Raw genomic sequence first — 111,036 nt, 5'->3', positions numbered from 1 at the left:
AGCCTGGCGAGCAAGTACCGCGTGCAGCAGTGGCGTTACGCGCCCACGGCCGACTACGGCGGCCCGAAGCTGGACGAGGAGACGCTGTCCGTCTCGTCCGCCCGGCTGTCGGCGGACCGCACACAGGTCACGCTGACCATCCCCGGCCTGAAGACCGACCGCGTCGTGCACGTCCAGTCGCCGCGGCCGTTCAGCTCCCAGTCGGGCGAGACGCTGTGGAGCACCGAGGCGTGGTACACGCTGAACGCCAGGCCAGGCGAGCGCACGGGCCAGATCACCGGCCTCGGCGGCCTGTGCCTGGACAACAGCCAGAGCAACACCGCGGACGGCAACCCCGTCCAGACATGGGCGTGCAACAACACCGGCGCCCAGCGCTGGAGCGTCGGCGAGGTGGACGACACGCTGCGCGTCCAGGGCAAGTGCCTCGACGTCAGCAACGGCGGCACGGCGGACGGCACGGTCGTGCAGCTGTGGACGTGCAACGGCACCGCCGCGCAGACGTGGCAGCACCAGGCCAACGGCAGCCTGCGCAACCCGCGTTCGGGCAAGTGCCTCGACATCCCCGGATCGAGTACCGCCGGGGGGACACGGGTCACGATCTGGACGTGCAACGGCAACGCGAACCAACGGTGGGTCCTGCCCGCTTAGCGGCGGCACCCTGTGAGACACGGAGGGGCCCTGACCTGCCGGGAAGGCGGGTCAGGGCCCCTCTGTCATGCGGTGCGCGGGTCCGGGTCAGCTGAGCTGCGCGGCGTTGAGCAGGTCGAGCGCGCTGTGCTGGCAGCCGTGGCCGACGGTGGTGCGCGGGCCGGCCCAGTGCGAGCTGTAGAGGTTCAGCTCGTTGCGGGCGTTGGCGTACGCGGCGTCGGCCTGCCGGTCGAGGTAGGCGTTCCACGGGTGGTCGGACAGGTACGCGTTCAGGGCGCCGAGGCCGCGGGCGTACGCGCCCTTGAACGAGGGGCCGTCACCGTTGCAGCCGTCCGACTCGTTCGGCTCCCGCAGGATGCCGCCCGGGTTGAGGTAGGACGAGCCGGTGGAGGCGTCGGCCAGGTTGCGGGCGGCGGTCAGCAGGCTGTTGTCGCCGGTGGCGCGGTGGAGTTCGGCCAGGCCGCCGAGGATGACGCCCTGGTTGTACGTCCAGGTGGGCTGGCCGTTGTTGGCGCAGTTGTCGTTCAGCCCGTCGTTGATCAGGTGGGACGAGTTGATCATCCCGCTGCTGCGGAACCAGTTCCACTCCTGCTGCGCCCGCTGGAGGTACACGGTGTCGCCCGGGATGCGGTTGTGCAGGGCGGCGTTGAGGTGGAGGTACAGCTCGTTGGTGATGGCGTTCTTGTAGTCGTCCGACTGCCGCCACTGGACACCGCCGCCGCACTTGCCCGTCCAGTACCGCGCCATGTGCTCGGCGTCGGTCCTGGCCGTGTCGAGGTAGCGGGTGTCGCCGGTCAGGTCGTACGCCTTGATCCAGGCGAGGCCCCACCAGCCCGTGTCGTCCAGGTAGTCGTTGCGGAAGTCGCCGCCCTGGTTGTCGCGGGCGCGCTCCCAGGTGCGGGCGATGGCGTAGGTGTAGCTGCCCATGCCGCTGATGCGGATGTTGTCGATGACGGCGGTGAGCGCGTTGGCCGACGTCCACCAGCCGTTGCCCTCGAACAGCCCGGTGTCGCGGTCGTACATGGCCATCAGGCCGGTGGCGGCGGCCGTGCTCCTGCTGCCCGCGTTGCGGGTGTCGCGCGCCCAGGGCGTGCAGGTGATCTCCGGGGCGCCGGACGCCTTGCCGCAGGCGCGCAGGGCGCCGACGCCCTGGTTGGCCCAGTCGTCCACGTTGTACATCTGGGTGCGCCAGCCGCCCCAGCCCGCCGGGGTGGTCGTGGCGCCCAGCCTGCTGTTGTCTCCCCAGGTCCTGCCCGCGTCGAACGAGCGGTCGAGCCAGACCTCGTCGCCCGCCCCGCCGTTGTCGATCGACGCCCAGCCCATCGAGGAGGCGTCGTCGATGTGCAGGCGCACGGTGCGGCCGTGCACGGTGGAGCTGACGGGCACGCGGTCCTGCGCCGCGTTCGAGGGGTCGCGGGCGTCGCAGTACGTGTTGCAGACGACCGCGAGCGGGACGACGGCGCTGTCCGCCGCCTCCCGTCCGCCGGCCTGTGCCAGGGGGGTTGTGCCGAGCAGCAGCGTGGACAGCACGACTGCGGCTCCCGATGACGTGCGGAACAAGGGCATGGTCACACTCCAACCGCGTTACCTGTGGGGGATCGCCCCCTCGGTGGGGGCCGGGCGGCCGAGGGCCCGGCGCAGGAACGCCAGACCCTCGACCGCGATGGCGTCCTGGTGGGGTGCCAGGGGACGCCAGACCGAGGCGGCCACCGCGATGCTGTCGTTGTGCGCGGTGAACGACTCGATGCACAGCGGGCCGGTGTGGCCCGCCGCGCGCAGGGCGCCGAGGAACGCCGGCCAGTCAAGGTGGTCCCGGCCCGGCGTTCCCCGGTCGTTGGCGCAGACCTGTACGTGGGCGATGCGCCCGGCGGCCTGTGCCACGGCGGTGTCGAGGCCCGTCTCCTCGATGTTCTGGTGGTACGTGTCCAGGCACAGCCCGACCGCGTCGGCGGGGAGCCCTTCCAGGGCCTCCAGGGTCTGCGCGACGGTGTTGAGGAGGCTGGTCTCGTACCGGTTCAGCGGCTCGACGCCGAGGGTGATCCCGGCGGCGCGCGCGTGGTTCACGACCGGGGACAGGTGGTCGCGCCACTCGGCGAGCGCGGCGGCCCGTTCGCCCGGTCTCATGCGCCAGGTCCGGCCGACGGCGGCGTACATCGGACCGGCGACCACCGGGGCGCCGACCCGCGCCGCGGAGTCCACGCAGCGCAGCAGGTACTCCTGGGTGCGCTTGACGGTGACCGTGTCGGTGGCGACGAGGTCGCGGCCCGGCGGCATCACGGCCATCACGGCGGCCGCGGTGAGGCCGTGGCGGGCGAGCAGCGGGGCGACGGCGGCGGGGTCCCAGTCGTCGGCCTGCTCCAGGGGCAGTTCGACGGCGTCGAAGCCCCAGGCGGCGAGCCGGGGCACGGTCTCCGCCAGGGCGGCGCCGTCCACCGGGGAGTGCCAGATCCAGGGGTTGGCGCCGATGGGGAAGCCGGGGGTGTGGGGGGCGTCGGGCGTGTCGGGGGTCGTCATCACCGGCCTCCCCAGTCCTGCGGGTAGCCCGGCAGGTCCTCGCAGCCGCACAGACCGTAGTGCAGGGGCGGCATGTCGCCGGTGAGGTAGTCGTCGCGGTTCTCCTCGGTGATGACCGGCTGCGGCAGCACCCACTCGGACGGGACCTCCTCGCCCGCCAGGACGCGCAGCGCGGCGATGACCGGGGTCCGCCACTGGAACGTCGGGTAGCCGGGGGCGATCGCGGTCAGGCCGCCGTCCCGCCAGGCCTCCAGGAAGTCACGCTGGTCCTCGCCGGTGATCGGCGGGACGTCCTCGCCCGCGTCCTCGAACGCCTCGATGGCCGCGACGGCGGTGGCGCCGGAGTCCATCCACACGCCGTCGATGCCGCCGCTGCGTTGGATCGCGTCGGTCACGATGGACTTGGTGGTGGCCGGGTCGCCCTCGGTGAACTCGACGCCCACGACGTCGAGTCCGCCCTCCTCCAGGGCGCGTTCCGCGGCGGCCCAGCGGTGTTCGAGCACGTCCACGCCGGGCGAGATGCGCAGGGCCAGCACGCTGCCGCCCGGCTCGACCTCGTCCACGAGGAAGTCGGCGGCGGCCGCACCGTACGCGTACCCGCCGACCGGGTGGATGAAGGTGACGGGGCAGTCGGTGGTGACGCCGCGGTCGAAGACGACGACCGGCAGGCGCGTGCAGGCGTCCTCGATGGCCGGGGTGAGGGTGGCCGTCGTGTTGGGCGAGACGATCAGCAGGTCGCAGTCGCGGTTGCTGAGGTCCTGGATGTCGGAGATCTGCTTGTCGTCCTGGCCCTCGGCGTCCAGCACGGTGAAGTCGGTGATCTCCTCGTGCTGCGCGACCTCGGCCTCCATGGTCGTCAGGCCGACCTGGCGCCACGGGTTGAACACGCCCGCGTTGGAGAAGCAGAGGTGGACGCCGTCGGCGGTGTCCGCCGCGTACTCCTCGGTGCTGACCAGCTCCGGGCCGAGCATCTGCTCCCAGGGGCGGTCGGCCGGGCCCTCGGGCGTCTCCTGGGCGAGGGCGAGCTGCCGCTGGTACTCGTCCTCCTCGAAGAACCCGCTCTCCGCCGCGTCGGTCTCCCGCGCGTCGCCGGAGCCGGGTGAGCCGGAGGGTGCGCCGGGGGTGTCCTGCGGGACGTCGCTGCTGCACGCGGCGAGCAGGAAGGCCGCCAGGAGCGCCGTCGCCGCGAGCGCGGGGCGGCGGGCGGTTCTGGAGCGGGCGGTGCGGAGCGTGCTGCGTGCGGTCATGCGGCGGGACCTCCGGTTGTGGTGGAACGGCGGCGCAGGCGGGACCAGTCGGCGGCCCCGATCGCCACGGCGGCGATGACGATGACGCCCTGGACCGTGGGTTCCAGGGCGCCGGACACTCCTCGCAGGTTGAGCAGGGTGAACAGCGCGGTGAGGGCGAACGCCCCGGCCATGGCGCCGACGACCGACCCCCGGCCGCCGCCGAGCAGCACGCCGCCGAGCACGACGGCGGTGATCGCCTCGAACTCCATGCCGCTGCCCGCCTGGGCGGAGACGCCGGAGAAGCCGCCGACGAGCACGGCCGCCAGCGCGGCGACGGCGCCGGAGAGGACGAAGACGGCGACGCGGACGCGGTGCGTGCGCACGCCGGACAGCTCGGCGGCGCGTTCGCTGTCGCCGGTGGCCATCAGGGTGCGGCCGAAGCGGGCGCGCATCAGCAGGGCGACGGCGACGCCCGCCGCGAGGCAGACGACGACCGCCCAGGGCAGGCCGAGGACGTCGTCGCGGCCGATGGCGCGGAAGTCGTCGGGCAGGCTGCCCCGGGGCGAGCCGCCGGTCCAGTAGAAGACGCCGCCTTCGAGGATCAGCATCATGCCGAGCGTGGTGATGAACGACGGCACGCCGAGGGCCGTCGTCACCAGCCCGTTCACCGCGCCGACGGCGGCCCCGGCGAGCAGCAGGGCGCCGGTGACGACGAGCCAGTGGGCGCCGGGGAACGCGTCGTAGATCTCGGCGGCGACCACGACCCCGGTCGTGACGACCGCGCCGACCGACAGGTCGAAGTGGCCGCTGACGATGACGAGGTACTGCCCGGCGGCCAGCAGCACCAGGGGCGCGGCGCGGCGGACGAACGCGAGGAGCCGGTCCGGTTCGTAGAACGACGGGTCGGTGACGGCGAGGGCGGCGAGCAGGACGAGGAGCAGGGCGTAGACGGGCAGGGCCGTGCCGAGCAGCTGCGTGAGGCGGGCGCGGCCTGGCGCGGCGGCGGGGATGGGGCGCGCGATGGTCATGCGTTCCTCCTCGCGGAGCGGCGGCGGCGCGTGTAGACGGCCACGGCCGCGATGATGATGACGCCGCGCAGGACGTTCTTGAAGAAGGGGTCGACGGCCAGCTGGTTGAAGACGCTGTCGAGGACGGCGAGGACCATGACGCCGCCGAGCGTGCCGACGACGCTGCCGCGGCCCCCGGCGAGGATCGTGCCGCCGAGGACGACCGCCGCGATGGACTCCAGGTCGTAGCTCGCCTCGGTGCCCGCCCAGGGCGAGCCCGCGCCGAAGCGCGCGGCGAGGAACAGGGCGGCGACGCCCACGCACAGGGAGCACAGGACGTGGGCGGCGACGACGGTGCGGCGGGTGCGGACGCCGGAGAGGCGTGCGGCGTGCTCGTCGCCGCCGGTGGCGTACATGTGGTGCCCGAGGCGGGTGCGGCGGCAGACGAACCACAGGGCGAACGCGACGGCGGCAAGGAGGAGTACGGCGAGCGGTACGGGCCCGACGCGGTCGTAGCCGAGGCGGCGGAACGTCGCGGGCACGGCTCCGGCGGGTCCCGTGTAGTTGTCCTCGATCCAGCCGCGCAGGATGAGGGCGACGCCGAGGGTGGCGATGAACGCGTTGACCTTCAGGCCGGTGACGATCAGCCCGTTGGCCAGGCCGACGGCCGTGCACAGCGCGAGGACGGCGAGGACGGCGAGGACGACGTTGCCGTCCTGGCCCGCCATCGTCTCGGCGGCGACCAGGGTGCCGAGGCTGGCGAGGAACGCGACGGACAGGTCGAGCGAGCCGGTGAGGATGACCAGCGTCTGGCCGAGGGCGATCAGGCCGAGGGCGACGCAGTTCTGGAGGATGCCGGTGATGTTGGGCTGGGTGAGGAACTCGCCGCCGCGTGCGGTGACGACGATCCAGCCGAGCAGGGTGACGCCGAGCGCGGCGAGCCAGATGCCCACGGCGGGGTCGGCGAGACGGCGGCGCCAGGCGCCGGCGCCCGTGCCGGGGCGGCGGGCGAGCGCCGGGAGGGGCGCCTCGGAGGGCGAGGTGGCGGTCATCGGTGGGCACCGTCCCCGGGGGCGGAGCCGGTGGGGGGCGGGGCGGTACGGGCCGGCGCGGCCGAGGTGGCGAGCCGCATGATGTCCTCCTCGGTGGGTCCCGCGGGGAGTTCGCCCGCGGGGCGTCCGTCGGCCATGACGAGGACGCGGTCGCTCATGCCGATGAGTTCCGGCAGGTCGGAGGAGATGAGGACGACCGCCATGCCCTCGGCGGCCAGTTCGCGCACCAGGGTGTGGATGGCGGCCTTGGCGCCGACGTCCACGCCGCGCGTCGGCTCGTCGAACAGCAGGACGCGGGGGCGGACGGCGAGCCACTTGGCGATGACGACCTTCTGCTGGTTGCCGCCGGAGAGGAAGCGGACCTCCTGGCGGGTGCCGCGCGAGGTGAGGCGTACGCGGTCGAGGAGGCGGGTGACGCCCTCGTCGCCGCGCGGGCGGCCGGCGCCGGACGGCGGCACGGCCCGCGTGACGAGCAGCGCGTTGTCCTGGACGGACTGGCGCAGGGCGAGCCCCTCGGCCTTGCGGTCCTCGGTCACCAGGGCGATGCCGGAGCGGATGGCCTCCCGGGGGCGGCGCGGGCGCAGCGGCCGCCCGCCGAGCGTCATCGTGCCCCGGGTGAACGGCGCGGCGCCGAAGACGGCGCGGGCGAGCGCGCTGCGGCCCGAGCCCTGGAGGCCGCCGACGCCGAGGATCTCCCCGGCGCGGACGGCGAACGAGACGCCGGACAGCCGGTCGTTGCCCGCGTCGTCGAGGGCGAGGACCGTCCCGCCCAGGGCGGCGGTGTCGGCGCGCGGCGGGTAGTAGGCGCTCAGCTCGCGGCCGACCATGGACCGGACGATCTCGTCCACGGTGGTGCCGGCCGTGTCGACGGTGGTGACGTGGCGGCCGTCCTTGAGGACGGTGATGCGCTGCGACAGGGTGAAGATCTCGCGCATGCGGTGCGACACGTAGAGGATGCCGAGGCCGCGGGCGGTCAGCCGTCTGACCAGGGCGAAGAGGGTCGCCACCTCGTGCTCGGCGAGCGCGGCGGTGGGCTCGTCCATGATGAGGATGCGGACGTCCGCGGCGAGCGCCTTGGCGACCTCGACGGTCTGCTGCCTGGCCACGGACAGGTCGCGGACGGGGGTGTGCGGGCCGATGTCGGCCGCGTCGAGGCCGGCCAGCAGCTGCGCGGTGCGCCGCGCCATGGCGGCGCGGTCCACGAGTCCCCTGCGGGTGGGTTCGCGGCCGAGGAAGACGTTCTCGGCGACCGTGCGGTCGGGGAGGAGCGCCAGCTCCTGGTGGATGACGCCGACCCCGGCGGCCTGTGCCTGGGCGGGGTGGGTGAACGAGCGGGGCTGCCCGTCGATCTCGATCCGTCCCCCGTCCGGGACGTGCTCGCCGCTCAGCAGCTTCATGAGGGTGGACTTGCCCGCGCCGTTCTCGCCGACCACGGCGTGCACCTCGCCCGCGCGCAGGTCGAGGGAGACGCCGTGGAGTACGTGGATGCCGAGGAACTTTTTTGTCATGCCCTGCATCGACAGCATGCAGGCAATGTCGGGGCGTCAGAAAGGTCTGTCAATACTCAAAGCGTGGGTAAGACCGAACGGAATCAAGGAAGTTGGTCCGACAACCCCGGCCACTTCGTCCCGCTGGAAGCAAAAGTCCGTCCGCTGGAGGCATCATGCTCACACCGTCCGCACCGGATACGGGACAGGTGCTGCCCGCGCTCGCCTCGCCGGGCCGGGTCCTCGCGCTCGTGGCCCGCGGGGCCGCCGAGACGCGCGCCGACCTCGCCCGGCTGACCGGCCTCGCGCGTTCGACCGTCTCGCAGCGGGTGGACCTGCTGATCGAGCACGGCTTCCTCGACGAGGCGCCGGACGTGGGGGCGTCCGGGCGGCGGCTGCCGCGCCGGCTGCGGCTGCGGACGCGCGACCAGCTGGTGGTGGGGATCGGCCTGGGCGCGACGCACTGCCGTGTGGCGCTGCTCGACGTGGGCGGGCAGGAGGTGGTCAGCCGCGAGGAGCCGCTGCTGATCTCGGACGGGCCCGAGGCCGTCCTGGACGCGACGGTGCGGACGGCGCGCGCGCTGCTCGCGGAGTCGGGACGGTCCGCGGCGTCGGTGCGGGCCGTGGGGGCGGGGGTGCCTGGTCCTGTGGAGTTCGCGACCGGGCGTCCGGTCGATCCGCCGATCATGCCGGGCTGGCATCTGTTCCCGATACCCCAGTACCTGGCGGAGCGGCTCGGCGCGAGCGCGCTCGTGGACAACGATGTGAACGTCATGGCGCTCGCCGAACGGCACTGGGTGCTGCCCGACGTGCAGCACCTGCTGTTCGTGAAGGTCGGCACGGGCATCGGCAGCGGCGTCCTGGCGGGCGGGCGGCTGCACCGGGGGGCGCAGGGGTCGGCCGGGGACATCGGTCACATCCGGGTGGGCGCGGCCGACGCGCCGTGCCGTTGCGGCAACACGGGCTGCCTGGAGGCGTTCGCGGGCGGCGCGGCGCTCGCGCGGCGGCTGACGGCGTCGGGTGTGCCGGCCGCGACGGCGGCGGACGTGGCGCGGCTCGTGGCGGCCGGGGACCGTACGGCGGTGCCGATGGTGCGGGAGGCGGGGCGGCGGATCGGGGACGTGCTGTCGAGCCTGATCACGTTCTTCAACCCGGAGGCCATCGTGTTCGGCGGGGCGCTGTCGTCGGCGCACGAGCTGCTGGCGGGGGTACGGGAGGCGGTGTACGAGCGGTCGCATCCGCTGGCGACGCAGTATCTGCGCATCGCGGCGAGCGGGACCCGGGAGAACGCGGTGGCGCGGGGCGCGGGCCTGCTGGCGATCGACCACGCGCTGTCCCCGTGCCAGGTGGACGGGCTGCTGGACGGCACGGCGCAACGCACCGGCGCCGCACCGTAGTCACAGGGGGGCGGGGCCGGACGGGCACGGACGGCGGGAACGCGCGGCACCGTTCACGGCACCGCCCGGGACTCCCCCGGCGCCGCCGCGCGGCAAGGGCGACGGCCCACCGGGCCCTCAGCGCACACGGCCGGCCCGGCGACTCCGGCCGCACCACCATGCGAGCCGCGGCCCCGGCGAACCCCGCGTACAGGCTGCACATGCGCCAAGACCGACCGCCACGCCGCAAACCCCGGTACACGCAGCGGACAAGCCGTCCCCGGACGGGACGCCGCTCCCGGGAACACGCGGCGCGCCCAGCGCACATGCCCGAGCGTCGCCGGAACCCCCCGCCCCCGCGCCGCTCAGCCTGCACGGGGACGCGAACCGCCGCCCCGCAGGCTCGCGTTCGCCCACGGCCCCGCCCGAACCCATCGGGTGAGACGGCACGCGGGCCACCCCGACGAACCGCCAGGCCACGAGTCCGCGTCGCGGCGGGCGAACAGGGCCGATCGTCAGCGGGACCCCGCAGCGTCCGTGGGCGGGAGCCGTCCGGTCGATGGCGGGCGCGCACGATGTGCGTCCCCGGCGGGGCTGCCGTACCCGTGTGGCCGGTCACCCTGCCCACCGGCCGGCGGCGGCGCGGCGTTCGCGGTGGTCGCACACGTGAACGATGCCCGGGACACTGGACGTCCGGTCGGCGGTGGGCGATCATCCGCACGGTGACGGAGACCACAGGCCCCGCGGGCGAGCGGGTGCATTTCACGGCGCTGACGGCGGACGCGCTGACGGCGCTGCTCGACGGCGACATCCCGCGCGCGAGCGAGGAGGCGGGCGTCCCGCTGACCGACTGGTTCACGACCCGCGAGGCACAGTGGGTGTGGCGGTTCAGGCTCGGCCAGCTCGCCGCCGACCCGGCCGCCGTCCGGTGGGCCCTGCCGCAGGCGGTGACCGTGGCCGGCGGCCAGGCTGTCGGGTACTGCGGGTTCCACGGGCCGCCGGGCGAGGCGCGAACGGTCGAGATCGGCTACTCGGTCGCCCCCGCGTTCCGCCGCCGGGGCTACGCCACGGCGATGGTCGCCAGGCTGCTGCGGCGGGCCGCGGCCGAGCCGTCGGTCACGACCGTGCGGGCGTCCGTCCGCCCCGACAACACCGGGTCCCTCGCCACCCTCGAACGCTTCGGCTTCCTGCCGGTCGGCGAACAGTGGGACGAGGAGGACGGCCTGGAACTGGTCTTCGAGGTGCCCGCCGCCGGGGGCGGGCACCTCTGACGGCGGCGGGCGTCACTCCCCCGCGAGCACCGCGTCGAGCGCGTCCTGCAACCGGTCCACCCGGTCCCGGCGCGCCCGGGGCAGCACGACCTCGGCCGGTCGTCGCCGCGTCCTGGCGTACGGAATCCGCGCGGCCGGTGCCCACCGTCGTGGTCGCGCGGCACGACACGGCCGTGGCGTACGACAGCGCCGTGGACGACGACCGGACGGGCGCCGCGCTGCTGGTCGGGCACCTCGCCGGTCTCGGGCAGAGCCCGCACAGCGTGCGCGAGGACGGGTACCGGGAGGCGATGCGGCGGCTCGGCCTGGCCGAGCACATCCACGTGGTCCACACCCGTGGCAGCGAGCAGGGCACCCGCGACGCGACGGCCCGGCTGCTCGACGAGGGGCACACGCCGACCGCGCTGTTCGCCGGCCCAGTGCGGGCCCCGGCGGAGCGCGGTCCGCGCGTCCCGGCGGACGTGTCGGTGGCCGGATACGACGACACCCGGTTCGCCTCGCACCCCCCGTTTCTCCCTCACCACCATCGCGCAGCACGGCGCCGGGATGGGCCGCAACGCGGCGCTGCTCGCGCTGGAGCGCGTCGAGGGCCGCGACGCGGCACGCCGCTGGGTGTCGCACCCGCGCCTGGTCGTCCGCACCTCCACCGGCACACCGCCCGCCGGGAGTTGACGCGCGCCGCCGGGGGGCCGCGTCCCCGCTCCGTCCGGAACGCACGCGTCCCGGACGGAGCCGGACGGAAGGCCGGGAAAAGCACTTTTCCCAGCCGCCGTCTCCCGCTTCTGCTTCGGACGGCCGACAGCCGGTGTCCGAACGGCTCTTCGGCCAGATGCCAGGACGGCATGGGTCAGGGGCGAGCCGCCGCTTCCATGAGGGCAGTGGCGTTCTCGGCCGCAACGGCGAGTGCCTGGTCGAGGTATTCGGGATGGCGGCCTCCCGCGCCGGCGACCGGGCCGTGGCCGCCCGTTCCGCCGCCGACGAGGCGGGCGGCGTCGGTCAGCAACTGGCTGGCCCGCACACCTTCGCGATGCAGGCCGGGGGTGACGGCGGCGGCGAGGAGTGCCTTGCCGTCCCGCTCGGTGCTGAGGACGACGGCGGCGGGCTCGTCGAGACGGGCGGCCGTCTCCTGGGCGAGCGTGCGCAGTTCGTCCGGCGTGGTGCCGGTGACCGTCCGGGCGACGACTCGTCCGGCCCCGGACGGCCGGGCGGTGGCCGCGAGGCGTGTGGCCTGCTCGCGCAGTTCGGCGGCCCTCGCCCGGGTGAGTGCGTCCTGGGCGGTGGCGAGGGCCTCCAGGCGTTCGCGCAGGGCGGTGGGGGCGTCGGCGGGCCGGGTGCCGAGCAGGGCGGCGAGTTCGGCGATCAGGCGCCGTTCGGTGTCCATGTGGGTCAGGGCGCCGTGGCCGCTGAGGGCTTCGACGCGACGCAGGCCTGCCCCGATGGAGGATTCGCCGAGCAGGCGGAAGGTGCCGATCTGGGAGCCGTGGGCGACGTGGGTGCCGCCGCAGAGTTCCCGCGAGAAGTCGCCGATGTCGACGATGCGGACGGTGTCGCCGTACTTCTCGCCGAACAGGGCGACGGCTCCGGCGGCCTCGGCTTCGGCGCGGTCGGCGTGCCAGGCCCGCACGTCCGGGTCGTCGAGCACATGGCCGGTGACGGCGTTCTCGATCCGGTCGAGCTGGTCGGGGGTGAGCGCCGCGAAGTGCGCGAAGTCGAAACGCAGCCGGTCGGGCTCGACGAGGGAGCCCCGCTGGCGGGCGTGGTCGCCGAGGGTCGCCATGACGACGGCGTGCAGGATGTGGGTGGCCGAGTGCGCACGCATCAGGCCCGCCCGCCGGCCGGCGTCCACGACCGCCTCGCCGACCGAGCCGGTGCGGAGTCCGCCTTCGACGACGCGGGCTGTGTGGACGCGGAAGCCGTCCAGACCGTAGCGGGTGTCGGTGATGTGCAGGCGGGAGCCGTCGCGCAGGGTCAGCGTGCCGGTGTCGCCGATCTGACCACCGGCTTCGGCGTAGAACGGTGAACGGTCCAGCACCACTTCGGCGTCGCCGCCCTCGCCGACGCTGTCGGTGACCGCACCGCCGGAGACGATGCCGGTGACGGTGGCCTCGGCGCTCAGCGTCCGGTAGCCGACGAACTCGGTGCGCGGCAGGCGTGCGGCGAGTTCGCGGTAGGTGTCCATCGCCCGAAGCGCCTCGGCGGTCCTGGCCTTGCCGCCTGTCCTCGCGCGCCTCTTCTGCTCGTCCAGCAGCGCGGCGAAGCGGTCCTCGTCGACGGTCAGTCCGGCGTCGCGGGCCGCCTCGACGGTCAGTTCGAGGGGGAAGCCGTAGGTGTCGGCGAGTTCGAAGGCGGTCTCGCCCGGGAGGATGGCCGAGCGTGTCGTCCGGGTGTGGTGGATCGCCGAGTCCAGCAGTCGCGTGCCCTGGGTGAGAGTGCGGGTGAAGGCCTCCTCCTCCGCGGTGACGACCTGCTCGATCAGAGTTGCCTGGCCGACGAGTTCGGGCCAGACGTCACCGAGGTTGCCGACGATGCTGGCGGTCGTGTCCCGCAGGACGGGCCCGTCGATGCCGAGCAGGCGGGCGTGGCGGATCGCCCGGCGCATCAGGCGTCGCAGGACGTATCCCCGGCCGTCCTTCGCGGGCAGCACCCCGTCGGCGATCAGGAAGGCGATGGACCGGGCGTGTTCGGTGACGACCTGGAACGACACCTTCTCCTCGCCCTCGGGCGGGCACGCCCGTCCGGCGAGGTGCTGGACCGTGTCGAAGGTGGGGGCGAGCAGGTCGGTGGTGCAGACGTTGGGGACGTCCTGGAGGATCGCGGCGAGCCTGTCGAGACCGAGGCCGGTGTCGACGCCTCTCCGGGCGAGTTCACCGAGGATGGGGAAGTCGCCCTTCCTGTCGCCCTCGCCCCGCTGGAACTGCATGAAGACCAAGTTCCAGATTTCGACGTACCGTTCGCCGTCGACGGCCGGGCCGCCCTCCTCGCCGAAGGCGGGGCCGCGGTCGTAGTTGACCTCGGAGCAGGGCCCGCACGGGCCGGGGACGCCCATGGACCAGTAGTTGTCCTCCATCCCGAGCCGCTGGATACGGGCGGCGGGGACACCGACGCGGCGCCAGATGCGCTCCGCTTCGTCGTCGTCCTCGAAGACGGTGATCCAGAGCCTGTCCTTCTCCAGCCCGTAGCCGGAGGTCAGGAGTTCCCAGGCGTAGGCGATGGCGTCTTCCTTGAAGTAGTCGCCGAAGGAGAAGTTGCCCATCATCTCGAAGAACGTCGCGTGCCGGTTGGTGCGGCCGACGTTCTCGATGTCGGAGGTGCGGGCGCACTTCTGGACGGAGGTGGCCCTGGGGTACGGGGGCGTGGTCTCGCCCAGGAACCAGGGCTTGAACTGGTTCATCCCGGCGTTCGCCAGCAGCAGCGTCGGGTCGTCCGGGACCAATGGGCTGGAGGGCACCAGGCGGTGGCCGCGGGAGGTGAAGAAATCGGTGAACGTCTGACGGATCTGCGTCGAGCGCATGACGGCATGGCCTCACGGAGGAGTCGTGACAGGTGATGGGGGAAAATCGCACGCCGAGCCGGGCCGAGGACCAGGACTGAGAGGCTTCTCAGTTCTCCGGCTCGACGCAGATAGCTCGCGCCCCCATGGGCCGCACCGTGACTCCAGATCCGTCGATCACATCGGTGACGCGGCGGATCACCCACACCCGGGGACCTGCCGCACCACCGACTGTAGCGCGTGACAACCCATGATCGCTCGGCGCGACGGAACCGTGACCCGGTATCCCGAGCGGTGTCCGAGCAGTCCCGGTCCGGGCCGGCGCCACCGCGTGAGCCGTTCGTTCGGGGAGAGGGATCACGTGGACGTCATCCGTCTCCAAGCGACATGGGTTCCGGCGATCCGCCGTGGAGGTTTCCGACCAGCAGTGCGTTGTGTGATTGGGCTTACAGCGCTGTGAGTGCTTTGAGGATGAGGGCTCGTGCATCGGCCCCGTAGACAGCCAGTGATGTGAGGTCCTGGAATGCCTTGAGGTAGAGGGCGACGTCGGACGGCTCGGTGACGGTGACCCTGGCGCTGAGCAGTTCCACCGCGACGAGGATGTCGTCGTAGACGTGGAACGCTTCGAGTGGGCGGATCGGTCGCTCTCGCAGGCCGACGGGGATGATGCCGAGCGATACGGCGGGCAGTGCTCCGGCGGTCAGGAGGTGGCCGAACTGCGCCGCCATCGTCGTTGCGTCCCCCAGCTGGTACTGGAGCACGCTTTCCTCGATCAGTAGCACCGCGCGGCGCCCCGGACGGTGGAGGACCCGGGAGCGTTCCATGCGCGCCGCCGCCGCTGCCGCTGAGTCGTCGGGGACGTTGTGCAGGCGTGCGACGCCTCTGAGCAGGGCGGTTGCATATCCTTCCGTCTGGAGCAGGCCGGGCACGATGCGGGAGGAGTAGGCCCTGAACAGGGTCGTCTGCTCGAAGAGGCTGGTGTAGCTCTCCTGGAGGTGGCGGAGCCCGGTCCGCATGGTGCGCCGCCACTCGGTGTACATGCTTTCAGCGGTGCGGTTGGCGGCGACGAGGTCGGCGGCCGCGTGCTGGAAGCCGCACGCGGCGCACCAGGCACGGATGTCGGCGACGGACGGGCTGGTGCGGGCGTTCTCGATGCGGGATGTCTTGGCGTGGTGCCAGCCGCAGCGTCGCGCCAGTTCCGTCACGGTGAGCCCCGCGTCGAGCCGCATCTCTTTCAATCGGCGGCCTACGGCCAGCCGTGCAGACTGAGCGGCGGAGGACGGGGACTCGGGCACGGTCGGGCGGGTTCAGTGGATGTCGAAGTCGGTGTGGGGTGTGGCGCGTTCCCATACTGCGTGGAAGGCGTTCGCGCACAGCTGGGTCACGGTGGGGGTCTGCACGAGTTCGTGTCCGGTGATGTGGCCGTCGCCGTCGAAGTGGCCGAAGCGGACGAGGTGTCCGTCGAAGAGCCAGAAGTCGTTGCCTGGCAGGGCCAGGTCGGATGCCGCGTGGCGGGGGAGCCAGCGGACGTCTTCGCCGGCGGCGAGGTTGACGGGGGTTCCGGCGTGTTCGAAGCGGATGTACTCGGACGCCGGTAGGGAGACGACGCGCGCCCGGCGGACGGTCACGCCCCGCGCGGCGGCCCGGCGGACGATTCCGGTCCAGCCGCGCCAGTACGGGGAGTCCGGATCGGTGTCCCGCAGCCCGGTCGCCCGCCACCGCGCGAGCTGTTCGTTCTCCGGGGCCACCGCGTAGACATCGCGCATCTCCAGATGAACGGCCGTCTCCCGGGCGGAATCCATGAGGTCAGCGATGGGCGGGACTTTCGAGGGCATCAAGTGCCTTCCTGACGATGGACGCCATGCGGGCCGGGATACGGACGATCGTTTCATGGTCGGGAACGCCCGACGTGTGACCGGACGCCGTCCCGCCTTCTGCGTAGCAGCGCGTTTCCTCCTCCGAGGTGGCGGTCCATCCTTGGATGAGGAGTTCCTGCCTGTCGGTGTCGGCCCAGACGGTCGGGCTTTCGCCCTGCTCGGACCCTGGGTCGATCCCGATGAAGATTACCGACATGCCAGCCTCCCTGATCTCCTGTGTGCAGCTCTGTGCGGCACTTTCCTGCGGCTGGGCTCTGCGGTCAAGAGGGCCTTCGCCGGGTTGCACAGACGGAGTGAGCTGATGCACAACTGTGCACATTGATGGCGGTGGTCAGGCCCCGGTCCCTACGGTCTCGGCACGACCTCAGTCCGCAAGGAGCCCACCATGTCGATGTTCGCTCCCCTCTCCCTTCCCTCCTGGCTGCCGATTGATGGGCGGGTGTGGATAAGGCCGTTGGGGGAGGAGTTCGATGCTGTGCGGGTGCCGTTGTTGCAGGGGTTGTATGTGGTGCCGCGTCTGGCGTTGACGGGGTTGTCGGGGCCCGTGGTGGAGGATCCGGTGCAGGGGGTGTTGCACTGGCTGATCCCGGCGGGGGATGCGACGGCGCGGTGGTGGCCGGTCGGTGTGACGCCGTTGGGGCGTGGGGCGCTGCTGGCGATTCCGTCGGCCGGCAGTGTGCGCGGGCCGTGGGACGGTGATGGTGGCAGTGAGGTGCGGTGGCTGGGCATCCGGCCGTACGGGGATTGCCTGACTGATCCGGACGTCCTGTACGGCGCGTTGTGCCGGGTGTTCGGGGAGGCGCCGTGACGGACGACCGCTTCTGGCCGCCGGAACCCGCACCGGTGCGTGACCCCGACCCCGAGATCACCGTCATCACCGGCCTGGAGGGCCCGGTCTGGCTGCCGGTGCACCGGGCGCCCGAACCCCCGGCCGAACCTCAGAACGAGGACGGGCCGAGGAGTTGAGCGCACGGCCCGCACGCGGGCTGCCGCGTGAACTGGTGGTCAGGCTCGCAGGCCCCTGCCGTCGGAGAGGTGCCGTGACGCGTCTCCTGTGCACATGGGCCGCCATCACCTCGGCCTCCGGGGAGTGTCAGTCGGCCGGGTGGATGTCGCCTGTTGTCGTGGAGAGGATGGGGCGGCCCGTTGCCGGGCCCGCGGGGGGCATGCCGGGGTGGTGGCCGCCTTGCGGGGCGGTGGCGGGCGCCGCGGTGCCCAGGGTGAGGCGGGACATGATGCGGTACCGGTCGCCCCGGTAGAGGGAGTGGCAGTACTCGACGACGCGCTGCTCGTCGTCCGTCGTGATCCGTTCGAAGAGCAGCGCGGGCGAGAACGGCGGGACGTCGAGCAGGTCCGCCTCCTCCTCGCTGACGACGGTGGGCTCGATCGACTGGACGGCCTCGCGGACCCGGATGCCGTGCCGTTCGCGCAAGTGGTCGTAGAGGTCACCGGTGGTCAGCTCGTCCTCGCCGAGTCCCGGCACCAGGTCGGCGGGCAGGTGAAGGTACTCGACGGCCATCGGGACCGACTCGACCAGGCGCAGCCTCGCGCAGTGGACGATCCGCCCGGCCGGGGACATCCGCAGCTTGCGGCCGACGCGGGCGCCCGCCGCCTGGACGCCGTGCGCGAGGACCCGGCTGCTCCAGGCGCCGGAGGCGGGCGGGACGGCGAACGCGTCGGCGCGGGAGACGAGTTCCTGTGTGATCTTGCCGGGGGCGATGAACATGCCGCGGCCGTGCTCCCGTACGAGCTGGCCGGTAGCGACCAGTTCGTCCACGGCGGCGCGCAGGGTGGGGCGTGACACGTCGAGCCGCGCGCACAGGGAGCGTTCGGAGGGGATGGCGTCGCCCGGCCGCCGCTCCTCGATGAGTTCGAGCAGATGGTCGCGTACACGGTCCCGTTTGAGCGCTGCGCCCTGCGGCCCCCTGGGCATCCCGGCCTCCCCGCGTCCCCGTGTCGGCGATGGTCGTTGACCAGCATATGACCAGTTGAGCCCGGCCGGTGCGCGCCGGACGCGCGCACCGGCCGGGCGGCGGGGGGTCAGGAGGCGGGGACGGTGTCCTGGAAGGCGACGCCGTCGGCGCGGTAGCCGGCGACGAGGGCGTTGACCTGCTGCGGTGTCAGCACGGTGTCGGCCGCGTGGAAGACGTAGTCCACCTGCTGGTCGTACGCGCGGGGGGTGGTGCTGGTCTGGCCCGCGAGGTCGATGAACCACTGGTTGAAGTTGATCGACATGGCGCGTTCCGGCAGGTACGGCTCGCCGTGGACGCCGAAGAGGCGGCCGTCGACGTAGTAGCGGATGCTCTGGCCGTCGATGGTGAGGACGAGGTCGTGCCAGCCGGCGAAGCTGGTGCGCTCCTCGCTGTGGGCGTTGACCGCCTCCCAGGGGTCGGGCCGGTAGGTCTCCCAGGAGGTGGCGTACAGGATGTTCGACGGCTCGCCCCAGCCGCCGTTGGGGAGGTACTCGAAGTCGTACTCGGCGTAGTCCGGATGCATCGGCGCCTGGAGGTCGTTGATGGTGAAGAACGTCTGCACCAGGCGGTCGCCGTCAGGGCCCGAGCGCGGGGCGTCGGAGAAGCGGACGCGGGCTGCGTAGGTGCCGTTGCGGAACTTGACCGACGAGGTGTACAGCTCGGACTGCTCGGTGCCGGCGGCGGTGCCGTTGGTGCCGGACTCCAGGTTGAGCACGGTGGAGCCGCCCGAGGTCGGGAACGTGATGTTGTCCGCCGCCCAGGTGGCGCCGGGCACGCCGGGGCCGCCGGAGTTGGAGCGGACGACCCAGCCGCGCTGCGCGAGGCGGGGGTCGGTGTGGCCGGTGTAGCTGAAGTCGTCGAACAGCGCGCGGGACGGGGGTTCGCCCGGCTCACCCGGCTCGCCCGGCTCGCCCGGCTCCTCGGGCTCGCCCGGGTCGTTGCCCTCGGGCGCGGTGCCCCACACGAGGCCGCCGTCGGACTGCACGGTGACGCGCTGCCAGGGGGCGTACGAGGTCTGCGCGCCGTTGAACGAGTAGTCGTCGGACTGGGTGAGGCGCTGCCAGTCGGTGCGGTGGTAGCGCAGTTGGAGGTCGCCGGTGTCGGCGCCGGGGGCGAGGGTGCCCGCGCCGCCGGTGAAGCCGACCTCCAGGTAGCGGTCGGCGGTGGCGGTCGGCGCGTTGAGCAGGCCGAACGTGCCGGTGACGTTGGCGCAGCCGCGTACGGCCCAGGAGCAGCTGAACCGGTAGCCGGTGCCCGCCGATTCGGCCGTGAAGTAGTAGCGGATGGTGAGCCTGCTGAGCTGCACGGGCGTGGTGCCGGTGTTGACCAGTCGGAACCAGGGTTCGGCCTGGTCGGCGGTGCCCGCCGAGCTGCTGGTGCGGTACTGGGCGACCACCTGGGGGCCGTCCGCCGCGGCCGTGGCCGGGGCGGCGGTGGCGGTGACGCCCGCGCCGGCGGCCAGGCCGAGGACGGCGGCGAGGACGGCCAGGCGGCGTAAGGGGCGTGCCGTACGTCTGCGACGCATCGTTTCTCCTTCTCCGGTGGGGTGGTGCGACAGGGGGTGCGGGTCAGAGGCGGGCGGCGGCGTTCTCCAGGCCCGTCGGGCTCGGCGGCGTGCGGTGGTGCACGCCGAGGGCGTCGAGCCGGTCGCCGTGCCGGACGAGCCGGGCGGCGAACGACCTGGGGCCCTCGCCGCCCGCGTCGCCGGGGGCGCGCCAGGCGACGTCGGCGAGGGCGGCGAGGCGGGGGAACGCCTGGTACTCGACGTGGGCGGGCGTGGGCATCAGCTCGCTCCACAGCTGCGCCTGCGTGCCGAGGACGGACGCCGCGTCCGCGCCGTACTCGGCGGCGGGCGCGGGGTCCCAGCCGGTGATGTCGTCGAGCGTCACGGGCCCCGGCTGGCCGAGGAGTTCGGCGGGATCGTCCGACCTGGCGTAGTCCAGGTACGTGTGGCGGAACGGCGTCGTCACGACGCGGTGGCCGCGTGCGACGGCGGCACGCGCGTGCGCCGTGGTGCGCCACGGCATGGTGAGCACGTCCGGCGGGAGCGCGCCGGCCTCGCCCTCGTCCCAGGTGACGGGGGTGCGGCCGTGCTCCTGGAGGAAGGACGCGATGCGCCGCAGGAACCAGCCGCGCAGCGCGGGCGTGCCGGACAGCCCTTCGTCGTGGGCACGCTGCCGCGCTCTGGGGTCGCTCTGCCATTCCCCGGCGGGGCACTCGTCGCCGCCGATGTGCACGTAGGGGGACGGGAAGACGTCCATCACCTCGGTCAGGACGGCGCGGCAGAAGTCGAGGACCTCGTCGTGGACGCCGAGCACCGTGTCGCACACGCCCCAGTCGGTCCAGACGGGGAGTTCGCGTCCTGGGACGGTGCCGAGGTGGGGATAGGCGGCGATGGCGGCGCGGGCGTGGCCCGGCATCTCGACCTCGGGGACGACGGTGATGCCGCGGGAGGCTGCGTGGGCGACGAGGCCGGTCAGTTCGGCGCGGGTGTAGGCCCCGCCGTGGGGGGTTTCGTCCCACTGGCCGCTGGTGCGCCGGCCCAGGCGGGAGCGGGTGCGCCAGGCGCCGGTGGCGGTCAGGGCGGGGTAGGCGGGGACGGGCATGCGCCAGCCCTGGTCGTCGGTCAGGTGCAGGTGGAGGACGTTGAGCTTGTGGAGCGCGAGCAGGTCCACGAAGCGGTGGACGAAGTCGATGGGCATGAAGTGGCGTGCGACGTCGAGCATGGCGCCGCGCCATGCGAAGCGGGGCCGGTCGGTGATTTCGACGCAGGGCAGTTCCCAGGGGATGCCGCGTACGGGGGTGGCGGACAGGGCGGGCGGCGGCAGGAGTTGGGCCAGGGTGTGGACGCCGTGGCGCAGGCCGGCGGGGGTGGCGGCCCGGAGGATGACGGCCTGCGGGCTGACGGTCAGGCCGTAGCCCTCTGGGCCGAGGCCGCCGAGTGCGTGGTCGAGGGTGAGCGTGACGCGTCCGTCGGCGCGGGCGGGCAGGGGCAGTCCCGTGCCGGGGGTGAGGGTGGCGCGCAGCAGGTCGGCGGCGTCCTCGGTGCCGGGGGTGACGCGCAGGGCGGTGTCCTGGTCGAGGACGAAGTGGCCGGATCGCTCCAGGAGATGGCTGGGCAGCGGGACGAGCACAGGGGCCTCCGGTCCTGGGGGTGCCCGGACCGGCGGCCGGGCATGCGGGGGATCGCTGTCCGCGACAACCGATCCAATTGGTAAGACGAGGGCCGGTATTGGTAAGAAAGTGGCAGCAGTCGGAGGGCGCCGTCAAGAGGTCTGTTCGGGCCAGCCATGACGATCAACGGCATGGGCGCGCGGCCGTCAGTTGGCCCGGCCATCCGGACGCGGCACCGGAAACGCGGGGGCCGTCGATTCGTTACCTGCGGGCGGTGGTCGGCCCCTTGACGGGTTCAAAAGGTCTATGCCACCTTCAACTCTCATCACCGCGCAGCAGGCCAATTGGTCACGTCAGCCGTCTCCCGCCCCGTACGTCACACCAGGCTCCCGCGCACCGTCCCAGGCGGCTCCGGCCGCTCCCCTGCCCCGTCCGCCACAGCCCGCCGCGCTCCACCGCGGCCCGCCCCGCGGCGCCGTGGCCCCCCGCACCACCCGGCCCGTCCCGTTCCAGACCCCGAGGTGAACCGTGAAGATCCGCACCCTCGCCTGCGTGACCACCCTCGTCACCGGCATCGCCCTGAGCGGCTGTTCCAGCGGCTCGGACGACTCCGGCGGGTCGGACGGGCCACGCACCCTCGACGTGTGGCTGATGCGCGACAGCGTCAGCCAGGAGTTCCAGGAGGAGTTCACCACCGCGTTCGAGGACGCGCACCCGGACATCCGGCTGAACATCCAGATCCAGCAGTGGAACGGCATCGGCGAACGCGTCACCGCCGCCCTCGCCAGCGGCGACGCCCCCGACGTCATCGAGGTCGGCAACACCCAGGTCGCCCAGTACGCGTCCAGCGGCGGCCTCACCGACCTGAGCGACCGGGTGGACGACCTCGGCGGCGAGGACTGGCTGCCGGGCCTCGCCGAACCCGGCGCGTACGAGGGCGCCCAGTACGGCATCCCCTACTACGCGGCCAACCGCGTCGTGATCTACCGCACCGACCTGTTCGAGGCCGCCGGGATCGACGCCGCCACGCTGACCACCCGCGACGCCTGGCTGGAGGCCACCGAGGCCCTGAACGAGCCCGAGGGCCAGCAGGGCATCTACCTCCCCGGCCAGAACTGGTACGTGCTGTCCGGCTTCATCTGGGACGAGGGCGGCGACCTCGCCGTGGAGAGCGACGGCCGCTGGGAGGGCGCGCTCGACACCCCCGAGGCGCTCGCCGGGATGGACTTCTACCGGCAGGTGCAGGCGCTCGGCCAGGGCCCGCGCGACTCGGACGAGGCGGAGCCGCCGCAGGTCGAGGTGTTCGCCTCGCAGGAGGTCGCGCAGATCGTGGCCGTCCCCGGCGGCGCCCGGCTGATCACCGAGCAGAACCCGGAACTGGAGGGCCGCATCGGCTTCTTCCCGATCCCCGGCATCACCGCCGACGCGCCCGGCGCCGTCTTCACCGGCGGCTCCGACCTCGTCATCCCGGCGGCGGCCGGCAACCAGGACGACGCGTACACGTTCATCGAGGAACTGACCGGCGACGACTGGCAGTCCCGGCTCGCCGCCGCGATGAGCTACGTGCCGAACAAGACGAGCCTGTCCGGTGTCGTGGCCGACGACCCCGGCACCGCCGCCATGGCCGCGGGCGCCGCCAACGGCCGCGCCACGCCCAACACGCCGACCTGGGCCGCCGTCGAGGCCGAGAACCCGATCAAGGACTACATGACGGCCGTCCTCACCGGCCAGGACCCGGAGGACGCCGCGGCCGAGGCGTCCGAGGTCATCACCCGGGCGATGAACCCCTGACCGGGCGCCCGGCGGAAGCGAAGGGACATCCGATGCCGGTCACCGGCCCCCGCAGCACCGCGTCCGCGCCCCCGCCCGCCTCCCCGGGGACCCCCGCGGACGCCCCCGCGCCCGGCGGACGCGCCGGGCGCGGGGCCGCCCGTACGCGCCGCCGCGCACGCGCCGCCGGCTGGTGGCCGTACCTGCTGATCGCCCCCACGGTGGCGGGCGCCGCGTTCCTGCTGGTCTACCCGCTGCTGCGCGCCCTCGTCATCTCGACGCAGCGCTACGGGCTGCGCGAACTGATCAGCGGCGACGCCGAGTTCGTCGGCCTGGAGAACTACCGCACGCTGCTCACCGACCCCCGATTCTGGGAGGTCGTCCGCAGGACCTTCCTCTTCATGGCCGTCAACGTCGTGCTGATCGTCGTGCTCGCGACGCTCGTCGCGCTGCTGATCGCGCGGCTCGGGCGCTTCGGCAGGACCGCCGTCCTCAGCGGCCTCGTCCTCGCCTGGGGCATGCCGGTGATCGCGGCGACGACCGTGTTCCAGTGGCTGTTCCACTCCGAGTACGGCATCGTCAACTGGGCGCTGACGAGCCTGGGCCTCGACTCGTTCGACCGCTACGCGTGGCTCGCGAACGGGCCCGCCGCGTTCGCCATCCTCGTGCTGCTGGTGGTGTGGCAGTCGGTGCCGTTCGCCGCGGTCACGCTCTACGCGGCGCTGACGACCGTGCCGCGCGAGCTGAACGAGGCGGCGCGCCTGGACGGGGCGAGCGCGGCCCAGACGTTCCGCTCCATCACCTTCCCGATGCTGCGGCCCGTCTTCATGCTGGTCGTCTGCCTCGAAGTGATCTGGACGTTCCGCGCGTTCGTCCAGATCTGGGTCATGACGCAGGGCGGCCCCGGGGACGCCACGACGCTGCTGCCGGTCTACGCCGTGCAGACCGCCCTCGCCGCGCAGCGGTACGACCTGGGGACCGCCGCGTCCGTCGTGACCGTCGCGTTCATGTCGGGCGTGCTCGTCGTCTACTTCCGCCAGCTCTACAAGCAGGAGGCCGAGCAGTGACCACCACCGCTCCCCCGCGCCTGGCCCGCCGCAGGCGCCACCCGCTGCGCAGCGGTGCGGCCGTCGTGGTGTTCGTCTTCTGCGTGTTCCCCGTGTACTGGATGATCTCCACGGCGTTCAAGCCCACCGGGGACATCCAGACGGACAGCCCGCGCCTCGTGCCGTTCAGCTGGACGTTCGACCACTTCAGGACGGCGGTGGAGGCGGACGGCTTCTGGCTGTACTGGCGCAACAGCCTGCTGGTCACCGTCAGCGCGGTGCTGCTGGCGCTGCTGGTGGCGCTGGCCGCCTCGTTCGCCGTCGCGCGGATGCGGTGGCGGGGGCGGCGCGGCTTCCTGCTGATGGTCTTCGCGGCGCAGATGGCACCGTGGGAGTCACTGATCATCCCGATCTACCTGATGTCGCGCGACGCGGGGATGCTGGACCGGCTGCCGACGCTGACGCTGGTCTACTTCATGATCACGCTGCCGTTCACCATCGTCGTGCTGCGCAGCTTCCTCGCGACGGTCCCCGCGGAGCTGGAGGAGGCGGCGCAGGTGGACGGCTGTACGCGGCCGGCGGCGTTCCGGCGCGTGGTGTTCCCGCTGCTGGCGCCGGGGCTGATGGCGACGTCGCTGTTCGGGTTCATCACGGCGTGGAACGAGTTCGCGTACGCCAACTTCCTGATCATCAACGACCAGAACAGCCGGACGCTGCCGGTGTGGCTCACGTCGTTCCAGAACACCTTCGGCACCGACTGGGGCGCCACGATGGCGGCCTCCACGCTGTTCGCGCTGCCCGCGCTGCTGATCTTCCTGCTCATGCAGCGGCAGGTGACGTCCGGGTTCGCCGCCGGTTCCGTGAAGGGCTGAGGGGCACGGGCCGGGCCCGCCCGCCGTTCACTTGACGCTTCAAGTTACGGTGGGGGCATGGACGACGCGGACACCGCGAGGTGGCTGGACGAGGACGAGCAGCGGGCATGGCTCGCGCTCGTCAGCACGGTCGTACGGCTCCCCGCCGCGCTGGACGCCCAGCTGCGGCGGGACGCCGGGATCAGCCACTTCGAGTACCAGGTCATGGCCGGGCTCTCGACCGCCCCGGGGCGCACCCAGCGCATGGGCGAGCTGGCGCGCTGCTCGGACGGCTCGCTCTCCCGGCTGTCGCACACCGTGCGGCGCCTGGAGGAACGCGGCTGGGTCCGCCGCACGGCCGACCCGGCCGACGGGCGCCGCACGCTGGCCACCCTCACCGACGACGGGTGGGCCAAGGTCGTGGCGATCGCGCCGGGGCACGTCGCCGAGGTCCGCCGCCTGGTGGTGGACCCGCTCACGGCCGCGCAGCTGGCGCAGCTGCGGGAGATCGGCTGCCGCATCAACGACGCGATCGGCCCCGACCCGTCCCTGCCGTCCGTCCCCTGACACCCCCGCCCCCACACCTCATCGCACGAGAACGAGGTACCACCATGATCGTCGTCACCGCCGCCACCGGCCCGTTCGGCCGTCTCGCCGTCGAGGCGCTGCTGCGCCGCGGCGTGCCCGCCGGGGAGATCGTCGCCGCCGTGCGCTCCCCCGAGCGGGCCGCCGGTCTCGCCGCGCTCGGCGTCGTGGTCCGCGAGGCGGACTACGACCGGCCCGGCACGCTCGCCGCCGCCTTCGAGGGCGCCGAACGCGTCCTGCTGGTGTCGGGCAGCGACGTCGGCCGCCGCGTACCCCAGCACCGGGCCGTGATCGACGCGGCCCGCGCCGCCGGAGCGCGGCTGCTGGCGTACACGAGCGTGCTGCACGCCGACGACACCACGCTGTCCATCGCACCCGAGCACCGCGCCACCGAGGAGTACCTCGCCGCCTCCGGCCTGCCCCACGTCCTGCTGCGCAACGGCTGGTACACCGAGAACTACGCCCCCACCGCCCGCCAGGGCGTCGCGACCGGCACGGTCATCGGCGCCACCGGCGAGGGCCGCATCGCCTCCGCCTCCCGCGCCGACTACGCCGACGCCGCCGCCGCGGTCCTGACCGGCGGGGACGCCCACGCGGGCGCGGTGTACGAGCTGTCGGGCGACACCGCCTGGACGATGGCCGAGTTCGCCGCGACCCTCGCCGACGTCGCCGGGACCCCCGTCGTCCACCGCGACCTCACGCCCGCCGCGTACGCGGCGGCGCTCGCCGGGAACGGCGTGCCCGAGGAGGTGGCGCGGATGCTCGCCGGGATGGAGACCGACATCGCCGCGGGCGCGCTCGCCGACACTCCGGGCGACCTGGCGCGGCTCACGGGCCGCCCCACCACCCCGCTGCGCGACACGCTCGCCGAGCTGCTGAAGGGCTGACGAGCCGCATGCCCGGTCCCCTCGACCCCGCCGTTCCCGCCGGGGCCTACGACGCCTTCCTGCCCGGCGCGCTCCCCCGCGCCCGCGCCCATCGGGCGTGGGCCCCGGCGGACGGGCCGCTGCCCGCGCTGTACCTGAGCCACGGCGCTCCCCCGCTGTTCGACGACGGGCCGTGGATCGACGCGCTGTTCGCCTGGGCGCAGTCACTGCCGAAGCCACGCGCGGTCCTCATCGTCTCCGCCCACTGGGAGACCGCGCCGCCGACACTGTCCGCGCCCGCCGCTCACACCCCGCTGGTGTACGACTTCGGCGGCTTCCACCCGCGCTACCACCGCATGCGGTACGACACGCCGGACGCCTCCGCGCTCGCCCGCCGCGTCGCCGCGACGATGCCGGACGCCGAGCCCGTGCACCAGCACCCGGCCCGCGGCCTCGACCACGGCGCGTGGGTGCCGCTGATGGCGATGTATCCCCTTGCCGACGTCCCCGTCCTCCAGCTGTCCCTGCCCACGCACGACCCGGCGCGGCTGCTCGGCCTGGGCCGCCGCCTCGGGCCGCTGCGGGAGGAGGGCGTGCTCGTCGTCGGCTCGGGCTTCATGGTGCACGGACTGCCGTTCCTGACCCGGGAGATGCTGGCGGGCCGCACGGTGCCCGGCTGGGGCACGGACTTCGACGCCTGGGCCGCCGACGCGGTGACGCGCGGGGACCTGGACGAGCTGTCCGCCTGGACCGACCGCGCGCCCGGCATGCCGTACGCGCACCCCACGCCGGACCACTTCCTGCCGCTGTTCGTCACGCTGGGCGCGGCCGGCGACGCGCCGCGGCCCGCCCGTTCGGTGATCGACGGCCACATGATGGGCCTGTCGCGCCGCTCCTTCGAGATCGGCTGAGCCCGCGCGGCGGACGGGGTGCCGCCGCGCCCGGTGGCCAGGTGTCCCGGCAGGTGGCCGGGCTCCCGACCGGCCGACCGGCCGCCGGGCGCGTATTCTCGCGAGGAAGGGGCCTCCGGGGCGGAGGTCCCGGGCCATGGGCGGCAGGAGGTTACGGGATGGCTGGGACGACCGAACGCGCGGTGCTCGCCGGGGGCTGTTTCTGGGGTGTGCAGGACCTGGTCCGGCGCTTCCCGGGCGTGGTCTCGACCCGGGTCGGCTACTCGGGCGGCGACGTGCCGAACGCGACCTACCGCAACCACGGCACGCACGCCGAGGCCGTCGAGATCGTCTTCGACCCGGAGCAGACCTCGTTCCGCGAGCTGCTGGAGTTCTTCTTCCAGATCCACGACCCGTCCACCCTGAACCAGCAGGGCAACGACATCGGCACCAGCTACCGGTCGGCGATCTTCTACGCGAGCGACGAGCAGAAGCGTGTCGCCGAGGACACCATCGCGGACGTGAACGCCTCGGGCCTGTGGCCGGGCCCCGTCGTCACCGAGGTGACGCCGGTCGGGGATTTCTGGGAGGCGGAGCCGGAGCACCAGGACTACCTGGAGCGTTACCCGGACGGCTACACCTGCCATTACGTGCGCCCCGGCTGGAAGCTGCCCCGCCGCGACAGCTGACGCACCGCACGGGGGCTGGGCCGTTCGCTGCCGAAAACACCTCAGACATTGGACAGTTGATATGACATCAACCTAACCTTTCCGGGTCGGCGAACGGAAGGTCACAGGCAGATGGTGTCGTACTGGTGGGATCTGGCGCTGGGCGAGGTGCAACCGCTGCTCATGGCGGTGAAGAAGGTGGAATTGTTCGTCATGGAGATCGACCCCGAGGACATGGCCGACACCGCCGCCATCTACCAGCAGGCGGTCGGGGAGGCCAGGACGGCGGGGGACCTGGCCGAAGCCGCCTCGAACCTCTCCGGCGAGTCCGGCTCCCTCGACCACACGGCGATCGCCGACGCCGACCAGCGCACGACCGACACCGACGGCGCCCTCGCGGGTCGGGGCACGGGCATGGAGCAGGTCGCACAACTCCTGAAGCTCGCCATGGAGACCGCCCTCCACCACGTGTCCCAGGTCACTTGGATCCTGGACGGCCAACTCTGGCCCCAGTGGGAAGCGGCGAAGGCGTCATACGCGCGGGCCAGGGAGGAGAACCCCGAGCCGCTGCTGCCCATGATCAGAGCCAGGCACCTCGCGGATTTCACGCCGGCGGCGCAGGAGGCCGAGGAGAAGATCGACGACGAGATCGCGACGTACCGCCGGACCCTCATGCGTCTGGGCCTGGAGTTGTACGAGCAGGGGTACGACCTGGCCGGCGGTCCGCTCGACCTGTGGTCCTCCGTATACATGGCGAGAGAAGCCGCCGCCAAGGTCAAAGAACTCCTCGCGGACGGGAAGCGGCCCGACCCCGACGAGCTCCGCCTGTGGACCAGCGTCCTCAACGCCCTGTCCCGGGACCTGCGCGACGGCGGTGGAACGCCACGCGAACTGACCGACCTCGAAGCCGAGTTCGTCCTGTGTTTCTTCGAAAAGCTGGACTCCGACACCCTCACGGCGCTGGGCAGCCTGGGCACCGACCACCTGGAACCCGCCCAGGCCGACACCCAGCGCGAGGCACTCCAGGGCATCGCCGACGGCCTGATCATGGTCCGCAAGATCGTCGATCAAAACGACTACAGGGGTATCTACCTGAGCGCCGAGATGCAGGATAAGACGGATCAGCTGCTCCGCGCGTTCACGGAACCGAGGGAAGGTCCGCTGTTCGACCACGAGCCGGGCACCGACGAGTTCAAGGCTGCCCTGGAGAAATGGAACAGCTACGGGGCCCTCATGAACGAGGCGGAGCTGCCGCCGAGTGCCGCGTTGAGCGACCAGTTGGCCAAGGCCGCCGTGGACGTCCAGGAACGCTCGACCGGGCAGTACGCGCCCCGTGACTACTTCCTGTTCGAACTGTCCCCCGACACCTGGGTGGAGAACACCGGCGGCTCGGGACTGCTGCACGCGGCAGCGCTCAACGAGGACGCGGCGGCGAAGCACCTGAGGGACCCCGACAACGCCGGACGGCTGCTGCGCCAGCAGTGGGAGGACAGCAGCGGCGCGGCCGCGTACATCTCCCAGGGCACCCGGGACCTCAGCGCGAACCCGGAGCCGGACAGCCCGCAGGACCAGGCACGCCGCAACGTCCTGGACGCCGCCGACCGCCACCGGGAGGAACTCGCGGGCAAGGGCGACCAGGACAAGTACGGCCACACCGACCACGGGCAGCTCCGGGAAACTCTCGACATGCTGCGCGAGGACCACGCGACGGCACGCTGACGGGCGGGCAACCCCCGTCCCGGAGGCGGGGGTTGCTCGCGCGGCGGGGTCAGCTGCGGAGGAAGGAGAGGAGGTCCTTGTTGAAGCAGTCCTTCGTGCCGGGGACGTTGGCCAGGCCGTGGGCGGCGCCCTCGTAGATCTTGAGGGTCGCGTCCGGGATGATCTCGACGGCCTTCTTCGACGCCGCGTCGATCGGGACGATCTGGTCGTCGTCGCCGTGGATCAGCAGTGTCGGGATGTCGAACTTCCGCAGGTCCTCGGTGAAGTCGGTGGCGGAGAAGGCGTCCACGCAGGCGACGGCCGCCTCGATGCTCTCCTGCATCGCCATCAGCCAGAACGACTGCTTGAGGCCGTCGGTCACCTTGTTGCCCGGCCGGTTGGCGCCGTAGAACATCTCGGCCGTGTCCATCCAGAACTGGGCACGCTCGTTCAGGATGCCGTCCTTGAGGGTGTCGAAGACCTTCTGCGGCGTGCCCTCCGGGTTGCTGTCCGACTTCAGCATGACCGGCGGGACGGCGCCGACCATGACGGCCTTGGCGACGCGGGCCGTGCCGTGGCGGCCGATGTAGCGGGCCAGTTCGCCGCCGCCCATGGAGTGCGCGACCAGGGTGATGTCCCGCAGGTCGAGCGACTCGATGAGGTCGTGCAGGTCGTCCGCGAACGTGTCGAAGTCGTATCCCGTCCACGGCTGGTCGGAGCGGCCGTGGCCGCGGCGGTCGTGCGCGATGCCCCGGAACCCGTTGTCGGCGACCAGCTTCATCTGGTCCTCCCACGCGTCCGCGTTGAGCGGCCAGCCGTGGATGAACACGACAGGCGGACCGCTGCCCCAGTCCTTGTAGAAGATGTCCGTACCGTCACGCGTGGTCACGAAGGTCATGCGACTCGTCCTCTCAGGTGCGGCTGCGGGGGTGTCCGGGGCCCGGCACCGCGCGGGGCGGTTGTGTCGGCGCGGGACACGTTCTCCTTCGACGCTACGACCGGCACCCGAACGGCGCAAAAGGAGAGAAGCGGGGCAAAAAGCAAAAAAAGTGCGCCGAGTGACGTTTGGGGCGGGCATGGATGAGCCCCCGGTCCTGGCGGGCCGGGGGCTCGTGGGGTGGGGCGTGTCAGGCGGTGGGTCGCCAGCTGTGCGTGGTGCGGAAGCCGAGGAGGCTCTCCGCCCGCGCGGTGTCGTAGAGCCCGGCGTGGTCCGGCAGGTCCCGCCGCAGCGGGACGTCCGGGAAGTGGGCGGCCAGCAGGTCCTTCGTGGGGACCTCGGCCACCGTGTCGGGTGCCGAGACGTTGACGACGTGGTGCCCGGCCGCAGCGGTCCGCAGGGCGGCCTCGACCGCCCCGGCGGCGTCGCGGGTGTCGAGCCAGCCCCACAGCTCGCGGCGGTTCGACGCCGGATCGGCCGCCACCTCGTCCAGCCGCGCCCGGAGGCGGTCGCCGTCGCCGACGAAGGGGAAACGCAGGCTGATCACCGGCGTGCCCCAGCGGCGGGTGGTGAAGGCGGCGACCTCCTCGGCCAGGACCTTGGAGAGCCCGTACGCGTCCACGGCGAGGGTGGGGTGCTCCTCGTCGATCGGCAGGTGGTGGGGCGTGAGGTCGCGGCCGGCCCAGGCGAGACCGAGGGCGGAGAGGCTGGAGGCGGTGACGATCCGCCGGACGCCCGCGCGGCCCGCCTGGTCGAGGACGGTGTAGCAGCCGGTGACGTTGATGTCGAGCAGGTCGGCCTCCGGGACGCCGCCGGGCGACGGGATCGCCGCCAGGTGGACGAGGCCGGCGACCGGCCCGGACGGGCCGGTCAGGCACGAGGCGACGAACTCCGGGTCGCGGACGTCCCCCACCACGTACCGCCCGGCGGGCGGCGCGTCCTGCGGGACCGGTACGCGGTCGGTGCCGGTCACGTCGAAGCCGGCAGCCGCCAGATGCGCGGCCACGACCCGGCCGATGACCCCGGCGGCGCCCGTGACCAGCACGGGGTCGCCGGGGCTGAGCGGGGCGGTCATCCCTTGACCGCCCCCATGAGGCCGTTCACGAAGTAGCGCTGGGCGCTGAGGAAGAGGAGCACGATCGGTACCACCAGGATCAGAGCAGCTGCCATGAGAGTGTTGTACTGCACGACGCTCTCGGACTGCATCGCCTGGAGGGCGATCGGCAGGGTGTACGAATCCGGGTCGTTCAGCGAGACGCGGGTGAGCTGGTACTCGTTCCACGTCGGGATCGCCGTCAGCAGGGCGATCGTGATCAGCGCCGGGCGTCCCAGCGGCAGGTAGATCGAGGCGAAGATCCGCAGTTCGCTCGCGCCGTCCATCCGCGCCGACTCGCGCAGCTCGGCGGGGACGGTGGAGAACGCGTTGGTCAGCAGCAGGACGGCGAGCGGCGCCGTGCCGTTCACGAACGGCAGGACGAGGCCCCAGTGCGAGCCCAGGATGTTCAGCTCGTGCTCCAGCAGCACGATGGGCAGCAGCGTCACAACGCCCGGCACGAACAGCAGCACCAGGAAGAGCCGGTACAGGGCGGTACGGCCGGGGAAGCGCAGCACGGCGAACGCGTACGACGCGGCGGCGTAGACGACGACCACCAGGACGGTGGTCAGCAGCGTGACCCGGAGGCTGTTGAGGAAGTAGTCGAAGAAGTGCAGCTGGTTCCAGGTGTCGGCGAACGTCTGGAGGGTCGGGTTGTGCGGGATCAGGTGCCCGCCCTCCAGCACCTCCTCGCTGTCCTTGAACGCCGCCGAGACCATCCACGCGAACGGGTAGAGGCTGATGGCGGCGTACAGCGCGAGGAGCAGGCCGACGACGCCGCGGGAGACGACCGTGCGCGGGTTGCGCGGGGCCCGCCCGGCGCGGGGGGTGCCGGGTGTACGGCGCGGGGTGGTGACGACGCCGGCGCTCATCCCAGCCTCCTCATGGCTCGCTGGTTGACGAAGGCGACGATCAGCGCCACCACGAAGAGGATCCAGCCGAGTGCGCTGGCGAGACCCAGGGTGGGGGCGAGCTCGTTCAGGAAGGCGAGGCGGTAGGTCTCCAGGCCGAGGACGTTGGTGGCGTCGCCCGGACCGCCGTTGGTCATGATCAGGAAGATCTGGAAGCCCTGGAGGGAGTCCCGCACGCCCAGCAGCACGATGACCGCGGTGATCGGGCGCAGCAGGGGCCACACGACGCCGAACTGCGTGCGCCACCAGCCCGCGCCGTCCAGCTGGGCGGCTTCCAGGAGGGAGCCGTCCATGGACTGGAGGCCGGTGAGGAACAGCAGCATCGCGACCGGGACCGCCGACCAGACCATGACGACGATCAGCGTCGGCAGGGCGGTGTCCGGGTTGCCGAGGAAGCCCTGCGGCTGGGACAGCGAGCCGAGGCCGAGGCTCTTCAGCAGCAGGTTCAGCGCGCCGTTGGGCTCCAGGATGTACTGCCACGCGAAGTAGACCGCGATGCCGGTCGTGACGTAGGGCAGGAAGTAGACGGAGCGCAGGACGCCGCGCAGCCGCTTGACCGAGTTGAGGACGACGGCGAGCGGGAACGCGATGGCGACGGTGAGCACCGGCACGGCGATCATGACCCACAGCGTGTTCCACGCGGCGTCGTGCACGATCGGCGAGTAGACGGGGCTGCGCCACAGGAGGTCGGCGTAGTTGTCGAAGCCGACCCAGTTCCAGTCGGGCCAGAAGCCGTTCCACTGGGCGAAGCTCAGCAGGAAGCCGTAGCCGACGGTGTACAGGCCCATCACCGCGAAGAGGATCAGGGCGGGGGCGACGAAGGCGAATCCCCAGAGGGCTTCCTTGCGCCGCGCGCTCCGGGCGGCCGGGGTGGACGGGGGCTTGACCTTCCGGCCCTTCCCGCCGGGCCGGCCGGTGAGCCGGGGGGTGGGTGTGACGTCGACGCTCACCTTTGCTGCTCCGACCAGTAGGATTCGATCAGGTGTGCGAGGTTGCGACCGGCGTCGGCCGGATCGCCCTCGTCGAGTGGCGTGAAGTCGGCGAGCACCTCGCCGACGCGGCCGGAGTCGTACGCGTTGGGCCGGTAGCTCGTGTCGGCCGCGTGGTAGGCGTCCTCGTCCGAGCTGAGCGAGGCGGCCATGGCGCCGAGGACGGGGCCGACGGCCTCCTCCGGGTCCGGGCCGAGGTCGTTCGGCGGCAGGTCGAGGGCGTCGCGGGCGAAGTCCTGGGCCACGTCGGTGCCGGACAGGTAGCGCACGAAGTCGATGGCGCCGTCCTTGTTGTGGCTGTCCTTGGTGACGGACAGGCCGGTCAGGGCGAACGGCGCGAGGCCCATGTCGGGGATCTCGGCGCCCTCGGGCGGCGGCACGGCGAACGTCATCGCGTTGTCCGGGTCGAAGCCGTTCGCCTCCAGGAAGGCGAGGGTGAAGGTGCCGCCGATGTCGAACGTGGACTGCCCGTGGGCGAACGAGAGGTCGGCCTCGTCGATGGTGAGGGACTGCGTGCCCGGGGTCCAGTAGGGCTGGATGCGCCCGTACTCGGTCAGCGCGGCGACGCCGTTCTCCGAGCCCCAGTTGACGGCGGGGTCGTCGGAGAAGAGGTCGCGGTAGGGCTGGTCGCCGAGCATGCCGTAGGCCATCGGCTGGAGCAGCCACTCCAGGCCGGTGGACGGGGAGCGGAAGCCGTTGGCGACGCCGCCGTCGTCGGGGCGGTCCTGGCCGACCGTGTCGAGCATCTCCATGAACTCGTCCCAGGTGGCCGGGGGTTCGGTGTAGCCCGACTCGGCGAGGCGCTCCTTGTTGGCGTAGACGATGCCGAAGGTGCCGATGGTGAGCGGGACGCTGAACCGCTGCCCCTCCGCCACGCCGAGCCACTTGGAGCCGGGGGTGAGGGAGTTCTCGTAGTACTGCTGCGTGACGATCCCCTCGTTCGCCACCGCGGGCAGGTACCGGCCGGTCCACTCGTCGTCCACGACGCCCGACAGGTCTTCGAGCAGCCCTGCGCCGCCGAAGGTGAGGTCGTCGCCGTTGGAGTGGACTTCGAGGATGTCGGGGAGGTCGTTGGTCCGCGCGGCGGCGGCGACCTTCGTCAGGAACGCGTCGTCGGGCGTGATCGCCTGAATCCTGACGGTGATCCCGGTCTCCTGGCGGAACTGCTCGGCCGCCGCTTCGAGCGCCGGGACGTGGGACTGCTTGAACGTCCACATCTCCAGCTCGTCGGGCGACCCGCCGCCCGTGCCGCCACACGCGGCGAGCACCGCGGTCATGGTGACGGCGGAGGCCAGGGCCACACATCGCCGCGCCAGGCGGCGGGGGTGTCCAGTCACGTCGTTGGGCCTTTCATCCTGGCGCCGTGCACGGGGCTCCGGCGTGCCCCGGAACCTAAATCGACTTGATGTACGGTGTCAATGCTCGTCACACGCCGAAATCTCGCCGAAACCCGATGTGGAGACGTCCCCATGGCACCTGAAACGCCCGAAACCCCCGTGCCGCTCGCCCTCGCGCCCTGGTCGGGAACCGACACGTCACCCCGGGTCACCGGCGTGCGCACCTTCGTCTGCGCCCCGCAGGGCTGCCCGTACGTGATCGTCCGCGTCGAGACGGACCAGCCGGGGCTCTACGGCCTCGGCTGCGCCAGCGACCCGCAGCGCACGGTGGCGATCCGCGCCGTGCTCGACTCCTACCTCGGCCCGATGCTCACCGGGCGCGGGACGGACGACATCGAGGACATCCACCGGCTGCTGCTCAACAGCGGCTACTGGCGCGGCGGTTCGATGGCCTCCAACGCGCTGGCCGCCATCGACGTGGCGCTGTGGGACATCAAGGGCAAGGTCGCCGGGCTGCCCCTGTACTCCCTGCTCGGCGGCCGTGCCCGCGAGGCCGCCGACGCGTACACGCACGTGGACGGCGACGACGCCCGGGAGATCGCCGACAAGGTGCTCGCCGCCGTGGAACGCGGCTACCGGCACGTCCGGGTGCAGGTGTCGGTGCCGGGCTCCGACACGTACGGCGCGGCCCCGGCCGACGAGGCCGAGGCGCGGCGGCGCCGGCTGCGCGCGGGGACGTGGGACTCGACGGCGTACCTGCGGCACGTCCCGCCGGTGCTGCGGAAGGTGCGCGAGCTGGTGGGCGGCGGGGTGGAGCTGCTGCACGACGTGCACGAGCGGATGACGCCCGCGCAGGCCAGGAGCCTGGTGCACGCGGTGCAGGACGCGGAGCTGTTCTTCCTGGAGGACGCGCTGGCGCCCGAGGACATCGCGTACTTCCCGCAGTTGCGGACGGCGGGCACGACACCGCTGGCCGTGGGCGAACTGTACGCCGACCCGCACCAGTACCTGCCGCTGCTGGAGCGGCGGGCGATCGACTTCGCGCGGATCAGGATTCCCACCCTCGGCGGGCTGACGCCGGCACGGAAGCTGGTCGCGGCGTGCGAGATGTTCGGCGTGCGGACGGCGCCGCACGGCCCCGGCGACGTGAGCCCGGTGGGGATGGCGGCGAACGTGGCGCTCGACGTCAGCTCGCCCGCGTTCGGCGTGCAGGAGGCGGCGCGGTTCACGGACGCGACGCTGGAGGTCTTCCCGGGGGCGCACGTGCCGGAGGGCGGCGCGCTGCGGCCGACGTCCGCGCCCGGCCTCGGCGTGGACTTCGACGAGGCGGCCGCCGGGCGGTACCCGGTGACGGCGCCGCTCGAACACGACCGGTGGGCGCTGCTGCGGAACGCGGACGGCAGCGTCCAGCGTCCCTGACGGCGGTCCCCCGTTCCCCCCTCCTTCGATCCATCATCTTGATTTATCCTGTTCCCCGCGCCGGGCTTCCCGGCCGGGAGGACCAGCGAAAGGAACACCGTGTCCGCACCGATCACACTCGCCGTGGACGCCGCCGCCGACGGCACGCCCCTGGACCGCTTCTGGAGCCGGGTGGTCGGCGCGGGACGCGCCAACGAGGGCCTGCGCGCCGACTGGCAGCGGCAGTTGCGCACGGCCAGGCAGGAGTGCGGCTTCGACTACGTGCGCTTCCACGGCCTGTTCCACGACGACATGTTCGTCTACACGGAACGCGAGAACGGCACGCCCGTCTACAACTTCCAGTACGTGGACGCCCTGTTCGACGCCCTGCTGGACGCGGGCGTGCGGCCCTTCGTGGAGTTCGGCTTCAGCCCGCGCGCGATGGCCCGGGAGACGGAGACCGTCTTCTGGTGGGGCGCGCACGGCGCCCCGCCCACCGACCTGGCCCGCTGGGGCGCGCTGATCGACCGGACCGTGCGCCACTGGGTGGCCCGCTACGGCATCGACGAGGTCAGCCGCTGGTACTTCGAGGTGTGGAACGAGGCCAACCTCTGGGGCTTCTTCCACGGCACCCGCAGCGAGTACTTCGAGATCTACCGCGTGACGGCGACCGCCGTGAAGGCCGTCGACCCCCGGCTGCGCGTGGGCGGCCCCGCGACGTCCAACTTCGTGCCCGACGAGCGGTTCGGCGGCGAGAACGAGGACGTGGACAAGCGGATCGTCGCCGGACGGGACGACATCGACACGCTGGACTGGCGGCCGGTGTGGGTGGAGGCGTTCCTCGACTTCTGCCGCCGCGAGAACCTGCCCGTGGACTTCGTCTCCACCCACCCCTACCCCACGGACTGGGCGCTGGACGAGCACGGGCAGGGCGAGAAGCTGACGCGCGGCAAGGACGCGACGCCCAAGGACCTGGCGCTGCTGCGCGAGATCGTCGCGGCGGGCCCGTACCCGGACGCGGAGATCCACCTCACCGAGTGGAACTCCTCCTCGTCGCCCCGTGACTTCACGCACGACACGCTGCCCGCCGCCGCGTACGTGGTGCGGTCGGTGCTGCACTCGATCGGCACCGTGGACTCGCTCGCCTACTGGACGTTCACCGACGTCTTCGAGGAGGGCGGCGCGGGCGACGGGATGTTCCACGGCGGCTTCGGGATGATCACGCTCCAGGGCGTGCCGAAGCCGGCGTTCCACGCGTACCGCATGCTGGCCGCGCTCGGCGACACGCTGCTGGAGCGCACCGAGGACGCCGTGGCGACGCGCGAGGCGGCCACCGGCAGGATCACCGCGCTGGTGCACCACTACCCGGCGGAGGAGCCGCTGTCGGTCCCCGCGTCGTTCGACGACCGCTCGGTGGCGGACGCGACGCAGGCCAAGGGCGAGCCCCGCGACCTGACGCTGACGGTGCGCGGCCTGGCCTCGGGGGCGCGTTTCTCCGTGGAGGTGCTGGACGGCGCGCACGGCGACGCGCTGAGCGCCTGGCGCGCGATGGGCGCCCCGGCGGAGCCGACGCGCGCGGAGACCGAGGAGCTGGCGCGGCTGGCGCGGGCCACCGACCGGTGGAGCGTGGTGGCCGACCGTGACGGCGTGCTGCGCCTCGAACGGACGCTCGCGCCCTGGTCGCTCCTGCTGCTGCGGCAGCTCTGACCATGCCGTCGCGCGGCGCCCCCGGGACGCGTACCGGCACCGGACCCGGCGGGGACGGCGGTAGATTGGCGCCGTCCCTCCCGGGCGGCGGGCCGGTCCGCGCGCCGGCGGGCGCCGTGCCGCCCGGCCGGGGCGCGCACCCCCGGTCCGGGCCGGGCGCGGCCCGCGGCTCGGCGGGAGGCCGCCGCGCCACCGACCCGCACCACCCGGCAGGCCCTCGGGCCGACGGGCGCACCGACCTTTCCGCGGCCTGGAGGACAGCGTGATGGGCACTCGACAGACAGCGATCCGGCGCGGCACCAACCTGCCGCGCATGGGGGACTTCAACGAGTCCGTGATCCTCGACGCGATCCGGCGCGTGCCGGACGGGCTGAGCCGCGTCGAACTCGCCGAGTCCACCGGCCTGTCGGCGCAGACGGTGTCCAACATCTGCCGCCGCCTGCTGGACCACGGGCTGGCGCTGGAGACCGGCAAGAAGAGCTTCGGCAGCGGCAAGCCGCGCACGCTGCTGCGGGTGAACGCGCGGGCGCGGTTCGCCGTCGGCGTGCACCTCGACCCGGCGGTGATCACGTATGTCGTCCTCGACCTGCTGGGGAACGTGGTGGCGCACCTGCGGGTGCCCACGCCCCGGGTGGCCGACCCCGAGCAGACGCTCGCGGGGCTCAGCGCGTCGATAAGGACACTCATCGACGAGTCGGGCGTGCCCGCCGACCGGCTGCTCGGCCTGGGCATCGCCGCGCCGGGACCGGTGGACGTGGCGGCCGGGCTGGTCGTGGACCCGCCGGAGCTGGAGGGCTGGGGGCGTGTCCCGCTGCGGGACTACCTCGCCGAGGAGACCGGCCTCCCGGTGGTGATGGACAAGGACGTCATCGCGGCGGCCATCGCCGAACGGTGGGCGGGCGCCGCCGCGCACAGCGGGAACTTCCTGTTCTTCTACCTGGGCACCGGCTCCGGCATGGGCCTGGTCGTCGAGGACACGGTGCTGCGCGGCGTGTCGGGCAACGCGGGCGAGGTCGGCGGCCTCGGCGCGGCCCTCACCACGCGCGGCATGGTGGACGAGGCGATCCATCTGGGCGTGCTCAGCCACGACTTCACGCCGATCGGGCCACGCGACGCGGAGCGCAGCCTCGCCGAGCTGTGCCGCCTCGCGGCCGAGGGGAACGGGACGGCGGGCGACATCATCGACCGGCAGGCCGTCCGTGTCGGCCGGGGCGTGTGCGCGGCGGCGACGCTGGTGGACGCCGAACTGATCGTCTTCGGCGGCCCGATCTGGCCGCACGTGGCGGACCGGTTCCTGCGGATCGTGCCCGCGCTGGTGGAGAAGTCGCCGTTCGTGAAGAGCCTGCACCCGACGCGGGTGACGAGCACCGAGGTGGGTGACGACGTGGGTGCGGTCGGCGCGGCGTGCCTGGTGCTCGACCGGACGCTGTCGGCGCAGCCGCAGTCGCTGCTGCTGGCCTGAGGGCCGTGCCGCGCACGCTCAGAACGACGGCGGCGGCTCCTGCGGCGTGCGCACGGACAGCGGCATCCCGTCGGGCCCGCGCAGCGGCACGCCGCAGGCGAGCGCGAAGGTCGTGAACTCGGCCGGCTGGTCGAGCCCGAGCAGGTCGTCCGCCTCGCTGTCGCGGATCGCGCCGGTGAGGGCGGCGCCGAGGCCGAGCGCGGTCGCGGTCATGGAGAAGACCTGCGCGACGTGCCCGACGTTCTGGAGCAGCAGCTTGTACGCGCGCGGGTGCCGGTACTTCCACGACATCCGGTGCGCGACGGCGGCCGTCAGCACGCCGAAGGCGGCGTGCTCGAAGAACCCCTGGCGGTACGTGAGGTGTTCGAGGTCGGCGCGGCCCGCGTCGGGGGCGACGGGTTCGAGGCCGTGCCGCACCGGGTCGTAGTGGTAGAGCCCGGGGCGCACGCCCGTGACGTTCAGGGCGAAGACGAACGCCTCCGTCTCGTGCCGCGCCCCGCCGGACGCGGCGGCGCGCAGCTGGAGCACGCCCATGGGCCCCGCGTCGGCGAAGCGCAGCGGCGCGAAGCAGTAGTGCAGCATGTCGGAGAACGCGTCGAGGGCGATCGGCTCGTCCGCGAAGTCGCGGTGGGTGCGCCGCAGTTCGAGAACGTCGCGGTAGGGCGCGGCCATGCGCGTGCGCACGCGGGGCAGCAGCAGGACGCGGTCCGAGCGTGGCGCGCGGACGGCGGAAGGGCGGGGGCGTGACTCGATCTCCGCGAGCACCTCGGCGAGGTGCTCGCGGTCGTCGGAGCGCGAGCCGACGAACGGGGTGTCGCGCGTCTGGCGGTGCAGGCTCCACGCGGTCACGCCCCAGGCGTCCCAGGGGATGCCGGGGGCGTCGGCGGTGTCCTCCTTGGGCACGAGGAAGCCGTCGCGCGCCAGCCGGGCGACGGCGCCGGCCGCCGCTCCCCCGGCGTCGGCGCGGACGCCGTCGCGGGCGGCGAGGAGCAGTTCCGCGACGCGCGGCTCGACGTGCAGCCGGGTGCGCAGGCGCGGGCTGGAGACGACCAGGCCGTCCGCCGTCGCCTCGATCACCAACGGGTCGATGGCGAACAGCAGTTCGCCACCAGGCGTGTCGGTCATGCTCGGGGGTCCTCCAGGTCGCGTCACGGTCGTGTCATGCGGCGGCGCGCAGGCCGTCGGCGAGCCGCTCGCGTACGGTGGCGGCCAACTCCGCCGGTACGGGGGCGCGTTCGTCGGGCGGCACGGGCCGCGGCGGGCGGCCGAGCCGGTCGCGCACCACACCGTCGAGAACCGGGTCGGCCGGGGTCTCCGCGTGCCGGGCCAGCTCGCCGAAGAGCGCGGCGGCGATGCCGGGGAGCGCCGCGCGCCCGGCGGTGAGCGCCAGCTGGGCGAGCCAGCGCAGCGGCGTCGCGGGCGAGGCGAACGGGCCGCCGAGTGCGTCCCGCCGCTCCGCCAGTGCCGTGACGAGCCCGCGCGCGCGGTCCCGTCCGGCCGCGTCGGGCGAGGCGGCCGAGGCGGCGGCGGCGTGCAGCAGCCGGACGTACGTCAGGCGCGCCGCGGTGGGCGAGGACGCGTGGTCGAGCGCGGCGGGGGTGAGGACGGGCTGCGCGGCCGCGTCCACGAGCCAGGGCGCCTCCTGGGCGTGCTGGAGGGTCCGCTCCGCCGGGATGTCGGTCCACAGGTCGCAAAAGCGCGCGGCGGCGGCGAGGAGTTGGGCGTCCCGCCGGTGGCGTCTGAGGATCTGGAGGGTGTCCTGCACGACGATGTTGCGCACCACGGCCCGGTCCAGGAGACCGTCTCCGGTCAGGCGGCGGACGGTGGCGGTGTCGTAGGCGAGGTCGGGCAGTTCGGTGCCGTGCCCGGAGACGAGGGGTTCGAGGGCGGCCAGGTCGCGCAGCGCCTCGTCGGCGGTGGCGGGCGCGTAGCCCTTGAGGCGGATGAGGTTGACCTGCGGCTGGAGCGCCAGGACGGTGAAGCGCGGGCCGAGGGCGGTGCCGCGGCGGGCGCGCGCGTACGCGATCTGGTCGCGGCACAGCGCACGGGCCTCCTCCGGGGCGCCGGTGCGGAAATGCAGAAGCGCCAGGAGATTGCACGCGCGATACAGCTCTCCGGGTTCACGGCTGCCGAGAAGTTCCCGCACGGTGCGCAGCGCGGCGGCCCGTCCTGACGGTGGACGTCGTGTGTCGGAGAGGAACCCGAACGGTTTTTCGCCGTGGTTCGTCGTGCCACCCAAGGGAATTCCTCCGCAAACGGTCGCGCCACATGGGGAAAAGCACGGTGCACCGGCCGTACGGCGGACGGCGATCCGTCGTACGGCCGGCCCGTAAGGGTGCTTCAGCGGTCCCTGTCAGCAGCCGAAGTTGACGTCGAGGAACGGCGCCTCGACGGGCTGCGCCTCACGGATGCCGTGTCCCTCGACGTCGTCCTCGGCCTGCTCGACCTCGGCCTGACCGGCCTCGATCTCTTCCTTGCTGGGCTCGTTCTGTTCGGTCATGACGTCCTCCGTCGACTCGCATCTGGTGGAGACTGACATGGTGCGGGGCGGCGCCGATTGCGCTGTTGCGTGCGTGTCGCGGGGATTCCGATATCCGGACATGATTTCTTCCGGCTCGCCATGTCCCCCTGCACGACCGATCGCCGCCGGATACGGCGCAGTTCACATTCCTCCCCGGAGGAAACACTGTCAAGCGGTTCGGTGGAAAGTGTGAAGACGACATCGGAGCCGGGTTTTCCCCGAAAGAGCGCGCGCGGCGCCGAGTTGCACAGGGCAGCGTTCCTGTCAATGTGCCCGTCACCGCTTGTCGGCCCGCTTCCATGGGCGTACTCTCCGAGCGAGATCCCGGGCCGGCTCCGTCGAGGAGGACCATGGACTGCCTGCTCCGCCTGGTCGAAGACACCGCCATTCTCGAATCGGCCTGGGAACGCGAGCCCGTACTCAGCACCGGGCTCGGCGACTTCGGCGATCTGCTGTCCCTGGCGGACGTGGACGAGATGGTGTCGCGTGGTTTTCCGGTGGATTCCGTGCGGTTGATCGCGGAAGGACGGCCTGTTCCGTCGCTTTCCGTCGCGGCGGACGGGCGCTATGGCCGTTCGGCGGCCGACCGCGTGACGGACGGGGCGAAAGTGGCGGCCCGCTTACGGGCGGGCGCGACGCTCATTCTGGAAAACCTCAAGGCGCACTGCCCAGCCGTGGCCGAATTCGCCGCGGCGGTGTCCGAGGCGACCGGGTACGACACGTACTGCACCGCCTTCCTCACCCCGGCCGGGCACCCCGGCGTCGCCCCGCACCACGACACGGCGAGCGTCTTCGTGCGCCAGCTGTCCGGCACGAAGCACTGGCGCGTGAGCCGCCCCGTCGAGCCGTGGCCGCTGCGCGAGCACCGGGGGCGGCGGATGCCGGACGGCGAGGCGGTCGTCGAGACGACGCTGCGGGTCGGCGACTGCCTGTACGTGCCGCGCGGTTTCGTGCACGCGGCGGCGGCCGGGGCCGAGCCGTCCCTCCACCTGTCGGTGGCGCTGCGCCCGGTGACCTGGGGTTTCCTGCTGCGGCAGGCGGTCGAACGGGCCGCCGAGGAGCGCCCGGAGCTGCGCGAGGCGCTGCCGCCCGCGTTCTCCGCCGCCGACCGCGAGGCGCTGCTGCGCGAGCGCGCCGGGGTCCTGGGCGCCTACCTGGACGGACTGGCCGGCTCGGACGGCGCGCGGGAGCTGATGCGGCGCGCGGTGCCCGGCGCGCCGGTGCCGGGCGCGCTGCTGTCCGCGCTGCGCGCCGGCGGGGGCGACGGGTGAGCGCGACGGCCGAGGCCGCGCCTGGTCCGGGCACGGGGACGGCAACGGGGACGCTGTGGGGCAACCGGGGCTGGCAGCGGCTGTGGTTCAGCCAGGCCGTGTCGGTGCTCGGCGACCATGTCTTCAACACGACGGTCCTGCTGTGGATCGGCACCACGGTGGCGGCCGGCGAACCGTGGGCCCCGGCCGCCGTCAGCGGGGTGCTGATCGCGGCGGCGGTGCCGGTGCTGGTGGTCGGGCCGCTGGCGGGCGTGTACGTGGACCGCTTGGACAGGCGGCGCGTCATGATGGCGGCCGACCTGCTGCGGGCGGTGTTCGTCGGCGTCCTGCTGGTCATCCCCCTCGCGGGCGACGGCTGGCCCGCCTGGGCGCAGCTGACGCTGATCTACGGCATGGTCGCGCTGAGCTCCTCGGCCGCGCAGTTCTTCAACCCGTCGCGCTTCTCGCTGATCGCGTCGCTCGTGGACGAGGAGCACAGGACGCGCGCGTTCGGCCTGCTCACCGCGACGACGGGGACGGCCGCGATCGTCGGGCCGCCGCTCGCCGCGCCGCTGCTGTTCACGGCGGGCGTGGAGTGGGCGCTCGTGGTGAACGTCTGCTCGTTCCTGGTGTCGTACGCCGCCATCCGCCTGCTGCGGGTCCCGGCGGGGGCGCGGGACGCGCGGTCGGGCGGCGGCGCGTTCCGCAGCGAACTGGCCGAGGGCCTGCGCTTCTTCGTGCGCAACCGGGTGCTGCTCCTGCTGGTCGGGACCGTCTTCGTCTACATGCTCGGCGTCGGCGCGCTCAACGTGCTGAACGTCTTCTTCGTCACCGAGAACCTCCACACGGACGCGAGCTGGCTCGGCACGCTGAACGCCGCGTTCGGCGTCGGGAGCATCGCCGGATCGCTGCTCGCCGCGAAGTACGCGCACCGCCTCGGGGAGACGCGGGTGTTCGCGTTCGGCATCGCGCTGACGGGCGTCGTGATCCTGGTGTATTCGCGGCAGTCGCACCTGGGGATCGCGCTGGCCGTTCTCGCGCTCGCCAGCATTTCCATCGCGGCCGTGAACGTGGTGGTGGGGCCGCTGGTGCTGCGGGTGACTCCGCAGCATCTCCTCGGGCGCGTCAACGCCGTGCTGAATCCGGCGGTCTATCTCGCGTCCATTCTCTCCATGGCACTGACCGGATTCCTCGCGAGCACCGCGCTGCGGGATCTGGACGGCGAATTCCTCGGTGTGCACATCGGCCGGATCGACACGATCTACGGATGCGGAGCGCTGATGATGACGACCGCCGGACTCCTGGCCATCAGGCCCCTGCTGCGGCACGCGGCGGGGCCAGGACCGGAGAAGGCACCGCGCGGCGGGGACACGGGCGGTGCGGCGTGAGCGCGGCCACGGGCACGCCGCCGCGGCTCCCGCTGACCGACCGGCGCCGCGCCGCGCTGCGCGGGCTGCTCGACGGCCTGCTGCGTGACCGGGGCGCCGGGCGCGTCGTGCTGTTCCTGGCCGCGCCGCGCTCCGCCGAGGCGGGCTGGCTGGCGGCGTACGCGCGGGCCGCGGGCGCCCGCGCCGAGGTGCGGGCGGCCGGGCGCTGGCCCGCCGAGCTGCTGGAGCGGCGCGCCGCCGCCGAGGCCGGTGAACGGGCCACGGCCGTCGTCGTCCTGGCGGACGGCGCGCTGCGGCTGCCGCCCGGCGTGCTTCAGCTCGCGGGCACGGAGGACCTGTCCCCGCTCGACCTGTGGCGGCCGGACGAGGAGGTCGAGGCCGCCGTGGCGGCGCTGCTCGGCGGCCTCGGGACGGCGCCCCGGGTGCGCACCGCCGGTGGCGGCGAGCTGGTCTGCGCGACCGGCGGCGCGGTGCGCGGCGCGCGGCCGGGCACGGTGGAGGCGCCGCTGACGGCGGCGGACGGCACGTTCACCGCCGACGGCGCGCTCTCCGTCAACCGGCGGACCGCCTGGGACGCGCGGCTCGCCGGCCGCCCCGTGACGCTCACGGTGGCGGGCGGCCTGGTGACGGCGCTCGACTGCGCGGACGAGACGCTGCTGCGTTTCCTCACGCGCGCGGTCCACGTGCACCGGGCGAGGACGGCGGTCGCGCTGCTCTTCGGTACAGGGCACAGCGGTACAGGGCACGACGGCGACGGGCACAGCGGCTTCTCGGCGGCCGACGGGCCGGTGAACGCGACCCGGCGCGGCGTCGGCCTGCGGCTCGCGGTCGGCACGCGCGACGCGTACAACCCCGCCTCGGCGGACCTGCGGATCGACCTCACTGCGGCGTCAGGGGACTGGTCATGACATGGACGCGCAGCCGGTACCTGCTGCTCGGCGAGCGGCGGTACCGCGACAGGGCGGGACGTACGGTCCGGATGGCGTACTCGGCGCGCTCCGCCGCGCTGTTCGCGCTCGACGACGCGACGGCCGGGCGTCTCGCCGGCGGCGACAGCGGCGCGATCGCGGCGATCGGCCCCGAGCTGCTCGCCGAACTCGCCGCCAGGCACGCGGTGGTGGACGCCGCCGAGGACGAACTGGCGGCCGTGCTGGGCGCGTACCGCGAGGGCTCGGACGCGCCGGGCTCCCGCAAGATCACCATCATGCCGACGAGCTACTGCAACATGGCCTGCGACTACTGCGGCCAGGAGCACTTCAAGGCCCCGGTCGACAACGCCAGGGTGGAACGCGTCATCCGCCGCGTGGAGGGCGTGCTCGCCGACCCGGCCACCGACGAGGTCGTCGTCACCTGGTTCGGCGGCGAACCGCTGCTGGCGCTGCGCGTCGTCCGCGAGATGACCGCGCGCTTCACGGCGGCGGCCGGGCGGCACGGCAAGCGCTACCACGCCCGGCTGGTCACCAACGGCAGCCTCCTGACCCGCCGTACGCTGCGCGAACTGCACGACGAGCTGTGCGTACGCACCCTGGAGGTCACCATCGACGGCCCCGAGGCCGTCCACGACCGGCGGCGCCTCAAGCGCAACGGCAGGGGCGCGTTCCACCGCACCGTCGCCTCGCTGGCGGAGGCGGTGCGCGAGGGGACCGTGCCGCAGCTGCGCATCGGCATCCGCGTGAACGTGGACGAGGAGAACGAGGACACCGTCCCCGACCTCCTCGTGGACCTCGCCTGCCTCGGCCTCGCGTCGCCGCAGGTGGAGATCCACCCGATGCCCGTCCACTCGTGGGGCAACGACGTGTCGGCCGTCGAGCTGGGCGCGCGGCGGTACGCGGCGCGCGAGGCCGAGTGGCTGCGCCTGGCCCGCTCGCTCGGGCTCGGCTTCCCGACGATGCCGGGCGCCGTCAAGCCCACGACCTGCGCCGCCACGTCGCGCCACCGCGAGATCCTCGACCCGTCGGGGCGCGTCTTCGCCTGCTCGGAGCACCCCCTGGTGCCCGGCGCCGAGGCGGGCGGCGTCGTCGCGACCGTGGACGAGCTGACCGGCGCGGCGCCGCGCCCGGCCGGGGCGTTCGACGACTGGTACGAGCAGGTGGGCGACGGACGGCAGCAGTGCGGCCGGTGCCCGCTGCTGCCGGTGTGCGGCGGGAGCTGCCCGAAGCTGTGGCGCGAGGGCCATGTGCCGTGTCCGAGCGTCAAGTTCAACTGGGCGGAACGGCTGGACGCGGCGGCGCTCGACCTCGGCTACCGGCCCGTCGGCGCGGTGTGAGGTGCGCACCGTGCGGTTCGCGCACACGTCGGCGGGGGCGACCGTCCCGCCGGACACCCTCCCGCTGCCCGCCGCGGTGGACCGCGCGTGGGCGTGGGGCGCGGCGACGGGCCGCGGCGTGCGGGTGTGCGTGATCGACAGCGGTGTGGACCCGGCGCACCCGGCGGTCGGCGGGGACGTGCCGCTGTACGCGGCGGAGGAGGCCGGGGACGGCACGTGGCGCGTGGTGGAGGACGACGCGGGCGACGTCGCCGGGCACGGCACGGCGTGCGCGGGCATCATCCGCGGCCTCGCGCCCGACGCGGAGACGACGAGCGTGCGCGTCCTCACCAAGAACCTGCGGGGCAACGGCGAGGCGATGCTCGCGGCGCTCTCCTGGGCGGTGGACCAGGGCTTCGACCTGGTCAACATGAGCCTGTCCACGCGCAAGGAGGCGCTGAAGGAGCGGCTGCACGACCTGGCGGACCGCGCGTGGTTCAAGGGCGTGACGCTGGTGTCCGCCGCGCACAACAGCCCGGTGATCAGCTACCCGTGGCGCTTCCCCTCGGTGATCTCGGTCGGCTCGCACGCCGTGGACGACCCGGAGTACCTGGAGGTGAACCCCGACCCGCCGGTGGACGTCTTCGCGGCCGGGGTGAACGTACGGGTCCCCTGGCCCGGCGGCGGCACGAAGGTCGTCTCCGGCAACAGCTTCGCGACCCCGCATGTGGTGGGCCTGAGCGCCCGCGTCCTCCAGGAGCACCCGCGCTTCAGGACGGCCCAGCTGCGACAGGTGCTCGCCGCCGTCGCGGACAACGTCGACGGCAGACCGGCGAGGAGCAGACCATGAGCACGGAGCCCGGCACGAGCACCCACGACGAGATCCTCCGCTCGACGGTGCGGCTGGCGCGGCTGTCGTTCGCCGCCGCCGCGGCGTCGGTGTGCCTGTACGACCAGGAGTCGCAGTCCCTCGTCTTCGAGGCGTCGTCCGGGCAGGGCGAGGACCGGCTGATCGGCGTGGCGATCCCGGCGGACGTCGGGATCGCGGGCTGGGTGGCCAACACGGGCGAGCCCATCGTCGTGCGCGGCGTCGCGGACGACGAGCGGTTCAACGCGGACTTCGCGCAGGGCACGGGCCTGGTGCCGGACACGATCCTCGCCGCGCCGATCGAGCACGAGGGCGAGGTGCTGGGCGTGCTCGAAGTGCTGGACCCGCGGCTCGACGGGGTCGGGGAGCTGTCGGCGATCGACCTGCTGACGGAGCTGGCCAACCAGAGCTGCGCGGCGCTGGCGCTGATGCTCCAGGACCGCAGGGCGCGGGCGCGGCGTACCGACCCGTCCGGCGCGGTGACGCAGTTCGCGGCGCTGCTCGACCGGGTCGGCCCGGAGAGGGAGGACGCGCTCCAGGACCTCGTGACCGCGCTGACCAAGCTGCTGAGCTGACGGGAAGGAGGGCGGGACGCCGTGCATCTGGCCGAGATCGTGCGCCTGCGGGCGCGGCCCGGGGCGGGGGCGCTGCTGGCGCTGACCGAGCGGTGCCCGCTGTCGTGCGCGCACTGCTCGACCCGCTCGGGCCCGGACGGGCCGCAGCACGGCGCGGAACCCTTTCTGCGCTTCGTCTCCACGTTCACCCCGGACGACCGCCCCGAGCTGCTGTTCCTGTCGGGTGGCGAGCCGCTGCTGCGCCCGGCGCTGGTCGCGGAACTGGCCGCGCGTGGCAGGGCGGCGGGCGTGCGGAGCGCGGCGCTCACCGGCATGTTCTTCGCGCGCGGCGGCCGGGTCCCGGCGCGGCTGCGGCGTGCGGTCGGCGGGCTCGACCACCTGTCGGCCAGCCTGGACGTCTTCCACGAGCGCGAGGTGCCGCGCGCGGACGTGCTGGCGGCGCTCGGCGTGCTGCTCGACCTGGTGCCGTCGGTGAGCGTGCACGTGACGTCGGACGACGACGCGTATGTGGGCACGGTGCTCGGCGAGCTGCGGCGGGCGTTCGGGGAACGGGTGCCCGCCCTCGTCGCGCGGCTGCGGGCGACCGGGCGGGCGCGGGCGTTCGTACGGGAGCGCGCCGGGCCGCCGGAACGGGCCGTGGAGCCGTGCGGCTTCGCGCTGTGGCCGCTGGTGGACGTGGACGGGACGGTGCTCGCCTGTTCGCGGCAGAGCCTGGTGCGGCGCCACCGGCCGCCGCACCTGGTCCTCGGGCACGCGTCGCGCGACGGGTGGCCCGAGGTGCGGCGCCGCTCCATGGAGGACGGGGTATTGCGCGCCGTACGGGCGTTCGGCCCGCAGGAGACGGCGCGCAGAACCGGCGCCCCCGTGTGCGGCGGTTACTGCGAGACGTGTGTGACGCTGCGGCGCGGCCCGGAGGTGGCGCCAGGGATGGCGCTGGCCGTGGAGCGGATGGTGGCGGCGCAGCGTCCGGCGGACCTGGCGCGCCGGTGGGGCGCGGGGCGGTGGGCGGAAGCCGTCGAGGCGGGCTGGGGCGGCGGATGAGAAGGCTGACGCACGCGGAGGCGACGCGCCTGCGGGAGGTGCCGGGAGCGACGGCGGTGCTGTTCCTCACCGACCGCTGCCCGGTGGGCTGCGCACACTGCTCGGTCGGGTCGCTGCCGCGCAGTCCGACGATCGGGGACTGGCCGCTGTTCGGGCGGCTGGTGGCGGGTCTGGCGGCGCTGCCGTCGCTGCGGGCGGTGGCGGTCACGGGCGGCGAGCCGTTCGCCGAACGCCGGGGCCTGCGGCGGGCGGTCGGGGAACTGGAGGACGCGGGCAAGGCCGTGGTGGTCTTCACCAGCGGCTCGTGGGCGCGGCAGGTGGTGCCCGCGTGGGTGCGCGAGGTCCTGGCGGGGGTCGGCACGGTCTACCTGAGCACCGACACGTTCCACGCCGCGCGCCCGGGGATGGGCGGCGCGGCGTTCGGGCGGGCGGCGGACGCGGTGCTCGCGGCAGGGTGCCGCCTGGTGGTGCAGGTGCTGGCGGAGCCGGGCGCGGGTGCGGGTGTGGGTGCGGACGTGCGGGAGCGGTGGCCGGACGCGGAGGTGAGCGTGGTCCGTCCGGTACGGGCGGGCAGGGGCGCCGGGGCGTTCCCCGCCGCAGGGGCGTACCGGCCGCTGGACGCGTACGGGCCCTGCGGGCTGCTGACAGCGCCCACCGTCCGGTACGACGGCGTGGTCACGGCCTGCTGCGACGAGGCGGTGATCATGGGCGCGGGCCCCGCGCCCCTGCGGGCGCGGGTGCGGGACGGTGCGGGACTCGCCGCCGCCCTGGACGGCTTCCGCGCCGATCCGGTGCTGCGGCTGATGGGCGGGGTGGGCCCTGTGGGGCTGGCCGGGGTGGTGCGGGAGGAGCAGCGCTCGGTGTGCGGCGCGTGCTGGTCGGGGGCGCGGCGCGCGGCGGCCGACCCGGCGGCACGGGCCGCGCTGGAGCGGCGCGCGGCGTTCACCGAGGCGGTGAGCGGGCCGTGACCCCGGCGGAGACGGCACAGGGAGAGGCGACGCTGCGCGGGCTGCTGGACCTGGTGCGCCCCGACCTGGCGCGGGCGGCCACCGCGATGTGGCGTTCGGTGCGGACGGCCGACGCGTACCGGCGCTGGCTGCTCACCTCGTACGACCTCGTCGTGGCCACCGCCCCCCTGCTGGCGGACGCCCTCGCCGAGTCGGTGCGCCGGGGCGAGACAGAGCTGGCGCGCTACTTCGCCGGGCAGGTCACCGAGGAGACGGGCCACGACGTGTGGCTGGCCGAGGACTACGCCGCCGCCGGCGGCGACCCGCGCGACCTGGCGGGGCGGGTGCCGGGCGCGGCCGTGGCACGGCTGGCGGGCGCGCAGTACTACTACGTGCGGCACGCGCACCCCGTCGCGCTGCTCGGGCACATCGCCGTCCTGGAGTGGAACCCGCCGCTGAAGGGGGCGGCCGCGCGGCTGGCGGAGCGCGTCGGCCTGCCGCGGGAGGCGTTCCGCACGCTGGCGGCGCACGCCGAGCTGGACCTCGGCCACGGGGCGGCGCTCGAACGGCTGCTGGCCGGGCTGCCCCTGGACGCCGGGCGGCGGCGGCTCGTCACCACGAGCGCGCTGGCCAGCGTGCGCGGCCTCGTCGAACTGCTCGCGGAACTGACGGCACCCCCGGTCTCCCCGGCCGCCACAGCGGCCGGGGAGACCGGACCCGACCGGACACGGCCCGACCGGGCCGCGCCGGACCCGACCCTGGGAGCGGCCCCATGACCGACCGATCGCGCCTGTCCCTGCTCGGCCTCGACCCGGACGGGCTGAGCCCCGACCAGGTGGCGGCGTTCGACGCGCTCACCGACGAGGAGGTCGAGGTGCTCGCCAGGATCAAGCGGAAGATCGACGACGTGGCCGGTGACGTGGAGGGCCACGGCATGGAGGGCGGGGGCGTCGTGTGGTGACCGCCGACCTCGCGTGCCCGTCGTGCCATGCGGTGAACCCGTCCATGGCGATGTTCTGCATGTACTGCGGCGGCGGCCTCGCCCAGGCGCGGGAGCCGTCACGGCTGCGGCTGGTGACGGTCGTCTTCTGCGACATCTCGGGCTCGACGCAGCTGGCCGAGCGCTTCGACCCGCAGGTGTGGCACGGCATCCTGGAGGCCTACTTCGCCGAGGTCGGCGGGGCGCTGACGGCCGCGGGCGGCCGTCTGGAGAAGTTCATCGGCGACGCCGTGGTGGGCGTCTTCGGCGCCGACCTGGCGGGCGAGGACGACGCGGTGCGGGCGGCCGAGGGCGCGTTCGCGGCCCTGGAACGGATGGCCGGGCGGAACGCGGACCTGGCCGGGCGGCACGGCGTGCGGCTCTCGGTGCGCTTCGGGATCGCGTCGGGCCGCGCCGTCACGACGGACCGCGAGTCGTCGTTCGCGGTCGGCTCGGTGATGAACCGGGCCGCGCGCCTCCAGGGCGCCGCGCCCGCGGACGGCGTGGTCGTGGACGTGCGCACCTGGCTGCTGGTGCGCGACCGGGTGCGGTGCGAGGCGGTGCCGCCGGTGGCGGCCAAGGGCTTCGACCGGCCGCTGCGCGCCTGGGTGACGACGCGGCGCAGCGCGGCGGACGGGGCGCAGGGCGTTTTCGTCAACCAGACGGCGCTGATGACGCGGCTGCGCAGCGACGTCCTGGCGGCGGGCACGGCGGAAGGGGTGACGGTGCTCGCGCTGCTCGGCGAGATGGGCAGCGGCAAGAGCCGGGTCCTGGACCGCCTCGCGGACGAGCTGGCGCGGCGCCCCGGCGGGCGGACCGTGCGTGTCACGTGCCGTCCCGACGACCGCGACCACGAGCCGGCGCGTCTTGAGCAGCTGCGCCGCGAGCTGGCCGGTCCCGGGGCGGCGCGCCGGGGCGGCGCGGTGCCCTCGGTGCGGGAGCTGGTGTGGCAGGTCGGCAGGAGCCTGGCGGCGGTGAGCGCGGGCGAGGGGCCGGTCGTCGTGCTCGTGGACGACTTCCAGCACGCCTCGCCCGCGTTCCGCGAGCTGCTGCGGCCGGTACCCGGCGGCGGGCCGCGCGTCTTCGTCCTCGCGGGCCGCGACGCCGGGGACGGCGGGGGCGCCGGGGACGCGTCCGGCTGGGGCGCGGACCGCACGTACCGCGTGCCGCCGCTGACGGACGCGGACGCGCAGACGCTGCTGGAGGTGATCGGCGGCGACATCGCGCTGCACTCGGCGACGGGGGCCGCGCCGCTGGTGCGGCGCGGCGGGGGCAACCCGCTGTTCCTCGAACAGCTCGCGGCCCTCGCGGGCGACGGGATCACGGACGAGATCGCCCCCTCTGCCGAGGCCGTGCTCGGGGCGCGCATCGAGCCGCTGTCCGCGTCCGCCCGGCACGTCCTCGCCTGCCTGGGCGCGGGCGGGCAGGGGGTCGCGCCGGGCGACCTGGACGCGGTGTGCGACCTGCGGGAGGCGGAGCTGCACGCGGCGCTTGAGGAGCTGGACTCGGCCGGCCTCCTCGGGAACCGCATCGCGGCCGAGGTGGCGTACGCGCAGATGGTCCTCGGCGACCGGGCGAAGGTGCATGTCGCGCTGGCGGAGGGGCTGCTGCGGGCGGTGCAGGACGATCCGACCGTGCTGGACCTCGCCGTGCTGCACGCGGTGCGCGGCCTGGGGTTCTGGCGGGAGTTCGACCCGGGGTCGGCGGGGACGCGGGCGGCCGGGGAGCTGACGGCGCGCTCGCTCGTGGCCGCCGCGCGGCAGGCCATCGCCAGGTCGGAGGTCGCGCGCGCCGTGGAGCTGTGCGGGCGCGCGCTGGCGCTGGCGGGCGGGGACGCGGCGCTGACGCTGGAGATCGCGGCGCTGGACACGTACGCGCTGGTGGCGACCGGCAGGCCGGACGAGGCGCTGGCGCGGATCGCGGAGGCGTCGGCCGGTGGGCCGGCCGGTGTGTCCGCCAACGTGTCCGCGACGTTCCACCTGCTCGTCACCGAGGCGGTGCTGCGCGACCGGGAGAGCCCCCGGCTGCGGGCGCTCGCGGCGTCGGTGGACGACCCCACGGCGCTGGCCAGGCTGGAGACGTGGGACGGGCTGCGGGCGGCACGCGCGGGCGACTACCGGCGGGCCGAGGAGCTGCTGGAGTCGGCCCACGGGCGGATGCGGCGCTTCGGCATGGGCCTGGGGACGGCGGAGGTGTACGGGAACCTGTCGCTGTTCCTCGTGTACGGGGACACGCCCGTCGCCGTCGCGCTCGAACGGTGCCTGGCGCTGCGTGACGAGGTGGCGGACGCGCCGCTGCTGCACGCGGTGGTGAGCTGTTCGGCGGCGATGCTCGTGCAGTTGTCGGGCGACGCGGAGGGCGCGCGGGCGATGGCCGCCGAGGCGTACGGCGTGTTCGACGGGATGGGGCACGAGGCGGGCAGGGCGGGCGCGCTGGAGTTCCGGGGGCATGTGGCGGAGCTGGCGGGCGACCTGCCGGGGGCGGCCGGGCACGCGCGGGCGGCGGCGCGCGCGTACGAGGCGCTGGGCGCGGACCGGACGGCGGCGCACTGCGCGATGCGGGCGTACGTGCTGGACGGCGGCGAGCCGCCGCGGCGGCGCCCGGACGGGCGGGACAGCTGGGAGACGCGGGTGCTCCAGGAGCAGGTCGCGGCGCTGCACGCGCACGCGGCCGGCGAGGCGGAGACCGCCGGGGCGTGTCTGGACCGGGCGTTCGAGGAGATCGGCCGGATACGGGGCGACGGGGTGCGGCTGCTGCCGCTGCTCGGCTGCCTGCGGGTCGCCGGGCGGATCGGGGACGAGGTGCGGTACCGGCGGATGCGCAGGGCGGTGGACGAGGCGTGGCGGCGCCGTGACGCCGGGAGTGGCGGCAGTTTCCCCGGCGGCCTGTGGGGAACCCGGGGGGCGTGACACAGCCCACGTCGCGGCCCGCGTCCCGGTCCGGGCCAGGGCCCTCCGCCGGGGCCGTGGCCCGCACACGCCTGCGCCACACGCGGCCGACCGACCCCGGCTACCTGCGCAAGCGCCATGGGCGCGGCTTCCGCTACCTGGACGTGGACGGCCGCCCGCTGCGTGACGAGGCGGCGCTGGAGCGGATCGGCGGCCTGGTGATCCCGCCCGCGTGGCGTGACGTGTGGATCTGCGCGCATCCGGAGGGGCATCTCCAGGCGGTGGGGACCGACGCGGCGGGCAGGCGGCAGTACCGATACCACGAGGAGTTCAGGGCGCAGCGGGAGGCGGCCAAGCACGCGAACGTGCTGGAGGTCGCGGAGGCACTGCCCCGCATACGGTCGGGCGCGTCGGAGCATCTCGGCCAGCGCGGGCTGACGCAGGAACGGGTGCTGGGCATGGCGGCCCGCCTGCTCGACATGGGGTTCTTCCGGGTGGGAAGCGAGCGGTACACGGACCAGCACAACACGTACGGCCTGACGACGCTGCTGCGCGAGCACGTGCGGTGCGGCGACGGGCGGGCGACGTTCGTCTACCCGGGCAAGCACGGGAAGCAGCAGGTGCAGGCCGTGGTGGCGCCGGAGGTGTGCCGGGTGGTGACGGCGCTGCGCCGCAGGCGCGGTGACGGGGACCGGCTGCTGGCGTACTGGGCGGACGGCGCGTGGCACGACGTGACGGGCGAGGACCTCAACGCCTATCTGAAGGACCTCGGCGGTGTGGGCGTCACGGCCAAGGACTTCCGGACCTGGCACGGCACGGTGCTCGCGTCCGTCGGCCTGGCCGTGTCGCGCAACGCCGCCCGTACCGAGGCGGCGCGTAAGCGCGCCGTCGCGCGGACGGTGCGCGAGGTGGCGGACTACCTGGGCAACACCCCGGCGGTCTGCCGCGCCTCGTACATCAACCCCCGGGTGATCGAGCTGTACGAGCGCGGGGTGACCGTGGAGTCGGCGCTCCAGCGTCTCGGCGCGGGCGCGGGCGACGGGAGCCCGGCGACACAGGGAGCCGTGGAGGACGCGGTGCTGCGGATGCTGCGCACGGGGCGCTCCCCGCGCGCCTGAGGGTGCGGCGGCGACGGGGCGGCGGACGGGCGACCTGACGGCGAGTCACACCCCCCTGTTCTTCCTGATGCGCGCGGGTATCGACACAATGACCCCGTTTGCTGGCGCGGATGCGGGGAAACCAAGCGTGGGTCATGCCCGCGGGCGGGGGCCTGTCGATCACACGAGGGAGCAACTGCATGCTGGTGCTGGTGGCCGCCCATCTGGTGTGCGCCGCCGTCCTCCCGCTGCTCCCGGTCCGCACCGGCCGCGCCGTGTGGGTGATCGCCGCCGTACCGCCGCTCGCGACGTTCTGGTGGGCGCTGCTGTGGGCGCGCCGGGTCCTGGACGGGGAGGTCCTGCGCCAGGAGCTGTCGTGGGCGCCGTCGCTGGGGCTCGGCCTGGACTTCAGGCTCGACCCGCTGGCGCTGCTGCTCGTCCTGGTGGTGAGCGGCATCGGCGTGCTCGTCATCGCGTACGCGTCCCGCTACGACTCCGAGGACTCGGGCAGGCAGGCCGGGCTGCTGACCGGCTTCGCGGGGCTGATGCTCGGGCTGGTCACGGCGGACAACCTCTTCGTGCTCTACGTCTTCTGGGAGCTGACGACGATCGCGTCGTTCCTGCTCATCGCGGGGCGGCGGCCGTCCACCGAGCGCCGCAGGGCGGCCGAGCAGTCGCTGCTGACGACCGTGGCGGGCGGCCTGGCCATGCTGCTCGGCCTGGTGATGCTCGGTCAGGCGGGCGGCACCTACCGCATCTCGGCGCTGATCGCCGATCCGCCGGGCGGCGGGGTCGTCCCGGCCGCGCTGGTGCTGCTGCTGATGGGCGCCTTCACGAAGTCGGCGCAGTACCCGTTCCACTCCTGGCTGCCCGCCGCGATGGTCGCGCCGACGCCGGTGAGCGCCTACCTGCACGCCGCCGCGATGGTGAAGGCGGGCGTGTACCTGGTCGCGCGCTTCGCGCCCGGCTTCGCCGACGAGCCGCTGTGGCGGCCCCTGGTGCTGGGCGTGGGGCTCGGCAGCATGGTGTTCGGGGCGTGGCACGCGCTGCGGGAGAACGACCTCAAGCGCATCCTGGCGTTCGCCACGGTCAGCGAACTGGGCATGCTGATCGCGCTGTTCGGGGCGGGCACGCGGACGGCCGTCCTGGGCGGCGCGGTGATGCTGCTGGCACACGCGCTGTTCAAGTCGTCCCTGTTCATGGTGACGGGCCTGATCGACCACGAGACGGGGACGCGCGACCTGCGGCGGCTGTCGGGCCTGGGGCGGCGGATGCCCGTCGTCCTGGTGGTGGCGGTGCTGGCCGCCGCGTCGATGGCGGGCCTGCCGCCGTTCATCGGCTACGTGGGCGAGGACGCCGCGTTCGACGGCTACCTGAACGACCATCTGCCGGGCGGCGCGTGGGCACTGCTGTGGTTCTTCGTCGCCTCGACCCTGACGGTGACGCTGGCCGCGCGGTTCGTGTGGGGCGCCTTCGCGCGCAAGCCGGGCGTGCCGGACCGCGCGCCGGGGCCGACGCCGTGGGGGCTGCTGTGGCCGGCCGCGGTACCCGCCGTGCTGGGGCTGCTGCTCGGTGTGTGGCCTTCCCTGACGGGGCATCTGACCGAACCGTGGGCCGATGTGTTCCACGGGACGGCCCACGAGTCGTACCACGTGACGCTGTGGCACGGCCTGTCGTTCACGCTGTGGCTGGCGCTGGCCACGTTCGCCCTGGGCGGCGCGCTGCACACGGTGCGCGGCAGGGTGATCGCCCTGCAACGGCGACTGCCCCGCCCGCCTGACGGCCAGTTCGTGTACCGCCAGACCGTGCGCGGTACGGTCGCGCTCGCCGTGCGGGTGACGCGTTTCCTCCAGGTCGGCTCGCTGCCCGCGTACCTCACCTTCGTGCTCGTCACCGTCGTGGTGCTCACGACGGGGGCGCTGCTCGTGGGCGCGACACCCATCGCCGGTGTTCCCCTGTGGCAGTCGGTGTCCGAGGTGCCGCCCGCGCTGATCGTGCTGGCGTGCGCGGTCGCCGTGGCGGTGACGCGCCAGCGGCTGGCGGCCGTGTTGCTCACCGGCGCGGTGGGCTACGGCGTCGCGGTGCTGTTCGTCGTGCGGGGCGCGCCGGACCTGGCGCTCACGCAGTTCCTCGTCGAGACGCTGACGCTGGTCGTGACGGTGCTGGTGCTGCGGCAGCTGCCCCCGCGCTTCACGCCGGAACCACAGCGCCTCGAATCCCGGTGGAGGCGCGGCGTCGTCGCGGTGGCGACCGGGGCGGTGGTCACGGTGATGGCGCTGGTGGCGACGCACGCGCGGGCGCCGTCGTCCCGGCGCCCCGACTACACGGGCCACGTGCACGAGACCGGCGCGGAGAACACGGTGAACGCGATCATCGTCGAGTTCAGGGCGCTGGACACCCTCGGGGAGATCTCCGTGCTGATGATCACCACGGTGGGCGTGCTCAGCCTGGTCCGCGTGTGGGGCGGCGCCGCCGCCGAGCCGGGCGGCTCCCGAGCGACGGCCGGCCCCGGGAACCCGCCGCCGCCCGCCCGCGAGCTGCCCGGCGTCAGCTCCCCCGCCGCGCGCTGGGACGCGCCGCGCGAGCGGTGGCTGCCGGGCGCGGGGGAACGGCCGGGCATGGAACGGTCGGTGCTGCTCGAAGTGGTGACCCGGGCCCTGTTCTCGTCGATCCTCGTGCTGTCGCTCTTCCTGCTGTTCTCGGGGCACTACGGTCCCGGCGGCGGATTCGCGGGCGGGCTGGTGGCGGGCCAGGCGTTCGTGCTGCGGTACCTCGTCGGCGGGCAGGCGGACCTGGGGCTCGCGACGCCGACCGACCCGAACCGCGTGCTGGGCGGCGGCCTGGTGATCGCGGCCGTCGTCGCGCTGGTGCCCGTCGCGTTCGGGCACGCGCCGCTGACGGCGGCGGTGTGGCACCTGACCGCGCCGGTGCTCGGCGAGGTCCACATGAGCACCAGCGTGTTCTTCGACATCGGCGTGTACCTGCTGGTCGTCGGCGTCATCCTCAAGCTGCTCGGCGCGGCGAGCGCGGTGGCGGGCGCCCCGGAGCGCGCCCCGGACGGGGAGGGCGCCGCCCTGTGAGGACGCTCGACGTGACGATGGCGCTGGTGGTCGGCGGACTGTTCGCCACCGGCGTGTACCTGATGCTCCAGCGGTCCCTGATGCGGACGCTGCTCGGCTTCATCCTGCTGGGGCACGGCACGAACCTGCTGCTGCTCGTCTCGGGCGGCACACCGGGCGACCCGCCGGTGGTGCCCGAGGGCGAGTCGGGCGACAGCGGGCGGTTCGCCGACCCGCTGCCGCAGGCGATGGCCCTGACGGCGATCGTCATCACCTTCGGCGTCACGACGTTCCTGCTGGCGCTCGCGTACCGCTCCTGGCGGCTCGCCGGGCACGACGAGGTGCGCGACGACATCGAGGACCGGCGGATCGGCACGGTGGGCGAGCGCGCCGACGCCGAGCCGGCCGCCCTGCCGTCCGGCGAGGCGGACTGGCCCGACTCGGACTGGCCGGAGACGGGCGGGCGTGACTCGGGCGGGCGCGAGCCGGGCGGGGACGGGGGCCGGCGATGACGACATGGCTGGTCGTCCTGCCCGTGCTCCTGCCGCTGCTCGCGGCCGGCGTCTCCCTCACCCTGGCCCGCCGCGCGGCCGCGCAGCGCGTGGTGACGGCCGCCGTGCTGACCGTGGTGCTGGCGGACGCCGTGGTGCTGCTGCTGCGCGTGGACCGCGACGGCACGGCGGTGGTGGCGGCGGGCGGGTGGGCGCCGCCGCTCGGCATCGCGCTGGTCGCCGACCTGCTGGCCGCGCTGCTGCTGACGGTGGCGGTGCTGGTGGCGCTGGCCGTCCTGGTGTTCGCGGTGGGGCAGGGCACGGCGGGCGACTCGTCGGAGACGGCGGTGCCGTTCCACCCCGCCTACCTGCTGCTGGTCGGCGGGATCGGGCTCGCGTTCCTGTCGGGCGACCTGTTCAACCTGTTCGTGGCCTTCGAGGTGATGCTGGCCTCCTCCTACGTGCTGATCACCCTGAACGCGGGCGAGGCCAGGGTCCAGGCGGGGATGACGTACACGATGACGAGCCTCACGTCGTCGCTGCTCTTCCTCACCGCCATCGCGCTGGTGTACGCGGCGACGGGGACCGTCAGCTTCGCCGAGCTGTCCGACCGCACGGCCGGGCTGCCCGGCGGTGTACGGACGGCGCTGGCATCGTTCCTGCTGGTGGTCTTCGGCATCAAGGCGGCCGTGGTGCCGCTGCACTTCTGGCTGCCGGACTCGTACCCGACCGCGCCCGCGCCGATCACCGCCGTGTTCGCGGCGCTGCTGACGAAGGTCGGCGTGTACGCGATGGTGCGCACGCAGACGCTGCTGTTCCCGCGCGACGACGTGTGGTGGCTGCTGGTGGGCGCGTCGGTCGCCACGATGCTGGTCGGCATCCTCGGCGCCATCGCCCAGGACAACATCAACCGCCTGCTGTCCTTCACGCTGGTCAGCCACATCGGCTTCATGCTGTTCGGCCTCGCCCTGTCGGACGCGGCCGGGTTCAACGGGACGATCCTGTACGTCGTCCACCACATCATCGTGCAGGCGTCGCTGTTCCTGGTGACCGGTCTCGTGGTGGCCCGCACGGGGACGTCCGCGCTGCACCGCATGGAGAGCGGCGAGGAGGAGGGCGGCGCGTCGCCGCTGGTGACGGTGCTGTTCATACTGCCCGCGCTGTCGCTGGCCGGGCTGCCGCCGTTCTCCGGGTTCATCGCGAAGTTCGCGCTGCTGCGCGCCGCGGCGGCCGACGGGGGCTCCGCGGCGTGGCTGCTCTCCGGCGCGGCGCTGGTGACGAGCCTGCTGACGCTGTACGCGATGATCCGCGTCTGGCGCGCGGTGTCGGCCCCGGCGGCGCACAGGACCGCGGCGGTGGGCGCGGGCCCCAGGACACTGACGGTCGGGGCGGCCTCGGGCATGGTGCTGGCCGGTCTGGCCGTCGCCGTGTTCGCGGGCCCCCTGTCGCGCATCACCGAACGGGCGGCGGACGACCTGAACCGGCCCGGGACGTACCGCCACGCCGTGACGGCCGAGGAGCACGGATGACGGAACGCCCCGGGGTCCGCTCCCCCGCCCGCCGGCTGCTGCGGCGGCTGCCCATTCTCGTGTGGCTGCTCGCGCTGTGGGTCGTCCTGTGGGCGTCGCTCAGTGCGGTCGTGGTACTGGGCGGCCTGCTGGTGGGCGTGGCGGTGCTGGCGGCGTTCCCCATGCCGGAGGTCGCCTCACGGGTACGGGCGCGCCCGGCACGGATGCTGGAACTGTTCGTGCGCATGCCGCGGGACCTGGTGGTGTCCGCCGTACGCGTCGGGTGGGCGGCGGTGCGGCAGGGGCCGCGCGTGCCCGCGGCGGTGGTCGAGGTGCGGCTGGCGGCGGACAGCGATCTCCTGATCACCGCGACGGCCGTGCTGACCACCATCTCGCCGGGGAATCTGGTGCTGGAGATCGACCGTGAACGGCGGCAGCTGTATGTGCATGTCCTGCCGATGGAGGGGGCGCGCGCGGTCGTGGAGGAGCGGCGGACGGTGCATCAGCACGAGCGGGCCGTCGTGCGCGCGCTCGGCCCCGCGTCGGAGGTACGCGCGGTCGTCCGGGCCGAACGGGAACTGGCGCGGCGGGAGCGACGGGAGGAGACCGGATGAACGTGCTGTACGCCGTGGCGCTCACCCTCGTGTCGGTGGCGGCGGGCCTGACGACCGTGCGGCTGCTGCGGGGGCCGAGCACGCTGGACCGCATCGTGGCGCTCGACGTGCTGGTGACGCTGATCGTGACGGGCGTCGCCATCGACGTGGCGGCGCGGGACGACCTGGCGGCCATCCCGCTGCTGCTGGTGCTGGCCCTGCTGGGCTTCATCGGGTCGATCACCGCGGCGCACCTCGTCGAGCAGCGGGAGGACCTGCGGTGAGCCTCGTCCTGAACCTGCTGACGGGCGTGTTTGTGATCACCGGGGCGAGCTTCAGCCTGCTGGCGGCGATCGGGGTACTGCGGTTCCCCGATCCGATCAGCAGACTGCACGCGGCGGCCAAGGCGCAGACGCTCGGGGTGCTGCTGGTGATGGTGGGCGTGGCCTGCCAGACACCGGCGAAGGAGGCGGTGGTGCTGGTGCTCGTCGTGGTGTTCCAGCTGATCACCGTGCCGGTGCTCGGGCAGGTGCTGGGGCGCACGGCGTACCGGACGAACGTCGTGCACCGCGAGTCGCTGTCGCCCGACGAGCTGGCGGAGCGGCTCGCGGCCGACGAGGAGGCGGAGGCCGGGGCGGAACGGGACGGCGGGCGCCCGGCGTCCTGACGCCCGTCAGGGCCGCGCGAGGTCGGCGAGCAGCGCCAGCGCGGCGGCCGAGGGGGAGCCGGGCTCGGCCGTGAACACGGCGATCCGCTGCCCCTCGTCCCGCGGCAGGGCCATGAACTCGGCGGCGAGGTCCAGCGTCCCGACCAGCGGATGGCGGTACGTCCGGACGTCCGTGCCGCAGTCCCCCACCGTGTGCGCCGCCCACATGCGCGCGAAGTCCTGGCTGCCGACCGTCAGTTCGCCGATGAGCCGGTTCAGCTCCGGGTCGCCGGGGTGGCGGCCCGCGATGATGCGCAGGTCGGCGACCGTCGCCCGTGCCTTGCGCGTCCAGTCCGCGTACAGCTCCCGCGTGTGCGGGTCGAGGAACAGGAGCCGGGCGATGTTGGGCCGGTCGCGGGGCCGCTCCGGGGCGGCCGGGTCGGCGTGCCCGGCGAGCAGGGCGTGGCCCAGGGGGTTCCAGGCGAGGACGTCGAGGAAGCGGCTCATCAGCACCACGGGCACGTCGCCGAGCGCGCCGATCATGGTGCGGACGCCCGGTCTGACGCGTTCGGGGCGCGCCGGGCGGCGCTGCTCGGGCGGCTTGGGGCGGGCGAGCGCGAAGAGGTGCCCGCGCTCCACGTCGTCCAGGCGCAGCACGCGGGCCACGGCGTCGAGCACGGCGTCGGACGCGTTGGGGCTCTGGCCCTGTTCGAGCCGCGTGTAGTACCCGACACTCACCCCGGCGAGCTGGGCCAGCTCCTCACGGCGCAGGCCGGGGACGCGGCGGCGCCCGCCGTACAGCGTCAGCCCGGTGTCCTCGGGCCGCAGGCGCGCGCGGCGCGACCGCAGGAATTCGCCCAGCTCGGCCTGTGTGCTCATGCGGGCCAGTCTTCCCCATGCGCGGCGCGCCAGCCTGCCCCTGCCAGAGGTACCCCTGGCGGAGGGCTGGGTACGGCGGGCGGGCCGTACGAGGGTGGCCGGGCAAGCACAGCAGGCATGACAGGAGTACGGCATGAGGATCGTCGTCATAGGGGCGAGCGGCACCATCGGCGGCGCAGTGGCGGACGCGCTGGCGCAGCGGCACGAGGTGGTACGGGCGTCGCGCGGCGGCGACGTACGGGTGGACGTGGCGGACGTGGCGTCGGTGGAGGCGTTGTTCGAGGGGATCGGCCCGGTGGACGCGGTGGTGTGCGCGGCGGCGAACGGGGCGATGGCGCCGCTGGAGGGGAGCGCGGACGAGGAGTACTGGCGAGGGCTCGACGCGAAGCTCGTCGGGCAGGTGAACCTGGTGCGGCGCGCCCTGCCGTGGGTGCGCGACGGCGGGTCGGTGACGCTGACGGCGGGCCGTATACCGGAGGGGATGCGGGACATGACGCTCGCGCACCTGGTGAACGGGGGCCTTGCGGCGTTCGTCCACGGCGCGGCGGCGGAGATGCCGCGCGGCGTCAGGCTGAACGTGGTCAGCCCCGGCTGGGTGAGCGAGACACTGGCCGCGCTGGGCATGGACCCGGCCGGGGGCACCCCTGCGGCAGAGGTGGCCCGCGCGTACGCCGAGGCGGTCGAGGGGACGGCGCACGGCCGGACGCTGGAGCCCTGACCTAGACGGCGGCCGTCTCCACGGTGCACAGCGGGTCGTCGTGGAACGGGCGCAGCTGTGCGGCGGTCGCGCCCGCGTCGGTGATCAGGGTCCACGGGCGGTCCAGGGTGGCCCACCAGTGCGAGTCGGCGCGGCCGAGCTTGCCCGCGTCGGCCAGGACGTAGAGGTCGCGCGAGCGGTCGATCATCAGCTGCTTGAGCGCCGTCTGCTCCGGCCGCGCCTCGCAGATGCCCCGGCCCGCGACCACGCCGTCCGCGCCGAGGAACACGGCGTCGGCCGTCAGCCGGGCGACGGCGGCCTCGGCCAGCGGGCCGACCATGCCGAGGCTGAGCGGGCGTACCGTGCCGCCGAGCACGACCAGCTCGACGCCGGGCACGCCGGCCAGCACGTTGATCGAGGTCAGCCCCGGTGTGGCGACCGTGAGGCCGCCCCGCGCGGCGAGCCGGACGGCGAGGGCGCCGGCCGTCGTCCCCGCGTCGAGGAGGACGAGGCGGCAGCCCGCCGCGTGCCGGTCGGCGTGCCGGGCGATGGCGGCCTTCTGCGGCCCGGCGAGCCGCTCGCGCTCCTGGAGCGACTGCTCGTCCTCGCCGCCGGGCGACAGGGCCCCGCCGTACGTCCTGACGATCCCGCCCGTCTCGGAGAGGCGGGCCAGGTCGCGGCGGATGGTGGACTCGGAGACGGCGTACCGCTCCGCCAGTTCGGCGACCGCGATGGGCCGCGCCTGGAGGAGGCCGCGGATCTCCTCGCGCCTCGCCGCCCCGTTGAGCATGGTCCGCCGTTCCCTTCCGCGCGCCGCCGTCCCGGCACTGCGAGAACCCTACGCAGCGCCGTCCTTCGGGGCCAGTTCGACGGCCTGGCGCAGCGCCTCGACCATGCTGGCCTCGTCGGCCCTGCCGGTGCCCGCGATGTCGAACGCGGTGCCGTGGTCCACGCTGGTGCGGATCACGGGCAGGCCGACGGTGATGTTGACGCCCGCGTCGAGGCCGAGGACCTTGACCGGCCCGTGGCCCTGGTCGTGGTACATGGCGACGACGAGGTCGAAGTCGCCGCGCACCGCGCGGAAGAACACGGTGTCGGCGGGCAGCGGGCCCTGCGCGTCGATGCCGTCGGCGCGGACCGCCTCGACGCCGGGCACGACCTTGGCCTCCTCCTCGCCGTGGCCGAACAGCCCGTTCTCGCCCGCGTGGGGGTTGATGCCGCACACGGCGATCCGCGGGTGCGCGACACCGGCGGCGGTGAGGGTGGCGTGGCCGCGCCTGATGGTGCGTTCGACGAGGCCGGGCTCGATGCGGGCGACGGCGTCCACCAGGCCGATGTGCGTCGTCACGTGGATGACGCGCAGGCTGGGCGCCGAGAGGAGCATGGACACCTCGTCGGTGCCGGTGAGTTCGGCGAGCAGTTCGGTGTGGCCCGGGTACTTGTGCCCGGCGGCGTGCAGCGCCTCCTTGTTGAGCGGCGCGGTGCAGATCGCGGCGACGCGGCGCTCGGACGCGAGCCGCGTGGCGGCGGCGACGTACTGGTACGCGCCCTCGCCCGCGACCGGGGAGAGGCGGCCGAACGGCAGGTCGGCCGGGATGTTGCGCAGATCGACGCAGTCCACGGTGCCGGGCTCCCAGGCGGCCTCCTCGGGGCTGTCCACAGCCCGGACGCCGAGCCGTACGCCGGTCAGCTCGACGGCACGGCGCAGCCGGGCGGCGTCGCCGACCACCAGCGGCCGGAACGGCAGCGCGGCGGCGTCACCGGCAAGGGCCTTCACGACGACCTCGGGGCCGACGCCCGCGGCGTCTCCCATGGTGATGGCGACTACGGGGTGGGACATGGGGTCAGCTCTCCTGGGTTGCGATGGGACGGACGACGGGGCGGGGTGCGTCGGGCAGGGCGCGGACGACGCGGAGCAGTGTGCCCGCGTCGCCGAACGCGCCCGCCTTCGTGACGACGGGGAGGCCGTCGGGGGTGCGCAGCAGCACCACGCCCGGTTCTGCCTCGCCGTGGACGGTGAGGGCGCGTACGCCCGCGGCCAGCAGGACGGCGCGCGCCGTCTCGCCGCCCGTGACGACGAGGGTGCCCGCGGCGGGCAGCGCGGGGCGTACGGCTGCCGCGAGGCCCGCGGCGATGTCGGCGGCGCGCTCGGGGCGCAGGGGCTCGCCGGGGTCGGGGAAGACGACGGCGGGCCGTCCGGCGCGCAGGGCCTCGGTGATGCGGGCGGTGGTCGCGGCGGCCGGCGCGTCGAGCCCTACGGGGACGGGCGTGGCGGGCAGGCCGGTGACGAGCGCGTCGCGCTGGGCGTGGGCGAGGTCGCTGCGGCTGCCGACGCAGACGAGGGCCGGGCGGTGCGCGCCGGCCGCCGTGCCGTCGGTGGCGGTGCCGGTGTCGCGGGGCGCGGCGGCGGTGAGGTGCTGGGCGAGGCCGCCGGAGCCGACGAGCAGCACGGGCAGTCCGGCGCAGGCGCGTACGAGGCGGGCGAGGTCGTCGTCGGTCTCGGCGTCCACGACGAGGGCGTCGGCGGCGGTCGCGAGCGTACGGGCCGGGTCGCCGGTGCGCAGTTCGCGCAGGCCGAGGGCGGCGACGGTCAGGCCCGCCGCGGTGAGCTGGGCGGTGAGCGGCGTGCGGCCCGGGTGCCGGGCCTCGACGGGCTCGCCGTCCACGAGGACGCGTCCGTCGCGGACGGTGCGCCCGGTGGCGGGGAACGCGGGGGTGACGACCGCGATGTGCCGTTGCCCGGTGCGGCGGGTCAGCGCGGCGAGGCAGGCGGCCGTCTCGGGGCCGATGTTGCCGCGCAGGGTGGAGTCGATCTTCTTGTAGACGAGGGTGCCGGGGGCGGCGCGGTCCAGGACGGCCGCGGCGCGGCGTGCGGCGGCCTCGCCCGGCAGGTAGCGGCTGTCGGTGTCCACGGCGACGGCGGTGGCGTCCGGCCAGGGGGCCCCGGGGTCCAGGACGACGCCGGTGCGGGCGCGGGCGGCGAAGGCGACGGCGCTGTCCGCGGCGCCGGAGAGGTCGTCCGCGACGATCAGGACGGCCGGGGCGGTCATGGCCGCCGTCCCCGGGCGGCGTGGCGCACGTCGGTCTCGGCGTCGGTCTCGGCGTCGGTCTCGGCGTCGGCTTGCGCGTTTCGCGCAACGGGCGGCTGCTCCCCTGCCTCGACGGCCGCGGGGTCGGGGGCGGTGGCGTCCGGGTCGCGGCGCTGGAGGCGCTTGTAGTAGGCGAGGGTGATCACCGGGACGAGCAGCGACGTCACGACGACCGAGGCGGCGACCAGGACGGTGGCCTCGGCGGCGGCCTCCTCGTACGCCGGGTTGGCGGCGGCGACGAGGGCGGGGACGGCCGCCGCGTTGCCCGCCGTGCTGGCCGCGGCGAGACCGGCGAGCCCGTTGCCGCCCACCAGCCGGTCGGCGGCGAAGAGCGTGCTGCCGCTGACGACCAGGACGAACAGGCCGAGCCCGATGCCCAGCAGCCCGGCGGTCCACACCGTGCCCAGGTCGATGCCGGTGCCGAGCGCGAAGCCGAAGAAGGGGATGCACACCGGCACGGCGGGGGCGAGGAACTTCCGCATCTGCGGGTCGAGGTTGCCGAGGATCATGCCGACGAGCAGCGGCATGATCGCGCCGAGCATCGTCTGCCAGGGGAACGCCGACAGACCGGCCACGCCCAGCGTCACCATGGTCAGGAACGGGCCGGACTCCAGGCTCATCAGGGAGTACGCGGCGGCGTCCTTCGAGCGGCCGAACTGCCCCATCAGCGCCATGTACAGGCCGCCGTTGGTGTCGTTGAGCGCGGCGACCACGGCCAGCGTGGAGATGCCGGCGAAGGCGCCGCCGTCCACCGGCGTCTCGCCGATGAAGTGCCCGAGGACCACGCCGACGATGATCGCGACGGCGGCCTTGGTCGCGAGCAGCGCGCCGCCCTTGCGCAGGATGTAGGGCGTCGTGCGCACGTCGATCGTGGCGCCCATGCACACGTAGAAGACGGCGAGGATCGTCAGCGACCCGGAGAAGAGCGCTCCGGTGAACGAGCCGAAGTACTCCCCCGTGCCGGAGTGCGCGGTGTTGATCACGGCGCCGAGCAGCAGCGGGACGAGCATCATCCCGCCGGGGACGCGCTCGATTCCTGCCTTGATCGGTAGGGACATGTGCGGGCCTGCCTTCCATCCACCTCTTCGTGGGCCGGCCGTCCTCCGGGCGGTCGGCACGTCGGCGACCCTACGACCGCTTGCGCGTTTCGCGCAACCTGCTCACTTCGCGCATCCGGAAAAGCGCGGGGGCGCCCCCACCATGGACCCGAGGGCGAAAGCAGGGCAAATATCTCGTACACGATCATGCCGACCACACCGGACAGCCGCGGGGCGGAACGCGCCGCCCCACGCCCCTGCGCTGCCGACGCTCCGGGGCCGTGATCGGCCCGGCAGCCCCGTACCGGGCGCCTTGCCGCACGGCTCCGGCCAGTCGGGAAGGAGCCGAGGCCGGGACCCACCGCCTGCCCCATCCCCCGGCCGCCGACGCCCTGGGCCGTCATCGGGCGCGGCAGCCCGTAAGCAGTCAACTGACCTGTAAATGCGCGCGCTTGAGAGGAGCCGCGCGCCGGAAGGCCGGTTGGCGGGAGGAGCCCCGCCCGCTCCGAAGCGCGTCGGGCGGGCCGGTGGCCGTCAGGCTCCCGGCAGGGGGAGGCCGAGGGCTTCTCGGATGGCTGCGGCCAGCGCGTATGTCGTGGAGGCCGGGGTCCAGTCGTCCGTCAGGCGGTTCTTCGCGACGGCGAGGGAGAAGCGGTGCGCCGGGTCGGCGAAGCCGATGCTCTCGCCCACCCCGTCGTGCCCGAAGACCCGCGCGTGTCCCATCGGCGTGCCGGGCCTGCCGAGGAGGTAGCCGAGGCCGCGCCGCATCGGGTTGCCGAGAGTGGCGTCGATGCCGTGCACGGCGGTGGCCGTCGCGGTGGCGATCCGGTCCGGCGACAGCAGGCGTACGCCGTCGAGTTCGCCGCCGCGCGCGAGCGCCGCGTACAGCCTGGCGAGACCGCGCGCCGTGCCCACGGCGGACGACGGGACGCAGGCGCCGAGCCGCAGCGGATGGTTGGCCTGCGCGGCGGACGACAGCGTACGCAGCGGGGTGTCCGCCGGGGCGTGCCGCGCGGAAACGGCGTGGGTGTCGGCGTCGGCGGCCTCCGCGTGGTGCGCCACGCGCGGCAGCGCCGCACCGGGTATGCCGAAGTCGAGGGAGCCGTCGATGCCGAGGGGCCCGGTGATCTCCTCGCGGACGAAGCGGTCCGGCCGTCTGCCGTCGGCGCGGCGTACCGTCTCCCCGAGCAGCCAGCCGAACACCACCGGGTGGTACCCCGAGCGCGTGCCCGGCTCCCACACGGGCGTCATGTCGGCCACCACGGCGCAGGCGCGGTCCCAGTCCGCCAGGTCGCCCAGCGTGAAGTCGTCGGGCAGGCGCGGTATCCCGGCGCGGTGGGTCAGGGCGTGCCGGACGGTGATCCGGTCCTTGCCGTGGACGCCGAACTCCGGCCAGTACGCGGCGACGGGCGCGTCGTAGTCCAGCACGCCCCGGTCGGCCAGGAGGTGGACCGCCGTGGCGGTCAGCCCCTTGCCGCAGGAGTACAGCTGGAACAGCGTGTCGCCGTCCACCGCGCGGCCCGTCGCCGGGTCGGCGGTCCCGGCCCAGGCGTCCACGACGAGCGCGCCGTCCAGCCAGGCCGCGACCTGGAGGCCGGTCTCCCGGCCCGACGCGACGTACGCGTGCAGCAGTTCCTCGGTCCTCGCCTGCGCGTCCACGCTGCGCCTCCCGCTTCCGTTCCCGCGCGATCGTCCGCCCCGCGCGGACCGCCTGTCAACGGCCGTCCGGCGCCTGACACCCCCGCGGTTCCGGCCAGTTGTGGCGTCGTTGTGTACCGATCGCGTTTGCTTCGCCCGGTTTCGCTCACCCGGTTCAGCGGGGCCGGCAGGGCGCCGGCCGCGCGGTGGACGGAGGACACCATGGCGATCCGCTGGGACAAGGAACGGGTCAGGGCGCAGGCGGCGGAGGAGATCGCGCGCAGCGATCCGGGCGAACGGGCGCTCGTGACGTTCCACGCGTTCGGTGCCTGGCGCCCCTGGAAGGTGCTCGACGCGGTCAACCACCTGCTGTCCAGGGACTGCTTCGTGACGCTGACGGAGCGGACGGTCGTCGTGCACGACACCGGCGGCTTCCGGCGTCCCGGGCCGCGCAAGCGGCGGTGGACGCTGCCGAGGGACGGCGGTTTCCTGGTCGAGGACTCGGGCCGGGGGTCGCTCGCCAGCCATGTGCGGCTGCGGCTGCCCGACGGCGCCGGGCCGCTGCACTGCGACGTCGCGCACTTCTGGCAGCCCGAACTGGACCGTTTCGTGAACGAGTTGACCGGCGTGCCCGTGGGCTGACGCCGCTCCGGGCCGGGTGGCCGAAAGGCCCCTTGGCAGCGCGCACCGCGATGGGACAATCCGAACGCGCCACGTAGCGACGCGTACCGCCCCGCACCGCCTGTCAGGAGCACGCCCCACAGCCGGCCGCCCGGGAGGACCGGATGAGCATCAAGCGCACGCCCTTCGTCAGACGCATCGCCGCCACGGTGGCGACCCTCGTCGCCGCGGCCCTCTTCGCACCGGCCCCCGCCGGAGCGACGGCCGCGCCCCGCACGTACGGCGCCGCCGAGCTGGCGGACGCCCGCGCCGCCGTCGAGGCGGCCGACATCACCGGCACCGCCTGGTACACCGACACCGCGTCGGGGACCGTCCGCGTGCTCGCCGACACGACCGTCTCCGACCGCGACCTCGCCCGCCTGCGCCACCGCGCGGGCGACCTGGCGGGCGCGCTGGCGGTCGAACGGACCGGCGGCGTCTTCCGGCCGCACCTGCGCGGCGGCGAGCAGATCTTCAGCGGCGGCGGGAGCTGCGTCGCCGGGTTCAACCTGCGGGGCGGCGGCGTGGACTACGTCGCGACGGCCGGGCACTGCACCAACGCCGGCGGCACCTGGTACACCGACCCGGCGCTGAGCGTCCCCATCGGCCCCGTCGCCGGGTCGAGCTTCCCCGGCAACGACTACGGGATCATCCGGTACGCGAACCCCGCCGTCCCCCGGCCGGGCAGCGTGGTCTGCAACGGCCAGGAGATCGACATCACCAGCCCCGTCTCACCGATCATGGGCCAGCGCGTGTGGCACTCGGGCCCGTCCGGCTGCCGCCCGGGGAACGTCACCGCTGTCAACGTGACCGTCAACTACGGGAACGCCCTCGTGTACGGCGTCACCGCCACCAACATCTGCTCGCTGCCGGGCGACAGCGGCAGCCCGCTGTTCACGATCGACCCGTCCGGCACGACCGGCCGCGCGGTCGGCATCCTCTCCGGCGGCCAGGGCAACTGCACGAGCGGCGGCGTCTCGCTCTACCAGCCGATCACCGAGGTCCTCGCCGTCTACGGCCTCACCCTCCTCTGACCCCAGCTGACGCCGGGCCCCGCCGACAGGCGCCCACGCGGGCGCCGACCTAGGCTGGCGCCATGCCGGAACTGCCGGACGTCGAGGGTTTCCGCCGGGTCCTCGACGCGTGCGGCACGGGCCACCGTGTCGTACGCGTCGAGGTCGCCGACGCGGGCGTCCTGCGGGACGTGACCACCGCCCGGCTGCGGCGCGGCCTTGAGGGCCGCCGCTTCCGGGCCGCCGAGCGGCGCGGCAAGTGGCTGCTCGGCCGCACCGACGGCCCGACCGTCCTGTTCCACTTCGGCATGACGGGCCGCCTGGTGCCCGCCGACGCGGGCGCGCCGCGCGAGCGCTGGGACCGGGTGGCGTTCCGCCTGGACGACGGGCGCGAACTGCGCTTCCGCGACCAGCGCAAGCTGCGCGGCATCTGGCTCGCACCCACCGACGAGGACGCCGAACGGGTCATCGGCGGCCAGGGTCCGGACGCGCTGGCGGTCGGCGACGGCGACTTCGCCCGGCGCCTCGCCGGACGGCGCGGCGGCCTGAAGGGCGCCCTGCTCGACCAGTCCGTGGTGGCCGGGCTCGGCAACCTGCTGTCCGACGAGATCCTGTGGCAGGCCCGGCTGCACCCGGCCGCCCGCGCCGACCGCCTCACGGCCGCGGAGCGCCGCCGCCTCGCCGCGGCGGCCCACCGCGTGCTCGCCGACGCGGTGCCCGCCGGCCACGTCCCGGCGGACACCGACGGGCTGACGGGCCACCGCCGCGACCGCGACGGCACCTGCCCGCGCTGCGGCGGCCCGCTCGCCCACGGCCGGATCGCCGGCCGCTCCACCGCCTGGTGCCCGCACTGCCAGCCCGACCCCCGGGCGTGAGGAACGTGCGGGATACGGTCGGGACCGGACAGGCCAGGACAGGCAGGACACAGCGGCGCGGAAGGCTCCCCGACGACCCATGACGACCCGGATTCTCGTGACCGGCGGCGCCGGTTTCATCGGCTCCGCCTACGTCCGCGCGCTCCTCGGCCCCGGCGGCCCCGGCGGCGTGGCCGTCACCGTGCTCGACGCCCTCACCTACGCCGGGCACCGCGCGAACCTCGCCCCGGTGCGCGACCACCCCGCGTTCCGCTTCGTGCACGGCGACATCAGGGACGCCGCGCTGGCGGCGCGCCTGATGACGGAGCACGACGAGGTGGTCCACTTCGCGGCCGAGTCGCACGTGGACCGGTCGATCCGGGACGGCGGCCTGTTCGCGTCCACCAACGTGCTGGGCACGCAGGTGCTGCTCGACGCGGCGCGCCTCGGCGGCGTGCGCGTCTTCGTGCACATCTCGACGGACGAGGTGTACGGGTCCCTGCCCGACGGCTCGTGGCCGGAGACGCATCCGGTGGACCCGTCGTCGCCGTACGCCGCGTCCAAGGCCGCCGCCGACCTGCTGGCCCTGGCGCAGCACCGCACACACGGCCTGGACGTGCGGATCACGCGCTGCTCGAACAACTTCGGGCCGTACCAGTTCCCCGAGAAGCTCATCCCGTCGTTCGTCATCCGGCTGCTGGAGGGCGGCACGGTCCCGCTGTACGGCGACGGGCTGCACGTGCGGGACTGGCTGCACGTGGACGACCACGTGCGCGCCGTCGAACTGGTCCGCACCCGGGGCGCGGCGGGCGAGGTCTACAACGTCGGCGGCGGCACCGAGCTGACCAACCTCGCCCTCACCCGCCTGATCCTGGAGGCCTGCGGCGCCGGCCCCGACCGGATCAGGCACGTCGCCGACCGCAAGGGCCACGACCGCCGCTACTCGGTCGACTGGACCAAGATCCGCACCCGCCTCGGCTACGCGCCCCGCGCCGACTTCCCCGCCGCGCTCGCCGCGACCGTCGCCTGGTACCGGGACCACCCGGACTGGTGGCGGCCCCTGCGCGACCGCGCCGCGCGCTGAGCCGGGCCGTTCAGGCGCCCGCCAGTTCGCGCAGGGCCGCGACGAGCCGCGTGACGTGCTCGTCCGGTGTGCCCGCGCCGAAGCTGGCACGCACGGCCTGCACGGGCCCGTCGCAGTCGCCGTCCGTCGCCGACGCGCCGAGCAGCGCGCGCACCAGCGGCTGCGCGCAGAACAGCCCGGAGCGCACGCCGATGCCGTACCGGTCGGACAGCGTGCGCGCGAGGTCGGCGCTGTCCCATCCGGCGACGGTGAACGAGACGACGGGCACGCGGTCGGCCTCCGCGCCGAACAGCGACAGCTCCCGGACGGCGGGGATCGTGGCGAGCCCTTCGCGCAGGACGGCGAGCAGCCGCCGTTCGTGGGCGAGGAGCGTGTCGTGGCCCGCCTCGGTGAGGGCGCGGCAGGCGGCGGCGACGGCGAGCGCGCCGACGACGTTGGGCGACCCGGCCTCGTGGCGCGCCTCGTCGGTGTTCCACTCGACCGTGACCCCGCCGTCCGCGCTGCGGCTGACGACGCGGGTGGCGCCGCCGCCCGCGAGGTAGGGCGGGGCGGCGTCGAGCCAGTCGGAGCGGCCCGCGAGGACACCTGAGCCGAACGGCGCGTACAGCTTGTGCCCGGAGAACGCGACCCAGTCCACGTCCAGCGCGGTGATGTCGATCCGCCGGTGCGGGGCGAGTTGCGCCGCGTCCAGGACGATGCGGGCGCCGTGGCGGTGGGCGGCGGCGGCCAGTTCGCGTACGGGCCACAGCTCGCCGGTGACGTTGGACGCGCCCGTGACGCACAGCAGCGCCTCGCCCTCCGGCAGCGCCGCCAGGGCGGCCTCGGCGGTGGCGACGGCATCGGCCGGGCCGGCGGGCGCGTCGAGGTACGCGACGTCGTGGCCGTGGTGGGCCCAGGGCAGCAGGGCGGCGTGGTGCTCGGTCTCGAAGACGAGGACGTGCGTCCCGGCGGGGAGCGCGGCGGCCAGCAGGCCCAGCGAGTCGGTCGTGGAGCGGGTGAAGAGGACCTGGTCGCCGGGGCGCGCGCCGAGGAACGCGGCGACCGTCTCGCGGCTCGCCTCGAACAACTCGGTGGACAGCCGGGAGAGGTGGCCCGTGCCGCGGTGGACGCTGCCGTACAGCGGCGCGTAGGCGGCGACCTCGTTCCAGACGCGGCGCAGGACGGGGGCGCTGGCGGCATAGTCGAGGGCGGCGTACGTGACCTCGCCGCCGGTGGCGAGGGGAACGGTGACGTCCGAGCTGAGGACGGCGAGCGCGTCGTCCTGCCGCGGCGGGGTGACGTCGGTGGCGGGGATACCGGAAACGGTCATGGCGTGGCCTCCCGAAGGCATGGCGCGGCGACGGCGCCGGGACACGGGAAAAAGGGGGAACGGCCGGGGTGCGGCCGGTGGGACGGGGAAGGGGAGCGCCCGGCGCTCTACCGCATTCGCATGCGCATGGAGTACTCCTCGAAGCCGCACTTGCCGCGGGACGTCTGTCCCACCGCCCGGTCATCACCCGGGGCACCCCGCCACGACGGAGGGTTGCCGGACAGCGGGCCGGGGCCCATGGCGCTGTCACTCGTGACCTCGCCGAGGATTCTGGCACAGCGCCCGAACGGCCCGTAAGCCCGTCTCAGCCAGCGGACGCGCGGCCGGCCGCCCCCCGTCAACTTCCCGTTGACCGACCGACCTTGGGCGGCTCCCCGCCGGGTATCCGGACAGCGAGGACACGCGGAGGCGACCGGCGGAAGGGACGGCGAGGACGGTGGACGCGGCGGGTGACAGCGCGGGTGGCGACATCGACTGGGAGGCGGAACGGCGCCCCCTCGACCAGCCCTGGGTGTTCCTCGGGGCCCTCGCCGCCGCCGGGGCGGTGGCCGCTGTGCTGATCGCGTGGCTGGCGGACGCGCCGCGCGCGCTGGGCCTGGGCGCCGCCTGGGTGCTGTGGACGGGGCTGACGGCCGCGATGAGCCGGTTCGCGCGGCGGACGTACGCCTCGCAGGTCGGCGTGCCGCCCGCACGCCTGCCCGTCCTACTCCGGCGCATCAGGCAGGAACGCATCCCGCGCGACCCGGCGGCGCGCCGCGAGATGGCGCTCCTCGTCCGGCAGCAGCGCAGGCAGCTCGCCCGCCGCTGGTGGTTCTGGCCGCTGCTGACCGGCATGTTCCTGGTGACGAGCGCGGCGCAGTGGCTGGCCGGGCGCGACGCCGCCGCGCTGATGTGGGTGGTACTGGCGGCGCTGCTGATCCCCGGCTATCTCATGAGCCGCCGCATGCTCCTCCACGTGCGGCGCGTCGGCGTGCGCCTCGGCCAGGAGCGGGACGCCTGGTCCTGACGCTCACCCCGCGACGACCAGCGCGGTCCCCCCGGTGAGAGCCAGCAACTCGGCGTACGTGGTGGGAAAGACCGTGTGCGGCGTCCCGCCCGCCGCCCAGACCTTCGGGTGGTCGGCGAGCGCGGCGTCCACCACGGTGCGCAGCGGCGCGGGGTGCCCGACCGGCGCGACACCACCGATGGCCTGCCCGGTCGCCTCCCGCACCTGGGCGGCGGTGGCGCGTTCAAGGCCGTCGAGCCCCATCCGCGCGGCGAGGGCGGCGGTGTCGACACGGTGGCTGCCACTGGTGAGCACGAGCACGGGCTCGGCATCCGCGCCACTGACGAAGACGAGGCTGTTGGCGATGGCCCCCACCTCACACCCGAGCGCGGCAGCGGCCTCGGCAGCCGTACGCGCGGGCACCTCCAACCCCCGCACAGCCCCGGCGACACCGGCCGCCGCAAGCACCTGTGCGACAACCCGGCTCCGCACGGGCAGATGATCGAACGCGGCAGTGGCAGTCATGAACAACTCCTCGCTCACACGACAACAGACAGCGCGCCGGAGCGTATCCCCACCCCACCCCGCACGTCGCCCCGTTTCGCCACTCGCACCCGGGCGTGTACGGAACCCATGGCACACAAGCCACAGGCGATGGCGCCGCTGCCAGGCGTGTCTCCAACGCGCCTGGCACGCAGACGAGTTCGTCCGGATGTCGGCCGGAGCTGGATCATCACGTCGTGCAGGGCGGCGCCGTGGTGAGGCGGCACGACGGCGCTCACCACTGTGAAACTCCCGGTGCCCGGCCGGCGAAGGCAGAATGGACAGCCATGGACCACACCGACCCCGCGCGCATCCTGGCGGAAGCCGAGGAAGACCACGACAGCGTCCTGGAGCTCACCCAGGCCCTCGTCCGCATCCCCAGCCGCGCGGGCATCGACCCTTATGAACCCGTCATCCAGAGCCTCACCGACTGGATGACCGCCCACGGCCTGACGCCCGGCGTGCTGCACGACACCACAGGCGCGCCGGTAGCCGTCACCGCCGACATCCCCGGCACACGCCCCGGACCGCGCTTCGTCCTCGACGCCTGCCTGGACACCGCGCCCTTCGGCGACGAAGGTGCCTGGACCCACCCGCCCACCTCCGGCCTCATCGAAGACGGCTGGCTGTGGGGCCGAGGAAGCTCGGATTCCAAGGCCGCCGTGGCCGTCTTCTGCCACCTCGCCGCCCGTCTCGCCGACCGTGCCGACCGCCTGCGAGGCACTCTCACCCTGCTGTTCGACCTAGACGAGCACACCGGCGGCTTCGGCGGCGCCAAGCGCTATTTCGAAGGCCCCGACGCTCCCGACGACGTGACCGGCGTCATGATCGGCTACCCCGGCACCGACAAGCTCGTCATCGGCGGCCGAGGCGTCCACCGCGCCCAACTCCACGTCCACGGCGTCTCGTCCCACTCCGGCGGCAGCAAGACCACACCCGGGGCCATCGACAAGGCCGCCCACCTCATCCGCGAACTCCGCGCCGCAGAACTCCCCCCACCCGCCGACGACTTTCCACTACCGGGCAAACTGACTGTCACCGCAATCACCGCAGGGCAGGGCTACTCCGTCACCCCCGACCTGTGCACCCTCAACATCGACATCCGCACCACCCCGGCCTTCGACGACACCGCCGCGGCCGAGCTGCTCGCCGCCACCACCGCGCACGTCGACCGTTCCTGGCCGGGCACCCCGCCCACCCGCATCCACACGCACACCCGCTGGCCCGCCTACGCCCTCCCACCGGACTCGCCCCTGCGCTCCGCCCTGCTCAGCGCCGCCCGCATCCACCATCGGCACCCAGAGCCGAAGATCGCCGGACCGTCCAACATCGGCAACTACCTCGCCGGCCTCGGCATCCCCGCCACCGCTGGCTTCGGCGTGGAATACACGGGCCTCCACGCCACCGACGAACGCTTCCGCACCGACACCGTCCCCACCGTCCAAGCCATCTACCACACCGCCCTGGCCACGCTCCTCAGCTGAACTGTGCACCGTGCAACCGTCCGCACCACAGCCAGCGTGAACACGATCACCGGAGATAGCTCGGGCAGGTCAGGGGTTGGCGAGGCGGCTGGTGAAGCCGTCGCGGACAAGGGACTCGTACGCTGCGTGCACCTCCTCGGGGACTTCCTGCTCCATGGCGAATCCGAGTTCTGGATACTCGATGACCCGCTGGAGGTCGCCGACGGGCATGTCCAGGACGAGTTTTGCGTCGCCGATCGACTTCAGGTAGTCGTCGAACTCCAGCGGCTCCGAGGCGCAGAAGATCTCGACATCGGGCCACAGCTTGCGGGCGGTCGCGAACGACCGCCTTTCCATGTAGGGCTTGGAGATCAGCAGCACCGACGCCGGGATGATGCCTGCCGCGGCGAGGATTTCACCCGAGAGGGTGATGTTCTGCCCGGTGTCGCCCGCGTTCGGTTCCAGCAGGATCGCCTCGGCAGGGACGCCGAGGCCGATGGCGTACTCGCGGTAGTGGACGGCCTCCCCGCGTGGGAAGACGTTTGCGGTGGTGGGACTGTTGCCGCCGGTGAACACCAGGGTCGGGAAGAGGCCGGAGCGGTACAGCTCGGCGGAGCGGGTCGCGACGCCGAGGTCGTGGCTGCCCAGCCCGATCGCCACATCGACGGGCCGCAGCTCGTGCCACATCAGGTGGTGGTTCCAGATCCGCACGGCTTGGCGCCACCGGTCTTCGGTGATGCCCTGCTGGTCGTTCCTCACGCGTTCTCCCTGGTCGAGGACGAGGAGTCCGTCATCCCGGGTCGCCGCGCGTCAGAGCCGGGCAGACGGTGGTGGCTACTTCACTCGATCGCTTCGAAGATGTCGCTGTCGGTCTCACGCTGCCAGTCCGGGAGTGCGTCCCAGTCGGCGACATAGCTCGGCTTGGGGTTCTCGAAGTGCTTGTGGATCTGCGCAATCCAGCAGATCGCCACGAACCTGCCCTTCTGCTCCCGGGTCAGCTTCGACGTGTTCCCGGCGCTGATCTCCGCGAAGTTCCGGATCTGCTGGTACACGGCGGCAGCGGCCTCCCTCTCCCATTCCGCCGTCTCCTCCCACGGCGTGACATAGCCGGGCTTCGGCTCGCCGGGGTAGTGCTTCCTGACTCCGGCGATCCACGCCTCCCGAAAGACACGGCCTGCTTCTTCGGTCATATGAGTTCCCTTTCGAGTACGGCGATCTCTTCGCCTGGCTGAGAGTCACGCGGGCCGCGGTGGTCTGTCACCGGGGCGGTCTGTGGCGGGTCAGGCGGGCTCGGCTCCGTGGGTGTGGGCCAAGGCGTCGATCTGGCCGGCGAGGGCGGTGTCCCGCTCGGTGATCGCACCACCCGCGTCATGCGTGTTCAGGGCGAATGTCACCGAGGAGTACAACACCGTGATCCGCGCATGATGATGCGCCGCGTCCTCCGCGGCCGCCACCGCCGCGTAGAAGGCAGGCAGCCGATCACGGGCAACGCGGAACTCGGCAGTGAGATCCCCCTCCTCAACGCGCCAGCCGGGAAGACCCGTCAAGGCAGCGCTGAGCTGGTCACCGGTCAGAGCAGTAGTCATCTCGTCCTTCAGATCGTGTCGTGGTCAGGCGGAGTGCAGTTCTCGGAGCATCACGTCATGCAGGGCGGCGCCGTCCCAGGGGTGGGCCTGACCGACGACGCGGTAACCCCAGGAACGGTAGGCGGCCTGCGCGGGCAGGGCGTCAGGTCTCGCGTTGAGCAGGACGCGTTCCTCAGGGCCGTCGAGAAGGGTGTCGTGCAGGCAGCGGGCGATGCCCTGTCGCCGCCATGGCGCCCGCACGGCCAACTCGATCAACCCGAACGTGCGGCTCCCCGTCTCGCGGGACAGCTCTTCGGGAACGGGGATGGTCAGCCGCGCCCACCAGCCGGTGGTGGAGCTGAGTGGGAAGCCGTACGCGATACCGATCGGCTCGCCTTCGGCGGTCGTCGCCAAGGCGGCCCGGAACGCGGACTTGCGCGTCTGGGAACGGAACCGCCGCCGGTTCGCCGCCACATCGGCCGCCGTCTTGAGATAGGGCGGCTCGGCGAACGCCTCGGCGTAGACGGCCATCAAGGCGTCCTCGGCTGCGGCCGCGCTCGGCCCATCGAGCAGCACGATCCAGACGAGTCCCCATTCCCCGTGCCGGTGCGGCCTTAGCTTCGACATACGTCGGTGATGAATGCACGGAATGCAGAAGAATCCAACAGCAGCGCTGGACCGTCAGGGTTCTTGGAATCGCGGATGGCAATCCCAGCGTGTGGGGAGATCATGTCGGAAACCTCCACACACTGCGACTCGCTTCCGCTGCGCTTCGACTTCTTCCAGGTCGCGCCGAGAAAATCCGGTGCGTTCCCACCGCGCCTGTTCTCGGTGGTCATTGATGGCTCCCTTCCTCCCGCACGTCGCCGTCAGACGGGGATGTCGAACTCGCCCTCCTTGGCACCGGTGAGGAAGCAGTGCCAGACGTGGGCGGAGACGACGAACGGAGGATTGTCCAGCTCCTCGTTGTCCCGCAGCGCCACCCGGCCATCGGGCAGAAACGCGGCCTCAAGGCAGCCGCCGTTGCCGCTGCTGGCCGAGGACTTGAACCAGTGCAGGTTGGTCAGATCGGTCATTGCGTCTCCTCTTCCGGCGGTGGTCACCCCTGCCGGATATGGGTGATGAGCCGGGTGAACGCGGTGGCGGGGACGAGTACGACGGGGCGGTCGGGGGTGGCGGCCTGCTTTGTGTCCCGGATGCCCGTCCAGTCGGGGAAGTGGGCGACCTCGACACACTCATTGTTCGCGTTCGTGGCGCTGCTCTTGTACCAGGCGGCGACGGCGAGTTCGGCGGCGGAGGGAGCGGGGTGCATCATCAGAGGTACTCCTGTCGGACCGTCATCAGCAGGTCCGCCGTCTCTGCGGTTCCGGCGGCCTGCGCACGAAGTCTGTCGAACATGATCTTGTAGGCGGCAACGTCATCCGCATCATCCAGATAGACACCCCTCCGGGGCAACTCCAGGTAGACGACCGCCATCGAGCTCTTGGGGTCGCGTGCGTCGTCCCGTCCCAGGATGACGAACTGCCCTGGCGCACAGGGCGGCCCGGAGGCGAACCGGAGAACCTGGACGTCCACGGTGGGGCGCTTGGCGATTTCATGGAGGTGACCGAGTTGCTCGGCCATGATGCGCTTATCCCCGACCTCACGCCGCAGTACCGTCTCGTCCAGGACGGCCCACAAGCGCAAGCCATGATCGAGAACCTCCTGGCGCTTCATGCGGGCCTCAGTCTCCTGGTCGAGCTGGTCCTCGGGAATTCCCTGCGAGCGGAGCAGAGCCCCTGCGTACGCGCGGGTCTGGAGCAGGCCCGGGACCGATGTGGGCGCGGTGACACACTCGTACCCCGCCATCTGCTCGAACGCGATGAGCGGGCTGAGCCACTCGGGTACGACCGGGTTGCCCACCCACCAGCCTGCCGCCTGGGACTTCGCCATCTCGATCAGCGCAGCGACCTCGACTTCCGTCGCACGGCACGCCTCGGCCAGGTCCTTTACCGTCGCCCACTTCACCCGGCGGCGGTCCGTCCAGTCCTCGTAACGGGAGACCGTGGCCTTGCTGCATCCGGCCTCGTCCGCGACCTGAACCTGTGTGAGCCCTGCCCGGTCGCGTAGCGCGATCAGCGCGCGGGCGATCTGCATGCGGCCCGCAGGCCCCACCGGTGACGTCATCGCCCCATACCCTCCGTCATTCTGTGCACCTTCCGAACACGCTGAGCGTACGTGCCAGTTGGCGTGAAGTGGATCGCGTTACCCGAACGAGGGAAAACGCAGAATGCGACTTCTACTGAGTGGCTGCAACTGTCATGCTGTCTCCTGGGGACAGCGTGGAGTGACCACCTGATCGCAGGGAGGCGCGATGTCGCCGGGAATGCAGAGAGACGGCATGGCCAGGCAGGAAGGGTGTCTGCTCTGGCAGGGCTCGGTGCCGTATGCCGTGGAGAGTGTGCCTGTGTTGCGGCGGCAGGTGCGAGGTGTGCTCGGTGGGTGGGAGATGGCCGAGGTGACCGTCGCCGATGCCGCCGTTGTCGTCTCCGAGTTGGCAGCCAATGCCGTGCGGCACGGGCGGCCGGTGCATGGCGGGTTGATCGTCGCGCAGGTGTCCTGTGGGCGAGGGGACGCGGTGCTGCGGGTGCTGGTCGTGGATGGGGCGCCCGCTGTGCTGCCGCCGTCTTGTCCTGCGCGTTCCGTATCGGCTGTCGCGGAGTGTGGGCGTGGGCTGGCGCTGGTCACCGGGTTGAGTCTCGCGTGGGGTGTGGATGTCGGGGAGACGACCAAGAGTGTGTGGGCGCTCCTTCCCGTCGTGACGCGGGCGGAGGCGGGGTGAGCGGGTCGTGGGTGACGGGGCCGGAGGTGGTCCGGGAGGTGGCGAGGGCGCTTGCCGCCGCGCGGCGGTGCTGGCGTTGCGGTGCCGTGGACGGTGGCCTCGCGGTGCACGGCGAACTCGTCGGCGATGCGGGGCCGGTGCCGTTGTGGCTGTGCCGGGCGCGGTGCGCGGGAGAGCTGGAGGCGCTGTACCGGGATGCGGCGCGGTGAGGCAGCGGTGGTGGGCCGTGGCCTGGTGGACGGTGGGCGCGCTCGCCGGAGTGGGGCTGGTGGCGATGGCGGCCGGGCTGGTGCTGGTAGCCGTGCTTGTGCGGGCCATCGCCCGTGCGGAGGAGGAACAGTGACCGACGACCTTGACGCGCTGCTCGGCGGCGCCGCCGTGCGGCACGGCCACCGCGAGGTGACGGCGGCGGGCCGTGCCCGGCTGGATGCCGCGCTCGCCGCCCTTCCGGCACCAGGGCCGTACGAAGGTCCTGGCGCGCGGCTTCCGTCCCGTGCCGGGGTCCGCGACCTGTTGCTCGGCGGCAGGGACCACTACGCCGTGGACCGTCTCGCCGCCGCCGAACTGGGCGTTGTCTGGCCGGACATCGCCCGCGCCGCCGCCGCCCTGCGTGCCGCCGTCCACGCCACCGCCCGGCATGCCGTGGGCGGGCTAGGCATCCGGCAGGTCCTCGTCGCCGACTACGGCTACCCGACCGTCGGCACGTCGGGCCCGGACCTGCACACCACCGTCCTCCGCGCCTCCCCGGACGCGAACGTGGTGTACCTGGAGCCCGATCCCGTCGCCGCTGCCGTGCTGCGCGCGGAGGCCGAGCGGCGCGGCTCCGTCACCGTCCTGCGCGCCGACCTCGCCGCTGATCCGGCCGGGGTGCTCAGGCGCGCGGTCGGCGACCTCGGCCGGCCGGTGTGCGTGCTGCTGCCCGAGGCCCTGTCCCGCGCGGGTGCGCCCGAACGGATCGCCCGCGTCCTCGCGCGCGCCCTCGTTCCCGGCTCTGTGGTGATGGCCGCCGGTCCTGATGACATTCCGGCCGTCCGGCGCGCCGCCGAGGTCGCCGCCCGTCACCTTCTGCCCTTCCATCCCCGGACCACCGCCGACCTGCGGGCCCTTCTCGGCGCCGCCGGGCTCACCTGGCTGGAGCAGGGGCCGCTCTGCGTGGTGGGCGTGCGCCGCGTCTGAGACCCGCGTGTACTGGGGGCATGGCACACATGCCGCAGGTGGTGCCGCCCATGCTGGCGGTGGAGGGTGAGCCGCCCACCGGGGCGTGGGGTTACGAGTACAAGTGGGACGGTTACCGCTGCTGCCTGCGTGTGGCCGACACCGGTGAGGTGCGGCTGACCAGCCGGAACGGGAACGACTTCACCGGCGCGTACCCGGAGATCACGGACGCCGCCGGGGGCGCCCTGGGCGGGCGGGCCGCCGTGCTCGACGGTGAGCTGGTCGCGCTCGGGGAGGGCGGCCGTCCCGACTTCGGGCGGTTGCAGCGGCGGCACCGCGACCGGCCGGGGCCCCGGCTCCTGGCGGAGGTGCCGGTGGTGTTCTTCGCCTTCGACCTGCTGCGCCTGGGCCGGGATTCCCTGACGGAGGCCCCGTACACCGAGCGGCGCGCCGCGCTCGAACGGCTCGGGCTCGGCGGGCTGGACGCGTTCGCCGTGCCGCCCTCCTACAGCGGCGGCGACGCCGACCCGGCCGCGCTGCTTGAGGTGGCGCGCGGCAACGGGCTCGAAGGCATCGTCGCCAAGCGCCTCGACTCCCCCTACCTGCCGGGGAAGCGCTCGCGGCTGTGGGTGAAGCGGCCGCTGTTCACGACACGTGAGGTGGTCGTCGGCGGCTGGCAGCCGGGCGAGGGGCACCGGGCGGGCGGGATCGGGTCGCTGCTGCTCGGCGCGTACGACGAGGACGGCGCGCTGCGGTACATCGGGCACGTCGGCACGGGCTTCTCCGACGCGGCGCTGACCGGGCTCGCGGAGCGGCTCGGGCCGCTGGCGCGCGGCGGCAGCCCGTTCGACGAGGCGGTGCCGCGCGACCGGGCGCGGCGCGCCCGCTGGGTCGAGCCGCGCGTGGTCGGCGAGGTGACGCACCGGACGTGGACGCGGGACGGGCGGCTGCGGCACGCGGTCTGGCGCGGCCTGCGCCCCGACCGGACGGCCGGGGAGATCAGCCTTCCGCCGCCCGGAGAGCGGTGATCCCGGCGAGGAAGAGATCGACCCCGGCGAGGAACTCGGCCCGGTCGTCGTGTGCGCGCAGCCGCCCGGCGACGCCGCGGGTGAACGCGTACCGCTCGGTGCCGAGGAACGCCTCCCGGTCCGCGCCGGGGCGGGCCGCCAGGGCGTTCGCGGCGTGCTGGCCCGCCTCGCCCAGGATGTAGCTCAGCAGCGTGGACGCGGCGGTGAAGCGGGCGGCCTCCGGGACCCCGAGGGCGGTGACCTGGCGGCCGATGCGCTCGAAGACCGGCAGCATCGGCGACTGCCAGGCCGTACGGGCGAGCTGCGCGCCGACCCACGGGTGCGTGTCGATCGCGTCGAAGACGGCGAGCGCGCGGGCGCGGACGGCCCCCCGCGGGGTCGCGCCCGGGTCGTCGGCGGGGAGGGCGGCGACGACGGCCTCGGTCGCGGCGGCGAGCAGCGTCTCCTTGCCGGTGATGTGCCAGTAGATCGCGCCGGGGCCGGTCGCGAGCCGGTCGCCGAGAGCACGGAACGTGATGCCGCCATCGCCCTCCATGTCCAGGATGCCGACGGCGGTGGTGACGATGCGCGCGCCGCGTACGAGCGCGAGCTGTTCCCGCGCAGCGCCGCCGAGCAGCACGTATTTCATGTTCGGCGCGGACGCGCCGCGCGGCCTGCTCGGCATGCTCACCGGCGACGGCCGGGCCGCCTGAGCACGGCACGGGTCCACGCGGGTCGGTTACGCTGGCCGGACGGCTGACGGGCACCGATCGTTCCCCACAGCCCCCGCCGCCTCCCCCGCGGTCCGGGTCCGCCCCACCCCCCTGCGGCGCGCCCGTCCCGGAGGCGGCCCAGGCGGCGCCGCCACGGCGCCCGCGCCGGCACGCGGCCCGGCGGACGCGGCACACCCCCACGGCTGCACAGCGTCCCCGCGCGGTGTGCGCGGACGTCCCCGCACGCGTTCCCCTGAGAGGTCATCGTGACAGACACCACCACGGCGGACTGGTGGCGCGAATCGGTCGTGTACCAGGTCTACGTCCCGAGCTTCGCCGACGCCGACGGGGACGGCATCGGCGACCTGCGGGGCATAGCCGGGCGGCTCGGGCACGTCGCCCGGCTCGGCGCGGACGCGGTGTGGCTCACGCCGTTCTACCCCTCCCCCTGGGCCGACGCGGGCTACGACGTGGCCGACTACCGGGACGTCGATCCCCGGCACGGCACGCTGGACGACTTCCGGGAGCTGCTGGCCCGCGCGCACGGGCTCGGGCTGCGGGTGATCATCGACGTCGTGCCGAACCACGTCTCGGACCGGCACCCGTGGTTCCGCGAGGCCCTGGCGTCCCCGCCCGGCTCTGCGGCGCGCGACCGGTTCGTCTTCCGCGACGGGCGCGGCGAGCGCGGGGAGCTGCCGCCCGCCGACTGGCAGTCGAAATTCGGCGGCCCGGCGTGGACCCGCGTCCCGGACGGGCAGTGGTACATGCACATCTTCGCCGCCGAGCAGCCCGACCTGAACTGGGACAACGGCGACGTCTGGGCCGACTTCGAGAAGACCCTCCGCTTCTGGCTCGACCTGGGTGTGGACGGCTTCCGCATCGACGTGGCGCACGGCCTGCGCAAGGACCTGACGCCGCCCCTGCGCGACACCCACGGCGGCGACACCGCCCCCCTCAACGCCCCGCCCGAGGGCGACGACCACCCGTTCTGGGACCGCGACGAGGTGCACGAGGTCTACCGCGCCTGGCGGAAGATCACCGACTCGTACGACCCGCCGCGCGTCACCGTCGCCGAGGCGGGCGTCAGCGCGCACCGGCTGCCGCTGTACACGCGCCCGGACGAGTTGCACCAGGCGTTCAACTTCTTCTACCTGCGCTGCCCCTGGGACGCCTGCGCGTTCCGCGAGGTCGTGGACACCTCGCTCGCCGAGGCGCGCGCGGTCGGCACCCTGCCGACCTGGGTCCTGTCCAACCACGACGTGATGCGCCATGTGACGCGTTACGCCCTGCCCGCCGGCATCGACCACCGCGCGTGGCTCACCGCCGGTGGCCACGACCCCGAGCCCGACACGGCCGCGGGCGAGCTGCGCGCGCGGTCCGCCGCGCTGCTGACGCTGGCGCTGCCCGGCACCAGCTACCTCTACCAGGGCGAGGAGCTGGGCCTGCCCGAGGTGACGGACCTGCCGGAGGCGGCCCTGCGCGACCCGATGTGGGAGCGGACCGGGCACCGCGTCCGGGGCCGCGACGGCTGCCGCGTGCCGATGCCGTGGACGCGGGAAGGGCCGTCGTACGGCTTCGGCCCTGGCGAGGCGGCCTGGCTGCCGCAGCCCGCCGGGTGGGGTGGCCGGTCGGTGGCGGCGCAGGAGGGGCGGCCGGGGTCGTTCCTTGAGCTGTACCGCGAGGCGCTGCGGCTGCGGCGGGCGGCGCTGGGGGACGTGTCGTTCACGTGGCTCCCGGCGCGCGGGGGCGAGCTGGCGTTCCGCAAGGGCGCGGGCCTCGTCTGCCGCGTCAACTTCGGTGTGGACCCGCTGCCGCTGCCCGCCGGGGAACGGGTCCTGCTGGCCTCCGGTCCGCTCACGCCGGACGGGGCGCTGCCGCCCGACACCGCCGTTTGGCTTGCACCGGGGGCGTCCGGGGCATCCTGACCGCCGTGTCCCGGGGCCGCCTCGCCTACGGTGGGGGCGGTCCGTCGGCTGGTGGAGGAGATTTCCGGATGAGCGACAGCAACAGCGAGTACGACGTCATCGTGATCGGCGCGGGCCCGGTCGGGGAGAACGTCGCCGACCGCACGAGCGCCGCCGGGCTGCGGACGGTGATCGTGGAGCGCGAACTGGTCGGCGGCGAGTGCTCGTACTGGGCGTGCGTCCCCAGCAAGGCGCTGCTGCGGCCCCCGGCGGCGCTGGACGCGGCGAAGGCCGTCGGCGGCGCGAAGGAGGCGGTCGGCGACGGGCGGCTCGACGCGGCGGCCGTGCTGGCGCGGCGCACCTCGTTCACCAGCGACTGGAAGGACGACGGGCAGGTCGAATGGCTGAAGTCGGCCGGGATCGACCTGGTCAGGGGCGACGCGCGGCTGAGCGGTCCGCGCACCGTCGTGGTGGACGGGCGGGAGTACACGGCGCGGCACGCCGTCGCCGTCTGCCCCGGCAGCGACGCGCGGCTGCCGGGCCTGCCCGGGATCGGGGAGGCGCGGCCGTGGACGAGCCGCGAGGCCACGTCGGCGCGGGAGGTGCCGGGGCGGCTCGCGATCGTCGGCGGCGGCGTCGTCGGCGTGGAGATGGCGGCGGCGTGGAGCGCGCTCGGCTCCGCGGTGACGCTGCTGCTGCGCGGGGAACGGCCGCTGCCGCGCATGGAGCCGTTCGCCGGTGACCTGGTGGCCGAGGGCCTTGCCGCGCGGGGCGTGGACGTACGGCCGGGCACGTCCGTCACCGCGCTGCGCCGGCCGGACCCCGAGGGCCCGGTGACGCTGGTCCTGGACGGCGACGCGGGCGAACTCGTCGCCGACGAGGTGCTGTTCTCCACCGGCCGCAGCCCGCGCACCGGTGACATCGGCCTGGAGACGGTCGGTCTCGAACCCGGCTCGTGGCTGACCGTGGACGACACGCTGCTCGTGGAGGGCGTGGACGGCGGCTGGCTGTACGCGGTGGGGGACGTCAACCACCGCGCGCTGCTGACGCACCAGGGCAAGTACCAGGCGCGGATCGCCGGGGACGCCATCGCGGCGCGCGCGCAGGGCCGCGACGTGGCGGTCGCGGCGACGGCGGACGCGGCGGCGGTGCCGCAGGTCGTGTTCACCGAGCCGGAGGTGGCGTCGGTCGGGCTCACCGCAGAGGCGGCGGAGCAGGCGGGCCACCGGTTCCGTGCGGTGGACTACGACCTGGGGTCCGTCTCGGGCGCGGCGCTGCACGCGGACGGCTACAAGGGCAAGGCCCGCATGGTCGTGGACGAGGAGCGGAAAGTTCTGCTCGGCGTCACGTTCGTGGGCCCCGGGGTCGGCGAGCTGCTGCACGCGGCGACGATCGCGGTGGCGGGCGCGGTGCCCGTCGAGCGGCTGTGGCACGCGGTCCCGGCGTTCCCGACGATGAGCGAGATCTGGCTGCGCCTGCTGGAGACCTACCGGGACGCGTGACCCGCTCCCCCGAGCCCGTCGAGCACGGCGCGTTCGACGGGCGTCGGGGCGGTCCCCGACAGGTCGAGCTCCCCGGTGGGGACGAGCGGCGGCTGCGCCATGAAGCGCGGCACGCTCCCCCGGTGCGGCTGCGCGGCGTGCACGAGGAACGGGTGGCACAGCCAGACGTCCCCGGCCGCGCCGGTGGCGAGCGCCTCGGGGCGGTGCGCGGTGGCGGGGACGGCCTCGGCGCACAGCTCGGCCCACGGCCGCCCGGCCGCGCCCGCCCCGGCAAGCAGCGGCGGCACGTCCAGGTGCGAGCCGGTGCGGACCCGGGTGGGCGCGTCGTCGGGTCCTGTGTCGGAGAAGAGGAAGAGCATCAGCAGCGCCCGGCCGCGCGAGGCGAGGTTCACGCGGTACTCGCCCGCCTCGCCCGCGAAGCTCGCCTCCAGGTGCCAGCCGTCGTCCCCGGGCGGCTCGTCGCTGGGGAACCGGACGGGGAACGTGCCGAGCCCCTGCGGCGCGACCCACCGCCCCTCCCCCACGAGCCGGTCGAACGCCTCGTGCAGCACGGGCACGTTGGCCGCCTCGCGGAACGGCGGCGTCGAGAAGCCGCCGAGCCGCACGACGGGCCGCGTCCAGGTCGCCGGGTCGCCGGGGTCGCAGCCGGTGGCGGCCCACAGCTCGTCGCGGCACCGCGCGACCACGCCGCGCGGCACCGCGCCCGCGATCCGCACGTACCCGTCCCTGACGAACGCCTCGGTCTCCGCCGCCGACAGCACCCGCGTCTCCCCTCACCCGCACGGACCGGAGGCGAGCGTCGCGCGTCGGGTGCCGTCGGCGCAACGGCTTTTGCGCGGCCCCCTGTTCAGTCGCCGAGGAAGGGCGCGCACAGCTCCTCGGTCTGGGCGTCCCAGTCCTCCTCGTAGCTGCGGGCGAGTTCGCAGAAGACGCGCAGCGCCTCACCCGCCGCCGACTCGTCCTCGCCGTCCGCGGAGGCGGACTCCGACGGCGTGCCGTCCGGCACGGGGTCCTCGTCCTGCTCCGGCGGCGTGCCGGGCACGGACCCGGACGCGCCGGGCGCCGGCTCGTTGCCGCTGAGGTCGGGGCCGCCGGGCAGCGGGTCCGTCAGCCCCTCCTCGGGCGACGGCTCGGTGATCCCCGCGTCGGGCTCGGGCACGGCGTCCGGCGACGCGCTGGACCGGCCGTCCGGTCCCTGCCCGCCGCCGTCACCGCAGGCCGCGGCACCCAGCAGGACCATCGTCACCAGTCCCAAAGTCCGTAGGCGCGTGTGCATTCCGTCCTCCGCCCGGCTCGGCTCGGCTCGCTGTGCGGACCTCACTCTGTCAGACGGCGGCGCGGGGGTCAGACCGTCACCCGCGGGCCGGCCGCGCACTGGAGGACGTCCACCACCGTGTCGGCCACGATGTGGACCGCGCCGAGGAGGAACGTGACGCCCGCGACGGCCGGGAAGTCCGAGACGGGGATCGACGCGCTGAGGTAGCCGCCGGGACCGGGCCGGCTGAAGACGCTCTCGACCACCAGGACGCCCGCGAACATGAAGCCGATCTGGAGTCCGCTCATGGACAGCGCCGCGTTCAGGGAGTTGCGGACGACGTGCCGCAGGACGATGGCCCGCTCGCCCAGGCCCTTGGAACGCGTGGTGCGCACGTACTCGGCGTCCAGCGTCGTGAGCAGGCTGGAGCGGAAGACGCGGCCGATGGCGGGTGCCGGGCCCAGCGCGAGGGACAGTCCCGGCAGGACGAGGTGGTCGGCCTGGTCGAGCGCCTCGTCCACGGCGCGTTCGAGGACCTTGTCGAAGCCGTCGCGGTTGATCCCGGCCATGAAGTGCGTGCGCACCCTTCGCGGGTCCACCCGTCACAGCCGCTTCGCCCCGGCAGGTGAACATGACGGCCGCCGGGAGCGCCGGCACCGGACCACGGAACGGCGGGCCCGGTGAAATCTCTGTGCGATCAGCGCATTTATAGTGTGGGGAATTTCAAGAGAAGGACTCAGGGGGGATCACCATGTCACCGATGAGACGCCGGGTCCGCTCGGCCGTGGCAGTGGCGGGGCTCACCGCGCTGACCGTCGCCTGCGGCGGGGGCGGGGAGGACGGACCCGGGCCCTTCGGCGGGGCGAGCGGGCCGTCGGCCCAGGGCAGTGACGGCACGGGCGGTGACGACACGGGCAGCGGGGACCTGGGGGCATTGGAGGGACTGACGGCCCCGGAGATCTCGGAACGCGCGCGGCAGGCGCTCGTGTCGGTCGAGTCGCTGCGCGTGAACGCGCAGGGCACGTCCGATTCCCAGGCCATGACCATGGACCTGCATCTGGACCGTGCCGGGTCCTGCGTGGGATCGGTGAGTTCCGCGGGCACGGGATCGGTCGAGATCACCGTACGAGCGGGCGAGGAGGTCTGGATGAAGCCGGACGCCGAGTTCTGGCAGACCAACCTCGGTGCCGCCGACCCGCAGCTGGTGGCCCTCCTGGACGGCCGCTATCTGCACGGCAGCACCAGCGACCCCGAGATGGCCGGAATGGTCGGCGTGTGCGCGCTGGAGGACATGCTCGCCGAGACGGCGCAGGACACGGACACGGACGGCGACGTGACGCTGGGAGAGACCACCGAGCACGACGGTGTCCCGGCCGTCACCCTGCACCTGGACGACCCCGACGGCCCGCAGACGATGCTGGTCGCCACCGAGGGCGAGCCGTACCCGCTGCTGCTCTCGGGTGAGGACGAGGAAGGCCCGATGGAGATGGCGCTCAGCGCGTTCGACGAGCCGGTCGTGGTGGAGGAGCCGCCGGCCGCGCACATCCTGGAGGTCGCCGACTTCCGGTCGGGCGACATCCAGGCGTGACCTGCGGCCTCCCGCCCCGGCCTCGGGGAGGTTCGCCGGGTCAGGCTCCCCCGGGTGCGGTGCATCGCGGGGCGCCGGAGCGCAGCTCGTACTCGGCCCTGCTCGCGCGATCCGGCGACGCGGCGAGGTTCCCCCGGGCCCGGAGGGCCTGGGGGGTGCCCCGATGCCGGGCGTCGTGAGTCGGTCGACCTCCCCGGCCACAGCATTAGAGTCGGCGGTATGGCCACCACCGAGAACCGTCCCCGCCCGGAGCCGGGACACACCGACCAGGGCAGCGTGCGGGTGGACAGCTGGATCTGGTCCGTGCGGCTCGCCAAGACCCGTTCCGCGGCGGCCACCGCCTGCCGCGGCGGCCACGTCCGGATCAACGACGAGCGCGCCAAGCCCGCGCAGCACGTGCGGGTGGGCGACGAGGTGCGGGTCCGGCAGGGCGAACGCGAGCGGATCGTCGTCGTCAAGCGCCTGCTGAGCAAGCGCGTGGGCGCCCCGGTCGCCGTCGAGTGCTACGTGGACAACAGCCCGCCGCCCCCGCCGCGCGTCGAGGCGCCCGCGCCCGCCGGACTGCGGGACCGGGGCGCGGGGCGGCCGACGAAGCGTGAACGCCGCCAGCTGGACCGCCTGCGCGGCCAGTGAACCGGGCGGCGGGACCGTGGTCCCCGCCGCCTGGTGGGCCGTGCGTCAGGCGGCGCCGGAGGCGGGCTCCGGGGCGAGGGGGAGGCAGACGGCGTAGACCGTCGCCTCGGTGTCGGGGCTCAGTCCGTGGCGTCGCTGCCCGGCTCGAAGGCGACGTCGTCGTACTCCGGGTGGCGCGTCAGCCAGTCCGAGATGAACGGGCAGGCGACCAGCGCCCGCAGCCCGCGCCGCCGCGCGTCCTCCAGGGCGGCGCGGGCCAGCGCCCCGCCGATGCCCCGGCCCTCGTACTCCGGCCGCACCTGGGTGTGCGGGTAGACGGCCAGCCGGTCGTCGCGCAGGTAGTCGGCGAAGCCCGCGACGGTGCCGCCGTCCCTGGCCTCGAAGCGGCTCGCGTACTCGTTGTCCGTGACGGTGATGCCCACCGGACCATCCTCGCCGCGGGGGCGGCGCCGCGCACGCGGGGCGCCGCCCCCGCGGGTCAGGCGGGCGGCGCCGTGGCACCCCTGGCGGTCAGCAGGTCGGTCATCAGGCCGATCTCCGACTCCTGGGAACGCGCCATCCCGGCGGCCAGGTCCCGTATCTCGTCGGTGTCCGCCAGCTCGGCACCGGCCTCGGCCATCTCGACACCGGCGCGGTGGTGCACGGTCATCAGCTGGAGGAACAGCACCTCGGCGGCACGCCCCGAGGCGGCCCGCAGCTCGTCGAGCTGCGCGTCGGTCGCCATCCCGGGCATCAGCGCGCCGTCCCCGGCCTGGTGGGCGTGCCCGCCGTCGTCCATCCAGCTCATCGGCGGGGTGCCGGGGGCGACCGGCGCGCCCCAGCTGTCCAGCCAGCCGAGCATCATGCCGCGCTGGTTGGCCTGCGTGTTGATGATGTCGTAGGCGAGCAGCCGCACCTCCTCGTCGTCGGTGCGGTCCCTGACGATGAACGACATCTCCACCGCCTGCTGGTGGTGGATCGCCATGTCCTGGGCGAAGCCGACGTCGGCCGAGTCCTCCGCGGGCACGGACGGGCCCGAGTCGGCGCGGGCGAACGCGGTGAGCGCGACGAGCAGCAGGGCGGCGACGGCCGCCAGGCCGCTCGCCGCCGTCAGCCAGCGCCGGGCGGCGGAGGTCACTGTCCCATCCCGCCGGTGCAGGCGGCACCCGGCTCCTGGGTCTGCGGGCCCTGGACGTACGCCTCGAAGAACTCGCCGACCCGCTCGTCGTCCGCGCTGTCCACGCCGAGCTGGTGGCCCCATGCGGTGAGCATGACCGGGCTCTCCTGCTCGGCGACCGGGCTCAGCAGGGAGTACGGGGTGGAGGAGACGCGCTCGCCCAGGGTTTCGACGTCCGCCTCGGTGGCGCTGTCGTTGTAGGTGACCCAGACGGCGCCGTGCTCCAGCGAGTGGACGGCGTTCTCGTTCGGGATCGCCTCGGTGTAGACGTCGCCGTCGCAGTTCATCCAGACCTGGTTGTGGTCGCCGCCGACCGGCGGGGTCTGCGGGTAGTCCACGGTGCCGTCCACATGGTTGCGGCCGAGGTCCGACCAGGTCTGCTCGCCCTGGACGGTGGCGGCGTCGCCGGACGGGGCGTCGTCGCCACCGCCGGTGCTGGCGACGAGCCAGGCGCCGCCGCCGACCACGGCGGCGAGGATGACGGCGCACGCGACGATGGTGAGCCTGCGGTTGCGGCGGTCGCGCGCCTGCTCGATGCGGCGCGCCTCGGCTATCTTCGCGCGGCGGTCGGCGGCCGGGCCGCGCTTCGTCTTGCTGGTGCCCATGAGGAAGTCCTTGTCACGGATGAGGGGGTTGCGGTCGGTCGAACGGCGGATGGCGCGGGACTTCCCGTCACGTCCGGTGGACCTGGAGCCGGTGGAGGTCCACCGCCGGTGCGGCGTCGTGCACCGGCCCGTTCACGCGGGCGTCCGCGACCGGCCGCAGGGCGGGCGGCGGCGGGTCCTGCGGGGGGACGTGCAGCGCGACGGGGAGCGGCAGGACCGGGCTGACCGCCGCCCCGGGCGCGCCGTGGCAGCTGTCCGCCGGATCGTCCAGGGCGGCGGGCGGCTGGATCTCGGTCCTGGCGGGCGGCTGTCCCGCGGCCGGGTGCCCGGCGGCCGTGGCCGGCGAGCACAGGCCGATGGCGCACAGCAGCGTGACGAGGACGAACAGGCAGCGGGCGGCGACGGTGCCGGCCGCGGGGCCGCCCGTTCCACCGTGTCCGTCACCCGTTCGGCTCATCGACGGTCATCGTACTCATGGGCGATCTCCAGGGAACCGGTGCCGACCGCACCCGTACGGACACACAGCGGTTCCGGTCCTCCGGCGGCCGGAAAGGACCGGATCGGTGCCGGAATGAACCGCCGCGGGCGATCCGGCGTCCTCGCCTGCGACGGCGGGCGCGCGCGATAGCGTGGCACCGGCCGTGCGGGGCACGACAGTTGGCCCCGGCACGGCGCGGCACCGGCGCGGAACGGCGCGACGGCCGCACGACGACATGACGGCGCGAACAACGACATGAAGGAGACACCGGGATGGTGTTCAAACGGCTGCTCGGGGCCATGGGCGTGGGCGGCCCCTCGGTGGACACGGTCCTCGACAGCGGGGCCGTGCTGCCCGGCTCGGTGCTGACGGGCCGGGTGCTGGTCCAGGGCGGCACCTCGGACGTGGAGATCAGCCACATCACCCTCGACTTCATCGCCCGTGTCGAGGCGGAGGGGCACGAGGGGGAGAGCGAGGGCGTCGTCGTCTTCGACCGCGCCCGTGTCGGCGGCGGCTTCCGGCTGGCCGAGGGCCAGTCGTACGAGGTGCCGTTCTCGCTGCCGGTGCCGTGGGAGACGCCGATCACCGAGCTGTACGGCCAGCCGCTCGGCATCGTGCTCGGCGTGCGGACCGAGCTGGCGGTGGCGGGCGCCGTGGACAAGGGCGACCTCGACCCGCTGCTGGTCCGCCCGCTGCCCGTCCAGGAGGCGGTGCTTGAGGCGTTCGGGCAGCTCGGCTTCGGCTTCAGGTCCGCCGACCTTGAGCTGGGCCGCATCGGCGGCACCGGGCAGACGCTGCCGTTCTACCAGGAGATCGAGCTGACGCCGCCCGCGCAGTACGCGGGGGCGATGCGCGAGGTGGAGATCAGTTTCATCGCCTCCCCGGCGGGCCTGGAAGTGGTGCTGGAGGCGGACAAGCGCGGCGGCTGGTTCTCGTCCGGGCACGACGCGGTGAACCGCTTCGCCGTCGGGCACGGGGACGTCGGCGCCGTCGACTTCACCGCGCTCGTGGACTCGTGGGTGCGGCAGCTCGCCGGCGGTCACCAGCCGTCGTACGGGCAGCGGCACGGCGGCCACGGGTACCACGGCGGTCACGGGGGCCACGACCACGGCGAGCACCGCGGCCCCGGCGCCGGCGCCGTGGTGGCCGGTGTGGCGGCCGGCATCGTCGGCGGTTTCGTCGCGGCGGAGATCGTCGACGAGATCGGCGACGCCTTCGAGGGCGAGGACTGACCCCCGGGCGCGGCGCCCGTCCGGCCCAGCGCCCACTCCCCCGCCCCCTTTCCCCACCTCGCTCACTCGCGCGGCAATTCACCCGCGCGAGTGAGCATTTCCGCTTTACGGGCCGGGCACACCAACGCGCCGAAGTACGCGGGGTTTTCCCGCGCCTCTCTTTCTGGTGTATGAACAAGCCTGAATGACATTCCCTTGTTCTTACCCCACTTGGTGTTCGGTACATACGCGATGACTCTGCTACGGAAAATCAATGCCGCACTCGGCTCGGCGACCGGATTCCGCGTCTGCCGCGTCCACCCCCCGGCGGTCCGGGAGCCCGCCGCCCGCAAGCCCGTCCCGCCCGCGCGCCCCGAGCCGCCCCCGTTCCGCCCCCCGGCGCACCCGGAGACGGACCGGCTGCTGCGCCGCCCGGTGTTCATCATCGCCCCGGTCCGCTCGGGCTCGACGCTGCTGCGGATGACGCTGAACGCCCACTCCCGCCTGCACGCGCCGCACGAGCTGCACTTCCGCCGCCTGGAGGTGCGCTGCACGACCCGGCTGGCCGAACGGGCCCTGTCCGTCCTCGACCTTCACCGTGCCGATCTCGAACACCTGCTGTGGGACCGCGTGCTGCACCGGGAACTGGTGCGCTCGGGCAAGTCCTGCCTCGTCGAGAAGACGCCGAGCAACGCGTTCGTCCACGACCGGCTCGCCGCCTGCTGGCCCGACGCCAGGTTCGTCTTCCTGCTGCGCCACCCCGGCGCGATCGCCAGGTCGTGGCACGAGGCCGACCCGGTGCGCCGCGACCCCGAGCAGGCCGCGTGCGACGCGCTGCGGTACATGCGTGCCGTCGAGCGCGCCCGCGCGGCACTGCCGGGCCACACCGTCAGGTACGAGGAGCTGACCGGGGACCCGGAGGGTGCGCTGCGGGAGCTGTGCGCGTTCCTCGGCGAGGAGTTCGAGCCGGGCATGGTCGAGTACGGCGCGGGGCGCGCGCGGGAGATCGACGGCCTGGAGAAGGGGCTCGGCGACTGGCGGGAGAAGATCCGCACCGGGCGCGTCCAGCCGGGCCGCGACCTGCCGGACGCCGAGGAGGTGCCCGCCGTCCTGCGGGAGGTCTGCGACGCCTGGGGGTACGCGCCCGAGCCCGGCGGTGTCGCCAGGTGAGCGGGCATGCCGAGATCGCGGAGGTGTGGCCGCGCGACGGGCGCCTGCGGCTGGTGGGCGCGCTGCACGGCCACGCGCCGCGGCGCCGCGCGTTCGACCGGCTCAGGGCGCTGACCACGGCGGCCGGGGAGTGGTCGCTCCAGTTCGTGCTGCGCGACGACCGCGGCCGTCCCTGGCGGCTGCGCTACCCGGCGCCGCTGGACGGCACGCGCTTCGACGTGTCGCTGCCGGTGGCCGACCTGGCGCCGGAGGACCTGCGGGTGCCCGCGTACTGGGACGTCTGGCTGTCGGCGCCGGACGCGCGGCTGCGGGCGGGCAGGCTCCTGGACGGCATCACCGGCAAGAAGGAGATCATGGTGTACCCGGGCCAGTCGGTCCCCAGGGCGGACGCGGCGGTGCTGGTCAGGCCGTACTACACCGTCAAGGACAACCTGTCGGTCGAGGTTCGGCCGGCGCGATGAAGATCCGTTACCTGCTGCTGCACGCCTACGGGATGGGCGGCACGATCCGCACCGTCTTCACCCAGGCCAACGCCCTGGCCGCCGCCGGGCACGACGTGCGGGTCGTCAGCGTCGTGCGGCGCGCCGACCGGCCCTACTTCCCGCTCGACCCCCGCGTGCGGCTGACCGCGCTGGACGACCGGCGGGCCGGTACGCGCCGGGTGGCGCCGCGCCCGGGGCAGGGGATCGCGGGGCGGCTGCGCGTCCGGCGGGCCGGGCGGCTCGCGGCCAGGCCGCCGCGCTGGGTGCCGCCGGGCGAGAGCGGCTACGGGGCGTTCGACCGCGGTCTCGAACAGAAGGTCGTGGCCTACCTCGCCCAGCTGACGGACGGTGTGCTCGTCACCACGCGTCCGGCGCTGAACCTGCTGTCGGCGCGGTTCGCGACGCACGGCGTGGTGCGCGTCGCGCAGGAGCACATGAACCTGGGCGTGCACAAGGGCGACGTCCGGGCGGCGATCGCGCGCTGGTACCCACGGATGGAGGCCGTCAGCGTCCTGACCCAGCGGGACCAGGACGACTACCGGACGGCGGCGCCCGGCGCGCGGGTGGAGCGCATTCCGAACGCGGTGCACTCCCTCAGGCAGAAGCCCTCGACGTGCGTCGGGCACATCGCCGTCGCGGCCGGGCGGCTGCGGCCGCAGAAGGGCTTCGACCTGCTGATCCCGGCCTTCGCGGAGGCGGCCGCCGGACTCCCCGACTGGCAGCTGCGGATCTACGGCGAGGGCGACCGGCGCAAGCAGCTGCGGAAACTCATCGAGGAGCACCACCTCTACAACCAGGTCTTCTTGATGGGCCGCACCGACCAGTTGGACGAGGAGCTCGCCAAGGCGTCGTTCTACGTGCTGAGTTCACGGGCCGAAGGGCTGCCGATGGTGATGATCGAGGCGATGGCGCACGCCGTTCCCGTGGTGAGCTTCGACTGCCCGACCGGACCTGCCGACGTGCTCACCCACGGCACGGACGGGCTGCTGGTCCCACCGGGAGACGTCGGCGGGCTCGCCGGGGCGATGCGGCGGCTGATGGCGGACGAGGCGCTGCGGGCGCGGATGGGCGACGCGGCGCTCGCGACGGTCCAGGGGTACGCGCCCGAGGTGATCGGCCGCCGCTGGCAGGACCTGTTCGAGGAACTGCTGGCGGCGCGGCGCGTGCGCTGAGCCGGGGCGGCGGCGGGCAGGGCGGGTGTGGGCCGGTCGGGTCCCGGGCGCTGGGCCGGTGGGGTGGAGTGCCGCCCGGCAGGGGCGGGCGGGCGGGACGCGGGACGGGCGCGGGGGGAGGCTTTCCTTCCCGCTTCCCTCTTCCCTCCCCCTCTTCACCCTCCCCTGCGGACAGGAGCACGCCATGTGGGGTTTCGGCACGGTCACCAACGAGTCCCGGCTGCCGGTGGTGGTCGAGTACCCCGTCGCGGCCGGGACAGCCGTCACGATCGGGCGCCCGCACGCGACGCGGGGCCTGGCGCGGGTGCGGATCGGGACGGTGGGGCTCATCCAGCTCGTGGACGGGGGCGGCGCGGACGGGAAGAGCCCGGCCGGGGAGGCGGGGACAGGGGTCCTGGAGATCCAGGCGGGCGAGAATCTGGCCACGTGGACCTATGACGCGGACAACCCGCTCACGGTCGATGTGACGGTGCGTCAGGACGGGGCGTTCACGCTGGTGAGCGGCGACCGGGAGCTGTCGGGGGAATTCCGCGGACCGGCCGGCCCCGGGGCCGACGCGGCGGCCGGGGGACCCGTTCTGGAGTGACGGCCGGGTTTCAGGACGCAGATGCGGGTATCCGATGATTCCGGATGACGGAAGATCGGAGAAAGGTTATGACGACCGACGGAACGTACGCCAGGGTTTTCGACGAGGTACAGATCGGCAAGGGAATCCGTCCGGTCGCCCAGCACGGATATGTGACCGTCGAGGACGGCGTGCTGCATCTGCTGGGCTCGGACCGCCACCTGATCGCCAGCGCGCCCATGAGCAAGGTGAAGGCGGGCAAGGCGCGCTTCTCCGGCGGCATGACCGTCGCGATGAAGGTCGACGGCTCGCGCTACAACGTCTCCCCCGGGTACGGCGACCGTGCCGGGAAGCTGGTGCGGCCCGGCCGCCCCGAGCTGGTGGAGCACGCGGCCGAGGAACTGCTCGACCTCATCGAGGCCGGTGGCGGCCGGGTCGACTGACCCGGGACCCGGCCCCCGCTCCCGTCAAGAAACGATGTCCTTGGTGCGGAAGGCCCGGAAGGCGAGCGCCAGGAAGACCACGGCGCAGGTGACCGAGACGGACACGCCCCGGGTCATGGCCCCCCACTCCAGCTCGGGCTGGAAGGCATCGGTCCAGGCGAACTGCCAGTGCGCGGGCAGGAATTCGCGCCAGTCCCCCAGCGCCGTGACGGCGTCGAGGATGGACCCGACGATGGTCAGGCCGAGCGCACCGCCGACCGCGCCGAGCGGCGCGTCGGTCACCGTGGACAGCCAGAAGGCCAGCGCGGCCGTCACGAGCTGCGACAGGAAGAGGTACGCGACCGTGACGGCGATGCGGCCCGCGGCGTCCCCGGCGGAGAGGCTGCCGCCGGTGGGCAGGGCGAGCGGGCCCCAGCCGTAGGCGGCGGTGCCGACCAGCAGGGCGGCGAGCGGCAGCAGCACCATGGCGGCGGCGCTGAACAGCAGCGCCACCCACAGTTTGACCAGCAGGAGCCGCGACCTGGGGACGGGCGCGGCGAGCAGGTAGCGCAGCGAGGACCATCCTGCCTCGGATGCCACGGAGTCCCCGCAGAAGAGCGCGACGGGGACCACCAGGAGGAATCCGGCGGACAGGAACAAGCAGGTGGCGGCGAAGTTCACCCCGGACGTTGTGGCGGCGTCCACGAGGGTGGACTCGCCGCCACCGTCGGGTGTGCCGCCGACCGCGAACGCGACGGCGACGACCGGCGGCAGCAGCGCGAGCAGCGCCGCGATGACGAGGGTCCTGCGGCGGCGGAGCTGCCGTACCGCCTCGACGCGGACCGGGAGGGTGCGGCGCGGCGCGTAGCCGGGCGCGGAGTCCAGGGCCGTGGTCGCGCCCCCGGCGGGGGGCGGTGCGGACGGCTGCGGGATGGCGGGCGGGGTCATCGGGCACCTCCGATGAGGGTCAGGAAGGCGTCCTCCAGGCGGCGGTACGGTCCCGCGCCGCTCACCGGGATGTCCCTGCGGACCAGTTCGGCGATCAGTTCCGCGGCGGTGCGGCCGTCGAGGTGGACCAGCAGACCGGTCCCGCCGCGTTCGGCGGCGGCGACGCCGGGCAGAGCGGCGACCTCGGCGAGCTGCCCGTCGGTGACGGGCGCCTCGGTGGCGACCAGCAGGGTGTCCCCCGATCCGCTGATGGTCTCGACCGGGCCCGCCTGGACGAGCTGCCCGCCGTCCATGACGACGAGGTGCGTGCAGGTCTGCTCGACCTCGGCCAGCAGGTGGCTGGAGACGATGACGGTGCGGCCCTCGGCGGCGTAGCGGATCATCACGTCCCGCATGGCGCGGATCTGCGGCGGGTCGAGCCCGTTCGTCGGTTCGTCGAGGATCAGCAGCTCGGGCAGGCCGAGCATGGCCTGGGCGATGGCGAGACGCTGCCGCATGCCCTGCGAGTAGGTGCGGACGGCGCGGTCGAGGGCCGTGCCGAGGCCGGCGATCTCCAGGGCCTCGTCCAGATGCGCGTCGGCGGCGGGGCGGCCGGTGGCGCGCCAGTACAGCTCCAGGTTGGCGCGGCCGGTGAGGTGCGGCAGGAAGCCCGCGCCCTCCACGAACGCGCCGACACGGGACAGCACGGGCGCGCCGGGCCGTACGGCGTGGCCGAAGACGCGGATCTCGCCGCTGTCCGGGGTGATCAGCCCCATGAGCATGCGCAGGGTGGTCGTCTTGCCCGCGCCGTTCGGCCCGAGCAGGCCGAGGACCTGGCCGCGGGCGACCTGGAAGGAGAGGTCCCGCACGGCGTACCGGTCGGAGGAGCGCGCGTACCGCTTGCTGAGTCCGGTGATGCGCAGCGGCACGTCGGCGAGCTGCGGGTCGGGCGGCGGCGCGGAGGTGGGGCGGCGGCCGGTCAGCAGCAGGGCGGCCGCGACGGCGACGGCGGCGAGCGGCAGTCCCCAGGTCCACCAGGGCAGTCCGGTGCCGCCGGTGGTCACCTCGGGCGCGGTGGGGAGGGAGAGGCCCTCCCCGGCCGGTTCGGCGGTGACGGTGGCGGGCTGGGCCGGGGAGGCGTAGCCCATGTCGGTGGTGGACAGCACGAGCCGCATGCGGTGGCCGTCGGCGAAGGGGTAGTCGATGGCGGGGAGGGTGAGGTCGGCGGTGACGCCTTCGTCGGTCCCGTCGAGCCGGACGGGGGCGACGAGCTGGGCGGGCAGGGACTGCTGTCCGCCGTCGGGCGACACGTCGTAGAGCTTCGCGAACAGGACGACGGACGGGGTGTCGGCGGTGACGCGGACGCGGACGGTGGGCGAGCCGGTGACGTGCACGGTCCGGTCGAGCGGTGCGCTGTCGAACTGGGCGTACTGGCCCGGGAAGTCGAGCGACAGGCCGAGGCCGATGCCCGCGAGGCGGCCCACCGCGTTGCCGAGCCCGGGGACGGCGGAGACGGAGGGCGGCGCGCCGCCCGGCGGGTTGACGAAGGTGACGGGGTCGCCGCCCAGCGGCACGGTGACGTCCTCGGTGCCGCCGAGCCCGGGGTAGTGGTCGCCGCTCGCGCTGCGCAGGAGCGTGTCGCCGTTGGTGGAGTCGAAGCCGGTGACGCGGGTGACGCGGAAGGCGGGGCCCGTGTCGGCGCCGGGGTCCTCGCGCAGGTAGCGGTCGAACCAGTCGGTGACGCGGCCCTCGGTGCGCCCGGCCTCGGAGACGCCGCCGTCGTGCCCGGCCCACACCCAGTCGACGGAGACGGGCGCGCCGCCCGCGGCGATGGCGGTGGCCATGGCGTCGGCCTGGCCGAGGGGGAAGAGCGAGTCGTGCTGGCCCTGGGTGATCAGGGTGGGCACGTCGATGCGGTCCGCGACGGCGGCGGGGCTGCGGTCGTGGAGCAGCGCGAGGGCGGCGTCGTCGGGCGCCCCGGCGACGGCGACGCGTTCGTACAGTTCGCACAGGTCGGCGGTGAACGTGCCGCAGCCGGGCTCGGGGACGGGCTCCTCGCCCGTCTCGCCCGCGGCGCCCGTCTCGGTGGAGCCGGTGGTGAAGAGGATGCCGGCCCACAGGCTCTTGAAGACGCCGCCGGGGAAGAGGGCGTCGGCGAGGTCCCAGTAGGTGATCCGGGGTGCGATGGCGTCCACGCGGTCGTCGTGGCCCGCGGCGAGCAGCGCCGCGGCGCCGCCGTAGGAGGAGCCGGTGATGCCGACGCGGGGGTCGCCGTCGGCGTCGAGGAGGACTTCGGGGCGGTCGGCGACCCAGTCGAGGAGGCCGCTGATGTCGGCGATCTCGGCGTCCGGGTCGTTCAGCCCGATGCGGCCCGTGGAGGCGCCGAAGCCGCGCGCCGACCAGGTGAGGACGGCGTACCCGGCGCGGGCGAGGTCCTCGGCCTCGTCGCGCACGTCGTCCTTGCTGCCGCCGAAGCCGTGGGCGACGAGGACGGCCGGGCGGCGCGCGTCCCCGTCGCCGGCCGTGAACCAGGAGGCGTCGATGCTGACCGTGCCGTCCCCGCCGGGACCGGCGGGCAGGTCGAGCGCGAGGTCGGAGCGGCGGACGGCGGGCGCGTCGTCGGCGAGGACGGTCCAGGTGCCGGCGCCCGCGAGCACCGCGAGCGCGGCGGTGGCGGCGAGCAGCCGCCCGCGTCGCCTCGGCCATCGGATTCCCATGCGCTGAGCGTCCTTTCACGGCCGGGTGACGAAGATCGCCCTACCGTACCCAATGGCTCGGACACTCTCGGTGGCGGCCTGTGGCGGGTGGCTGCCGGGTTTCGGGGCGCGCGGGGGTGAGAATCGGGGCGTTCAGGACACCGCCGTGCGCAGCGGACGCGGGGCGGGGTCGCCGCAGGGATCGAGCGGAACGCGAGGAGCCGTCATGGGCAAGGGAGTGCACGTCCAGGAGCTGCCGGGGGTGGGGAAGCGGTACGACATCGACCTCGGCCGTCCCGACCAGCGGATCTCGGTGGTCATCCGGTCGGGCGGGGTGCGCGACCTCTATGTGTTCGCCTCGGAGTCGGCGGACCCGACGGCCGTCATCGAGCTGGCGGAGGAGCAGGCGCGCAAGGTGGCGGCGGTGCTGTCGGCCACCTTCTTCGAGGACTGAGAGCGGGCGGGTGGCGGAGGCCGACCTGCTGGGTCTGGGGGTCGCGGTCCTGCTGGCCGGGCTGGTCGCGCGGGGCGCGCGGCGGTTCGGGCTGCCGTCGGTGCCGTGCTACATGCTCGTCGGGATCGTGACGGGTCCGGGTACGCCTGGCCCGGTGCTGGTGGGGCATCCCGGGGAGCTGTCGCTGCTGGCGGCGCTGGGCCTGGTGCTGCTGCTGTTCCACCTCGGGGTGGAGTTCCCGGTGGACCAGGTCGTGGGCGGCGGGCGGCGGCTGTTCGCGACGGCGGGCTGCTACATCGCGCTGAACATGTCCGCCGGGCTGCTGCTCGGCTTCGCCCTGGGCTGGGGCGGGCCCGAGGCGCTGGTGGTGGCGGGGGCGCTCGGCATCTCGTCGTCGGCGATCGTCACGAAGTCGCTGATCGAGCTGCACCGGCTGACGAACGCGGAGACGCCGGTGCTGCTGGGCGTCATCGTGATCGAGGACCTGTTCCTCGCGTTCTACCTGGCGCTGCTGTCCCCCGTCCTGTCGGGCGGCGGCGGGCCGGTCGAGCTGGTGGGGGACGTGCTGCGCAGCTTCGGTTTCCTGCTGCTGCTCTTCGCGGTGGCGCGGTTCGGGGCGCGGGCGGTGCAGGGGCTGATCGGCAGCCGCGAGGACGAGCTGCTCGCGGTGCTGACGATCGGGCTGGTGCTCGTGTCGGCCGGGCTGTCGCAGGAGGTGGGGGTCTCGGACGCGATCGGCGCCCTGATGATCGGCCTGGTGGTGTCGCGGACCGAGCTGGACGAACGGGTGGAGCGGCTCGTCCTGCCGCTGCGGGACGTGTTCGCGGCGGTGTTCTTCGTGACGTTCGGGCTGACGATCGACGTGGCCGATCTGGGCCCGGTGCTCGTTCCCGTGCTGGCCGCGGTCGCGCTGACGGTGCTGGCGAACGTGTCGGCCGGGATCGTGGCGGCGCGGCTGTTCGGCTTCAACCAGCGGGGGGCGGCGAACATCGGGCTGACCGTGCTGGGGCGCGGTGAGTTCTCGCTGATCCTGGCGACGCTGGCGATGGGCGCGGGTCTCGATCGCAGGATCGGCCCGTTCGTCGCGCTGTACGTGCTGGTGCTGGCGATCCTCAGTCCGCTGCTCGCGGCGAAGTCGCAGTACCTGGCGCGGTTCATGCCGGACTGGCTGCTGCGGCCGGGCTGGCGCTATGTGCGGGAGGAGACGATCAGCACGTCCTGCACGCATCTGGACCAGATCCGGGTGACGGAGACGGACACCGACGTGTGCCCCGAGTGCGTGGCGGTGGGCAGCGAGTGGGTGGAGCTGCGGCTGTGCGTCACGTGCGGCCATGTCGGGTGCTGCGACGACTCGCCGCTGCGGCACGCCAGCGAGCACGCGCGGGAGACGGGGCATCCGATCATCCAGTCACTGGAACCGGGCGAGGACTGGCGCTGGTGCTTCCCCGACGAGACCCTGGTCCGCGCCCCGATGGGCTCCCGGCGCGGCGGTGACGGCTGAGCGAGGGGCGGAGCGTACCGGTGCATGTGCCGGACTTCAACAGGTGCGTGCACGTTGACTAAAGCTTTCCCCAATTTGTTTACGTGTAGTAAGCAACTTGTCGTATCGTCGAGTCCGAGTTGCTACCGATGGGGAGAAAGTGACCACTCACAGTAAGGATTCGACGACGCAGGCCGACATAGCCCCGCCGCCGCCCGACGCGCCCGTGGCGATGACGCACTCGGAGATCATGCGGGCACTCTCCGGGCTCCTGCTCGGCATGTTCACGGCGATACTGTCCTCCACCATCGTCACGAACGCGCTGCCGAGGATCGTCTCCGACCTGGGCGGCGGCCAGTCCGCGTACACCTGGGTCGTCACGGCCACGCTGCTGTCGATGACCGCGTCGATGCCCATCTGGGGCAAGCTCGCCGACCTGTTCAGCAAGAAGCTGCTGATCCAGATCTCGATCGTGATCTACGTGGCGGGCTCGATCGTCGCCGGCCTCTCGCAGAGCCCCGCGATGCTGATCACCGTCCGTGTCGTGCAGGGTCTCGGCGTGGGCGGCCTCGTCGGCCTGTCGCAGATCATCCTGGCGGCCATGATCCCGCCCCGCGAGCGGGGCCGGTACAGCGGCTACCTCGGGGCGACCTTCGCGGTCGCGACCGTCAGCGGCCCGCTGATCGGCGGCGTCCTCACCGACACGCCCGGCCTCGGCTGGCGCTGGTGCTTCTACATCGGCGTGCCGTTCGCCATCGCCTCCCTCTTCGTGCTGCACCACACGCTGCGGCTGCCCACCGTCCGCCGCGAGGTGCGCATCGACTGGGCGGGCGCCCTGCTGATCAGCGCGGCGGTCTCCCTGCTGCTGATCTGGGTGACCCTGGCAGGCGACAAGTACGACTGGGCGTCCGGGACCACCGCGCTGATGGTCGGCGGCTCCCTCGCGCTCGGGGCGCTCTTCCTCCTGGTCGAGAGCCGGGCGAGCGACCCGATCATCCCGCTGCGGCTCTTCCGCGTACGGACGATCGCGCTCACGTCGGTGGCCTCGCTGTTCGTCGGCGTCGCCATGTTCGCGGGCACCGTCTACTTCGGGCAGTTCTTCCAGCTGGCCAGGGACCGCAGCGCGACCATGTCCGGTGTGATGACCATCCCGATGATCGCGGGGCTGTTCGTGGCGACCACGGTCTCGGGCCAGGTCATCACGCGCACGGGCCGCTGGAAGTACTGGCTGGTCACCGGCGGTGTCCTGGTCACCGCCGCCCTCGGCCTGCTGAGCACGATCCGGTACGACACCCCGTACTGGCGCGTCGCGGTCTTCATGGCCCTCATGGGCCTGGGCATCGGCATGATGATGCAGAACCTGGTGCTCGCCACACAGAACCAGGTGGAGCCGAAGGACCTCGGCTCGGCCAGCTCCGTCGTCGCGTTCTTCCGCTCCTTCGGCGGCGCGATCGGCGTCTCGGCCCTCGGCGCGCTGCTGGCCAACCGGGTCACCTCGTACACGGAGGACGGCCTCGCCGACGCGGGCATCGACCCGGCCGCCGCCGGGGGCGCGGGAGGCGGCATCCCGGACATGGACGCGCTCCCGGCGCCGCTGCGCACGGTGCTGGAGAACGCGTACGGCCACGGCGTCGCCGACGTGTTCCTCTACGCGGTGCCCGCCGCGTTCGCGGCGCTGGTGCTGACCGTGTTCGTCAAGGAAGTGGCGCTGCGCAGCCACCACTGAGCGGCCCGCGCCACCACAGCAGGGAGCCCCCGTCCGTGCGGACGGGGGCTCCCTGCTGTACGGCCCGGGGCCGGGCGGGCTCAGGCGAGGAGGAAGTCCGCCTCACCGCGCTTCGCGCCCCGGATGAAGGTCTCGATCTCGTGGGGGGTGTAGATCAGGGCGGGCCCGTCGGGGTCCGTGGACTGCCGCAGCGCCACCCGTCCGTCGGCCAGCTTCATGGCCTCGACACAGTTCCCGCCGTTGGTGCCGCTCCACGGCTTGTGCCAGCCGTCGGCCCCCAGCTCCCTGGCGGGCATGCCGTTGTATATGAAGTCCGTCGGACGACGCTTCTCTTGACCCATGGGTCTCAGAGCTCCTTGCGAATATCACCGAGGATGGCCCCGGTGTCCTGTACCGGTGCGGCCTGCGCACCCATGCGGTCGAGAACCTCCAGATAGGCCACGGTGTCGGGCCTCTCGTCGAGGTAGACCGCGCCGGTCAGACTCTCGGCGTAGATGATGTCGGGCAGCTCCGGGATCTCGAACCGGAAGAGCTGGAACGGCCCGAACATGCCGGGATGCGGACCCGCGCTGAACGGCATGATCTGTAGCGTCACGTTCGGCAGTGCCGTCGCCTCGATCAGCCGGTCTATCTGCGCGCGCATGACGGACGGGGGCCCGACCCGTCGGCGCAGCACATGCTCCTCCACCACGGCCCACAGCAGCGGGGCCCGTGGCCGGGAGAGCAGTTCCTGGCGCTCCATGCGGAGCGCGACCCGGCGCTCGATCTCCTCCTCGGCCGCGCCGGGGAAGCCGGTCCTCAAGAGGACGCGGGCGTAGTCGGGGGTCTGGAGGAGGCCGGGGACGCAGTGGGGCTCGTACGCGCGGATCAGGCCGGCCTCGCCCTCCAGGCTGACGTACAGGCTGAACCAGTCGGGCAGGACGTCGCGGAAGCGGTGCCACCAGCCGGGCCGGTTGGCCTCCTCGACCAGCCGCAGGAAGGCCGCGGCCTCCTCGGGCGGCGCGGCGTACCGTTCCAGCAGCGCCTTGACGTAGAGGGGCTTGAGGCCGACCTCGGCCTTCTCCATACGGCGCACGGTGGTGGTGTTGACGCTCAGTGCCTCGGCGGCGTCGGCGAAGGTGCAGCCGGCGTTCTCCCGGAGGTCGCGCAGGCGCAGACCCAGCACGATCTGTCCCACGGTCGGTCCCGACCGTGCCTCTGCCACGTCGCCTCCTGACGGCTCCCGCCGATGTCGGCGGCCCCAATTCCCGGTTCAGGGAAGAAGTTTGCCACACGCCGTAGCGGCATCGACAGAGATGCTTTCGCGCTCTGCGAATCGCAGAACTCCCCTTGCGCTCTGCCCCCAGCATTGCGCATAGTTATCAGGTGATCCGGCTCACCCCCGTTCCGGCCGTCCCCCAGGCCTTCCGGAAGGCGACTCCGCCCGTGCCCCCTCCGCGCGACACCCCTGTGGCCCAGGCGCTGCCGCTGCCCCGCTGCTCCCCCTTCCCGGGCGCGGACGGGCGCAGGGAACGCTTCGAGCTGCCCGCGGTGCCCTCGGCCGTCGCGACGGCGCGGGGCAGGACCGGTGCATGGCTCAGCCACTGGGGCGTGGCGGGGGACGCGCGGGACGCCGTGCTGCTGGTCGTGTCCGAGCTGGTCACCAACGCCGTGCTGCACTCCGGGGGCGAACGCGTCGTGTGCCGCGTCGAGGCGCGTGCCGACCTGCTGCGGGTCGAGGTCGCGGACGAGGGGGACGGGCCCGGCGGGGGACGTACGAGCCTGGTGCGCGCGGACGACGAGTGCGGGCGCGGCCTGCTGCTCCTCGACGCGCTGGCGAGCCGCTGGGGTGTCGTCTCGCCCGACGCGTCGGGCGGCTGCACGGTGTGGTCGGAGATCGCCCGCGACTGAGGCGCTGGGCGCGGGGCTGCTGTCTACTGCCCGCGCAGCAGACTTCCTCTCATTGCCTGCGGAGCAGACTTCCTCTCATTGCCTGCGGAGCAGGACCAACGCCATGTCGTCCTGGTCCGCCCCCGGCTGGATCTCCGACAGGTGGTCCGCCAGGTCCTCCAGGTCCCACGGGCCGTCGCTCAGCGCGGCCGTCAGGCAGGACGTGCCCTCGTCCAGGTCGCGGTCCGGTTTCTCGATCAGGCCGTCCGTGTACATCATCAGCGTCTCCCCGCGCCGGAGCGTGCGGTCGCTGACGGGGTAGTCCGGCTCGGCGGCGCCGACGTCCATGCCGAGCGGCAGCGTCCCCGGCACGGACAGCAGCGCGCTGCGCCCGTCCGCCGCCCGCAGCGCGGGGGCGAGGTGGCCCGCCCGTACGAGCCGCAGCCGCCCGGTCGCCGGGTTCAGCTCGGCGTACAGGCAGGTGGCGAACCGCTCTGTCTCCAGGTCACGCAGGAAGGCGGAGGCCCGTGACATCACGGCGCCCGCCGGATGGCCCTCGGACGCGTAGGCGCGCAGGACGATGCGCAGCTGGCCCATGACGGCCGCCGCGTGCGTGTCGTGGCCCTCCACGTCGCCGATCACCGTCGCGACGCATCCGTCGGGCAGCGGGATCACGTCGTACCAGTCGCCGCCGATGTCGCGGCCGAGCCCCGCCGAGCGGTAACGGACGGCGATGCGCGCGCCGGGGACCTCCGGGATCTCGCGCGGGAGCATGGCGCGCTGGAGGTCCTCGGCGAGGTCGTGCTCCTGCTCGTAGAGCACCGCGCGCTGGAGGCTCTGGGCGATGCTGCTGCTGAGGGCGACCATCAGGTTGCGCTCCTCGGGCGGGAACGGACGGTCCTCCTCGAAGAGCAGCCCGAGGCCGCCGAGCGCGGTGCCCTGCGCGGTGAGCGGCAGGTACGCGGCGGACCTGATGCCGTGCGCCAACAGGGCCTTCGCCAGCTCGGGGAAGTGGGCGGCCAGTTCCCCGGCCGAGGTGAGGAAGAGCGGCGCGCGGTCGCGGACGACCCTGCTCATCGGCAGGTCGTCCTCCATGCGCTGGTACTCGATCTCGGGCGGCGCCTCCAGGCCGCCGAGCACCAGGCGCAGGTGCCCCGACTCGATCAGGCCGAGGCGTACGCGCGCCGCGCCGACGAGCCGCAGCCCCGCCGGGCCGCCGAGGACGGACGTCACGTCCTGGACCGTCCTGGCGTTGGCGATGGCGCGGGTCGTCTCCTCGACGATGCTGGTCTGCTTGCGCCGCTCGACCGCGACGGCCTCGCGGTCCACGGCGTGGGACAGCTCGGCGGTGGCGTCCCTGACGATGCCGATGATCCGGTACGGGCGCCCCGTCCCGTCGCGTTCGATGTGGCCCTGGGTGTGGGTCCACTGGGTGAGGCCGTTGCGCCGGCGGATGCGGAAGTACGCGCCGTAGCCGCCGCTGCCGTCGCCCAGGGACTTGCGAAGCATGGCGTCCAGGCGCTCGCCCTCGGCGCGGGAGACACGGCTGGCGAGCGACTCGGGCCGGGAGTCCCACTCGTCGGGGCGCAGGTCGAAGACGTCGAGCGCCGCCTCGTCGAGGTGCATCACTTCGCGGTCGAGGTCCCAGTCGAAGCTGCCCATCCGGTTGAGGGCGAGGGAGGTGTCCGGGTGGACCGGCCAGTCCTGCGGCAGCGACTCCGGCGGGGCGGGCTCGTGCCGCCTGTTCTCGCTCATCTGAGGACCTCGGTGAGTACGGTTCCTCCCACTCTGGCATGTCCGGCATGTTCTGTCCCGTTGCGCGACCCCCCGCGGAGGACACGCGGCGTGACGGCCGGGCGCGCTACGGCACGACATGTCCCCGTCATGCGCAAACCGTTGACAAACTCGTGACCTGCTTGAAAACTCTGACTACCCTCTCGCAAGAGATCGACTAACTCACTTAATTCTCCGCAAGTTTCTTGCAAGTTCTCGGCAAGCGCACATCCCGTCTGTCGCGGTCCCCGTTCCGCCCCCCGACCCGGTGCGTCCCCCGGGGCCGGACGGGGCCTCCGGCAGCCCCCTGCGTCGTTCCCACGGAACTGAGGACCCCCATGACTTGGAGACAACTCGGCCGGCGGCTGATCAGCGCCCTGGCCCTGGCCGGCCTGCTGGTCGCCGGGCTGCTGCCCGTCGCCGGCGCCGCGTCGGCCGCCGACGGGCCGAACCTGGCCCTCGGCAAGTCCGCCACCGCCAGCGCCACCAACGGCGGCTTCCCCGCGTCCAGCGTCAACGACGGCAACCAGGCGTCCTACTGGGAGGGGCCGAACAACGCCTTCCCCCACTGGGTGCAGGTGGACCTCGGCTCCGCCGCCGCGATCGACCAGGTGGTGCTGAAGCTGCCGGCCACCTGGGAGGCCCGCACCCAGACGCTCAGCGTCCAGGGCAGCACGAACGGCAGCTCCTTCTCGACGCTCGCCGCCTCCCAGGGCCGCCAGTTCAGCCCGGGGTCGGCCAACACCGTCACCGTCGACTTCACCGCGACGCAGGTCAGGTACGTGCGGGTGCACGTGACCGCGAACACCGGCTGGCCCGCCGCGCAGCTCTCCGAGCTGGAGATCTACGGCGAGGACGACGGCGGCGAGGACCCGGGCGGTCCCGGTGAGCCCGGTGAGCCGGGCGAGGGCTCCGACCTGGCGCAGGGCAGGCCGATCGAGGCGTCCTCCACGACCTTCGACTTCGTCGCGGCCAACGCCAACGACAACAGCCTGTCCACCTACTGGGAGTCGAACGGCTTCCCGGCCACGCTGACGGTGCGGCTGGGCGCCAACGCGGACGTCAACACCGTCGTCGTCCGGCTCAATCCGGACGCCGCCTGGGGTCCGCGCACCCAGAACATCCAGATCCTCGGCCGCGAGCAGAACGCGAGCACGTTCACCTCGCTGCGCGCCGCCGCCGGCTACTCGTTCAGCCCGTCCGCCAACCAGAACACGGTGACCATCCCCGTCACCGGACGCGTCGCCGACCTCCAGCTGCGCTTCACGGGCAACACCGGCGCGCCCGGCGGCCAGGTCGCCGGGCTCCAGGTCATCGGCGTCCCGGCGCCCAACCCCGACCTGACCGTCACCGACCTGACGTGGACGCCCGCCGCCCCGGTGGAGACCGACGCGGTGCGGATCAGCGCGACCGTGCGCAACGCCGGTTCGGCCGCCTCCCCCGCGACGACCGTGAACGTGAGCCTGGGCGGCGTCGTCGTCGGCAGCGCCCCGGTGGGCGCGCTGGCGGCCGGGGCCTCCTCCACCGTCACGGTGGACGCGGGCCGCCGCCCCCAGGGCAGCTACACCGTCTCCGCGCTGGTGGACCCGACGGACACCGTCGTGGAGCAGAGCAACGACAACAACAGCCGCACCGCCGCCACGCAGCTCGTGGTCGGGCAGAGCCCGGGGCCCGACCTCCAGGTCCTCGGCATCGACCACAGCCCGGCCAACCCGGCGGTGGGCGCGCAGGTGTCCTTCACCGTGCGGGTCAACAACCGCGGCACCACGGCCACGAACGCCACCACCGTCACGCGCCTGACGGCCGGGACGACGACGCTGAACACCAACACCCCGTCGGTCGCCGCCGGGGCGACGGCGACCGTGAGCGTCAACGGCACCTGGACGGCGACCAGCGGCGGCGCCACGCTGACCGCCACCGCCGACGCGACCGACACCGTCGCGGAGACCAACGAGAACAACAACGTCTTCTCGCGCGCCATCGTCGTCGGCCGCGGCGCGGCCGTGCCGTACACCGAGTACGAGGCGGAGGACGGCCGGCACAACGGCACGCTGCTCCAGAGCGACCCCGAGCGCACCTTCGGGCACACCAACTACGCCACCGAGTCCTCGGGG

General features: G+C 73.7%; 110 protein-coding genes, 2 pseudogenes and 1 riboswitch (1 of these 113 only partly in view). Of the genes and pseudogenes, 62 read left to right on the top strand and 50 right to left on the bottom strand.

Features of this window, described 5'->3' with window-relative positions:
* Positions 1–648 carry the end of a ricin-type beta-trefoil lectin domain protein gene (locus ACL02R_RS06065; RefSeq protein WP_412795815.1) on the top strand. Its footprint begins 1,737 nt before the window's first position, so only the last 648 of its 2,385 coding nucleotides appear in the window; its start codon lies beyond the left edge, outside the window; the stop codon is at positions 646–648.
* Between the two features lie 87 nt (positions 649–735).
* Here ACL02R_RS06065 and ACL02R_RS06060 read toward each other — a convergent pair whose 3' ends face one another.
* The 6 genes from ACL02R_RS06060 to ACL02R_RS06035 are packed head-to-tail and all read right to left on the bottom strand — an operon-like array spanning position 736 to position 7,976.
* Positions 736–2,214, bottom strand: coding sequence for a glycoside hydrolase family 76 protein (locus ACL02R_RS06060; protein ID WP_412795814.1), 1,479 nt, complete (start codon positions 2,212–2,214; stop codon positions 736–738).
* An 18-nt stretch (positions 2,215–2,232) separates the two neighbouring features.
* Positions 2,233–3,162: a sugar phosphate isomerase/epimerase family protein gene (locus tag ACL02R_RS06055; RefSeq protein WP_412795813.1), complete on the bottom strand. Its 930-nt coding sequence runs from the start codon at positions 3,160–3,162 to the stop codon at positions 2,233–2,235.
* Positions 3,162–4,409: a substrate-binding domain-containing protein gene (locus ACL02R_RS06050; RefSeq protein ID WP_412795812.1), complete on the bottom strand. Its 1,248-nt coding sequence runs from the start codon at positions 4,407–4,409 to the stop codon at positions 3,162–3,164. Before ACL02R_RS06050 ends, ACL02R_RS06055 begins: the two co-directional genes overlap by 1 nt.
* Positions 4,406–5,419 (bottom strand): ABC transporter permease, encoded by a 1,014-nt coding sequence (locus tag ACL02R_RS06045; protein ID WP_412795811.1) that lies wholly within the window; start codon positions 5,417–5,419, stop codon positions 4,406–4,408. Before ACL02R_RS06045 ends, ACL02R_RS06050 begins: the two co-directional genes overlap by 4 nt.
* Positions 5,416–6,450 carry an ABC transporter permease gene (locus ACL02R_RS06040; protein ID WP_412795810.1) on the bottom strand — a complete coding sequence of 345 codons (1,035 nt, stop codon included), beginning with the start codon at positions 6,448–6,450 and terminating at the stop codon, positions 5,416–5,418. The genes ACL02R_RS06045 and ACL02R_RS06040 overlap by 4 nt, the downstream gene beginning before the upstream one ends.
* A complete protein-coding gene (locus tag ACL02R_RS06035; RefSeq protein WP_412795809.1) occupies positions 6,447–7,976 on the bottom strand; it encodes a sugar ABC transporter ATP-binding protein in 1,530 nt (509 codons plus the stop codon). The genes ACL02R_RS06040 and ACL02R_RS06035 overlap by 4 nt, the downstream gene beginning before the upstream one ends.
* A gap of 137 nt (positions 7,977–8,113) precedes the next feature.
* Between ACL02R_RS06035 and ACL02R_RS06030 the strand changes: the two genes are divergently transcribed.
* The 4 genes and pseudogenes from ACL02R_RS06030 to ACL02R_RS06015 all read left to right on the top strand — a co-directional run bounded on the left by ACL02R_RS06030 (position 8,114) and on the right by ACL02R_RS06015 (position 11,256).
* Positions 8,114–9,334 carry an ROK family transcriptional regulator gene (locus ACL02R_RS06030; protein WP_412795808.1) on the top strand — a complete coding sequence of 407 codons (1,221 nt, stop codon included), beginning with the start codon at positions 8,114–8,116 and terminating at the stop codon, positions 9,332–9,334.
* Between the two features lie 701 nt (positions 9,335–10,035).
* Entirely contained in the window at positions 10,036–10,584 is a 549-nt protein-coding gene (locus ACL02R_RS06025) for a GNAT family N-acetyltransferase (protein ID WP_412795807.1), read from the top strand.
* Positions 10,518–11,069, top strand: a pseudogene (locus ACL02R_RS06020) (substrate-binding domain-containing protein); the annotation flags it as partial. The gene ACL02R_RS06025 and the pseudogene ACL02R_RS06020, both read left to right, overlap by 67 nt.
* A 61-nt stretch (positions 11,070–11,130) precedes the next feature.
* Positions 11,131–11,256, top strand: a complete 126-nt coding sequence (locus ACL02R_RS06015) for a hypothetical protein (RefSeq protein WP_412795806.1) — start codon at positions 11,131–11,133, stop codon at positions 11,254–11,256.
* Positions 11,257–11,431: 175 nt separating this feature from the next.
* On the opposite strand, the gene alaS is transcribed toward ACL02R_RS06015, so the two are convergent.
* From alaS to ACL02R_RS05995, 4 genes are all read right to left on the bottom strand, one after another.
* The gene (alaS, locus tag ACL02R_RS06010) at positions 11,432–14,095 is read right to left on the bottom strand and encodes an alanine--tRNA ligase (RefSeq protein ID WP_412795805.1); all 2,664 of its coding nucleotides are present in this window, start codon (positions 14,093–14,095) and stop codon (positions 11,432–11,434) included.
* Between the two features lie 425 nt (positions 14,096–14,520).
* On the bottom strand, positions 14,521–15,369 hold the full coding sequence (locus ACL02R_RS06005; protein ID WP_412795804.1) for a helix-turn-helix domain-containing protein: 849 nt from the start codon (positions 15,367–15,369) through the stop codon (positions 14,521–14,523).
* Between the two features lie 12 nt (positions 15,370–15,381).
* Positions 15,382–15,909, bottom strand: a complete 528-nt coding sequence (locus ACL02R_RS06000; RefSeq protein ID WP_412795803.1) for a DUF6879 family protein — start codon at positions 15,907–15,909, stop codon at positions 15,382–15,384.
* Complete coding sequence (locus ACL02R_RS05995) at positions 15,881–16,147, bottom strand: hypothetical protein (RefSeq protein ID WP_412795802.1); 267 nt, start codon at positions 16,145–16,147, stop codon at positions 15,881–15,883. Before ACL02R_RS05995 ends, ACL02R_RS06000 begins: the two co-directional genes overlap by 29 nt.
* Positions 16,148–16,336: 189 nt before the next feature.
* Here ACL02R_RS05995 and ACL02R_RS05990 point away from each other — a divergent pair, with 189 nt between their 5' ends.
* The gene (locus tag ACL02R_RS05990) at positions 16,337–16,759 is read left to right on the top strand and encodes a hypothetical protein (protein WP_412795801.1); all 423 of its coding nucleotides are present in this window, start codon (positions 16,337–16,339) and stop codon (positions 16,757–16,759) included.
* Positions 16,756–16,917 (top strand): hypothetical protein, encoded by a 162-nt coding sequence (locus ACL02R_RS05985; protein WP_412795800.1) that lies wholly within the window; start codon positions 16,756–16,758, stop codon positions 16,915–16,917. The genes ACL02R_RS05990 and ACL02R_RS05985 overlap by 4 nt, the downstream gene beginning before the upstream one ends.
* Positions 16,918–17,044: 127 nt before the next feature.
* Here ACL02R_RS05985 and ACL02R_RS05980 read toward each other — a convergent pair whose 3' ends face one another.
* From ACL02R_RS05980 to ACL02R_RS05970, 3 genes are all read right to left on the bottom strand, one after another.
* On the bottom strand, positions 17,045–17,884 hold the full coding sequence (locus ACL02R_RS05980) for a GntR family transcriptional regulator (protein WP_412795799.1): 840 nt from the start codon (positions 17,882–17,884) through the stop codon (positions 17,045–17,047).
* Positions 17,885–17,991: 107 nt separating this feature from the next.
* Entirely contained in the window at positions 17,992–19,449 is a 1,458-nt protein-coding gene (locus ACL02R_RS05975) for a cellulose binding domain-containing protein (protein WP_412795798.1), read from the bottom strand.
* A gap of 43 nt (positions 19,450–19,492) precedes the next feature.
* Positions 19,493–21,058 carry a beta-N-acetylhexosaminidase gene (locus ACL02R_RS05970; RefSeq protein WP_412795797.1) on the bottom strand — a complete coding sequence of 522 codons (1,566 nt, stop codon included), beginning with the start codon at positions 21,056–21,058 and terminating at the stop codon, positions 19,493–19,495.
* A 508-nt stretch (positions 21,059–21,566) separates the two neighbouring features.
* Between ACL02R_RS05970 and ACL02R_RS05965 the strand changes: the two genes are divergently transcribed.
* The 8 genes from ACL02R_RS05965 (at position 21,567) to ACL02R_RS05930 (ending at position 29,433) form a co-directional block, all read left to right on the top strand.
* Complete coding sequence (locus tag ACL02R_RS05965) at positions 21,567–22,829, top strand: extracellular solute-binding protein (protein ID WP_412795796.1); 1,263 nt, start codon at positions 21,567–21,569, stop codon at positions 22,827–22,829.
* 32 nt (positions 22,830–22,861) lie between these two features.
* Positions 22,862–23,875 carry a carbohydrate ABC transporter permease gene (locus ACL02R_RS05960; RefSeq protein WP_412795795.1) on the top strand — a complete coding sequence of 338 codons (1,014 nt, stop codon included), beginning with the start codon at positions 22,862–22,864 and terminating at the stop codon, positions 23,873–23,875.
* Positions 23,872–24,726, top strand: a complete 855-nt coding sequence (locus ACL02R_RS05955) for a carbohydrate ABC transporter permease (RefSeq protein ID WP_412795794.1) — start codon at positions 23,872–23,874, stop codon at positions 24,724–24,726. The genes ACL02R_RS05960 and ACL02R_RS05955 overlap by 4 nt, the downstream gene beginning before the upstream one ends.
* A 57-nt stretch (positions 24,727–24,783) precedes the next feature.
* Complete coding sequence (locus ACL02R_RS05950; RefSeq protein WP_412795793.1) at positions 24,784–25,272, top strand: MarR family winged helix-turn-helix transcriptional regulator; 489 nt, start codon at positions 24,784–24,786, stop codon at positions 25,270–25,272.
* A gap of 44 nt (positions 25,273–25,316) precedes the next feature.
* Entirely contained in the window at positions 25,317–26,177 is an 861-nt protein-coding gene (locus ACL02R_RS05945; RefSeq protein ID WP_412795792.1) for an SDR family oxidoreductase, read from the top strand.
* Between the two features lie 8 nt (positions 26,178–26,185).
* On the top strand, positions 26,186–27,067 hold the full coding sequence (locus ACL02R_RS05940; protein WP_412795791.1) for a dioxygenase: 882 nt from the start codon (positions 26,186–26,188) through the stop codon (positions 27,065–27,067).
* Positions 27,068–27,225: 158 nt separating this feature from the next.
* On the top strand, positions 27,226–27,735 hold the full coding sequence (msrA, locus tag ACL02R_RS05935) for a peptide-methionine (S)-S-oxide reductase MsrA (protein WP_412795790.1): 510 nt from the start codon (positions 27,226–27,228) through the stop codon (positions 27,733–27,735).
* A gap of 111 nt (positions 27,736–27,846) precedes the next feature.
* Complete coding sequence (locus tag ACL02R_RS05930) at positions 27,847–29,433, top strand: hypothetical protein (protein ID WP_412795789.1); 1,587 nt, start codon at positions 27,847–27,849, stop codon at positions 29,431–29,433.
* 49 nt (positions 29,434–29,482) lie between these two features.
* On the opposite strand, the gene ACL02R_RS05925 is transcribed toward ACL02R_RS05930, so the two are convergent.
* From ACL02R_RS05925 to ACL02R_RS05905, 5 genes are all read right to left on the bottom strand, one after another.
* The gene (locus tag ACL02R_RS05925; protein WP_412795788.1) at positions 29,483–30,310 is read right to left on the bottom strand and encodes an alpha/beta fold hydrolase; all 828 of its coding nucleotides are present in this window, start codon (positions 30,308–30,310) and stop codon (positions 29,483–29,485) included.
* 229 nt (positions 30,311–30,539) lie between these two features.
* Complete coding sequence (locus ACL02R_RS05920) at positions 30,540–31,424, bottom strand: NAD-dependent epimerase/dehydratase family protein (RefSeq protein ID WP_412795787.1); 885 nt, start codon at positions 31,422–31,424, stop codon at positions 30,540–30,542.
* Complete coding sequence (locus tag ACL02R_RS05915; protein WP_412795786.1) at positions 31,421–32,314, bottom strand: carbohydrate ABC transporter permease; 894 nt, start codon at positions 32,312–32,314, stop codon at positions 31,421–31,423. Before ACL02R_RS05915 ends, ACL02R_RS05920 begins: the two co-directional genes overlap by 4 nt.
* Positions 32,311–33,303 carry a carbohydrate ABC transporter permease gene (locus ACL02R_RS05910; protein ID WP_412795785.1) on the bottom strand — a complete coding sequence of 331 codons (993 nt, stop codon included), beginning with the start codon at positions 33,301–33,303 and terminating at the stop codon, positions 32,311–32,313. The genes ACL02R_RS05915 and ACL02R_RS05910 overlap by 4 nt, the downstream gene beginning before the upstream one ends.
* Entirely contained in the window at positions 33,300–34,679 is a 1,380-nt protein-coding gene (locus ACL02R_RS05905; protein ID WP_412795784.1) for an ABC transporter substrate-binding protein, read from the bottom strand. Before ACL02R_RS05905 ends, ACL02R_RS05910 begins: the two co-directional genes overlap by 4 nt.
* Positions 34,680–34,811: 132 nt before the next feature.
* Between ACL02R_RS05905 and ACL02R_RS05900 the strand changes: the two genes are divergently transcribed.
* The 3 genes from ACL02R_RS05900 (at position 34,812) to ACL02R_RS05890 (ending at position 39,246) form a co-directional block, all read left to right on the top strand.
* On the top strand, positions 34,812–36,098 hold the full coding sequence (locus ACL02R_RS05900; RefSeq protein WP_412795783.1) for an enolase C-terminal domain-like protein: 1,287 nt from the start codon (positions 34,812–34,814) through the stop codon (positions 36,096–36,098).
* 99 nt (positions 36,099–36,197) lie between these two features.
* A complete protein-coding gene (locus tag ACL02R_RS05895; protein WP_412795782.1) occupies positions 36,198–37,784 on the top strand; it encodes a GH39 family glycosyl hydrolase in 1,587 nt (528 codons plus the stop codon).
* 265 nt (positions 37,785–38,049) lie between these two features.
* Positions 38,050–39,246 carry an ROK family transcriptional regulator gene (locus tag ACL02R_RS05890; protein ID WP_362963033.1) on the top strand — a complete coding sequence of 399 codons (1,197 nt, stop codon included), beginning with the start codon at positions 38,050–38,052 and terminating at the stop codon, positions 39,244–39,246.
* An 18-nt stretch (positions 39,247–39,264) separates the two neighbouring features.
* Here ACL02R_RS05890 and ACL02R_RS05885 read toward each other — a convergent pair whose 3' ends face one another.
* The 3 genes from ACL02R_RS05885 to ACL02R_RS05875 all read right to left on the bottom strand — a co-directional run bounded on the left by ACL02R_RS05885 (position 39,265) and on the right by ACL02R_RS05875 (position 41,746).
* Entirely contained in the window at positions 39,265–40,371 is a 1,107-nt protein-coding gene (locus ACL02R_RS05885; RefSeq protein ID WP_412795781.1) for a SagB/ThcOx family dehydrogenase, read from the bottom strand.
* A gap of 34 nt (positions 40,372–40,405) precedes the next feature.
* Complete coding sequence (locus ACL02R_RS05880) at positions 40,406–41,485, bottom strand: hypothetical protein (RefSeq protein WP_412795780.1); 1,080 nt, start codon at positions 41,483–41,485, stop codon at positions 40,406–40,408.
* A gap of 114 nt (positions 41,486–41,599) precedes the next feature.
* Positions 41,600–41,746, bottom strand: a complete 147-nt coding sequence (locus ACL02R_RS05875) for a hypothetical protein (RefSeq protein WP_412795779.1) — start codon at positions 41,744–41,746, stop codon at positions 41,600–41,602.
* Between the two features lie 371 nt (positions 41,747–42,117).
* Here ACL02R_RS05875 and ACL02R_RS05870 point away from each other — a divergent pair, with 371 nt between their 5' ends.
* The 18 genes from ACL02R_RS05870 to mnhG all read left to right on the top strand — a co-directional run bounded on the left by ACL02R_RS05870 (position 42,118) and on the right by mnhG (position 61,363).
* On the top strand, positions 42,118–43,038 hold the full coding sequence (locus tag ACL02R_RS05870) for a JmjC domain-containing protein (RefSeq protein WP_412795778.1): 921 nt from the start codon (positions 42,118–42,120) through the stop codon (positions 43,036–43,038).
* Positions 43,035–44,405 (top strand): MFS transporter, encoded by a 1,371-nt coding sequence (locus ACL02R_RS05865; protein WP_412795777.1) that lies wholly within the window; start codon positions 43,035–43,037, stop codon positions 44,403–44,405. The genes ACL02R_RS05870 and ACL02R_RS05865 overlap by 4 nt, the downstream gene beginning before the upstream one ends.
* Complete coding sequence (locus ACL02R_RS05860; protein WP_412795776.1) at positions 44,402–45,313, top strand: hypothetical protein; 912 nt, start codon at positions 44,402–44,404, stop codon at positions 45,311–45,313. Before ACL02R_RS05865 ends, ACL02R_RS05860 begins: the two co-directional genes overlap by 4 nt.
* On the top strand, positions 45,310–46,671 hold the full coding sequence (locus ACL02R_RS05855; protein WP_412795775.1) for a radical SAM protein: 1,362 nt from the start codon (positions 45,310–45,312) through the stop codon (positions 46,669–46,671). Before ACL02R_RS05860 ends, ACL02R_RS05855 begins: the two co-directional genes overlap by 4 nt.
* Positions 46,672–46,681: 10 nt before the next feature.
* A complete protein-coding gene (locus ACL02R_RS05850) occupies positions 46,682–47,500 on the top strand; it encodes a S8 family serine peptidase (RefSeq protein ID WP_412795774.1) in 819 nt (272 codons plus the stop codon).
* Positions 47,497–48,093 carry a GAF domain-containing protein gene (locus tag ACL02R_RS05845; protein WP_412795773.1) on the top strand — a complete coding sequence of 199 codons (597 nt, stop codon included), beginning with the start codon at positions 47,497–47,499 and terminating at the stop codon, positions 48,091–48,093. The genes ACL02R_RS05850 and ACL02R_RS05845 overlap by 4 nt, the downstream gene beginning before the upstream one ends.
* Positions 48,094–48,114: 21 nt before the next feature.
* On the top strand, positions 48,115–49,134 hold the full coding sequence (locus ACL02R_RS05840; RefSeq protein WP_412795772.1) for a radical SAM protein: 1,020 nt from the start codon (positions 48,115–48,117) through the stop codon (positions 49,132–49,134).
* On the top strand, positions 49,131–50,102 hold the full coding sequence (locus ACL02R_RS05835) for a radical SAM protein (RefSeq protein ID WP_412795771.1): 972 nt from the start codon (positions 49,131–49,133) through the stop codon (positions 50,100–50,102). The genes ACL02R_RS05840 and ACL02R_RS05835 overlap by 4 nt, the downstream gene beginning before the upstream one ends.
* Positions 50,099–50,857: an iron-containing redox enzyme family protein gene (locus tag ACL02R_RS05830; RefSeq protein WP_412795770.1), complete on the top strand. Its 759-nt coding sequence runs from the start codon at positions 50,099–50,101 to the stop codon at positions 50,855–50,857. Before ACL02R_RS05835 ends, ACL02R_RS05830 begins: the two co-directional genes overlap by 4 nt.
* On the top strand, positions 50,854–51,042 hold the full coding sequence (locus ACL02R_RS05825; protein WP_412795769.1) for an aroma-sacti cluster domain-containing protein: 189 nt from the start codon (positions 50,854–50,856) through the stop codon (positions 51,040–51,042). The genes ACL02R_RS05830 and ACL02R_RS05825 overlap by 4 nt, the downstream gene beginning before the upstream one ends.
* Positions 51,043–51,086: 44 nt before the next feature.
* The gene (locus ACL02R_RS05820) at positions 51,087–53,969 is read left to right on the top strand and encodes an AAA family ATPase (RefSeq protein ID WP_412795768.1); all 2,883 of its coding nucleotides are present in this window, start codon (positions 51,087–51,089) and stop codon (positions 53,967–53,969) included.
* 56 nt (positions 53,970–54,025) lie between these two features.
* Positions 54,026–55,066, top strand: coding sequence for a DNA topoisomerase IB (locus ACL02R_RS05815; RefSeq protein ID WP_412795767.1), 1,041 nt, complete (start codon positions 54,026–54,028; stop codon positions 55,064–55,066).
* A gap of 179 nt (positions 55,067–55,245) precedes the next feature.
* Positions 55,246–58,125 carry a Na+/H+ antiporter subunit A gene (locus tag ACL02R_RS05810; RefSeq protein WP_412795766.1) on the top strand — a complete coding sequence of 960 codons (2,880 nt, stop codon included), beginning with the start codon at positions 55,246–55,248 and terminating at the stop codon, positions 58,123–58,125.
* Positions 58,122–58,616: a Na(+)/H(+) antiporter subunit C gene (locus tag ACL02R_RS05805; RefSeq protein ID WP_412795765.1), complete on the top strand. Its 495-nt coding sequence runs from the start codon at positions 58,122–58,124 to the stop codon at positions 58,614–58,616. Before ACL02R_RS05810 ends, ACL02R_RS05805 begins: the two co-directional genes overlap by 4 nt.
* On the top strand, positions 58,613–60,124 hold the full coding sequence (locus ACL02R_RS05800) for a Na+/H+ antiporter subunit D (protein ID WP_412795764.1): 1,512 nt from the start codon (positions 58,613–58,615) through the stop codon (positions 60,122–60,124). Before ACL02R_RS05805 ends, ACL02R_RS05800 begins: the two co-directional genes overlap by 4 nt.
* Positions 60,121–60,717 carry a Na+/H+ antiporter subunit E gene (locus ACL02R_RS05795; protein ID WP_412795763.1) on the top strand — a complete coding sequence of 199 codons (597 nt, stop codon included), beginning with the start codon at positions 60,121–60,123 and terminating at the stop codon, positions 60,715–60,717. The genes ACL02R_RS05800 and ACL02R_RS05795 overlap by 4 nt, the downstream gene beginning before the upstream one ends.
* Entirely contained in the window at positions 60,714–60,980 is a 267-nt protein-coding gene (locus ACL02R_RS05790) for a monovalent cation/H+ antiporter complex subunit F (RefSeq protein ID WP_412795762.1), read from the top strand. The genes ACL02R_RS05795 and ACL02R_RS05790 overlap by 4 nt, the downstream gene beginning before the upstream one ends.
* A complete protein-coding gene (mnhG, locus tag ACL02R_RS05785) occupies positions 60,977–61,363 on the top strand; it encodes a monovalent cation/H(+) antiporter subunit G (protein ID WP_412795761.1) in 387 nt (128 codons plus the stop codon). The genes ACL02R_RS05790 and mnhG overlap by 4 nt, the downstream gene beginning before the upstream one ends.
* Positions 61,364–61,369: 6 nt before the next feature.
* Here the strand turns inward: mnhG and ACL02R_RS05780 are convergent, their stop codons facing one another.
* Positions 61,370–62,221: a helix-turn-helix transcriptional regulator gene (locus tag ACL02R_RS05780; protein WP_412795760.1), complete on the bottom strand. Its 852-nt coding sequence runs from the start codon at positions 62,219–62,221 to the stop codon at positions 61,370–61,372.
* Positions 62,222–62,354: 133 nt separating this feature from the next.
* Here ACL02R_RS05780 and ACL02R_RS05775 point away from each other — a divergent pair, with 133 nt between their 5' ends.
* Positions 62,355–62,939 (top strand): short chain dehydrogenase, encoded by a 585-nt coding sequence (locus tag ACL02R_RS05775; RefSeq protein ID WP_412795759.1) that lies wholly within the window; start codon positions 62,355–62,357, stop codon positions 62,937–62,939.
* A 1-nt stretch (position 62,940) separates the two neighbouring features.
* On the opposite strand, the gene ACL02R_RS05770 is transcribed toward ACL02R_RS05775, so the two are convergent.
* The 5 genes from ACL02R_RS05770 to ACL02R_RS05750 form a co-directional block, all read right to left on the bottom strand.
* A complete protein-coding gene (locus ACL02R_RS05770; RefSeq protein ID WP_412795758.1) occupies positions 62,941–63,708 on the bottom strand; it encodes a DeoR/GlpR family DNA-binding transcription regulator in 768 nt (255 codons plus the stop codon).
* A 48-nt stretch (positions 63,709–63,756) separates the two neighbouring features.
* Complete coding sequence (pdxA, locus tag ACL02R_RS05765; RefSeq protein ID WP_412795757.1) at positions 63,757–64,758, bottom strand: 4-hydroxythreonine-4-phosphate dehydrogenase PdxA; 1,002 nt, start codon at positions 64,756–64,758, stop codon at positions 63,757–63,759.
* A gap of 4 nt (positions 64,759–64,762) precedes the next feature.
* Positions 64,763–65,968, bottom strand: coding sequence for a four-carbon acid sugar kinase family protein (locus tag ACL02R_RS05760; RefSeq protein ID WP_412795756.1), 1,206 nt, complete (start codon positions 65,966–65,968; stop codon positions 64,763–64,765).
* Entirely contained in the window at positions 65,965–67,065 is a 1,101-nt protein-coding gene (locus tag ACL02R_RS05755; RefSeq protein WP_412795755.1) for a 2-keto-3-deoxygluconate permease, read from the bottom strand. The genes ACL02R_RS05760 and ACL02R_RS05755 overlap by 4 nt, the downstream gene beginning before the upstream one ends.
* Positions 67,066–67,578: 513 nt before the next feature.
* Entirely contained in the window at positions 67,579–68,703 is a 1,125-nt protein-coding gene (locus ACL02R_RS05750) for a serine hydrolase domain-containing protein (RefSeq protein ID WP_412795754.1), read from the bottom strand.
* A gap of 201 nt (positions 68,704–68,904) precedes the next feature.
* Between ACL02R_RS05750 and ACL02R_RS05745 the strand changes: the two genes are divergently transcribed.
* The 4 genes from ACL02R_RS05745 to rfbB all read left to right on the top strand — a co-directional run bounded on the left by ACL02R_RS05745 (position 68,905) and on the right by rfbB (position 72,293).
* A complete protein-coding gene (locus ACL02R_RS05745; RefSeq protein ID WP_412795753.1) occupies positions 68,905–69,324 on the top strand; it encodes a hypothetical protein in 420 nt (139 codons plus the stop codon).
* A gap of 143 nt (positions 69,325–69,467) precedes the next feature.
* On the top strand, positions 69,468–70,376 hold the full coding sequence (locus ACL02R_RS05740; RefSeq protein ID WP_412795752.1) for a S1 family peptidase: 909 nt from the start codon (positions 69,468–69,470) through the stop codon (positions 70,374–70,376).
* A gap of 62 nt (positions 70,377–70,438) precedes the next feature.
* On the top strand, positions 70,439–71,230 hold the full coding sequence (locus ACL02R_RS05735; protein WP_412795751.1) for an Fpg/Nei family DNA glycosylase: 792 nt from the start codon (positions 70,439–70,441) through the stop codon (positions 71,228–71,230).
* A 79-nt stretch (positions 71,231–71,309) separates the two neighbouring features.
* Positions 71,310–72,293 (top strand): dTDP-glucose 4,6-dehydratase, encoded by a 984-nt coding sequence (gene rfbB / locus ACL02R_RS05730; protein ID WP_412795750.1) that lies wholly within the window; start codon positions 71,310–71,312, stop codon positions 72,291–72,293.
* 10 nt (positions 72,294–72,303) lie between these two features.
* On the opposite strand, the gene ACL02R_RS05725 is transcribed toward rfbB, so the two are convergent.
* Positions 72,304–73,602, bottom strand: a complete 1,299-nt coding sequence (locus ACL02R_RS05725; RefSeq protein WP_412795749.1) for an aminotransferase class V-fold PLP-dependent enzyme — start codon at positions 73,600–73,602, stop codon at positions 72,304–72,306.
* A gap of 141 nt (positions 73,603–73,743) precedes the next feature.
* Positions 73,744–73,860, bottom strand: a riboswitch (SAM riboswitch).
* A 178-nt stretch (positions 73,861–74,038) separates the two neighbouring features.
* Between ACL02R_RS05725 and ACL02R_RS05720 the strand changes: the two genes are divergently transcribed.
* A complete protein-coding gene (locus ACL02R_RS05720) occupies positions 74,039–74,608 on the top strand; it encodes a hypothetical protein (protein WP_412795748.1) in 570 nt (189 codons plus the stop codon).
* Positions 74,609–74,611: 3 nt separating this feature from the next.
* Here ACL02R_RS05720 and ACL02R_RS05715 read toward each other — a convergent pair whose 3' ends face one another.
* The gene (locus tag ACL02R_RS05715) at positions 74,612–75,112 is read right to left on the bottom strand and encodes a YbaK/EbsC family protein (protein ID WP_412795747.1); all 501 of its coding nucleotides are present in this window, start codon (positions 75,110–75,112) and stop codon (positions 74,612–74,614) included.
* Positions 75,113–75,417: 305 nt separating this feature from the next.
* Here ACL02R_RS05715 and ACL02R_RS05710 point away from each other — a divergent pair, with 305 nt between their 5' ends.
* Positions 75,418–76,614 (top strand): M20 family metallopeptidase, encoded by a 1,197-nt coding sequence (locus ACL02R_RS05710; RefSeq protein ID WP_412795746.1) that lies wholly within the window; start codon positions 75,418–75,420, stop codon positions 76,612–76,614.
* A gap of 69 nt (positions 76,615–76,683) precedes the next feature.
* On the opposite strand, the gene ACL02R_RS05705 is transcribed toward ACL02R_RS05710, so the two are convergent.
* The 8 genes from ACL02R_RS05705 to ACL02R_RS05670 all read right to left on the bottom strand — a co-directional run bounded on the left by ACL02R_RS05705 (position 76,684) and on the right by ACL02R_RS05670 (position 80,324).
* On the bottom strand, positions 76,684–77,352 hold the full coding sequence (locus ACL02R_RS05705; protein WP_412795745.1) for a YdcF family protein: 669 nt from the start codon (positions 77,350–77,352) through the stop codon (positions 76,684–76,686).
* Positions 77,353–77,432: 80 nt separating this feature from the next.
* Complete coding sequence (locus ACL02R_RS05700; protein ID WP_412795744.1) at positions 77,433–77,783, bottom strand: hypothetical protein; 351 nt, start codon at positions 77,781–77,783, stop codon at positions 77,433–77,435.
* Positions 77,784–77,873: 90 nt separating this feature from the next.
* Positions 77,874–78,179 carry a 4a-hydroxytetrahydrobiopterin dehydratase gene (locus ACL02R_RS05695; protein WP_412795743.1) on the bottom strand — a complete coding sequence of 102 codons (306 nt, stop codon included), beginning with the start codon at positions 78,177–78,179 and terminating at the stop codon, positions 77,874–77,876.
* Between the two features lie 24 nt (positions 78,180–78,203).
* Positions 78,204–78,785 (bottom strand): GNAT family N-acetyltransferase, encoded by a 582-nt coding sequence (locus tag ACL02R_RS05690; protein ID WP_412795742.1) that lies wholly within the window; start codon positions 78,783–78,785, stop codon positions 78,204–78,206.
* Positions 78,773–78,997, bottom strand: coding sequence for a DUF397 domain-containing protein (locus ACL02R_RS05685; RefSeq protein WP_412795741.1), 225 nt, complete (start codon positions 78,995–78,997; stop codon positions 78,773–78,775). The genes ACL02R_RS05690 and ACL02R_RS05685 overlap by 13 nt, the downstream gene beginning before the upstream one ends.
* Before the next feature lie 30 nt (positions 78,998–79,027).
* Positions 79,028–79,234, bottom strand: coding sequence for a DUF397 domain-containing protein (locus tag ACL02R_RS05680; RefSeq protein ID WP_412795740.1), 207 nt, complete (start codon positions 79,232–79,234; stop codon positions 79,028–79,030).
* Between the two features lie 23 nt (positions 79,235–79,257).
* Complete coding sequence (locus ACL02R_RS05675) at positions 79,258–79,473, bottom strand: DUF397 domain-containing protein (RefSeq protein ID WP_412795739.1); 216 nt, start codon at positions 79,471–79,473, stop codon at positions 79,258–79,260.
* Complete coding sequence (locus ACL02R_RS05670) at positions 79,473–80,324, bottom strand: helix-turn-helix domain-containing protein (protein WP_412795738.1); 852 nt, start codon at positions 80,322–80,324, stop codon at positions 79,473–79,475. Before ACL02R_RS05670 ends, ACL02R_RS05675 begins: the two co-directional genes overlap by 1 nt.
* Positions 80,325–80,538: 214 nt before the next feature.
* Between ACL02R_RS05670 and ACL02R_RS05665 the strand changes: the two genes are divergently transcribed.
* The 4 genes from ACL02R_RS05665 (at position 80,539) to ligD (ending at position 83,162) form a co-directional block, all read left to right on the top strand.
* The gene (locus tag ACL02R_RS05665) at positions 80,539–80,979 is read left to right on the top strand and encodes an ATP-binding protein (RefSeq protein ID WP_412795737.1); all 441 of its coding nucleotides are present in this window, start codon (positions 80,539–80,541) and stop codon (positions 80,977–80,979) included.
* Between the two features lie 205 nt (positions 80,980–81,184).
* Positions 81,185–81,322: a hypothetical protein gene (locus ACL02R_RS05660; protein ID WP_412795736.1), complete on the top strand. Its 138-nt coding sequence runs from the start codon at positions 81,185–81,187 to the stop codon at positions 81,320–81,322.
* Positions 81,319–82,155, top strand: coding sequence for an SAM-dependent methyltransferase (locus tag ACL02R_RS05655; protein WP_412795735.1), 837 nt, complete (start codon positions 81,319–81,321; stop codon positions 82,153–82,155). Before ACL02R_RS05660 ends, ACL02R_RS05655 begins: the two co-directional genes overlap by 4 nt.
* A 20-nt stretch (positions 82,156–82,175) precedes the next feature.
* The gene (ligD, locus tag ACL02R_RS05650; protein ID WP_412795734.1) at positions 82,176–83,162 is read left to right on the top strand and encodes a non-homologous end-joining DNA ligase; all 987 of its coding nucleotides are present in this window, start codon (positions 82,176–82,178) and stop codon (positions 83,160–83,162) included.
* Here ligD and ACL02R_RS05645 read toward each other — a convergent pair.
* Positions 83,134–83,790: a TetR/AcrR family transcriptional regulator C-terminal domain-containing protein gene (locus ACL02R_RS05645; RefSeq protein WP_412795952.1), complete on the bottom strand. Its 657-nt coding sequence runs from the start codon at positions 83,788–83,790 to the stop codon at positions 83,134–83,136. The genes ligD and ACL02R_RS05645 overlap by 29 nt on opposite strands.
* 330 nt (positions 83,791–84,120) lie before the next feature.
* Between ACL02R_RS05645 and ACL02R_RS05640 the strand changes: the two genes are divergently transcribed.
* Together ACL02R_RS05640 and ACL02R_RS05635 are read left to right on the top strand one after the other, a co-directional pair.
* Entirely contained in the window at positions 84,121–85,779 is a 1,659-nt protein-coding gene (locus ACL02R_RS05640) for a glycoside hydrolase family 13 protein (RefSeq protein ID WP_412795733.1), read from the top strand.
* A 68-nt stretch (positions 85,780–85,847) separates the two neighbouring features.
* Positions 85,848–87,260, top strand: a complete 1,413-nt coding sequence (locus ACL02R_RS05635; protein WP_412795732.1) for a dihydrolipoyl dehydrogenase family protein — start codon at positions 85,848–85,850, stop codon at positions 87,258–87,260.
* On the opposite strand, the gene ACL02R_RS05630 is transcribed toward ACL02R_RS05635, so the two are convergent.
* From ACL02R_RS05630 to ACL02R_RS05620, 3 genes are all read right to left on the bottom strand, one after another.
* A complete protein-coding gene (locus ACL02R_RS05630) occupies positions 87,245–88,021 on the bottom strand; it encodes a phytanoyl-CoA dioxygenase family protein (RefSeq protein WP_412795731.1) in 777 nt (258 codons plus the stop codon). The genes ACL02R_RS05635 and ACL02R_RS05630 overlap by 16 nt on opposite strands.
* 86 nt (positions 88,022–88,107) lie before the next feature.
* Positions 88,108–88,536, bottom strand: a complete 429-nt coding sequence (locus tag ACL02R_RS05625) for a hypothetical protein (protein WP_412795730.1) — start codon at positions 88,534–88,536, stop codon at positions 88,108–88,110.
* 68 nt (positions 88,537–88,604) lie between these two features.
* A complete protein-coding gene (locus tag ACL02R_RS05620) occupies positions 88,605–89,099 on the bottom strand; it encodes an ABC transporter permease (RefSeq protein WP_412795729.1) in 495 nt (164 codons plus the stop codon).
* Between the two features lie 176 nt (positions 89,100–89,275).
* On the opposite strand from ACL02R_RS05620, the gene ACL02R_RS05615 reads away from it, so the two are divergent.
* Both ACL02R_RS05615 and ACL02R_RS05610 read left to right on the top strand, forming a co-directional pair.
* Complete coding sequence (locus ACL02R_RS05615; protein WP_412795728.1) at positions 89,276–90,103, top strand: hypothetical protein; 828 nt, start codon at positions 89,276–89,278, stop codon at positions 90,101–90,103.
* A 273-nt stretch (positions 90,104–90,376) separates the two neighbouring features.
* A pseudogene (locus tag ACL02R_RS05610) lies at positions 90,377–90,736 on the top strand (RNA-binding S4 domain-containing protein); the annotation flags it as partial.
* A 119-nt stretch (positions 90,737–90,855) separates the two neighbouring features.
* Here ACL02R_RS05610 and ACL02R_RS05605 read toward each other — a convergent pair.
* The 4 genes from ACL02R_RS05605 to ACL02R_RS05590 form a co-directional block, all read right to left on the bottom strand.
* Positions 90,856–91,158 (bottom strand): GNAT family N-acetyltransferase, encoded by a 303-nt coding sequence (locus ACL02R_RS05605; protein WP_412795727.1) that lies wholly within the window; start codon positions 91,156–91,158, stop codon positions 90,856–90,858.
* A gap of 56 nt (positions 91,159–91,214) precedes the next feature.
* Positions 91,215–91,853 carry a DUF305 domain-containing protein gene (locus ACL02R_RS05600; protein WP_412795726.1) on the bottom strand — a complete coding sequence of 213 codons (639 nt, stop codon included), beginning with the start codon at positions 91,851–91,853 and terminating at the stop codon, positions 91,215–91,217.
* Positions 91,850–92,497 (bottom strand): DUF3105 domain-containing protein, encoded by a 648-nt coding sequence (locus tag ACL02R_RS05595; protein ID WP_412795725.1) that lies wholly within the window; start codon positions 92,495–92,497, stop codon positions 91,850–91,852. Before ACL02R_RS05595 ends, ACL02R_RS05600 begins: the two co-directional genes overlap by 4 nt.
* Before the next feature lie 67 nt (positions 92,498–92,564).
* A complete protein-coding gene (locus ACL02R_RS05590) occupies positions 92,565–92,954 on the bottom strand; it encodes a hypothetical protein (RefSeq protein WP_412795724.1) in 390 nt (129 codons plus the stop codon).
* Positions 92,955–93,247: 293 nt separating this feature from the next.
* Here ACL02R_RS05590 and ACL02R_RS05585 point away from each other — a divergent pair, with 293 nt between their 5' ends.
* The 6 genes from ACL02R_RS05585 (at position 93,248) to ACL02R_RS05560 (ending at position 98,018) form a co-directional block, all read left to right on the top strand.
* Positions 93,248–94,207, top strand: a complete 960-nt coding sequence (locus tag ACL02R_RS05585; protein WP_412795723.1) for a sporulation protein — start codon at positions 93,248–93,250, stop codon at positions 94,205–94,207.
* A 231-nt stretch (positions 94,208–94,438) separates the two neighbouring features.
* Complete coding sequence (locus ACL02R_RS05580; protein WP_412795722.1) at positions 94,439–95,356, top strand: sulfotransferase family protein; 918 nt, start codon at positions 94,439–94,441, stop codon at positions 95,354–95,356.
* Positions 95,353–95,817 (top strand): hypothetical protein, encoded by a 465-nt coding sequence (locus ACL02R_RS05575; RefSeq protein ID WP_412795721.1) that lies wholly within the window; start codon positions 95,353–95,355, stop codon positions 95,815–95,817. The genes ACL02R_RS05580 and ACL02R_RS05575 overlap by 4 nt, the downstream gene beginning before the upstream one ends.
* Positions 95,814–97,010: a glycosyltransferase family 4 protein gene (locus ACL02R_RS05570; RefSeq protein ID WP_412795720.1), complete on the top strand. Its 1,197-nt coding sequence runs from the start codon at positions 95,814–95,816 to the stop codon at positions 97,008–97,010. The genes ACL02R_RS05575 and ACL02R_RS05570 overlap by 4 nt, the downstream gene beginning before the upstream one ends.
* Positions 97,011–97,194: 184 nt before the next feature.
* Positions 97,195–97,596 carry a hypothetical protein gene (locus tag ACL02R_RS05565; RefSeq protein ID WP_412795719.1) on the top strand — a complete coding sequence of 134 codons (402 nt, stop codon included), beginning with the start codon at positions 97,195–97,197 and terminating at the stop codon, positions 97,594–97,596.
* A gap of 68 nt (positions 97,597–97,664) precedes the next feature.
* Entirely contained in the window at positions 97,665–98,018 is a 354-nt protein-coding gene (locus ACL02R_RS05560) for a hypothetical protein (RefSeq protein ID WP_412795718.1), read from the top strand.
* Between the two features lie 24 nt (positions 98,019–98,042).
* Here the strand turns inward: ACL02R_RS05560 and ACL02R_RS05555 are convergent, their stop codons facing one another.
* On the bottom strand, positions 98,043–98,945 hold the full coding sequence (locus ACL02R_RS05555) for an ABC transporter permease (RefSeq protein WP_412795717.1): 903 nt from the start codon (positions 98,943–98,945) through the stop codon (positions 98,043–98,045).
* A complete protein-coding gene (locus tag ACL02R_RS05550; RefSeq protein WP_412795716.1) occupies positions 98,942–101,641 on the bottom strand; it encodes an alpha/beta fold hydrolase in 2,700 nt (899 codons plus the stop codon). Before ACL02R_RS05550 ends, ACL02R_RS05555 begins: the two co-directional genes overlap by 4 nt.
* Before the next feature lie 205 nt (positions 101,642–101,846).
* On the opposite strand from ACL02R_RS05550, the gene ACL02R_RS05545 reads away from it, so the two are divergent.
* The 3 genes from ACL02R_RS05545 to ACL02R_RS05535 all read left to right on the top strand — a co-directional run bounded on the left by ACL02R_RS05545 (position 101,847) and on the right by ACL02R_RS05535 (position 105,280).
* Positions 101,847–102,074 carry a potassium transporter TrkA gene (locus ACL02R_RS05545; protein ID WP_362962877.1) on the top strand — a complete coding sequence of 76 codons (228 nt, stop codon included), beginning with the start codon at positions 101,847–101,849 and terminating at the stop codon, positions 102,072–102,074.
* A gap of 10 nt (positions 102,075–102,084) precedes the next feature.
* Positions 102,085–103,575 (top strand): cation:proton antiporter, encoded by a 1,491-nt coding sequence (locus ACL02R_RS05540; RefSeq protein WP_412795715.1) that lies wholly within the window; start codon positions 102,085–102,087, stop codon positions 103,573–103,575.
* A 211-nt stretch (positions 103,576–103,786) separates the two neighbouring features.
* A complete protein-coding gene (locus ACL02R_RS05535) occupies positions 103,787–105,280 on the top strand; it encodes an MDR family MFS transporter (protein ID WP_412795951.1) in 1,494 nt (497 codons plus the stop codon).
* Positions 105,281–105,360: 80 nt separating this feature from the next.
* Here ACL02R_RS05535 and ACL02R_RS05530 read toward each other — a convergent pair whose 3' ends face one another.
* The gene (locus ACL02R_RS05530) at positions 105,361–105,621 is read right to left on the bottom strand and encodes a DUF397 domain-containing protein (protein ID WP_362962873.1); all 261 of its coding nucleotides are present in this window, start codon (positions 105,619–105,621) and stop codon (positions 105,361–105,363) included.
* 5 nt (positions 105,622–105,626) lie between these two features.
* Entirely contained in the window at positions 105,627–106,484 is an 858-nt protein-coding gene (locus ACL02R_RS05525; RefSeq protein ID WP_412795714.1) for a helix-turn-helix domain-containing protein, read from the bottom strand.
* A gap of 221 nt (positions 106,485–106,705) precedes the next feature.
* Between ACL02R_RS05525 and ACL02R_RS05520 the strand changes: the two genes are divergently transcribed.
* Positions 106,706–107,170 carry an ATP-binding protein gene (locus ACL02R_RS05520; RefSeq protein WP_412795713.1) on the top strand — a complete coding sequence of 155 codons (465 nt, stop codon included), beginning with the start codon at positions 106,706–106,708 and terminating at the stop codon, positions 107,168–107,170.
* A gap of 75 nt (positions 107,171–107,245) precedes the next feature.
* Here ACL02R_RS05520 and ACL02R_RS05515 read toward each other — a convergent pair whose 3' ends face one another.
* Positions 107,246–108,904 carry a SpoIIE family protein phosphatase gene (locus ACL02R_RS05515; protein ID WP_412795712.1) on the bottom strand — a complete coding sequence of 553 codons (1,659 nt, stop codon included), beginning with the start codon at positions 108,902–108,904 and terminating at the stop codon, positions 107,246–107,248.
* 356 nt (positions 108,905–109,260) lie between these two features.
* On the opposite strand from ACL02R_RS05515, the gene ACL02R_RS05510 reads away from it, so the two are divergent.
* A partial coding sequence (locus ACL02R_RS05510; protein WP_412795711.1) for a CARDB domain-containing protein occupies positions 109,261–111,036 on the top strand: 1,776 nt, incomplete at its 3' end.

This window comes from Streptomyces sp. MS19, from assembly GCF_047200595.1.
Taxonomy (GTDB): Bacteria; Actinomycetota; Actinomycetes; order Streptomycetales; family Streptomycetaceae; genus Streptomyces.
This window is presented reverse-complemented; position numbering and strand designations above follow the sequence as displayed.

Bases quoted from the DNA above. Each gene is read 5' to 3' on its own strand.
- ACL02R_RS05565 (WP_412795719.1), top strand. From the start codon at position 97,195: ATGTGGGGTTTCGGCACGGTCACCAACGAGTCCCGGCTGCCGGTGGTG.
- ACL02R_RS06040 (WP_412795810.1), bottom strand. From the start codon at position 6,450: ATGACCGCCACCTCGCCCTCCGAGGCGCCCCTCCCGGCGCTCGCCCGC.
- ACL02R_RS05670 (WP_412795738.1), bottom strand. From the start codon at position 80,324: ATGACGTCACCGGTGGGGCCTGCGGGCCGCATGCAGATCGCCCGCGCG.
- msrA (WP_412795790.1), top strand. From the start codon at position 27,226: ATGGCTGGGACGACCGAACGCGCGGTGCTCGCCGGGGGCTGTTTCTGG.
- ACL02R_RS05675 (WP_412795739.1), bottom strand. From the start codon at position 79,473: ATGATGCACCCCGCTCCCTCCGCCGCCGAACTCGCCGTCGCCGCCTGG.
- ACL02R_RS05795 (WP_412795763.1), top strand. From the start codon at position 60,121: ATGACGGAACGCCCCGGGGTCCGCTCCCCCGCCCGCCGGCTGCTGCGG.
- ACL02R_RS05930 (WP_412795789.1), top strand. From the start codon at position 27,847: ATGGTGTCGTACTGGTGGGATCTGGCGCTGGGCGAGGTGCAACCGCTG.
- ACL02R_RS05940 (WP_412795791.1), top strand. From the start codon at position 26,186: ATGCCCGGTCCCCTCGACCCCGCCGTTCCCGCCGGGGCCTACGACGCC.
- ACL02R_RS05885 (WP_412795781.1), bottom strand. From the start codon at position 40,371: ATGACCGACACGCCTGGTGGCGAACTGCTGTTCGCCATCGACCCGTTG.
- ACL02R_RS05835 (WP_412795771.1), top strand. From the start codon at position 49,131: ATGAGAAGGCTGACGCACGCGGAGGCGACGCGCCTGCGGGAGGTGCCG.
- ACL02R_RS05515 (WP_412795712.1), bottom strand. From the start codon at position 108,904: ATGAGCGAGAACAGGCGGCACGAGCCCGCCCCGCCGGAGTCGCTGCCG.
- ACL02R_RS05710 (WP_412795746.1), top strand. From the start codon at position 75,418: ATGGACCACACCGACCCCGCGCGCATCCTGGCGGAAGCCGAGGAAGAC.
- ACL02R_RS05975 (WP_412795798.1), bottom strand. From the start codon at position 19,449: ATGCGTCGCAGACGTACGGCACGCCCCTTACGCCGCCTGGCCGTCCTC.
- ACL02R_RS06035 (WP_412795809.1), bottom strand. From the start codon at position 7,976: ATGCTGTCGATGCAGGGCATGACAAAAAAGTTCCTCGGCATCCACGTA.
- ACL02R_RS05530 (WP_362962873.1), bottom strand. From the start codon at position 105,621: ATGGGTCAAGAGAAGCGTCGTCCGACGGACTTCATATACAACGGCATG.
- ACL02R_RS05950 (WP_412795793.1), top strand. From the start codon at position 24,784: ATGGACGACGCGGACACCGCGAGGTGGCTGGACGAGGACGAGCAGCGG.
- ACL02R_RS06055 (WP_412795813.1), bottom strand. From the start codon at position 3,162: ATGACGACCCCCGACACGCCCGACGCCCCCCACACCCCCGGCTTCCCC.
- ACL02R_RS05780 (WP_412795760.1), bottom strand. From the start codon at position 62,221: ATGAGCACACAGGCCGAGCTGGGCGAATTCCTGCGGTCGCGCCGCGCG.
- ligD (WP_412795734.1), top strand. From the start codon at position 82,176: ATGGCACACATGCCGCAGGTGGTGCCGCCCATGCTGGCGGTGGAGGGT.
- ACL02R_RS05550 (WP_412795716.1), bottom strand. From the start codon at position 101,641: ATGGGAATCCGATGGCCGAGGCGACGCGGGCGGCTGCTCGCCGCCACC.
- ACL02R_RS05615 (WP_412795728.1), top strand. From the start codon at position 89,276: ATGAGACGCCGGGTCCGCTCGGCCGTGGCAGTGGCGGGGCTCACCGCG.
- ACL02R_RS05690 (WP_412795742.1), bottom strand. From the start codon at position 78,785: ATGTCGAAGCTAAGGCCGCACCGGCACGGGGAATGGGGACTCGTCTGG.
- ACL02R_RS05555 (WP_412795717.1), bottom strand. From the start codon at position 98,945: ATGACCCCGCCCGCCATCCCGCAGCCGTCCGCACCGCCCCCCGCCGGG.
- alaS (WP_412795805.1), bottom strand. From the start codon at position 14,095: ATGCGCTCGACGCAGATCCGTCAGACGTTCACCGATTTCTTCACCTCC.
- ACL02R_RS06060 (WP_412795814.1), bottom strand. From the start codon at position 2,214: ATGCCCTTGTTCCGCACGTCATCGGGAGCCGCAGTCGTGCTGTCCACG.
- ACL02R_RS05920 (WP_412795787.1), bottom strand. From the start codon at position 31,424: ATGACCGCCCCGCTCAGCCCCGGCGACCCCGTGCTGGTCACGGGCGCC.
- ACL02R_RS05900 (WP_412795783.1), top strand. From the start codon at position 34,812: ATGGCACCTGAAACGCCCGAAACCCCCGTGCCGCTCGCCCTCGCGCCC.
- ACL02R_RS05715 (WP_412795747.1), bottom strand. From the start codon at position 75,112: ATGACTGCCACTGCCGCGTTCGATCATCTGCCCGTGCGGAGCCGGGTT.
- rfbB (WP_412795750.1), top strand. From the start codon at position 71,310: ATGACGACCCGGATTCTCGTGACCGGCGGCGCCGGTTTCATCGGCTCC.
- ACL02R_RS05635 (WP_412795732.1), top strand. From the start codon at position 85,848: ATGAGCGACAGCAACAGCGAGTACGACGTCATCGTGATCGGCGCGGGC.
- ACL02R_RS05800 (WP_412795764.1), top strand. From the start codon at position 58,613: ATGACGACATGGCTGGTCGTCCTGCCCGTGCTCCTGCCGCTGCTCGCG.
- ACL02R_RS05980 (WP_412795799.1), bottom strand. From the start codon at position 17,884: ATGCCCAGGGGGCCGCAGGGCGCAGCGCTCAAACGGGACCGTGTACGC.
- ACL02R_RS05820 (WP_412795768.1), top strand. From the start codon at position 51,087: ATGGCGATGTTCTGCATGTACTGCGGCGGCGGCCTCGCCCAGGCGCGG.
- ACL02R_RS05945 (WP_412795792.1), top strand. From the start codon at position 25,317: ATGATCGTCGTCACCGCCGCCACCGGCCCGTTCGGCCGTCTCGCCGTC.
- ACL02R_RS05770 (WP_412795758.1), bottom strand. From the start codon at position 63,708: ATGCTCAACGGGGCGGCGAGGCGCGAGGAGATCCGCGGCCTCCTCCAG.
- ACL02R_RS05560 (WP_412795718.1), top strand. From the start codon at position 97,665: ATGACGACCGACGGAACGTACGCCAGGGTTTTCGACGAGGTACAGATC.
- ACL02R_RS05700 (WP_412795744.1), bottom strand. From the start codon at position 77,783: ATGACCGAAGAAGCAGGCCGTGTCTTTCGGGAGGCGTGGATCGCCGGA.
- ACL02R_RS05790 (WP_412795762.1), top strand. From the start codon at position 60,714: ATGAACGTGCTGTACGCCGTGGCGCTCACCCTCGTGTCGGTGGCGGCG.
- ACL02R_RS06015 (WP_412795806.1), top strand. From the start codon at position 11,131: ATGGGCCGCAACGCGGCGCTGCTCGCGCTGGAGCGCGTCGAGGGCCGC.
- ACL02R_RS05890 (WP_362963033.1), top strand. From the start codon at position 38,050: ATGGGCACTCGACAGACAGCGATCCGGCGCGGCACCAACCTGCCGCGC.
- ACL02R_RS05855 (WP_412795775.1), top strand. From the start codon at position 45,310: ATGACATGGACGCGCAGCCGGTACCTGCTGCTCGGCGAGCGGCGGTAC.
- ACL02R_RS05870 (WP_412795778.1), top strand. From the start codon at position 42,118: ATGGACTGCCTGCTCCGCCTGGTCGAAGACACCGCCATTCTCGAATCG.
- ACL02R_RS05875 (WP_412795779.1), bottom strand. From the start codon at position 41,746: ATGACCGAACAGAACGAGCCCAGCAAGGAAGAGATCGAGGCCGGTCAG.
- ACL02R_RS05775 (WP_412795759.1), top strand. From the start codon at position 62,355: ATGAGGATCGTCGTCATAGGGGCGAGCGGCACCATCGGCGGCGCAGTG.
- ACL02R_RS05595 (WP_412795725.1), bottom strand. From the start codon at position 92,497: ATGGGCACCAGCAAGACGAAGCGCGGCCCGGCCGCCGACCGCCGCGCG.
- ACL02R_RS05590 (WP_412795724.1), bottom strand. From the start codon at position 92,954: ATGAGCCGAACGGGTGACGGACACGGTGGAACGGGCGGCCCCGCGGCC.
- ACL02R_RS06000 (WP_412795803.1), bottom strand. From the start codon at position 15,909: ATGCCCTCGAAAGTCCCGCCCATCGCTGACCTCATGGATTCCGCCCGG.
- ACL02R_RS05755 (WP_412795755.1), bottom strand. From the start codon at position 67,065: ATGTCCCTACCGATCAAGGCAGGAATCGAGCGCGTCCCCGGCGGGATG.
- ACL02R_RS05745 (WP_412795753.1), top strand. From the start codon at position 68,905: ATGGCGATCCGCTGGGACAAGGAACGGGTCAGGGCGCAGGCGGCGGAG.
- ACL02R_RS05685 (WP_412795741.1), bottom strand. From the start codon at position 78,997: ATGACCACCGAGAACAGGCGCGGTGGGAACGCACCGGATTTTCTCGGC.
- ACL02R_RS05645 (WP_412795952.1), bottom strand. From the start codon at position 83,790: ATGAAATACGTGCTGCTCGGCGGCGCTGCGCGGGAACAGCTCGCGCTC.
- ACL02R_RS05810 (WP_412795766.1), top strand. From the start codon at position 55,246: ATGCTGGTGCTGGTGGCCGCCCATCTGGTGTGCGCCGCCGTCCTCCCG.
- ACL02R_RS05845 (WP_412795773.1), top strand. From the start codon at position 47,497: ATGAGCACGGAGCCCGGCACGAGCACCCACGACGAGATCCTCCGCTCG.
- ACL02R_RS05545 (WP_362962877.1), top strand. From the start codon at position 101,847: ATGGGCAAGGGAGTGCACGTCCAGGAGCTGCCGGGGGTGGGGAAGCGG.
- ACL02R_RS05625 (WP_412795730.1), bottom strand. From the start codon at position 88,536: ATGCACACGCGCCTACGGACTTTGGGACTGGTGACGATGGTCCTGCTG.
- ACL02R_RS05535 (WP_412795951.1), top strand. From the start codon at position 103,787: ATGACGCACTCGGAGATCATGCGGGCACTCTCCGGGCTCCTGCTCGGC.
- ACL02R_RS06045 (WP_412795811.1), bottom strand. From the start codon at position 5,419: ATGACCATCGCGCGCCCCATCCCCGCCGCCGCGCCAGGCCGCGCCCGC.
- ACL02R_RS05990 (WP_412795801.1), top strand. From the start codon at position 16,337: ATGTCGATGTTCGCTCCCCTCTCCCTTCCCTCCTGGCTGCCGATTGAT.
- ACL02R_RS05665 (WP_412795737.1), top strand. From the start codon at position 80,539: ATGGCCAGGCAGGAAGGGTGTCTGCTCTGGCAGGGCTCGGTGCCGTAT.
- ACL02R_RS05695 (WP_412795743.1), bottom strand. From the start codon at position 78,179: ATGACTACTGCTCTGACCGGTGACCAGCTCAGCGCTGCCTTGACGGGT.
- ACL02R_RS06050 (WP_412795812.1), bottom strand. From the start codon at position 4,409: ATGACCGCACGCAGCACGCTCCGCACCGCCCGCTCCAGAACCGCCCGC.
- pdxA (WP_412795757.1), bottom strand. From the start codon at position 64,758: ATGTCCCACCCCGTAGTCGCCATCACCATGGGAGACGCCGCGGGCGTC.
- ACL02R_RS05680 (WP_412795740.1), bottom strand. From the start codon at position 79,234: ATGACCGATCTGACCAACCTGCACTGGTTCAAGTCCTCGGCCAGCAGC.
- ACL02R_RS05580 (WP_412795722.1), top strand. From the start codon at position 94,439: ATGACTCTGCTACGGAAAATCAATGCCGCACTCGGCTCGGCGACCGGA.
- ACL02R_RS05570 (WP_412795720.1), top strand. From the start codon at position 95,814: ATGAAGATCCGTTACCTGCTGCTGCACGCCTACGGGATGGGCGGCACG.
- ACL02R_RS05825 (WP_412795769.1), top strand. From the start codon at position 50,854: ATGACCGACCGATCGCGCCTGTCCCTGCTCGGCCTCGACCCGGACGGG.
- ACL02R_RS05995 (WP_412795802.1), bottom strand. From the start codon at position 16,147: ATGTCGGTAATCTTCATCGGGATCGACCCAGGGTCCGAGCAGGGCGAA.
- ACL02R_RS05925 (WP_412795788.1), bottom strand. From the start codon at position 30,310: ATGACCTTCGTGACCACGCGTGACGGTACGGACATCTTCTACAAGGAC.
- ACL02R_RS05740 (WP_412795752.1), top strand. From the start codon at position 69,468: ATGAGCATCAAGCGCACGCCCTTCGTCAGACGCATCGCCGCCACGGTG.
- ACL02R_RS05585 (WP_412795723.1), top strand. From the start codon at position 93,248: ATGGTGTTCAAACGGCTGCTCGGGGCCATGGGCGTGGGCGGCCCCTCG.
- ACL02R_RS06030 (WP_412795808.1), top strand. From the start codon at position 8,114: ATGCTCACACCGTCCGCACCGGATACGGGACAGGTGCTGCCCGCGCTC.
- ACL02R_RS05960 (WP_412795795.1), top strand. From the start codon at position 22,862: ATGCCGGTCACCGGCCCCCGCAGCACCGCGTCCGCGCCCCCGCCCGCC.
- ACL02R_RS05915 (WP_412795786.1), bottom strand. From the start codon at position 32,314: ATGAGCGCCGGCGTCGTCACCACCCCGCGCCGTACACCCGGCACCCCC.
- ACL02R_RS05760 (WP_412795756.1), bottom strand. From the start codon at position 65,968: ATGACCGCCCCGGCCGTCCTGATCGTCGCGGACGACCTCTCCGGCGCC.
- ACL02R_RS05725 (WP_412795749.1), bottom strand. From the start codon at position 73,602: ATGACCGTTTCCGGTATCCCCGCCACCGACGTCACCCCGCCGCGGCAG.
- ACL02R_RS05735 (WP_412795751.1), top strand. From the start codon at position 70,439: ATGCCGGAACTGCCGGACGTCGAGGGTTTCCGCCGGGTCCTCGACGCG.